General features: G+C 73.2%; 78 protein-coding genes, 1 tRNA gene and 2 pseudogenes (1 of these 81 only partly in view). 46 read left to right on the top strand and 35 right to left on the bottom strand.

From position 1 onward, the window contains the following. Positions 1-138: 138 nt before the first annotated feature. Positions 139-591, bottom strand: coding sequence for an NUDIX hydrolase (locus ACH4VX_RS20680; RefSeq protein ID WP_398368887.1), 453 nt, complete (start codon positions 589-591; stop codon positions 139-141). 252 nt (positions 592-843) lie between these two features. On the opposite strand from ACH4VX_RS20680, the gene ACH4VX_RS20675 reads away from it, so the two are divergent. Continuing rightward, a complete protein-coding gene (locus ACH4VX_RS20675; protein ID WP_398368886.1) occupies positions 844-4,152 on the top strand; it encodes a S8 family serine peptidase in 3,309 nt (1,102 codons plus the stop codon). Positions 4,153-4,212: 60 nt separating this feature from the next. Here the strand turns inward: ACH4VX_RS20675 and ACH4VX_RS20670 are convergent, their stop codons facing one another. Both ACH4VX_RS20670 and ACH4VX_RS20665 read right to left on the bottom strand, forming a co-directional pair. Beyond that, positions 4,213-5,061 carry a hypothetical protein gene (locus tag ACH4VX_RS20670; RefSeq protein ID WP_398368884.1) on the bottom strand — a complete coding sequence of 283 codons (849 nt, stop codon included), beginning with the start codon at positions 5,059-5,061 and terminating at the stop codon, positions 4,213-4,215. A 1-nt stretch (position 5,062) separates the two neighbouring features. Next, positions 5,063-5,602, bottom strand: a complete 540-nt coding sequence (locus tag ACH4VX_RS20665; RefSeq protein ID WP_398368882.1) for an RNA polymerase sigma factor — start codon at positions 5,600-5,602, stop codon at positions 5,063-5,065. A gap of 334 nt (positions 5,603-5,936) precedes the next feature. On the opposite strand from ACH4VX_RS20665, the gene ACH4VX_RS20660 reads away from it, so the two are divergent. After that, the gene (locus ACH4VX_RS20660) at positions 5,937-6,953 is read left to right on the top strand and encodes an aspartate-semialdehyde dehydrogenase (protein ID WP_398368881.1); all 1,017 of its coding nucleotides are present in this window, start codon (positions 5,937-5,939) and stop codon (positions 6,951-6,953) included. Positions 6,954-7,026: 73 nt separating this feature from the next. Here ACH4VX_RS20660 and ACH4VX_RS20655 read toward each other — a convergent pair whose 3' ends face one another. After that, complete coding sequence (locus ACH4VX_RS20655) at positions 7,027-7,515, bottom strand: DUF1203 domain-containing protein (RefSeq protein WP_398368880.1); 489 nt, start codon at positions 7,513-7,515, stop codon at positions 7,027-7,029. A gap of 175 nt (positions 7,516-7,690) precedes the next feature. On the opposite strand from ACH4VX_RS20655, the gene pepN reads away from it, so the two are divergent. Next, the gene (gene pepN / locus ACH4VX_RS20650) at positions 7,691-10,267 is read left to right on the top strand and encodes an aminopeptidase N (RefSeq protein WP_398368878.1); all 2,577 of its coding nucleotides are present in this window, start codon (positions 7,691-7,693) and stop codon (positions 10,265-10,267) included. Positions 10,268-10,337: 70 nt separating this feature from the next. Here the strand turns inward: pepN and ACH4VX_RS20645 are convergent, their stop codons facing one another. From ACH4VX_RS20645 to ACH4VX_RS20635, 3 genes are read right to left on the bottom strand one after another with little or no spacing between them, the layout of a single operon-like run. Further along, positions 10,338-10,880, bottom strand: a complete 543-nt coding sequence (locus ACH4VX_RS20645) for an NUDIX hydrolase (protein WP_398368877.1) — start codon at positions 10,878-10,880, stop codon at positions 10,338-10,340. An 11-nt stretch (positions 10,881-10,891) separates the two neighbouring features. After that, the gene (locus tag ACH4VX_RS20640) at positions 10,892-12,016 is read right to left on the bottom strand and encodes an adenosylhomocysteinase (RefSeq protein ID WP_398368875.1); all 1,125 of its coding nucleotides are present in this window, start codon (positions 12,014-12,016) and stop codon (positions 10,892-10,894) included. Beyond that, positions 12,003-12,470, bottom strand: a complete 468-nt coding sequence (locus tag ACH4VX_RS20635; RefSeq protein WP_398368908.1) for an ATP-binding protein — start codon at positions 12,468-12,470, stop codon at positions 12,003-12,005. The genes ACH4VX_RS20640 and ACH4VX_RS20635 overlap by 14 nt, the downstream gene beginning before the upstream one ends. Before the next feature lie 93 nt (positions 12,471-12,563). Between ACH4VX_RS20635 and ACH4VX_RS20630 the strand changes: the two genes are divergently transcribed. From ACH4VX_RS20630 to ACH4VX_RS20620, 3 genes are all read left to right on the top strand, one after another. Continuing rightward, positions 12,564-13,106 carry a GntR family transcriptional regulator gene (locus ACH4VX_RS20630; protein WP_398368873.1) on the top strand — a complete coding sequence of 181 codons (543 nt, stop codon included), beginning with the start codon at positions 12,564-12,566 and terminating at the stop codon, positions 13,104-13,106. Further along, the gene (locus tag ACH4VX_RS20625; protein ID WP_398368871.1) at positions 13,103-13,882 is read left to right on the top strand and encodes a GntR family transcriptional regulator; all 780 of its coding nucleotides are present in this window, start codon (positions 13,103-13,105) and stop codon (positions 13,880-13,882) included. Before ACH4VX_RS20630 ends, ACH4VX_RS20625 begins: the two co-directional genes overlap by 4 nt. An 81-nt stretch (positions 13,883-13,963) precedes the next feature. Then, positions 13,964-15,475 carry a hypothetical protein gene (locus ACH4VX_RS20620; RefSeq protein WP_398368869.1) on the top strand — a complete coding sequence of 504 codons (1,512 nt, stop codon included), beginning with the start codon at positions 13,964-13,966 and terminating at the stop codon, positions 15,473-15,475. 145 nt (positions 15,476-15,620) lie between these two features. On the opposite strand, the gene ACH4VX_RS20615 is transcribed toward ACH4VX_RS20620, so the two are convergent. Continuing rightward, positions 15,621-16,223: a TetR/AcrR family transcriptional regulator gene (locus ACH4VX_RS20615; RefSeq protein ID WP_398368867.1), complete on the bottom strand. Its 603-nt coding sequence runs from the start codon at positions 16,221-16,223 to the stop codon at positions 15,621-15,623. Between the two features lie 70 nt (positions 16,224-16,293). On the opposite strand from ACH4VX_RS20615, the gene ACH4VX_RS20610 reads away from it, so the two are divergent. Then, complete coding sequence (locus ACH4VX_RS20610; RefSeq protein WP_398368865.1) at positions 16,294-17,187, top strand: NADP-dependent oxidoreductase; 894 nt, start codon at positions 16,294-16,296, stop codon at positions 17,185-17,187. Between the two features lie 392 nt (positions 17,188-17,579). Here ACH4VX_RS20610 and ACH4VX_RS20605 read toward each other — a convergent pair whose 3' ends face one another. Both ACH4VX_RS20605 and ACH4VX_RS20600 read right to left on the bottom strand, forming a co-directional pair. After that, complete coding sequence (locus tag ACH4VX_RS20605) at positions 17,580-17,765, bottom strand: DUF397 domain-containing protein (RefSeq protein WP_398368864.1); 186 nt, start codon at positions 17,763-17,765, stop codon at positions 17,580-17,582. An 8-nt stretch (positions 17,766-17,773) separates the two neighbouring features. Continuing rightward, entirely contained in the window at positions 17,774-18,625 is an 852-nt protein-coding gene (locus ACH4VX_RS20600) for a DUF5753 domain-containing protein (RefSeq protein WP_398368862.1), read from the bottom strand. A 217-nt stretch (positions 18,626-18,842) separates the two neighbouring features. Here ACH4VX_RS20600 and ACH4VX_RS20595 point away from each other — a divergent pair, with 217 nt between their 5' ends. From ACH4VX_RS20595 to ACH4VX_RS20585, 3 genes are read left to right on the top strand one after another with little or no spacing between them, the layout of a single operon-like run. Beyond that, positions 18,843-19,295 carry an ATP-binding protein gene (locus tag ACH4VX_RS20595; RefSeq protein WP_398368860.1) on the top strand — a complete coding sequence of 151 codons (453 nt, stop codon included), beginning with the start codon at positions 18,843-18,845 and terminating at the stop codon, positions 19,293-19,295. A 19-nt stretch (positions 19,296-19,314) separates the two neighbouring features. Beyond that, on the top strand, positions 19,315-19,803 hold the full coding sequence (locus ACH4VX_RS20590) for a TetR/AcrR family transcriptional regulator (protein ID WP_398368859.1): 489 nt from the start codon (positions 19,315-19,317) through the stop codon (positions 19,801-19,803). Positions 19,804-19,805: 2 nt separating this feature from the next. Beyond that, on the top strand, positions 19,806-20,171 hold the full coding sequence (locus ACH4VX_RS20585; RefSeq protein ID WP_398368857.1) for a hypothetical protein: 366 nt from the start codon (positions 19,806-19,808) through the stop codon (positions 20,169-20,171). Positions 20,172-20,186: 15 nt separating this feature from the next. Here ACH4VX_RS20585 and ACH4VX_RS20580 read toward each other — a convergent pair whose 3' ends face one another. Together ACH4VX_RS20580 and ACH4VX_RS20575 are read right to left on the bottom strand one after the other, a co-directional pair. Further along, positions 20,187-21,749: a PQQ-dependent sugar dehydrogenase gene (locus ACH4VX_RS20580; RefSeq protein WP_398368856.1), complete on the bottom strand. Its 1,563-nt coding sequence runs from the start codon at positions 21,747-21,749 to the stop codon at positions 20,187-20,189. Between the two features lie 130 nt (positions 21,750-21,879). Beyond that, on the bottom strand, positions 21,880-22,803 hold the full coding sequence (locus ACH4VX_RS20575) for an EamA family transporter (protein ID WP_398368854.1): 924 nt from the start codon (positions 22,801-22,803) through the stop codon (positions 21,880-21,882). A 110-nt stretch (positions 22,804-22,913) separates the two neighbouring features. Between ACH4VX_RS20575 and ACH4VX_RS20570 the strand changes: the two genes are divergently transcribed. Next, positions 22,914-23,426, top strand: a complete 513-nt coding sequence (locus ACH4VX_RS20570) for a MarR family winged helix-turn-helix transcriptional regulator (RefSeq protein ID WP_398368853.1) — start codon at positions 22,914-22,916, stop codon at positions 23,424-23,426. A gap of 24 nt (positions 23,427-23,450) precedes the next feature. Here the strand turns inward: ACH4VX_RS20570 and ACH4VX_RS20565 are convergent, their stop codons facing one another. The 4 genes from ACH4VX_RS20565 to ACH4VX_RS20550 form a co-directional block, all read right to left on the bottom strand. Next, positions 23,451-24,896, bottom strand: a complete 1,446-nt coding sequence (locus tag ACH4VX_RS20565; RefSeq protein WP_398368851.1) for an FAD-dependent monooxygenase — start codon at positions 24,894-24,896, stop codon at positions 23,451-23,453. A gap of 134 nt (positions 24,897-25,030) precedes the next feature. Further along, positions 25,031-25,306 carry a hypothetical protein gene (locus ACH4VX_RS20560; RefSeq protein WP_398368849.1) on the bottom strand — a complete coding sequence of 92 codons (276 nt, stop codon included), beginning with the start codon at positions 25,304-25,306 and terminating at the stop codon, positions 25,031-25,033. Positions 25,307-25,492: 186 nt separating this feature from the next. Beyond that, positions 25,493-27,544 carry a 4-alpha-glucanotransferase gene (gene malQ / locus ACH4VX_RS20555; protein WP_398368848.1) on the bottom strand — a complete coding sequence of 684 codons (2,052 nt, stop codon included), beginning with the start codon at positions 27,542-27,544 and terminating at the stop codon, positions 25,493-25,495. A gap of 1 nt (position 27,545) precedes the next feature. Continuing rightward, positions 27,546-27,827, bottom strand: coding sequence for a hypothetical protein (locus ACH4VX_RS20550; RefSeq protein ID WP_398368846.1), 282 nt, complete (start codon positions 27,825-27,827; stop codon positions 27,546-27,548). 296 nt (positions 27,828-28,123) lie between these two features. Between ACH4VX_RS20550 and ACH4VX_RS20545 the strand changes: the two genes are divergently transcribed. The 4 genes from ACH4VX_RS20545 to ACH4VX_RS20530 all read left to right on the top strand — a co-directional run bounded on the left by ACH4VX_RS20545 (position 28,124) and on the right by ACH4VX_RS20530 (position 33,734). Continuing rightward, the gene (locus tag ACH4VX_RS20545) at positions 28,124-31,039 is read left to right on the top strand and encodes a beta-N-acetylglucosaminidase domain-containing protein (RefSeq protein ID WP_398368844.1); all 2,916 of its coding nucleotides are present in this window, start codon (positions 28,124-28,126) and stop codon (positions 31,037-31,039) included. Positions 31,040-31,147: 108 nt separating this feature from the next. Continuing rightward, complete coding sequence (locus ACH4VX_RS20540; protein ID WP_398368842.1) at positions 31,148-31,681, top strand: PadR family transcriptional regulator; 534 nt, start codon at positions 31,148-31,150, stop codon at positions 31,679-31,681. Beyond that, the gene (locus tag ACH4VX_RS20535) at positions 31,678-32,376 is read left to right on the top strand and encodes an ABC transporter ATP-binding protein (protein WP_398368840.1); all 699 of its coding nucleotides are present in this window, start codon (positions 31,678-31,680) and stop codon (positions 32,374-32,376) included. The genes ACH4VX_RS20540 and ACH4VX_RS20535 overlap by 4 nt, the downstream gene beginning before the upstream one ends. Further along, positions 32,373-33,734 carry an FtsX-like permease family protein gene (locus ACH4VX_RS20530; protein ID WP_398368838.1) on the top strand — a complete coding sequence of 454 codons (1,362 nt, stop codon included), beginning with the start codon at positions 32,373-32,375 and terminating at the stop codon, positions 33,732-33,734. The genes ACH4VX_RS20535 and ACH4VX_RS20530 overlap by 4 nt, the downstream gene beginning before the upstream one ends. A 324-nt stretch (positions 33,735-34,058) precedes the next feature. On the opposite strand, the gene ACH4VX_RS20525 is transcribed toward ACH4VX_RS20530, so the two are convergent. Next, positions 34,059-34,595, bottom strand: a complete 537-nt coding sequence (locus ACH4VX_RS20525; protein WP_398368837.1) for an HNH endonuclease — start codon at positions 34,593-34,595, stop codon at positions 34,059-34,061. 293 nt (positions 34,596-34,888) lie between these two features. On the opposite strand from ACH4VX_RS20525, the gene ACH4VX_RS20520 reads away from it, so the two are divergent. From ACH4VX_RS20520 to ACH4VX_RS20445, 16 genes and pseudogenes are all read left to right on the top strand, one after another. After that, positions 34,889-35,995 carry a mechanosensitive ion channel family protein gene (locus ACH4VX_RS20520; RefSeq protein WP_398368836.1) on the top strand — a complete coding sequence of 369 codons (1,107 nt, stop codon included), beginning with the start codon at positions 34,889-34,891 and terminating at the stop codon, positions 35,993-35,995. Positions 35,996-36,191: 196 nt separating this feature from the next. Continuing rightward, a complete protein-coding gene (locus ACH4VX_RS20515; RefSeq protein WP_398368834.1) occupies positions 36,192-37,409 on the top strand; it encodes an ROK family protein in 1,218 nt (405 codons plus the stop codon). Positions 37,410-37,460: 51 nt separating this feature from the next. Beyond that, positions 37,461-38,079: pseudogene (locus ACH4VX_RS20510) on the top strand (extracellular solute-binding protein); the annotation flags it as partial. A gap of 109 nt (positions 38,080-38,188) precedes the next feature. Beyond that, positions 38,189-39,454, top strand: coding sequence for a 6-phospho-beta-glucosidase (locus tag ACH4VX_RS20505; RefSeq protein WP_398368832.1), 1,266 nt, complete (start codon positions 38,189-38,191; stop codon positions 39,452-39,454). Beyond that, on the top strand, positions 39,445-40,416 hold the full coding sequence (locus ACH4VX_RS20500) for an N-acetylglucosamine kinase (RefSeq protein ID WP_398368830.1): 972 nt from the start codon (positions 39,445-39,447) through the stop codon (positions 40,414-40,416). The genes ACH4VX_RS20505 and ACH4VX_RS20500 overlap by 10 nt, the downstream gene beginning before the upstream one ends. Positions 40,417-40,766: 350 nt before the next feature. After that, on the top strand, positions 40,767-42,203 hold the full coding sequence (locus ACH4VX_RS20495; protein ID WP_398368828.1) for a hypothetical protein: 1,437 nt from the start codon (positions 40,767-40,769) through the stop codon (positions 42,201-42,203). Between the two features lie 35 nt (positions 42,204-42,238). Continuing rightward, positions 42,239-43,282, top strand: coding sequence for a glutamate ABC transporter substrate-binding protein (locus ACH4VX_RS20490; protein WP_398368826.1), 1,044 nt, complete (start codon positions 42,239-42,241; stop codon positions 43,280-43,282). A 58-nt stretch (positions 43,283-43,340) separates the two neighbouring features. After that, positions 43,341-44,675 carry a hypothetical protein gene (locus ACH4VX_RS20485; protein ID WP_398368825.1) on the top strand — a complete coding sequence of 445 codons (1,335 nt, stop codon included), beginning with the start codon at positions 43,341-43,343 and terminating at the stop codon, positions 44,673-44,675. A gap of 22 nt (positions 44,676-44,697) precedes the next feature. Further along, positions 44,698-47,226, top strand: a complete 2,529-nt coding sequence (locus ACH4VX_RS20480; RefSeq protein ID WP_398368823.1) for a tetratricopeptide repeat protein — start codon at positions 44,698-44,700, stop codon at positions 47,224-47,226. A gap of 3 nt (positions 47,227-47,229) precedes the next feature. After that, positions 47,230-48,801, top strand: coding sequence for a protein phosphatase 2C domain-containing protein (locus ACH4VX_RS20475; RefSeq protein ID WP_398368821.1), 1,572 nt, complete (start codon positions 47,230-47,232; stop codon positions 48,799-48,801). 114 nt (positions 48,802-48,915) lie between these two features. After that, complete coding sequence (locus ACH4VX_RS20470) at positions 48,916-50,265, top strand: VWA domain-containing protein (RefSeq protein ID WP_398368819.1); 1,350 nt, start codon at positions 48,916-48,918, stop codon at positions 50,263-50,265. A gap of 82 nt (positions 50,266-50,347) precedes the next feature. After that, positions 50,348-51,829 carry an FHA domain-containing protein gene (locus tag ACH4VX_RS20465; RefSeq protein WP_398368817.1) on the top strand — a complete coding sequence of 494 codons (1,482 nt, stop codon included), beginning with the start codon at positions 50,348-50,350 and terminating at the stop codon, positions 51,827-51,829. 487 nt (positions 51,830-52,316) lie between these two features. Then, a complete protein-coding gene (locus tag ACH4VX_RS20460; protein WP_398368816.1) occupies positions 52,317-52,730 on the top strand; it encodes a globin in 414 nt (137 codons plus the stop codon). A 254-nt stretch (positions 52,731-52,984) separates the two neighbouring features. Then, positions 52,985-56,263 carry an FtsX-like permease family protein gene (locus tag ACH4VX_RS20455; protein WP_398368815.1) on the top strand — a complete coding sequence of 1,093 codons (3,279 nt, stop codon included), beginning with the start codon at positions 52,985-52,987 and terminating at the stop codon, positions 56,261-56,263. A 136-nt stretch (positions 56,264-56,399) separates the two neighbouring features. Further along, complete coding sequence (locus tag ACH4VX_RS20450; protein WP_398368813.1) at positions 56,400-59,147, top strand: ABC transporter permease; 2,748 nt, start codon at positions 56,400-56,402, stop codon at positions 59,145-59,147. A 215-nt stretch (positions 59,148-59,362) separates the two neighbouring features. Then, positions 59,363-60,325: an ABC transporter ATP-binding protein gene (locus ACH4VX_RS20445; protein ID WP_398368811.1), complete on the top strand. Its 963-nt coding sequence runs from the start codon at positions 59,363-59,365 to the stop codon at positions 60,323-60,325. An 11-nt stretch (positions 60,326-60,336) separates the two neighbouring features. Here ACH4VX_RS20445 and ACH4VX_RS20440 read toward each other — a convergent pair whose 3' ends face one another. The 7 genes from ACH4VX_RS20440 to ACH4VX_RS20410 form a co-directional block, all read right to left on the bottom strand. Continuing rightward, the gene (locus tag ACH4VX_RS20440; RefSeq protein ID WP_398368809.1) at positions 60,337-61,002 is read right to left on the bottom strand and encodes a hypothetical protein; all 666 of its coding nucleotides are present in this window, start codon (positions 61,000-61,002) and stop codon (positions 60,337-60,339) included. Then, positions 60,999-61,421 (bottom strand): acyl-CoA thioesterase, encoded by a 423-nt coding sequence (locus ACH4VX_RS20435; protein ID WP_398368807.1) that lies wholly within the window; start codon positions 61,419-61,421, stop codon positions 60,999-61,001. Before ACH4VX_RS20435 ends, ACH4VX_RS20440 begins: the two co-directional genes overlap by 4 nt. 4 nt (positions 61,422-61,425) lie before the next feature. After that, positions 61,426-63,090: an energy-dependent translational throttle protein EttA gene (gene ettA / locus ACH4VX_RS20430; protein WP_398368805.1), complete on the bottom strand. Its 1,665-nt coding sequence runs from the start codon at positions 63,088-63,090 to the stop codon at positions 61,426-61,428. 171 nt (positions 63,091-63,261) lie between these two features. After that, a complete protein-coding gene (locus tag ACH4VX_RS20425; RefSeq protein ID WP_398368804.1) occupies positions 63,262-64,677 on the bottom strand; it encodes a Cys-Gln thioester bond-forming surface protein in 1,416 nt (471 codons plus the stop codon). 281 nt (positions 64,678-64,958) lie between these two features. After that, entirely contained in the window at positions 64,959-65,438 is a 480-nt protein-coding gene (locus tag ACH4VX_RS20420; protein ID WP_398368803.1) for a single-stranded DNA-binding protein, read from the bottom strand. A 267-nt stretch (positions 65,439-65,705) separates the two neighbouring features. After that, on the bottom strand, positions 65,706-67,505 hold the full coding sequence (locus ACH4VX_RS20415; RefSeq protein ID WP_398368802.1) for a GTPase: 1,800 nt from the start codon (positions 67,503-67,505) through the stop codon (positions 65,706-65,708). Positions 67,506-67,508: 3 nt separating this feature from the next. After that, positions 67,509-69,119, bottom strand: coding sequence for a dynamin family protein (locus ACH4VX_RS20410; protein ID WP_398368801.1), 1,611 nt, complete (start codon positions 69,117-69,119; stop codon positions 67,509-67,511). 321 nt (positions 69,120-69,440) lie between these two features. Between ACH4VX_RS20410 and ACH4VX_RS20405 the strand changes: the two genes are divergently transcribed. The 4 genes and pseudogenes from ACH4VX_RS20405 (at position 69,441) to ACH4VX_RS20390 (ending at position 72,171) form a co-directional block, all read left to right on the top strand. Next, positions 69,441-69,513 (top strand) — tRNA-Arg (locus ACH4VX_RS20405). 284 nt (positions 69,514-69,797) lie between these two features. After that, complete coding sequence (locus ACH4VX_RS20400; RefSeq protein ID WP_398368800.1) at positions 69,798-69,989, top strand: hypothetical protein; 192 nt, start codon at positions 69,798-69,800, stop codon at positions 69,987-69,989. A 582-nt stretch (positions 69,990-70,571) separates the two neighbouring features. Continuing rightward, positions 70,572-70,742: pseudogene (locus ACH4VX_RS20395) on the top strand (UTRA domain-containing protein); the annotation flags it as partial. Between the two features lie 499 nt (positions 70,743-71,241). Beyond that, positions 71,242-72,171 (top strand): alpha/beta fold hydrolase, encoded by a 930-nt coding sequence (locus ACH4VX_RS20390; RefSeq protein WP_398368799.1) that lies wholly within the window; start codon positions 71,242-71,244, stop codon positions 72,169-72,171. An 85-nt stretch (positions 72,172-72,256) separates the two neighbouring features. Here ACH4VX_RS20390 and ACH4VX_RS20385 read toward each other — a convergent pair whose 3' ends face one another. The 6 genes from ACH4VX_RS20385 to ACH4VX_RS20360 all read right to left on the bottom strand — a co-directional run bounded on the left by ACH4VX_RS20385 (position 72,257) and on the right by ACH4VX_RS20360 (position 75,601). Next, complete coding sequence (locus ACH4VX_RS20385; RefSeq protein WP_398368798.1) at positions 72,257-72,481, bottom strand: hypothetical protein; 225 nt, start codon at positions 72,479-72,481, stop codon at positions 72,257-72,259. A gap of 149 nt (positions 72,482-72,630) precedes the next feature. Next, a complete protein-coding gene (locus ACH4VX_RS20380) occupies positions 72,631-72,894 on the bottom strand; it encodes a hypothetical protein (RefSeq protein ID WP_030858004.1) in 264 nt (87 codons plus the stop codon). Positions 72,895-73,082: 188 nt separating this feature from the next. Continuing rightward, positions 73,083-73,949, bottom strand: a complete 867-nt coding sequence (locus tag ACH4VX_RS20375) for a tyrosinase family protein (RefSeq protein WP_398368797.1) — start codon at positions 73,947-73,949, stop codon at positions 73,083-73,085. Next, positions 73,933-74,385: a tyrosinase family oxidase copper chaperone gene (locus tag ACH4VX_RS20370; protein ID WP_398368796.1), complete on the bottom strand. Its 453-nt coding sequence runs from the start codon at positions 74,383-74,385 to the stop codon at positions 73,933-73,935. Before ACH4VX_RS20370 ends, ACH4VX_RS20375 begins: the two co-directional genes overlap by 17 nt. A 93-nt stretch (positions 74,386-74,478) precedes the next feature. Next, positions 74,479-74,751 (bottom strand): hypothetical protein, encoded by a 273-nt coding sequence (locus tag ACH4VX_RS20365; RefSeq protein ID WP_398368795.1) that lies wholly within the window; start codon positions 74,749-74,751, stop codon positions 74,479-74,481. Between the two features lie 142 nt (positions 74,752-74,893). Next, positions 74,894-75,601 (bottom strand): hypothetical protein, encoded by a 708-nt coding sequence (locus tag ACH4VX_RS20360; protein ID WP_398368794.1) that lies wholly within the window; start codon positions 75,599-75,601, stop codon positions 74,894-74,896. Between the two features lie 330 nt (positions 75,602-75,931). On the opposite strand from ACH4VX_RS20360, the gene ACH4VX_RS20355 reads away from it, so the two are divergent. The 8 genes from ACH4VX_RS20355 to ACH4VX_RS20320 are packed head-to-tail and all read left to right on the top strand — an operon-like array spanning position 75,932 to position 85,580. Next, complete coding sequence (locus ACH4VX_RS20355) at positions 75,932-77,020, top strand: DUF3344 domain-containing protein (RefSeq protein WP_398368793.1); 1,089 nt, start codon at positions 75,932-75,934, stop codon at positions 77,018-77,020. Between the two features lie 38 nt (positions 77,021-77,058). Beyond that, complete coding sequence (locus tag ACH4VX_RS20350) at positions 77,059-78,303, top strand: glycosyltransferase (protein WP_398368906.1); 1,245 nt, start codon at positions 77,059-77,061, stop codon at positions 78,301-78,303. Next, positions 78,300-79,724, top strand: coding sequence for an exopolysaccharide biosynthesis polyprenyl glycosylphosphotransferase (locus ACH4VX_RS20345; protein ID WP_398368792.1), 1,425 nt, complete (start codon positions 78,300-78,302; stop codon positions 79,722-79,724). Before ACH4VX_RS20350 ends, ACH4VX_RS20345 begins: the two co-directional genes overlap by 4 nt. Before the next feature lie 6 nt (positions 79,725-79,730). Continuing rightward, entirely contained in the window at positions 79,731-81,074 is a 1,344-nt protein-coding gene (locus tag ACH4VX_RS20340; RefSeq protein ID WP_398368791.1) for an O-antigen ligase family protein, read from the top strand. After that, positions 81,071-82,993, top strand: a complete 1,923-nt coding sequence (gene murJ, locus ACH4VX_RS20335; protein WP_398368790.1) for a murein biosynthesis integral membrane protein MurJ — start codon at positions 81,071-81,073, stop codon at positions 82,991-82,993. Before ACH4VX_RS20340 ends, murJ begins: the two co-directional genes overlap by 4 nt. After that, positions 82,977-83,741 carry a polysaccharide deacetylase family protein gene (locus ACH4VX_RS20330; protein WP_398368789.1) on the top strand — a complete coding sequence of 255 codons (765 nt, stop codon included), beginning with the start codon at positions 82,977-82,979 and terminating at the stop codon, positions 83,739-83,741. The genes murJ and ACH4VX_RS20330 overlap by 17 nt, the downstream gene beginning before the upstream one ends. Continuing rightward, positions 83,741-84,877: a glycosyltransferase gene (locus ACH4VX_RS20325; RefSeq protein WP_398368788.1), complete on the top strand. Its 1,137-nt coding sequence runs from the start codon at positions 83,741-83,743 to the stop codon at positions 84,875-84,877. The genes ACH4VX_RS20330 and ACH4VX_RS20325 overlap by 1 nt, the downstream gene beginning before the upstream one ends. A 52-nt stretch (positions 84,878-84,929) precedes the next feature. Continuing rightward, on the top strand, positions 84,930-85,580 hold the full coding sequence (locus ACH4VX_RS20320; RefSeq protein ID WP_398368787.1) for a lipopolysaccharide biosynthesis protein: 651 nt from the start codon (positions 84,930-84,932) through the stop codon (positions 85,578-85,580). Positions 85,581-85,596: 16 nt separating this feature from the next. Here the strand turns inward: ACH4VX_RS20320 and ACH4VX_RS20315 are convergent, their stop codons facing one another. Beyond that, a complete protein-coding gene (locus tag ACH4VX_RS20315) occupies positions 85,597-86,898 on the bottom strand; it encodes a glycoside hydrolase family 26 protein (RefSeq protein WP_398368786.1) in 1,302 nt (433 codons plus the stop codon). A 170-nt stretch (positions 86,899-87,068) separates the two neighbouring features. Between ACH4VX_RS20315 and ACH4VX_RS20310 the strand changes: the two genes are divergently transcribed. Next, positions 87,069-88,331 carry an ATP-grasp domain-containing protein gene (locus tag ACH4VX_RS20310; protein ID WP_398368785.1) on the top strand — a complete coding sequence of 421 codons (1,263 nt, stop codon included), beginning with the start codon at positions 87,069-87,071 and terminating at the stop codon, positions 88,329-88,331. Between the two features lie 2 nt (positions 88,332-88,333). Beyond that, entirely contained in the window at positions 88,334-89,599 is a 1,266-nt protein-coding gene (locus ACH4VX_RS20305; RefSeq protein WP_398368904.1) for an NAD(P)-binding domain-containing protein, read from the top strand. Positions 89,600-89,716: 117 nt separating this feature from the next. Here the strand turns inward: ACH4VX_RS20305 and ACH4VX_RS20300 are convergent, their stop codons facing one another. The 3 genes from ACH4VX_RS20300 to ACH4VX_RS20290 form a co-directional block, all read right to left on the bottom strand. Continuing rightward, complete coding sequence (locus ACH4VX_RS20300) at positions 89,717-90,691, bottom strand: chaplin family protein (RefSeq protein ID WP_398368784.1); 975 nt, start codon at positions 90,689-90,691, stop codon at positions 89,717-89,719. Between the two features lie 153 nt (positions 90,692-90,844). Further along, positions 90,845-91,744, bottom strand: a complete 900-nt coding sequence (locus ACH4VX_RS20295) for an ABC transporter permease (RefSeq protein ID WP_398368783.1) — start codon at positions 91,742-91,744, stop codon at positions 90,845-90,847. Beyond that, entirely contained in the window at positions 91,741-94,410 is a 2,670-nt protein-coding gene (locus tag ACH4VX_RS20290; protein WP_398368782.1) for an alpha/beta fold hydrolase, read from the bottom strand. Before ACH4VX_RS20290 ends, ACH4VX_RS20295 begins: the two co-directional genes overlap by 4 nt. Positions 94,411-94,623: 213 nt before the next feature. Here ACH4VX_RS20290 and ACH4VX_RS20285 point away from each other — a divergent pair, with 213 nt between their 5' ends. Next, a complete protein-coding gene (locus ACH4VX_RS20285) occupies positions 94,624-94,923 on the top strand; it encodes an NIPSNAP family protein (protein WP_398368781.1) in 300 nt (99 codons plus the stop codon). On the opposite strand, the gene ACH4VX_RS20280 is transcribed toward ACH4VX_RS20285, so the two are convergent. Beyond that, positions 94,924-95,756 carry the 3' end of an AAA family ATPase gene (locus ACH4VX_RS20280; protein WP_398368780.1) on the bottom strand. The gene runs 2,707 nt beyond the window's last position, so 833 of the gene's 3,540 nt are visible here — the last part of the coding sequence; its start codon lies off the right edge, out of view; the stop codon is at positions 94,924-94,926.

The raw sequence follows: 95,756 nt of genomic DNA, 5'->3' as shown, positions 1-95,756 counted from the left end.
GCGTCCACACCTGCGGCCGGCCCGGCTTGATGCCCCGCGGCAGAAGCGGCTCAAGCCGGGCCCACTGGCCGTTCGTCAGATCCCCACGTCCCACGGGACATGATCATGAACGAACAAGATCCACTTTCGCAACAGACCCTAGGGGGTGTCCACCCGTCCGGCCGCCGGGCGTTCCCGCCACAGTCGCAGCCCGATGTCGACCATGCGGACGCGGATCAGGTCCGGGACGGCGTGCAGGGGCTGCCAGGCGGCGAGTTCGGTGGAGCCGCCGATTTCACAGCGGAGTTCGCCGCCGGTGATCCGGCCCTCGTAGACCAGTCGTACGCCGTGGTGGTCGACGGAGCGGCCGAAGCGGGCGGGGAAGGTGCGGCGGGTGGAGTTCACGCCGAGCAGTCCGGTGACCTCGATGTGACAGCCGGTCTCCTCCTCGACCTCCCGCCGCACGGTGTCGTAGGGATCCTCGCCGTGCTCCATGCCCCCGCCCGGCAGCACCCACTCGGGGGCACCTCCGGGGCCCGGTGACCGGGCGAGCGGGAACTGTCCGTCGCGCACCACCACGGCGTAGGCCGCCACCCGCAGATTCCGTCGCATCCGGGGACGTCAACCCGGCGGCCGGTACCGCGGGGCACGCGTGGGCGACTTGTCGCCTTCCGGCCCCCATCTCCCCATAAGGCCATCGGGGGTTTTCCCCATACATCCATTTCGACTCGGCCAACCCTCGCCAAACACCTGCCCCTTGCGTAAGGCTCAACGATCGTCCGGAATCGCCTTCCGGACCGTCGCGACCAGGGCCGATCGGCTCCGGTCGCTCCACGATCGTTCCTTTACTTACAAGGGATGCCGATGACCCACTCCCCCCAGCGCGAACCCATACCGGGCGCGAGACGTGTGGCCCGCATCGCCGTGGCCGCCGGTCTCGTCGCCGCGCTCTCCGCGGCCGGGCCGATCCCTCTGGCCATGGCCGCCGACACGCCGCCCGCCGCCCCCGCCGACGCGGACGTCAAGTCCGCGCACGCCAAGCTCGGCTCCGACGACGCGGACCTGCTCGCCGAGGCCAAGGCCGACGGCGCCAAGAACGTCACGATGATGATCGCCACCGCTCCCGGGAAGACCGAGCAGGTCGCCGAGCAGCTGGACGCGGTCAAGGGCGGTTCGGTCGGCCGGACCCACGACGAGCTCGGCTACGTCCGGGCCACCGTCCCCACCGGCAGGGCGGACGCGGCGATCGCCGCCGCCATCAAGCTGTCCTCCGTGCACGGCGTCGACCTGCGCGAGGAGATCCCGCTGGACGACCCGACACCGAGCGCGGACACCGCGAAGCACGCCGGGGGCAAGGGCACCGCCACGTACCCGGCGCCGGGGAAGCGGACTCCCGCGGAGAACCCGTACAACCCGTCCTTCGAGACCGGTGCCGTCGAGTTCGTCGAGGACAACCCGAAGGCGGACGGCCGCGGGGTCACCATCGGCATCCTCGACTCGGGCGTCGACCTCGGCCACCCGGCGCTGCAGGAGACCACCACCGGCGAGCGCAAGATCGTCGACTGGGTGACGGCGACCGACCCCATCGTGGACAGCGACCAGACCTGGCGCCCGATGGTCTCCTCCGTCTCCGGGCCGGCCTTCACCTACAGCGGCAGGACCTGGCAGGCTCCGGCCGGTTCGTACCGGATCAGCACCTTCCTGGAGTCCTACACCACCGGCGGTGACGCGAAGGGCGACGCCAACCGCGACGGCGACACCACCGACTCCTGGGGCGTCCTCTACGACGCGGCGGCCGGCACGGTCCGCGTCGACCTGAACAACAACCAGGACTTCGGCGACGACGCCCCGATGAAGCCGTACAAGGACGGCTTCCAGGTCGGGTACTTCGGCACCGACGACCCGAAGACCGGCATCGCCGAGCGTCAGCCGTTCGTCGTGGAGATCCGCAAGGACGTCCCGATGGACCCCTACGGCGGCGACTGGGTCGGCAAGACGGCCGACTTCGTCAACATCGGTGTCATCGAGTCCGAGCACGGCACGCACGTCGCCGGCATCACCGCCGCCAACGGCCTGTTCGGCGGGCGGATGGACGGCGCCGCCCCCGGCGCGAAGATCGTCTCGTCGCGCGCCTGCACCTGGACCGGCGGCTGCACCAACGTGGCGCTCACCGAGGGCATGATCGACCTCGTCACCGAGCGCGGCGTCGACATCGTCAACATGTCCATCGGCGGTCTGCCGGCGCTCAACGACGGCAACAACGCCCGCGCCGAGCTGTACACCCGCCTGATCGACACCTACGGCGTCCAGCTGGTGATCTCCGCGGGCAACTCCGGCCCCGGCGTCAACACCATCGGCGACCCCGGTCTGGCCGACAAGGTCATCTCCGTCGGCGCGTCCGTCTCCCGCGAGACCTGGGCCGCCAACTACGGCTCCGTGGTGGAGAAGAAGTACGCCATGATGCCGTTCTCCTCGCGCGGTCCGCGTGAGGACGGCGGCTTCACGCCGACGCTGGTCGCGCCCGGCGCGGCGATCAACACCATCCAGACCTGGATGCCGGGCGCCCCGGTCGCCGAGGCGGGCTACGACCTCCCGGCCGGCTACGGCATGCTGCAGGGCACCTCGATGGCCTCCCCGCAGGCCGCCGGCGCCTCCGCGCTGCTGCTGTCCGCCGCGAAGCGGAAGCACATCGACCTCACGCCCGCGGAGCTGCGCACCGCCCTCACCTCCACCGCCGAGCACATCAAGGGTGTGCAGGCCTACGAGGAGGGCGCCGGCCTCATCGACATCGAGGACGCCTGGGACGCCATCCGCGACGGCGCCACCGCGCACGACTACACGGTGAAGGCGCCGGTCGACACCGCGATCGACCAGTTCCTCGGGACGCCCGGCTTCGGCACGGGCCTCTACGACCGTGAGGGCGGCCTGAAGACCGGGCAGAAGAAGACGTACGACATCACGATCACCCGTACGTCCGGCCCCGACCGCGCGGTCCGGCACGAGCTCGGCATCGAGAACAACGCCGGCCACACCTTCCGCATCGTCGGCGACGACGACGTCCGGCTGCCGCTGAACGAGCCGGTCACCGTCAAGGTCCAGGCCGCGCCGCGCTCGGCCGGCATCAAGAGCGCGATCCTGGAGGTCGACGACCCGCGCACCGAGGGCGTCGACCAGCAGATCCTCAGCACCGTGGTCGTCTCCGCGCCGCTGGAGCACACCTTCTCCGCGTCCGGCACGGCCCAGCGCAACAGCACCACCTCCTACTTCGTCACCGTGCCCGAGGGCGCGAAGACGCTGGAGGTCGCGATGAGCGGGCTGAAGGGCAGGAGCCAGACCCGGTTCATCGCCATCCACCCGTACGGCGTCCCGGCCGACAGCACGTCGACGCCGGACTGCTACCACAACTACAACGACGGCAACGGCTGCCGCCCCGACCTGCGCGCGTACGAGAACCCGCAGCCGGGCGTGTGGGAGATCGAGGTCGAGGCCCGCCGCACCTCGCCGCTGCTCGACAACCCGTACAAGCTCGACGTCGCCGTCCTCGGCGCGGCCTTCGCCCCGGAGACCGTGACCGTGCCCGAGGCGAAGGTCGGCACGCCGGCCGCCGTCTCGTGGAAGGTGACGAACGGGTTCGCCGCGCTGGACGGCAAGCTGGTGGGCGGTCCGCTCGGCTCGTCGAAGACGGAGCGGCCGGCCATCGGGACCGGCGACACGCACACGACCACGGTCGAGGTGCCCGCGGGCGCCACGTCGCTCGACGTGGCCATCGGCAACGTCTCGGACGCCTCCGCCGACCTGGACCTGAAGGTCTACGACCAGGACGGCAACCAGGTCGGCCAGTCCGCCGACGGTGACTCGGAGGAGTCGGTCTCCATCGCCTCCCCGGCGGCCGGTACGTACACCGTGGAGGTCGTGGGCTACTCCGTCCCGGCCGGTTCCACGGACTACGACTACCGGGACGTGTTCTTCTCCGCCTCGCTCGGCTCCGTCGACGTCGGCGGCTCCGCGCCGGTGCGGCTCGGCACGGGCGACTCGGCCAGCGTCTCCGGTGACGTCACCGTCGCGGCGGCGGCCCCCGAGGGGCGCGCGTTCTTCGGGCGCGTCCAGCTGGTGAACGCGCGCGGCACGGTCGCGGGCGTCGGCAACGTGGCGATCGAGAAGGTCGCTCCGTAAGCGGCTGACGTGGGATCCGGGGGCGGGCGTCCGTTACGGGCGCCCGCCCCTTCGTCGTGCTCAGCCGCAGGTGAGGGTGCGCGACTCGGGGAGCGAGGCGGTGATCCGGGCCCGCTCGGGGGCGATGTCCGCCTCCCCGACGACCACCATGTCCGGGTGGACGCCGTCGGGGGGCATGCCGACCATCACGTGGTCGCCCTCGTGCAGCGGGGGGGCGTCGACGAGGTCCCGGAGGAAGGTGACCTCGCCGGCGCCCTTGTAGTAGCGGCTCGCCTTCAGCGTGACGCGTTCCGCACCGGCCCCCGGCACCGGGTCCACCGCCAGCACGGTGCCCTCGGCGACGAGGCGGGCGCAGGCGAGGTAGCGGGGGCTGCCGAAGGCGACCCCGTCCGCCTCCTTGGCATCCGACTGCGCGACGGCACTGTCCCCCGAGTCCGACGCTCCCCCGCCCTGCGTCACGAGCCACCCCATGCCGAGGACGAGACCGGCGGCGGCAGCGGCGACGAGCCCACCGAGGGCGACCTTCATCGGCCGGTGACGGGAGCGCCGACGGGAGGACGGGCCCCTCGGCGGGGCGGGCCCGGTCGCCGCGTGGCCGGGCGCCGTGCCGCCCGGAGCGCGTCCCCCCGGCCCGGCGTCGGGTTCCGGCCGTTTCCCGGGCCGAGCGGCCTCGTCCCGCCCCGCCGGCGCACCGTCCCGCGCACCGGCGAGGGTGTCTCCGATCACCGTCAGCTGCTCGCGCAGGACCACGAGGTCGGCGACGGCCGCGTCCCGCGCGGCCAGGAACGCCGGATCCCGCCGGGCCCCCTCCGGCAGCGGCTCGTCGAGGAGGGCGGCCATCAGGGCGTCCATGCCGTCGTACTCGGGTCCTTCACCGGAGGGGTCCCGGGTCTCGTCGTGGGCGGGCATGTCAGACCACCTCGTCCTCGTGCAGGCGGGCGCGCAGGGCGCGTACCGCCGTGTGCAGCCTGCTCTTGACCGTGCCCTCCGGTACGCCGAGCTGCTCGGCGATGGACCGTACCGGCAGATCGGCGTAGAAGCGCAGCACCACCACCTGGCGCTGCGCGTCGGGCAGCTCGTCCAGGCCGCGGGCCACGGCGAGGGAGAGCAGGCTGGTCTCCTCGCCGGACGGGGCCTGTGCCGGACGGAGCGACGCGAGGCGCTCGCCCAGCCGCTCCTGGCGGCGTTTGGCCCGGTGCCAGTCCATGGCGAGGTTGGAGGCGACGACCGCCGCCCACGCCGAGACGTCCCGCGGCGCCTCCCGCCCGCTCGCGGCGCGTTCCAGCAGCCGCAGACGGACCTGCTGCACCCCGTCCGGCAGGTCCGTCTGCGGTACCCCGCCCAGTGCGAGCACCGCCCGCACCCGGCGTTCCTGCGCCGCGTCCAGCGGGTCGTCGCCCGTGGCGGCGTACGACGACCCCCGGCCGCGCCGGGTCCTTCCGCGCAGCACCGGCCACCCCCCTCACGCTGTTTCTCCTACGACGCCGCTTCCGCCCGGAACGTTCGACCGGGTTCTCCGGATCCGGTCGAGGCGTACGTCACACCGCCGTGTGGCCGGGATCGGACCGGGCAGGGGACCTTGCGGTCCGCGGCCCCCGAGAGCTGAATTCCTGCAGTTCACAGGGGTGACGGCCGAAGGTCCGCAAGCGGTGGCCGCTGCCGGGGTGTCCCACCTGGCGGGCAGAACCCGCAAAGAATTGGACAGGCGGACCGTGGTCGGCCGCATGATGGAAGAGCCTCGGCCAGGCATTCATGAACGAATCAGGACACAGTAGGGAGTCACCGTGAGGGTCGGAATCGTCGGAGCCACCGGTCAGGTGGGCACGGTCATGCGCAGGATCCTCAAGGAGCGCGACTTCCCCGTCACCGAGCTGCGCCTGTTCGCCTCGGCCCGTTCGGCGGGCACGGAGCTGGACGGCGTGACGGTGGAGGACGCGTCGACCGCCGACTACAGCGGTCTGGACATCGTGCTGTTCTCCGCGGGCGGCGCGACCTCGAAGGCGCTGGCCGAGAAGGTCGCCGCGCAGGGCGCGGTCGTGATCGACAACTCCTCCGCCTGGCGCAAGGACCCCGAGGTCCCCCTCGTCGTCTCCGAGGTGAACCCGCACGCGATCGCCGACCGCCCCAAGGGCATCATCGCCAACCCGAACTGCACCACCATGGCCGCGATGCCGGTGCTGCGTCCGCTGCACGCGGAGGCGGGGCTTCAGGCGCTGGTCGTCGCCACGTACCAGGCGGTGTCCGGTTCCGGTCTCGCGGGCGTCGCGGAGCTGCACGGCCAGGCGCAGAAGGTGATCGACGAGGCCGACAAGCTGACCCACGACGGCGCGGCGGTCGACTTCCCCGAGCCCGGCGTCTACAAGCGCCCCATCGCCTTCAACGTGCTGCCCCTCGCCGGCAACCTCGTCGACGACGGCCTGAACGAGACCGACGAGGAGCAGAAGCTCCGCAACGAGTCGCGCAAGATCCTGGGCATCCCCGGCCTGAAGGTCTCCGGTACCTGTGTGCGCGTCCCGGTCTTCTCCGGGCACTCGCTGCAGATCAACGCCCGTTTCGCCCGCCCGATCAGCGCCGAGCGCGCGACCGAGCTGCTGGCGGAGGCTCCCGGCGTGGTCCTCACCGACATCCCGACCCCGCTCCAGGCCGCCGGCCAGGACCCGTCCTACGTCGGCCGCATCCGCCCCGACGAGACGGTGGACCACGGCCTCGCGCTGTTCGTCTCCAACGACAACCTCCGCAAGGGCGCCGCGCTGAACGCGGTGCAGATCGCGGAGCTGGTGGCGGCGGAGCTGCGCGGCTGACGCCGATGACGACGGAAGAGGCGGGCGTCCCCTGGTGGGGCGCCCGCCTCTTCGCTCGTACGGTGGCCGGCGGTCAGTCCCGGCGCACCTCGTACAGGAAGCAGCCGTGCTCCACGGCGCGTACGTGCACCAGCGCCACCTCGGGATCGTCGAACGCCTCGTCGAGGACCGGTACGAAATCCTCCGGGGCCTCCACCAGCCGCCCGCCCAGGATGCGGCCGTCGGCGGAGTAGCGGCGCAGGGTGCGGTGGGCGTGGGTGAAGGGGAGGGCCTCTCCCTCCGGACGGCCCTCGCACTCCCCGGCGTGGACGAAGACCGGTCCCTGTTCGTCGTACGGGCCCGGGTCCGCGCCTGTCTCCGCCGCCCAGCGGCGCAGGGGCGCGTACGAGACGAGCGCGATCCGTTCACCGACGTGGCTGCGGCGCAGGCAGCAGCGGAGCGGGGCGCCACCCTCGTCGTCGGTGAAGGGTACGGCCGGGCGGCCGGCGTCGTCGGTGGCCAGCAGTTCCTGCACAACCGGCGCGGGAACGGGACGTGCGGCGTGGAGCGTGTGGATCGTCATGCCGTCCAGCCTCGCCCCGCCGCCCCCGGCCCGCTGGCGGCTTTCGGACCTCGTATCACGCCTCCACCCGCCGGACCCGATACAGGGGTATCCCCATGGTCCGGCTCCGTCGCCCCCCGTTCCCGATCCCGCGTGGAAGGATGACGCAACCCACACATAACGAGGAGATGACCGCGTGCCTGGCACAAACCTGACCCGCGAAGAGGCGCAGCGGCGGGCGAAGCTGCTGACCGTTGACTCGTACGAGATCGATCTCGATCTCTCCGGCGCGCAGGAGGGCGGAACCTACCGGTCCGTGACCACGGTGCGCTTCGACGTCGCCGAGGAGGGCGACGGCGCGGAGTCGTTCATCGACCTGGTCGCTCCGGCCGTGCACGAGGTGACCCTCAACGGTGACTCCCTCGACCCCGCCGAGGTCTTCGCGGACTCCCGCATCGCCCTGCCCGGTCTGCTGAAGGGCCGCAACATCCTCCGGGTGGAGGCCGACTGCGCGTACACCAACACGGGTGAGGGGCTGCACCGGTTCGTCGACCCGGTCGACGACCAGGCGTACCTGTACACCCAGTTCGAGGTTCCGGACGCCCGCCGCGTCTTCGCGAGCTTCGAGCAGCCGGACCTCAAGGCGACCTTCCGGTTCACCGTGAAGGCGCCGGAGGGCTGGACCGTCATCTCCAACTCGCCGACGCCCGAACCGCGCGACAACGTCTGGGAGTTCGAGCCGACCCCACGCATCTCGTCGTACATCACGGCGCTGATCGCCGGCCCGTACCACTCCGTGCACAGCGTCTACGAGAAGGACGGCCAGTCCGTCCCGCTCGGCATCTACTGCCGTCCCTCGCTCGCCGACTACCTCGACGCGGACGCGATCTTCGCGGTGACCCGGCAGGGCTTCGAGTGGTTCCAGGAGAAGTTCGACTACGCGTACCCGTTCGCGAAGTACGACCAGCTGTTCGTACCGGAGTTCAACGCGGGCGCGATGGAGAACGCGGGCGCGGTGACGATCCGCGACCAGTACGTGTTCCGGTCGAAGGTGACCGACGCCGCGTACGAGGTGCGGGCCGCCACGATCCTGCACGAGCTGGCCCACATGTGGTTCGGCGACCTGGTCACCATGGAGTGGTGGAACGACCTGTGGCTGAACGAGTCGTTCGCCACCTACGCCGAGGCCGCCTGCCAGGCCGACGCGCCCGGCTCGAAGTGGCCGCACTCGTGGACGACGTTCGCGAACCAGATGAAGACCTGGGCCTACCGCCAGGACCAGCTGCCGTCCACGCACCCGATCATGGCCGACATCAGCGACCTGGACGACGTGCTCGTCAACTTCGACGGCATCACGTACGCCAAGGGCGCGTCGGTGCTGAAGCAGCTGGTCGCGTACGTCGGTGAGGACGCCTTCTTCCGGGGCGTGCAGGCGTACTTCAAGCGCCACGCGTACGGCAACACGCGCCTGCCGGACCTGCTGGGCGCGCTGGAGGAGACCTCCGGCCGCGATCTGAGGACCTGGTCGAAGCAGTGGCTGGAGACGGCCGGCATCAACGTCCTGCGCCCGGAGATCGAGACCGACGGCAACGGTGTCATCACCTCCTTCGCCGTCCGCCAGGAGGCCCCCGCGCTCCCGGCCGGCGCGAAGGGCGAGCCGACCCTGCGCCCGCACCGCATCGCGATCGGCCTGTACGACCTCGACGAGGCCTCGGGCAAGCTGGTGCGCGGCGACCGCGTCGAACTGGACGTGGACGGCGAACTGACCGCCGTACCGCAGCTGGCCGGCAAGCGCCGCCCGGCGGTCGTCCTCCTCAACGACGACGACCTGTCCTACGCCAAGGTCCGCCTGGACGAGCAGTCCCTCGCCTTCGTCACCGAGCACCTGGGCGACTTCGAGTCCTCACTCCCCCGCGCCCTGTCCTGGGCCTCCGCCTGGGACATGACCCGGGACGCCGAACTCGCCACCCGCGACTACCTCTCGCTCGTGCTGTCGGGCATCGGCAAGGAGTCCGACATCGGTGTCGTGCAGTCGCTGCACCGCCAGGTGAAGCTGGCGATCGACCTGTACACCGCCCCCGCCACCCGCGAGACCCTGCTGTCCCGCTGGACCGACGCCACGCTGGCCCACCTGCGGTCCGCGGAGGCGGCGAGCGACCACCAGCTGGCGTGGGCGCGCGCCTTCGCGGCCACCGCCCGCACCCCGGAGCAGCTGGACCTGCTGGAAGGGCTGCTGACCGGCACCCAGACCATCGAGGGCCTGGCCGTCGACACGGAGCTGCGCTGGGCGTTCGTACAGCGGCTGGCGGCGGTGGGCCGCTTCGGCGAGGCGGAGATCGCGGCCGAGTACGAGCGGGACAGGACGGCGGCCGGTGAGCGCCACGCCGCGACCGCCCGCGCGGCCCGCCCGACGGAGGAGGCCAAGGCGGAGGCGTGGGCGTCGGTCGTCGAGTCCGACAAGCTGCCGAACGCCGTCCAGGAGGCGGTCATCGCCGGCTTCGTCCAGACCGACCAGCGGGAGCTGCTCGCCCCGTACACGGACCGGTACTTCGAGGTCCTGGCGGACGTCTGGTCGTCCCGCTCGCACGAGATGGCCCAGCAGATCGCGGTCGGCCTCTACCCGGGCATCCAGGTCTCCGGCGAGACCCTCGACAAGACGGACGCCTGGCTGACGGCCACGGCCCCGGGCGCGGCCCTGCGCCGCCTGGTCTCGGAATCCCGCGCGGGAGTGGAACGGGCGCTGCGTGCCCAGGCGGCGGACGCGGGAGCGTAACCCCGTACGCCTGCCGCACCAGGGGCGCCCGGCTTCGTGCCGGGCGCCCCTGTTTCCGTACGAGGGGTGGTCAGCGCAGCACTTGGAGAACGCGCTCACGCAACGCCTCGTCCTCGATACCGACCGCGTCCCGCCATGCGGCGGCCGTAACCTCCTCGGCCTGCACCGCGACGACTTCGGCCGCCGTGCGGAAGACGAACCGGAAGTCGAAATGCCGGTGGTCCGGCTCGCCCTTAACGGGGTTGGCCGGGATCGGGTGGTCATCGATGTGCACCGGCCGCCGCCCGACCGGGGTGATCGCCGACAGTGGAATGCCGGTCTCCTCGGTCAACTCCCGCTGTGCGGCCGCGAGGAGGCTGCTGTCCTCGGTCTCGACGTGCCCGCCCGGGAGAAGCCAACGGTCCAGGGCGCGGTGGCGGATGTGGAGCACGCGGCCCTCCGCATCGCTGAGAACCGCTCCGGCGGTCACATGGCCACGGAACTCCTTGCGGCTGCTGAGGTCCGCGGCTTCGTCCAGAAGCTCGGACAGGGCAGTCAGCCGCTCCCCCTCGTCCGGGTACGCGGCGAGATACTTGTCGAGCGTCGCGCGGATGTGATCGGCAGTGATGGGCATGGGGTGTCTCCTCACCTGTTGAAGTAGTCGAGCCAGGTCGCGGCGATGACGGCCCGGTCGGCCGACCCGATCTCGTGCAGGCCCGGTTCCAGGTCGCCGCGCACGAGGGCCGCGGAAGCGGCCAGGATCTCGGCCTGCACGAGGAAGATGAACGGTCCGACACTCGCTCCGTGGAGAAAGTTGACGGCGTTGCCTCCGTTGAGCAGGTAGAAGTAGTGCCCGGTCGTCAGATACCGGGTGACGTTCTGCCCCACGTGGGCCCGCTCGTACACCTCGTTCACCCCTGCCAGCTCGAGTTCGTCCTCGCTACTCGTCACAGTGGCGACGTACGCACCGTTGCGCAGACGGCCGAAAGCCTCGCCCCGCAGCGAGAGCGCACCGCTGGCACACAGGACCAGTCCGGCCCCCTCAAGTCCCGCTTCCAGTGCGCGCGCCACCACGAAGCCCTGCGACAGAGCCTGCGTACGCCGAACCGGGTCGATGTCGTGGACCGTGACACGCACGCCCTTCGCGTGGAGCAGACGCGCGATGCTCGAACCCAGCTTGCCGAAGCCGATGACGAGGGCGGCGCGGCCGTGCAGGATGTCGCCACGGCCGCGCATGAGCGCCTCGGTCGAGAACACGACGGACTGCCCTACCAGGAAGTCTTCCGGCTCTTTCAGTGGTGAGCGGGCCACCGAGACGACAGGACAGGGGAGCTTGTCGAGGGAGGCATACCGGCGGTGGCCGTTCTCGGTGTCCTCGACCACGCCGGCGATGCTTCCCGAGAAGCGCTCGCACAGGGCATGGAGCGAGGGCGCGAAGTATCCGCCCACATCGAGCAGGACGACCCGAAGTCCCGCAGCCTTCTCCTCGACATACCTCAACGCGCGATCAGGATCGGCGAACAACTCCCGCGACAGCTTGTCGCATACGTACCCGCTGCTCTCGACCAGCTTCATGGTCTCGGGATGCGCGGACTTGGGCTTGGGTAACACGGCCCGGAGTTCGGTCATCGCCGCCACACCCCGCACGAACACCGGGCGTTCCGGGAGCAGATGCGTGATCAGCAATGATGCCGGCCTGTCTGCCGGAGTGAAATGGGCGGCGATACGCCCGAAGTAGGCGTTGAGCCGCGCATGTTCAGCTGCTTCCATTACTGCCCTTCACTTCTGGTGAGTCCATCTTGAACACCGCCCAGACGGTCTTGCCGAGGTCGTGCGGCGTCACGCCGAAGTCGTCGGCGAGGGTCATGACGAGGTGCAGCCCCCGCCCTCCACAGCTGTCCGGCGCCGTCCTGGGCACCTGCGGCCGACCCGCCCCGCTGTCCCGCACCTCGACGCGGACGAGCGGGCCGTCTCCGACCACCACCAGTGCGTACTCACGCCCCGGCGGCACGCCGTGCAACAGGGCATTGGTCGTCAGCTCCGACACACAGAGCTGCACATCGTCCTGCCGCTCCCGGTAGCCCCACTCCGTGAGCGTTTCCAGAGCGAACCTGCGCGCGCTCGGCACAGAGTGGCGAGTTCGCGGGAATCGGCGTTGCCGAGCCAGAAGCACAGTGAGCCACCCCCCCCCTAGATCCAGCGATGACGGAAACCGTACCACCATTCGCGAATAGCGGTACGGCAGAGATGGGCCGCGGAATCGCTTCACTTAACGTGTAAAGCAGCCAGGTCGAACATCCGCCCCATGGAGGCCACAGTGAGCGACAGCACGTGGGTCAGCACCTCGTTGCCGTATCTGACTGCACGGGAAAGGGGGAGGCCGGACGCCTGGTCGGCTGAGGCCGAGACACGCGGCGGCAAGGGCACCCAGCGCATCGCGTACGCCGGTGAGGCGACGGCCACCGAGGAAGTCGCCGCGCTTCTCGGGCTGCCGCCGGAGGAGACGCTGATCGTGCGCCGCAGGGTGATCGAACTCGACGGGAGGCCCTGCGAACTGACGGACACCTACTACCCCGCGCACATCGCCCGCGGGACGCGTCTCGCCGAGGCAAAGAAGATCCCGGGTGGCGCCGTGACCTTCCTTGCCGAGCGCGGACACGTCGGCGTCCGCGTCCGCGAGGATGTGACCGCGCGCATGCCGAACGCGGAGGAGCGCGAGATTCTGTGCCTGGGACCGGACGAACCGGTCCTCCGGCTGAGCCGGGTCACCCTCGACGGCGACGACCGGCCCTTCCAGGTCGACATGATGGTCATGCCGGCACACCGGCAGCACCTGCGCTACGAGATCCTGATCGGATGACTGTGCCCATCACTCACACCGACTCCCCCGACCGCCGGTCACTCCATGAACGGATCGCCGCCGACCTCCGGGACGACATCATGAGCGGCGACCTGGCGCCGGGCACCAGCCTTCCCTCCACCACGCGGCTCAAGGAGCGCTTCGACGCCTCGAACGCGACCATCCAGAAAGCCCTGCACATCCTCAAGGACGAGCAACTGGTCGTCGGCCGCGCCGGTTCCGCCGTCACGGTCCGCGAACACCGGCAGCGAACCATGCGCCCGGCCGCGTACATGGCCCCCGCCACCCCGGGTGAGCCCTATCGCTGGCTGACCGAAGCCACACAGCACGGCGCGCGGGCACACAGCACACTGCTCGACGTGGCCGAGACGCGACCGCCGGCCGACGTGGCGTCCTCGCTGGGCCTCGGCGACACAGAGACCGCAGTGCTTCGCCACCAAATCCTGACCATCGACGGCGAACCGGCCGAACTGGTCAAGTCGTACTACCCACTGGCTGTCGCAAGGGACACCGCCATCATGGCCAAGCGAAAGATCAAGGGCGGTACTCCGGCGCTCCTGACCCAACTCGGCTTTCCACCGCTCCTGAGCGTCGACCGCGTCTCGGCCCGGATCCCCACTCAGGAGCAGTACCAGGCCCTGAACCTGCCCAGCGACCTTCCGGTACTGCGAACCCTCCGCGTGGTGTACACCGACGCCGACCGCCCGGTGGAGGCCACCGTCATGGTCAAGGCGGGTCATCTGTACGAGCTGCAGTACGAGTTCACGCCTGGCTGAGGGGTGCACGGCGTACCGCCAGCGGCCGGCAGCCACCGAAACCCAGAAGCCATCCGATCACGTTCCAGGCAGGATGCCGCTGTGAATCATGTTCTGTGCGGGCTCGCCGCCAACGCGAGCCTGCCGTCCGAGCTGGTCGACCGGCTGATCGCGGACGCCGACATCGCCCTGGACCTCGCTCACCGGGCGGACCTCAGCCACGCACAAGCGGTGGCCCTGGCCTCGCGTGTCGGGGAAAGCGCTGTGCCGCTCGCGTACGGGGGCCTGCTGACCGCCGCAGACGTCGATCCCGCGACGCAACCGAACGCCGCCCTCGCCCTGCTCGCCGAGCGTGCCGGACGCCCGGAGTGGGCGCGTCTCCTCGCGGGTGATCCAGCTGTCGAGTGCCGGAAGAAACTGGCCGCCTGCCCCGGCCTTCCGCCCGATGTGGTGGAGACGCTGGCCTCCGACCCGGACGTACGGGTCGTCGCGGAGCTCGCCTTGTGGACGACACCGGAGACGGCCACCGGACTTGCGGCGCATCCGCATGCCGAGGTCCGCCGCTCGGTGGCGGCCAACGAGGCGGCTCCACCAGCCGTACTGGCGGCGCTGCTCACCGGCGAGGGGCTGCCTCCCACACAGCGGTGTCTGGTCTGCGACCGTGAAGAGGTGCCGTTCGTGCACGATCCGCGATGCTCGCAGCTCGACTGCGATCTGCCGCCCGGAGCCTCCTGCGACGGCTCCCACGAGTCGGCCGGGTACGAGACGCAACGGATGGCGATTCTGAACCCGGCCACCCCCACCGAAGCCGTCGTCGGCTTCGTCGGCCACCCTTCGCCGCTCCTGCGCTGGGCGCTCGCCGGCCGCCCCGATCTGCCGGTGGAGGTCTGCGCCCGGCTCGCCGTGGACGCGAATCCCGGCGTCCGAGCCGACCTCGCCGGGAATCCGGCGATCGACGACGCCCTGATCCGCGTCCTGGCCACCGACCGTGACCACGAAGTGCGGCGCGGGCTCGCCCACAACCCGCGCGTACCGATCGACGTGCTGACCCACCTGGCCGGCACCACCAGGACCGGCGCCGCTCTGCTGCCGCGGATCGCCTCCGCCTCCCCCGACGAGGTCGAGAGGCTGGCCGGATCACCGAACCCGGCCGCGCGGATGCTCGTAGCCCGGCGACGCGACCTGCCACCCGCCCTGCGCGACGCGCTGGCCGCCGACCCCGACGCGAAAGTGGCCAAGTCCATCGCCCCGCACCCCGGTCTCCCGGAATGCCTGCTGCGCACCATGCTCGACCGGCACGGAGTCCGGGTCGTCGCCAAGGTGGCCGCCAATCCGGACGCGACTCCGGCGCTTCTGGACGACCTCGCCCGGCACGAACCACCGGTGCGGAAGGCGTTCCGCGAGATCGCCCGGCATCGCAACGCGTCGGCACCGGCGCTGCTCGCCTGCCTGGGAGACCCACAGGCGAGGCGCATAGCCGCCGGCCATGCGGCCCTTCCACCCTCGGCCATCGAAGAGCTGCTCACCGACACCGACCGGCAGGTGGCGGAGGCGGCGGCCGCCAACCCTTCGCTGCCACTCGCCGTGATGTCGGATCTGCTGCCCCGGCTGTGACGATCCTCCGTAACGACGCTGTCCTCGGCGGCGAGCGAGCGTCGATTCTCCTTCGCCAGGGCCCCACCGGCCCGGTTCGGGCATCGCTCGACGCCCTTGCGGTACATCGTGCCGACGCCCTTGTCCGGGCGGGATCGTCCGCCGCTCAGCCGGACAGCGGAACCCGGGCGTGCGTGCCGGCGGTCTCCCACGCCGCCTCGATCATCCGGAAGATCTCGTCCACCGCGGCCTGCGGATCGTCCGCCTCGCGGGCCAGTGCGAAGGCGTCCACCACGAACCTGGCGATCGCCCGGCGGGCCGTGCCGGTGCGCGGCGGACCGGGTTCGGCGGCGAGGGCCGTCGCCAGCGCCTCCGCGTGCCGCAGCCGCATCGCCCCCTCGTACTCCCGCAGGGCGGGCGAGGTGTCGATCATGCGCCAGACGGGGGCGGCGTCGTCCGCCAGGCAGTGGCTCACCAGGGCGTGGATCTCGCGGCGCAGCGCGGGGACGAGGGGCTCGCCGGGCGCCCGGTCGGTGACCGCCCGGGCGAGGCGCTGTTCGAAGTCCGCGTCCCGCTCGAACACCAGGGCCTCTTTCGAGGCGAAGTGGGCGAAGACGGTCGTGACGGCCACGTCGGCCTCGGCGGCCACGTCACGGATGCCGACCGCGTCGTACCCGTGCTCCAGGAAGAGCCGCAGGGCGGTGTCGGCGATCTTCTGGCGGGTGGCGGCCTTCTTGCGTTCTCGGCGTCCGGCCGGTTGCTCGGGCATGGCATGACGCTATCAGATGTGAAACCGAAACCGTTTTTTAAAGCTAACCGTTAGTGTTACGGTCGGCGGCATGAAGAAAGTGAGCTTCGCCGAGTTCGGCGGCCCCGACGTCCTCCGCCTCATCGACGCCGAGGAGCCCCACGCGGGCCCCGGCCGGATACGCATCGCCGTACGGGCGGCGGGGGTGAACCCCGTCGACTGGAGAATCCGCGAGGGCCAGATGCGGCCCGCCCTCCCGGCCGGGCTGCCCGCCGGTGTCGGACTGGACGCGGCCGGGGTGGTGGACGAGGTCGGCGAGGGCGTCGAAGGGGTCCGGACCGGCGACCGCGTGTTCGGTGAAGGCACCGACACCTACGCCGAGTTCGCCGTGCTGCACGCCTGGGCCCGCATGCCCTCGGGACTGTCGTTCGAGGAGGCGGCCGGCTACCCCTCGGTCATGGAGACCGCGCTGCGCGTCCTCCGCGAGTCCGGCATCCGTCCTGGACAGACCCTGCTGGTCAGCGGCGCGGCGGGCGGGGTCGGGTCGGCGGTGCTGCAACTCGCCCGCGAGCGCGGCATCACGGTGATCGGCACGGCCGGGGCGGCGAACCAGGAGTACCTGCGCGGCATGGGGGCGCACGCCACGACGTACGACGAGGGCTGGGCCGAGCGGATACGGGAGTTCGGCGGGGTCGACGCGGCCCTCGACCTGGCCGGCGCGGGCGTCGTCCGCGAACTCGCCGAGCTGACCGGGGACCCGGCGAAGGTGATCTCCATAGCCGACCCGACCGCCCCCGGCCTCGGCGCCCGCTTCTCAGGCGTGGCCGGCAGCATGCCGGACGCCCTCGCGGAGACCGTCCGCCTCATCGGGGAGGGCAGGCTGCACATCCCTGTCGAGAAGTCCTACACCCTCGCCGAGGCCCCGTCCGCCCACACCGACAGCCAGGCGGGGCACACCCGGGGGCGGCGGGTGATCGTCGTCTGACGGCCGTTCGCGACGCGGGAGCGCAGGCCCGTACGCATGCGGCAGGGCCCGCCCGGTTCCGTCCCGGGCGGGCCCTGCCGTCCTGCCGGGCCCGTCCGCTACCTGTCGCACCGGGCCAGGAACGCACCGACGGTCCGGGCGAAGCGCTCCGGACCGTCCACCCACGGGTTGTGCGCGGCGCCCGCCCGGACAACGTGCTCACCCCGCGGGAGGAGCCCCGCCGCCCCGGTGGCGGAGTCCGGACGCGGGGAGCCGTCCAGCGCGCCGGAGACGACCAGGACGGGCGCGTCCGGTGTCAGGCGCGTCGAAAGTCGGCATGAGCCGGATGCTCGCAGGCAGAGCGATGCTCCGCCACGCCGTTCTTGAGGGCTCCGGCGTGACGCCGGGTGACCTCAGTGTCGTTTGAGGGCGTCGATGAAGGAAGCGAAGGCGGGGGCGGGGAGGGAGAGGGGGGTGCGGGAAGGGGACTTGGAGTCGCGGATGGCTATGCGTGGGCCCAGGTCCGCGATCTCGACGCAGTCGTTGCCCTCGCCACCGCCCGAGTAGGAGGACTTGCGCCAGCGGTTGAGGGGGGTCATCGGATACCTCACAGCTCCTTGGCCAGCTGATGAATGAGGTCACGTGACGGCTCCGGTGCCAGTGACCCTTGCTTCACCCTAAGGAACAGTGCGCGGAAGTGTTCCAGTTGGGCCTCACCATCGAGGAACGCCGTGCCGTGGGGAGCGTCGCGCACCACTGTGTCCAGGCGCGGGACCTGCCCACCGAGGTGCACCATCGTGCTCCCCGCGCCCGCGAAGTCGTCCAGGGCGAAGGGGACGACCCTGACCGTGACGTGGTCGGCCTCGGACATCTCCAGAATGCGCGAGAGCTGGTCACGGGTCGCCGCCCGTCCCGCGACCCTGATGCGGAGCGCCGCCTCGTGGATCACCGTCTCGTACGGAATGGGATCCGGTTCCTCGATGATGACCTTTCGCCGCATCCTGTGCCCCACCCGGTGGTCCACCTCCACATCGGGGAACTCCGGGTTCATGTAGGCGAAGAGCGCCCGCGCGTAGTCCTCCGTCTGAAAAAGCCCCGGTACATGCATGACGGCCACGTCGCGCCGGAACCCGGCGTGGTGTTCCAACTCCGCGAGGTCCAGGTAGGTGGCGGGCAGGTGACCTCGATAGGCCTCCCACCAGCCCCGGGTGCGTTCAGTCGCCATGCCCACCAGGGCCTCGATCAACGCCACGTCCGTGCAGGCGTAGTTGGCGGCCAGACGGCGGAGTCGTTCCTCGCTCACGCCCGCAAGGCCGGATTCGATGTGACTGATCTGGACAGGGCTCACGCCCAGCAGTGCCGCCGCCTCCCGAGCGGCAAGGCCCGCTGCATCGCGGAGGCGGCGCAGCTCAGTCGCCACCCTCAACTGCCGGGCGGTGGGCTCACGCCTCAGAGCCATCGACTACTCCGATCCCATGCACCTGTGTGCGCGACTCGTTCGGGGTCAGATTACGCGAGCAGCTTGCTTGGCATGAAGATTTAGACCTACCGTCAGTCACGAAGCGGGCACGCTTCGCATCCCCTGGGTGCTGGAAGTGCACCGCTCCGCGCTGCCGCGACGGAGCGGCAATGACACCACCGCCCAGCCCAATCCCCCTCCACCCCGAGGAGTCCGCATGCCCGGAACCGAACCGTGGGAGTACTCCCTCCACATCCCGAACGACCCCAGAGCCGTCACCGTCTGCCGCCGCACCCTCCGTCTGATCCTGACGATGCACGGCCTGATCGGACTGGTCGACGTCGCGGAGCTGCTGGCGACGGAGTTGATCGCCAACGCCGTACGGCACACCAAGGGACCGGCGGCCCTGCGGGTGCACTGGTCGGGGGCCGGTGCGCTGCGGATCGGGGCCTGGGACGCGGACCCCTCGCCGCCGGAACCTCCGGAGCCCTTCGAGCCGGCACTGGAGCGCGAGGACGGGCGAGGGCTGGCACTGGTGCGGGCCTGCGCCGACACGTGGGGGTGGCAGCCGCTGACCAGGGGCGGAAGCAGGGGAAAGATGGTGTGGTGCGAGCTCACCCCGGCTGGAGAGCCGGTTCAGGAACGGTCGTTCTTGACTGGTCGTTCTTGAATCCCGTAGGGTCACCGGCATGGGACGACCACGCGCCTTCGACACCGACCGGGCCGTCGAGTCCGCGGCCACCCTCTTCGCCACGCACGGCTACGAGGGCACCTCGGTGGACGATCTGGTCACTGCCACCGGAGTCCACCGGGGCAGCCTCTACAAGGTGTTCGGGTCGAAGAGGAGTCTGCATCTGACCGCTCTTCGCCATCACCTCGACCACGAGATCCACCCGAGCACCGCCGCCATCGCCACGCTGACCGACCCCGAGCAGGCACTGGCGGCGGCCATCGCCTCCTACGACAACGGGCCGGCCTCCGGGCTGCTCCTGCTCGCCGCCGCCGAGCGCGCGCCCCATGACGCCGATGTCGCCGCGCTGGTCGCGGAGGGCATCGCCGCGCTGGAGGACGCCCTGCGTCACTCCCACGGCGACGCCGCGCCGCAACTCACCTCCACCGTCCTCGGCGCGCGCCTGAGGCTGCGCGCCGCCCGGCCGACCATCCCCGAGGAGCACTGACCATGGCCCTGATCTCCGTCGACCGCGAACACGGCCTGCTGACCGTCGAGTTCCAGGGCCTCGACAGACTCTGGACGCTCAAGAGCCGTCTGGAGATCCCCCTCGCGCATGTACGCGGCGCCACCCACGACCCCGGGATGGCGCGCGAGCCGAAGGGCGTACGCGTCACCGGGACCCACTTTCCGGGCTACATCACCGCCGGACGCTTCCGGCAGGGCGGGGAACGCCTCTTCTGGGACGTGAAGAACCCCGACAAGGCGGTCGTCGTGGCGCTCGCCGACGGCGGGGCCTACGACCGCCTCGTCATCGAGGTCGACGACCCCCGCGCCACCGTCGCCCTCATCGAACGCTCCATCACGCGCGGTTGACGCCTCGCGGGTGACTCAGCGGCCCACGGCGCAGGCGTCCCCGTTGAGCATGAACCGCACCGGAGGCGAGACGTCACCGGTGTGCTCGGTCAGGTAGCCGAGGGTGATGCTCGCGCCGGGGGCGATCGTGGCGTTGTGCGGGGCGTTGACCGCCGTGATCGTGTTGCTGCCCTGGGTCAGGGTCGTGTTCCAGTCGGAGACGACCCTCTGGCCGAGGGCGAGCGGGAACTCCAGCGTCCAGCCGTTCACCGGGGTGCCGCCGGTGTTGGTGACGGTGAGGTCGACCGTCATGCCGGTGCCCCAGGCCGTCACGGTGCGGTCCACCCGGCAGGTGGGCTCCTCCCGTGAGAAGGACACCTTGTGCAGGCCGCCGGGCAGGTCGTTGACCACGTAGAACTCCCCGTCGGCGGTCGTGCCGACCGACGTCACCTGGGTGGGCATCTCGCCGATCTCGGCCTGCTCGTAGCCGCCGCTGCCGTCGGGGCGCAGCGCCCAGACCGTGGACGAGCAGTAGTCGGTGGCGATGTACGTGCCGCCGACCAGGTCGGCGTACTCCCGGCCCCGGTAGACATGGCCACCGATGACCGAGCAGCCTCCGGTGTACGGGGAGTAGGTGAAGACCGGGTCCGTGTACTCCTCGCCGGGCGCGCAGTCGCCGTTCGTGAACTTCTCCAGGCCCTCGTGGCAGGACCAGCCGAGGTTCAGTCCGCCCCGTCCGGGGGCGAGGTGGTCGACCTCCTCCCAGCGGCCCTGGCCCACGTCGCCGATCCACATCGAGCCGTCGGCGGCGTCGAAGGAGAAGCGCCACGGGTTGCGCAGGCCGTACAGCCAGATCTCCTCGCGGGCGCCGGCCGTGCCCACGAACGGGTTGTCGGCGGGGACGCAGTACGGAAGCGGGTCGCACGCGCGGCGCACGTCGATCCGCATGATCTTGCCCAGCAGGGTGTCCAGCCGCTGCCCGGAGCGGAAGGGGTCCCCGGAGCCGCCGCCGTCGCCGATGCTCCAGTACAGGTTGCCGTCGGGGCCGAAGGCGAGCTGACCGCCGTTGTGGTTGCTGTACTCGGCGTGTTCCTGGGAGAGCAGCACCTCCAGTCGGGACTCGTCGAGCCGGTAGCGGGCGAGGGTGACCGCGCCGTCGGGCAGCGCCGTGTACGCCAGATACATGTCCTGGCTGTCGGCGAAGTCGGGCGGGAGGGCGATGCCGAGCAGACCGCGCTCGTTGCCCGACTCGTCCACGAGCGGGGTGATGTCGACGAGCGGGGTCTGCGCCAGGCCGGTGTCCGGGTGGTAGACGCGGACGCTGCCTGACTTCTGGGTGATGAACAGCCGGTCCGTGCCGTCGTCGGGGGCGGCGATGGCGGTGGGCCGTCTCAGCCCGGAGGCGACCTGGGTGGTGGTCGCGCCGAGCGAGGGCAGCGGCACGGTCGGGGCGGCCTCCGCCGTTTCCGTCCGGAGCGGCGCGGTGTCCGCCGCCGCGGGCAGCGGGGCGAGCGCGGTCAGCAGGAGGACCAGGAGGAGGGGGACGGTCCAGCGACGTCGTGACCCGACGCGTTTTTTATCATGGACATGCCAATACATAATCTCCTTCTTTCCCTGTGGCCCGACTCGGTGGGAGCGCTCCCGCGACTCCAATCTGCGCGTCGCGCATCAGGGCGGCAACCTGTGATCGCGCCACTTTCACGCCGCATGGCGCAAACGCCGCCATCGACTAGGAGTGGACCCTCGACGGTTTCGCGGGCGCGGAGGCGGGGCGGGAAGGGGCGGGGACCGTGCGGGGGCGCGGGACGATCTGCCCGGCCACCGTCGCCCCGAACGCCAGCACCATGCCCGTCAGTTGCAGCGGGGCCAGTGTCTCACCGAGGGCCGCCCAGCCGATCACCGCCGCCGTGAGGGGGCTGAGAGGACCGAGGAAAGTGACCTGGGTGGCGGTGAGGCGGCCGATGCCCCGGAACCAGAGCCAGTACGCGATCGCCGTGTTGGCCAGGGCCAGGTAGAGGTAGCCGCCGACCGCCGGGGCGTCCAGGGCGGGGGGCGCACCCTCGGCCAGGACGGCGACGGGCGCGATCAGCAGGCCGCCGGCCGTCAGCTGCCAGCCCGTCAGGGCGAGCGGGCCGACGCCCTCCGGGCGGCCCCAGCGCTTGGTGAGGACGGTGCCGGCGGACATCGAGGCGGTGGAGGCGAGGGCCGCGAGTGCGCCCAGCGGGTCCAGGGCGCCGGCCGCCTTCAGGACCACCAGGCTGACGCCGGACGCGGCCAGGACCCCGGTGATCACATTCCGCGCCGTCGGCCGCTGCCCCAGCAGCAGCGCCGAGAGGCCGACCACGAACAGCGGCCCGGCCGAGCCGACCACCGCCGCCATGCCGCCGGGCAGCCGGTAGGCGGAGAGGAACAGCAGCGGGAAGAAGGCGCCGATGTTGAGCGCGCCGAGCACCGTCGCCTTCCACCACCAGGCCCCGCGCGGCAGCACCCGGCCGAGCGCGAGCAGCACCAGTCCGGCCGGCAGGGCGCGCACCAGAGCGGTGAACAGGGGACGGTCGGCCGGGAGGAACTCGGTGGTGACGACGTAGGTGGTGCCCCAGGAGACGGGGGCGAGGGCGGTGAGCGCGATGAGGGTGGCGCGGTTCGCGGCCATGACGGGCACACCTCTTCCGAGTAGGTCAGTGACAAGTAGCTTAGTCATAAGCTACTTGCCATCAAGCCACTTTCTTGCGGCCGACCCACTCCCGGCGGATACTCCTGCCCATGAGCACACCCCCCGAGCAGCGTCCCCAGGACCCCGTCGACGCGATCGTCGAGCAGTGGGCGCAGGTGAGACCCGACCTCGACACCGCCGGCATGGAGGTCTTCGGGCGCGTCTTCCGGCTCGCGCGCGCCATGGGCGACCGGATGGAGAAGGCGTACGCCAGGTACGGGATCTCACGCGGGGAGTTCGACGTCCTCGCCACCCTGCGCCGCTCCGGGGAGCCCCACACCCTCTCCCCCCGCCAGCTCTCGGCCACGCTGATGCTCACCACCGGCGGGATGACCGGCCGCCTCGACAAACTGGAGCGCGCGGGACTGCTCCGCCGCTCCCCCGACCCGCACGACCGCCGCGGGCTCCAGGTCACGCTCACCGAGGAAGGGCTGCGCCTGATCGACACGGCGGTCGGCGCGGGCCTCGCCGCCCAGTCCGAGGCGCTGTCCGTCCTGGACGGGGAACGGGCGGCGCAACTGGCCGACCTGCTGCGGGACCTGCTGCTCGCGACGGAGAAGTAGCAGGCCCGCCGGTCGCGCCGCCCGTCAGCCGACGTGAGCGGTGAGGGCCGCCTCGGTCTCCGACGGCCCGGCGGAGTCCGACGCCCAGGCCACATATCCGTCGGGGCGTACCAGCACGGTCGTACGGCGGCTCCCGGACGCCCAGCGTTCCACCGTCAGCCGCCCCTTGCGCACGCCCCCGTCGTCGTACGGCTCGGGCGTGATCAGCACGAAGCGGCCGCCGCGCAGCGCCTGGCGCAGACGGCGTCCGCCGGCGAGCGACACGTCGGGGGCGCGCAGGCCGGTCATGCGGTGGGCGCCGAGGGGCGCGGCGTACCGGACGCCGACCCCGGTGACCTGACCGAGCGCCCTGCGGCGGATGGGGCCGACATGGGTGACCACCGTGGCCAGGGCCGCGCGCAGCCCCAGCGTCCAGGGGCGCCGCGCCATGGCGAGCCGGACGATGCCGCCGCTGCTGCGCAGCACCGCCCGGCCGACCGGGTGCCGCTCGGCGTGGTACGTGTCGAGCAGGGACTCGGGGGCGTGGCCGTCCAGCACCTGCACGAGCTTCCAGCTCAGGTTGGCCGCGTCCTGCATGCCGGTGTTCATGCCCTGCCCGCCGGCCGGGGTGTGCACGTGCGCGGCGTCCCCGGCGAGGAGGACGCGGCCCACGCGGTAGGCGGGCGCCTGGCGTTCGTCGCTGTGGAAGCGGGACATCCAGCGGGCGTCGTGCATGCCGTGGTCCCGGCCGAGGGCGAGGCGGGTGATCTCCTTGATCTCGTCGAGGTCGAGGGGTGTGTCGTCGGGGACGTTCCGGGCCCGGTTCCAGCCGATGACCCGGTGGTAGCCGTCGCCGAACGGCGCGAGGAAGGCGAAGGCGTCCCCGACGGCGTTCACGGTGAGCAGCGTCTCCGGCTGCTCGGCGAGCCGCACGTCCGCCAGGACGACGGAGCGGATGACGGAACGTCCGGGGAACGGCAGCCCGACCGCCTCCCGTACGGTGCTGCGCATCCCGTCGGCGCCGACGACGTACGCGGCCCGCAGCTCCCCGCGCTCCCCGCCGGGGCCGGCGATGGCGAGGGTCACACCGTCCGCGTCCTGGGTCAGCCCTCTCGCCTCGGTCCCGTACCGGAAGTCCGCGCCGGCCTCGACGGCCCGCCGCAGCAGGGCCTTCTCCACCTCGTACTGCGGGACGACCAGGAGGTGGGGGAAGCGGGAGGGGAGCGCGCCGAGGTCGAGTTCGAGCCGGTCGTACAGGCGCAGCCGGTCGAGCGGGCGGCCGACCGCCTCCAGCTCGTCGGCCAGATCCCGCACGTCGAGCTGTTCGAGGGTGCGGGCGTGCAGGACGAAGGCGCGGGAGAGATTGCTGATTCCGCGGGCGCGCTTCTCGACGACGGTGACGGGGACACCGGCGGTCGCCAGGTCACCGGCCAGCAGCAGACCGGTGGGGCCGGAACCGACCACGATCACGGTACGGGTGGCGCCGTCCATCAGGACCTCCTCGATGTCACCTGTGAGGAGACCGCGCCGCGCCGGAACGCGCAAGGGCGCGTTCCGGCGGCATCGAGGGCACCGGCCCCCGCGTACGGCGGTGACGGCGCCCTCGGAAGGCGGTGAGCCCCGGGTCAGGCCTTGGCTTCGGCCCTGGTGGCGATGTTGGAGCTGGTCGTGTCCTTCTTCTTGTGCGACTTGTCGCCGACCATCACCAGGGCGGCGATGATCACGAACAGCGCGATCGGGGCCACGACATAGAGTCCCAGCGTCTCGATGACGCTCAGGCCCGTGCCGGGGTCGTCACCGTCGTCGCGGGTGAGCGCGAGCGCGGGGGACGACATGAGCAGCATCATCAGCGTCGTACCGGCTGCCAGGGCGCCGGCGCGCAGGGCGTTCTTCTTGTCCACGGTGCCAAACTATCCAACCCGGTCGGGCTTCGCGCGGGCGGGGTGCCGTACGGGGCGGGCGGGGGCCTGCGTTCGCGGGGGCCCGGTGCTGGTGCGGGCCGGGGGTGTTCGCGCGGCCCGGTGTTTGCGGGGTGCCGTCGCGCCCACCCGTGCCGCCCTGCGGCACGACTGCCCGCGGGAGCGGTGTCACCCCCTCAGCACGTCGATCAGTGCCCGCAGCCGAGCCGACCCCGCCAGCTCCTCCAGCGTCACCGGCCTCCCCCGCGCGTCCGCGATCGGCAGGCGCCAGTTCGGGTACTGGTCCCACGTCCCGGGCAGGTTCTGCGGGCGCCGGTCGCCGATGCCGTCGGGCAGCCAGACCCCGATCATCCGGGCCGGCGTCCGCAGCAGGTACCGGTGGACGGCCTGGATCTCCGCCTCCTCGGAGGCGGCCCCCCGCACCAGCCCCAGCCGGCCGAGCAGCTCCCGCCACTCCGCCGTGTCGGCCGCCGCCTCCGCCCGCTCCTCCTCCAGGGACCGCGTGAGCAGCCCCAGACTGTCCCGGAGCTCCACGTGCTCACCGCTGAGCCGGGCGGCCGTCGGCGGCAGGTCATGGGTGGTCGCGGTCGCCAGGCAGTCCGCGCGCCAGCCGTCCGGCGGCAGCGGGCGCCGGTCACCGTCCCAGTCCCGTTCGAACCACAGCACCGACGTGCCGTACACACCCCGTTCGCGCAGTGCCTCGCGCACGCCGGGCTCGACGGTGCCCAGGTCCTCGCCGATCACCATCGCCCCGGCCCGGGACGCCTCCAGGACGAGGACGGCGAGCATCGCCTCGGCGTCGTAGCGGACGTACGTGCCCTCCGTGGGCGGGTGGCCCTCGGGGACCCACCAGAGCCGGAACAGGCCCATGACGTGGTCGACGCGCAGGGCGCCCGCGTACCGGAACAGGCCGCGGAGCAGGGCGCGGAACGGGGCGTACCCGGAGTCGGCGAGCCGGTCGGGGCGCCAGGGCGGCAGGCCCCAGTCCTGGCCGCGCGCGTTGAAGGCGTCCGGGGGCGCGCCGACGGACATGCCGGCCGCGAAGTACTCCTGCTGCGCCCAGGCGTCGGCGCCGCCGGGGTGGACGCCGACGGCGAGGTCGTGGACGATGCCGACCGGCATCCCGGCCTCGCGGGCGGCCCGCTGGGCGGCGGTGAGCTGGGCGTCGGTGAGCCAGACGAGCCGGGAGTGGAAGTCGACGCGGTCCGCCAACTCGCGCCGGGCGCGGGCGGTGTCGGGTGAGCGCGGGTCGCGCAGCGGGGCGGGCCAGCGGTGCCAGTCGGCGCCGTGGGCCTCGGCGAGCGCGCACCAGGTGGCGTGGTCCTGAAGGGCCCGGCCCTGTCCGGCGCGGAAGTCGTCGTAGGCGGCGCGGCGGCCGGGCCCGAGCGGTACCTCGTGCACGAGTTCCAGGGCCTCCCGCTTGGTCTCCCAGACCGCGTCCCGGTCGATCAGGGCGCCCTTGTCCAGGACCTCCTCGCGCAGCCGTCCGGCCCGCTCCAGCAGGGCGCGCACGCGGTCGTCGGCGTACGCGAACTCGGGGACGTCCTCGATCCGCAGGTGGACGGGGTCGGGGAAGCGGCGGGAGGAGGGGCGGTAGGGGGAGGGGTCGGTCGGAAGGCCGGGGACGGCCGCGTGCAGGGGGTTGACCTGGACGAATCCGGCGCCGAGGACGCGTCCGGCCCAGCCGGCGAGTTCGGCGAGGTCGGCGAGGTCGCCCATGCCCCAGGAGCGGCGGGAGAGCAGGGAGTAGAGCTGGACCAGGAGCCCGTACGAGCGTCCGGGCGGCGCGGGCAGCCCGGTCGGGGCGACGATCAGGTGGGCGCGGGCGGTGCGGCCGTCGGGGGCGGCGGCGGCCACCTCGTGCACGCCGGGCGGGAGGTGCTCGGCGGACGCGCGGGTCTCGCCCTGTTCGGTGCGCACATGCAGCCGGGTGCCCTCGGGGAGGGCGGCCAGGGCGGCGGGGGTGCGGGCGCCCCAGCCGACCACGGTGGGGGGCAGCAGCCGCGCGCCGAGTTCCCGTTCGCGGGCGGTGAGCGCGGCGCGGACGGCCCCCGGGGCGGCCGTGTCCACGCCGAGGGCGGCCAGCGCGAGGGTGACGGCGGTGGCCGAGGCCGCGACCGTGCGGTCCGGGGAGGGGTGGTAGGAGGTGGCGACGCCGTGCAGGGCGGCGAGCCGGGACAGGTCCTCGGAAGGGGGCTCGGCCGGCCGTGGCGCGGTCACCTTAGGGCTCCGGGCGGTACTGGGCCGGGAAGGAGTCGAGTCCGGAGGAGTCCGAGGAGTCCGGGAAGGCGTCGGACTCGCTGGTCAGGGGGGTGGCGTCGGCGAGCGGCGGTTCGCTGGTGAGGGGTTCGGCGTCGGGCAGCGGAGGTTCGCTGGTCAGCGGGACCTCGACGCAGGATCCTTCCGCGCTGAAGACGCAGAAGTGCGGCTCCTCGAAGTCGGCGGAGAACTCCGCCGCGGGTTTGGACAGGGCGGGGGAAGGAACGTAGGCGGGTGCAGCCACAGATGGCCTCCTCGTCGGGCACGGCGCGCGGATCACGCGGGGCGTGCGGCTCGTGCGGGTTATCTCGCAGCCCTACCCAGTGGGCGCGATGCCAGACGCACAAAGTCTTCCCACGTGCCCCTGATCACATTCTCCCCGCGCCCCCTCCCTCCACAGTGGGACAAACGCGCCACAACGTCCACTCTCATTGACACGTTCACCGCAGAAATGGTGGGCTCGGGCTTCTCGGTAACGGAATGGACACGGCTGTACCGGCCACCGGGCCGGACGGCCCGTCGAGCAACCAGGAGGGCCCTGTGCAGCTGCGGCGTGGGAGGACGGCGAACGCCAGGGGGGCTGCCCTCGCCCTCGCCGTCCTCGCCGGGACCCTGGGCGCCGGAACCCTGGGCACCGCGCCCGTCGCCGTGGCCGCGCCGCCCGCGCCGGGCACCACCGCGTCCCCGGGCACCACCGCGTCCCCGGCCGCCGACACGGTCCGCGCGGCGGAGCCGTCCGTGTGGCCGCGCCCCCACTCCCTGCGCGCGAACGGCGCCCCGGTCGCGGTGACCGAGGAGGTCGCCCTGACCACGGACGCGACGGCCGACGCGTACACCCTCGACGCGCTCCGCGCGCTGTTGCGGGAGGCGGGCGCGCGCCGGTTCACCGCCCCCGGCGCACAGGTGCCCGAGGGGGCGCTCGTGGTGCGCGTGGGTGCCGAACGCGCCCCGGCCGCCCCCCTGCACGCCCTCCCCGCCGGCGGCTACGCGCTGACCGTCGGCAAGGGTGCCGTCACCCTGACCGGCGCGGACGGCGACGGCCTGTTCCACGCCGTGCAGACACTGCGCCGGCTGCTGCGCCCGGACGGCGCCACGCTCACCGCGGCCGTCGTACGCGACTGGCCCGGCACCGCCGTACGCGGCATCACCGAGGGCTTCTACGGCACCCCGTGGACGCACCCGCAGCGGCTGGCGCAGCTGGACTTCATGGGCCGCACCAAGCAGAACCGGTACCTCTACGCGCCCGGCGAGGACCTCTACCGGCAGGCCCGCTGGCGCGAGCCGTACCCGGCCGGGCGGCGGGCGGAGTTCCGGGAGCTGGCCGAGCGGGCGCGGCGCAACCACGTCACGCTCGGCTGGGCGGTGGCGCCGGGCCAGGCGATGTGCTTCGCCTCGGACGACGACCTGCGGGCGCTGACCCGCAAGCTGGACGCGATGTGGGCGCTGGGCTTCCGCGCCTTCCAGCTGCAGTTCCAGGACGTCAGCTACAGCGAGTGGCACTGCGGGGCGGACGCCGACCGGTTCGGGTCGGGTCCCGGGGCCGCCGCCCGCGCGCAGGCGCGCGTGGCGAACGCGGTGGCCCGGCACCTGGCGGAGCGTCACCCGGGCTCCGTCGCGCTGTCCTTGATGCCGACCGAGTTCTACGAGGAGGGCTCGACGGCGTACCGGCGGGCCCTCGCGAAGGAACTGGACGCGGGCACCGAGGTGGCGTGGACCGGGGTCGGGGTGGTGCCGCGCACCATCACGGGCGGTCAACTGGCCGAGGCACGGGAGGTGTTCGGGCATCCGCTGGTGACCATGGACAACTACCCGGTGAACGACTACGCCCCCGGCCGGATCTTCCTCGGCCCCTACCGGGGCCGCGAACCGGCCGTCGCCGCGGGCTCGGCCGCGCTGCTCGCCAACGCGATGGAGCAGCCCGAGGTGTCCCGCATCCCGCTGTTCACCGCCGCCGACTTCGCCTGGAACCCGCGCGACTACCGTCCCCTGGAGTCCTGGCGGGCCGCGATCACCGACCTCGCCGGCGGTGACGCCCGGCGCGGGGAGGCCCTGAGCGCGCTCGCCGGGAACACCGCGTCCTCGGTGCTGGGCGGCGAGGAGTCGGCGTACCTGCGGCCGCTGATGGAGGCTTTCCGGCGGACCCGTACGACCGCCCGCGGCACGGACGGGACGAAGGAGGCCGGACGGCTGCGTGCGGCCTTCACCGTCCTGCGCGAGCTGCCGGAGCGGCTGTCCGGGACCGGGCTCGCCGCCGAGGTGGACCCGTGGTCCCAGCGGCTGGCCCGTTACGGCGAGGCGGGCACCACGGCCCTGGACCTGCTCCGCGCGCAGCGGGGCGGGGACGCGGGCGCCGCCTGGACGGCGTACCGGCGGCTGGGCGAGCAGCGGGCGCGACTGGCGTCCTCGCGGGTGACGGTCGGCGAGGGTGTGCTTGACCCGTTCCTGAGCCGGGCGCAGCAGGCGTACGAGAGCTGGTCGGGCATCGACCACGAGCCGCCGGCCCGGTCCGGCGGCGACCGCACGCTCCGCCTTCCGCGCGCCCGCGCGATGGACGCCGTGACGGTGCTCACCGAGCCCGGCACGGAAGGGGCCGTGGAGGTCCACGTGCCGGGTGAGGGGTGGCGCCGCCTGGGCGCGCTGTCCGCGACGGGCGCCACCGAACTGCCGGCCGACGGCGATCCGGTGGACTCCGTCCGGGTCACCGGCGCCGACGCCTCCCGGGTGCGGCACCTGGTCCCCTGGTACGCGGACGCGCCCGCCGCCTCCCTGGAGCTGCCCGACGACCGCGCGGACACCGACATCGGCGGCACCCGGCGGCTGACGGCCTCGGTCGGCTCGCTGCGCCCCGACGAGGTGCGCGGCAGGCTGACCGTGACGGCGCCGAAGGGGGTCGGGGTCCGGGTGCCGAAGGACACGCTGACCGTCCCGCGCGGTACGCCGGTGGAGGTACCGGTCGAGGTGACCGTGGAACCGGGCACGCCGGTCGGGTCGTACGGCGTACGGCTCGGCTTCGGCGGGGCGACCCGCACCCTGACCGTCCACGCCGTTCCGCGCACCGCCGGCCCCGACCTGGCCCGCACCGGGCGGGCGAGCTCCTCGGCCGACGAGACGCCCGACTTCCCGGCCCCGGCGGCGAACGACGGCGACCCTCGGACGCGCTGGTCGTCCCCGGTCGACGACGACGCCTGGTGGGGGGTCGAGCTGGAGCGCCCGGTGCGGCTGGGGAAGGTGGCGCTGCACTGGCAGGAGGCACACCCGTCGGCGTACCGCGTGGAGGTGTCGGCGGACGGCCGCGCCTGGCGTACGGCGGCGACGGTGCGGGACGGCCGCGAGGGCCGGGAGACCGTCCGCATGGACGAGCCCGGCGTGCGCCACATCCGCGTCCGGGGCGAGAAGCGCGCCACGCGGTACGGCTACTCGCTGTGGTCGGTGGAGGCGTACGCGGTCGCCGACTGAGCGTCCCGCCCGGCACCCGGCGCGGATCTTTCCGGTCTTTCCGGTCTTTCCGGCTCGTTTCGACGATCACTATTCACTCAGTACATGTACTGAGTACATAATGACGTCATGAGCACCCGCCACATCCTGCTGGGCCTGCTCGCCTCGGGGCCGAGCCATGGCTACGACCTCAAGCGACGCCACGACGAACGCTTCCCGCAGGCCCGCCCGCTGGCCTACGGGCAGGCCTACACGACGCTGCAACGCCTGGTCCGGGACGGCCTCGCCGAGGTCGAGGGCACCGACTCGGACGGCGGACCGGAGCGGACCGTGTACCGCGCCACGGACGACGGAACGCGCGAACTGACGCGCTGGGCCGGGGAGATCGCCCCGCCCGCGCCGTTCGTGACGAACGAGATCTTCGCCAAGGTCGTGGTGTCGATCCTGTCCGGCGGTGACCCGGCCGCGTATCTGCGCGCCCAGCGCGCCGCCCACATGGAGCGGATGCGGGAGCTGACCGCGGTGAAGTCGGCGAAGGGCGCGGATCTGGCGACCGTGCTCTCGGCGGACTTCGCCCTCAACCACCTGGACGCCGACCTCCGATGGATGACGACCACGGCGGCCCGGCTCACCACCCTGACCGCGGAGGTCGACACAGCATGAGCATGGGGCACAACACGGCGGGGCCGCTGCTCGCGGGCCGCGCTCTGGTCAAGACGCACGGCAGGACCGAGGCCCTGCGCGGCGCCTCCGTCGAGCTGCGCGCGGGCGAGATCCTCGCGGTGACCGGCGCGAGCGGCAGCGGCAAGTCGACGCTGGTGCACTGCCTGTCCGGCATCGTCCGCCCCGACGAGGGGTCGGTGACGTACGCCGGTGAGCGGCTGGACGAACTACCGGAGAAGCGGCTGAGCGAGCTGCGCCGCACCGAGTTCGGGGTGGTGTTCCAGTTCGGGCAGCTGATCCCGGAGCTGACCGCACTCGACAACGTGGCGCTGCCGCTGATGCTGGCCGGCACCGACCGGGTCCGGGCGCGGTCGGCGGCCGGGGAGTGGCTGGAGCGGTTCGGGGTGCGCGGGCAGGCGGAGTCGCGGCCCGGCGAGATGAGCGGCGGGCAGGCGCAGCGGACCGCGCTGGCCCGTGCCCTGGTCACCGGGCCCAGGGTGGTCTTCGCGGACGAGCCGACCGGCGCGCTGGACTCACTGGCGGGCGAGCAGGTGATGACGGCCCTGGTGCACACGGCCCGCGAGGCCGGTACGGCGGTGCTGCTGATCACGCACGACGCGCAGGTGGCGGCGTACGCGGACCGGGAAGTGCAGTTGCGGGACGGCGCCGTGGCACCGCTGGAGGTGACGGCGTGACATCCCTCAGCTCCGATCTGCGGCTCGCCTGGCAGCTCACCCGCGGTTCCGACCGGCGGGAGTGGTGGCGGATCGCGCTCACCGCGACCGGCGCGGCGTTCGCGACCGGACTGGCCCTGCCGGCCGCCGCCCTGGCCTCATTGCGGGGCACCTCCTCCGTGACCCTCGCTGCGGGCCTGCTCAGCCAGCCCGGCACCCGCTCCGGGGTGATCCTCGCCCTGCTGCTGCTCCTGGTCCCGGTGCTCGGGTTCCTCGGCCAGTGCGCCCGGATCGGGGCACTGCACCGCGACCGGCGGCTGGCCGGGCTGCGGCTGGCCGGGGCGGCCCCGGGCCAGGTGCGGCGGATCGCCGCGCTGGAGACCGGGCTGGCCTGTCTGCTCGGGTCGGCGGTCGCGACCGTCGTCTCGGTGCTGGTCCTGGTGCGGCTGTGGGAGCGTCCGGCGGCGCTCACCTGGGTGGCGCTCGCGCTGGTCGCCGTCACCGTGCCGGTGCTGGGCGCGGCGGCGGGCGCGCTGGCGCTGCGCCGGGTGGTGGCCTCGCCGCTCGGCTGGGTGCGCCGGGTCGGTCCGGCGCGTTCGGGGCGCGGGCCGGGATCGCTGTTCCTCGCATCGCTGCTGGTGGTGGCCGGGCTGGCGCTGCTCGCGGCGAACACCACCTCGGCCGGCCCGCGCGGCCCGATGCAGTTGCGGACCCCGATGACGGTGTTCGCGGCGCTGCTCGGGGTCGGCGCGGGCTCGGTGTGGCTGTCCGGGGCCACGTGCCGTCTCGTGGGGCGGACCCTGGCCGGCCGGGCCCGCTCGGCGGCGACGCTGATCGCGGCGGAACGGCTGCGCGACGACCCGTGGGCGGCGGCCCGTACGCATGCGGCGGTCCTGCTGGTGACGGTGGTGGGCACCGGGTTCGTGGGCGTACGGCAGGCATTCCTCGAGCAGCTGCACGAGAGCCGGCAACTCGGGGAGAGCATGACGTACTACACGACCGGGCTGGACCTGACCGCCGCCGCGATCGCGGTGGGCCTGGTGATCACCCTGTCCGCTCTCGCCGTCGGCACCGCCGAGTCGCTCTCCACCCGCCGCAGAGGGCTGGCCGCGCAGGTCGCCGCCGGGGTGCCGCGTGCGGTGCTGAACCGGGCACTGCTGCTGGAGACCGCGCTGCCGCTCGCGCCGGCCCTGCTGCTGGCGGGCGCCGGCGGCATGGCGGTCGGCGCCGGATACTCCGCGCTCACCGCGTCGGGCTCCTGGCCCTGGGCGGCCCTGCTGGTCCCGCTCGCGGTCTACGCGACCTGCCTGTCGGCCGCGGCCACCGCCCTTCCCCTCCTGCGCCGCACGGTCCGCCCGGCGGAACTGCGGTACGCCTGAGCCGACCGGCCCCGGGGGAACGGGGGGCTCCCGGGGCCGGTCGAAGCACGGTACGCACGGCCCCGGGCGACCGGGGCATCCCGGAACCGGGCCGCGGCGGCGCCCCTGCCGTACCGGACACGGCCCGCCCCGGGCAACCGGAGCCCGCCCAACCCCGACCACAGCCGCGTCCCCGCCGTACCGGCTGCGGAACACCGGACACCGTCGGCCCCGAACAACCGAAGCCCGCGCCGACCGGGGAAGCGACCGCGCCGCACGGCCGCGGAACACCGGGTCGCCGACGGGGCCGGTCGCCGTGTCCGATGCGCAGGCCCGGACACGCCGTCAGGCGGAGATGCCGTCGATCCGGGCCAGCGCGTCGTCCGCGCCGTACGGCTGCAGGTACGGCAGCCAGCGCGGGTCACGGTGGCCGGTGCCGATGATGCGCCAGGCCAGGCCGGTGGGCGGGGCGGGTTTGTGGCGCAGGCGCCAGCCCAGCTCGAACAGGTGACGGTCGGCCTTCACGTGGTTGCAGCGGCGGCAGGACGCCACCACGTTGTCCCAGACGTGCTTGCCCCCGCGGCTGCGCGGGATGACGTGGTCGACGCTGGTTGCGACGCCACCGCAGTACATGCACCGGCCCCCGTCACGGGCGAACAGCGCCCGGCGGGTGAGGGGAACGGGCCCCCGGTAGGGAACCCGCACGAAACGCTTGAGCCGGACCACGCTGGGTGCGGGGACTGTGATGGTCGCGCTGTGCAGGTGGGCGCCGGTCTCCTCGAGGCAGACTGCCTTGTTCTCGAGGACGAGCACGAGCGCGCGGCGGAGCGGTACGACGCCGAGCGGCTCGTACGACGCGTTGAGGACCAGGACATGCGGCACGGACGGCCTCCTTGTACGCCGGCGGCGCGTGGCTCGCGCCGGGACGATCCGTAGTCAGTTTCCCCTCATGCCTGGTGGAAGCGCCACCATGTCCCGGTAACGGGCTGGGAGTGTTTTCGACCACACCCCGATTCGTCCCCGGGATCGCGGCCCGTTCGAGCGCAGGTGAGGACGGTCTCTTCTTCCCACATACCGCCGATCCGCTCACAATGCCCCGTTAGTGTGGTGGTTCTGCCCGTGCCGGTGACCCTTTCGTGACCTTGAAGATATTGACCGCCGCACCGGGGGCAGACATGCACCTGGAGGTACCTGCCGTGTCCTTGTCCGCCGTCCTGCCGGCCGTCGATCCGTCGCCGACACCCTCGGAGTCCGGGACACCGCGGGTGCCCTCGCTCCAGGACGCCCAGGAGACCGCCGGCAACGCCGCCGGCTGGGTCGAGGAGAACTGGTCGACGTGGCTCGCGATCGGGCTCAGGGTCCTGCTGATCCTGGTGATCGCGACGGTGCTGAGAGTCATGGTGCGGCGGGCGATCACCAAGATGGTCGACCGGATGTCCCGGACCGGCCAGGCGGTGGACGGCACCACGCTCGGCGGCCTGCTGGTCAACGCCGAACGGCGCCGCCAGCGCTCGCAGGCGATCGGCTCGGTGCTGCGCTCGGTGGCGTCGTTCCTGATCCTGGGCACGGCCGCGCTGATGATCCTCGGCACCTTCCAGATCAACCTGGCCCCGCTGCTGGCCTCGGCCGGTGTCGCGGGTGTCGCGATCGGTTTCGGCGCGCGGAACCTGGTCACGGACTTCCTCTCCGGTGTCTTCATGATCCTGGAGGACCAGTACGGCGTCGGCGACACCGTCGACGCGGGCGTGGCGTCGGGCGAGGTGATCGAGGTCGGGCTGCGGGTGACCAAGCTGCGCGGTGACAGCGGGGAGATCTGGTACGTCCGCAACGGCGAGGTCAAGCGCATAGGCAACCTCTCCCAGGGCTGGGCGACCGCGGGCGTCGACGTCACGGTCCGCGCCGACGAGGACCTGGACCGGGTGAAGGCCACGCTGAGCGAGGTCGCCGAGAAGATGGGCAAGGAGGAGCCCTGGAACGAGCTCCTGTGGAGCCCGATCGAGGTGCTCGGCCTGGACTCGGTGCTGCTGGACTCGATGGTGGTCCGCCTCTCCGCGAAGACCATGCCCGGCAAGTCCCTGACCGTGGAGCGGGAGCTGCGCTGGCGCATCAAGCGGGCCTTCGACGCGACGGGCATCCGTATCGTCGGCGGCGCCACGGCCATGGAGGACGTGGAGACCGCCGACCCGACGGCGGGCATGGCGCCTCCGTCGGTCTACTCGAGCACGATCTCGCCGCAGTCGGTGGCGGCGTCCCCGCTGCCCCCGCCGAGCACCACGAAGTAATGCCGCGGGCGGCACCCGGGACTCCCCGGGTGCCGCCTTTCCCGTACTCCCTCTTGACGCCCCTTCCGGCCCGGGCATACGTTCCACATCCAACAGGAAACTTTCCTAACAGTGACCTGAGCGCCCGCCCGGGATGGACGTCCCGCACCGGGCGCTGAGAAGCTGGGCGGCCGAGGAAGGGCAGGTGTCGCACCCCATGGCAGGAACCGCCGGCACGCCGGGCACCCCGCGTGTGCTGCGCGCCATGAACGACCGCGCCGCCCTGGACCTCCTGCTGGAGCACGGGCCGCTGTCCCGGACCCGGATCGGCAAGCTCACCGGCCTGTCCAAGCCGACCGCCTCCCAGCTCCTGGCCCGCCTGGAAGCGGCCGGACTGGTCCTCGCCACCGGCACCACCGAGGGCCGTCCGGGCCCGGGCGCCCAGCTGTACGAGATCGACCCGGCCTCCGCGTACGCCGCCGGACTCGACGTCACCCCGCAGCGCATACGCGCGGCCGTGGCCGACATCACCGGCCGCACGGTCGGCCGGCACGAACTGCCCACCCCCGGGCGCCGCTCCGGCGTCCCCGTCGTCCAGCAGGTCACCGACGCCCTGGACGGTGCGGTGAAGGCGGCGGGACTGTCCCGCGCCGACATCCACCGCCTGGTCATCGGGACGCCGGGCGCCTTCGACCCGAACACCGGCCGCCTGCGCTACGCCTCCCACCTGCCCGGCTGGCACTCCCCCACGCTGCTCGACGAACTGGCCGCCGCGCTGCCGATGCCGTTCGAGTACGAGAACGACGTCAACCTGGTCGCCCTGGCCGAGCAGCGTCTCGGCACGGCCCACAGCCACACCGACTTCGTCCTGCTGTGGAACCAGGAGGGCCTGGGCGCCGCCCTGGTGCTCGGCGGCCGGCTGCACCGGGGCTGGACCGGCGGCGCCGGCGAGGTCGGCTTCCTGCCGGTGCCGGGCACGCCCCTGGTCCGCCGGGTCACCAAGGCCAACAGCGGCGGCTTCCAGGAGCTGGCGGGCTCCCAGGCCGTCCCGCGACTCGCCCGTGAACTGGGCATCGAGGACATCCCGCAGGCCTCGTACACCGAGGCGGCGGCCATCCTCCTCGAACGCGCCGCGGCGGCCCCGGACGGCGACGAGCCCCACCGGCACCTCCTGCAGGCCTACGCCACCCGCCTGGCCACCGGTCTCGCCTCCCTGGTCTCCGTCCTCGACCCCGAACTCGTCGTCCTGAGCGGCACCGGCCTCACCTCCGGCGGCGAGGTGCTGCGCGCCCTGATCCAGGACGAGCTGGAGGAACTGGCCGCCCCCCGCCCCCGTCTGGTCGTGGGCGAGGTCCGTGAACACCCCGTGCTGCGCGGCGCCCTGGAGAGCGCGCTGGCGACCACCCGCGACGAGGTCTTCGACACCTCCCGCTAGCCCCGCGCCTCCCCCCTTCCCCTCCCACCTCCTGCCCCAGGGAGCACTGGCATGCCCGGAATACCCGGAAAAGCGACGCTCGCACTGGCCACCACCGCCTCCCTCGTCCTCCTCGTCACGGCCTGCACCGGCCAGGCGGAGACCGGCGCCGCGGACGACCCGAACGCCGGGACGACCATCACCTTCTGGCACGGCTGGAGCGCCCCCGCCGAGGTGAAGGCGGTCCGGGCGAACGTCGACCGCTTCGAGAAGGCCCACCCGAACATCAAGGTCGAGGCCGAAGGACGCCTTCGAGGCCGCCGGCATCGAGCAACCCCCCAGGACCTGGAGCGAGTTCGCCGAGACGGCCAGGAAACTCACCACGATCGAGGGCGACACCTACGAGCGACCCGGCTTCATGCCGAACTACCATGGCTACGAGACGGTCGTGGACCACTACATGTCCCAGTGGGACCATGCCTACTTCGACGCCGACGGCAAGTCGGACATCGCCGAGGACCCGGCGTTCGCCGAGATGTTCACGTACCAGAAGAAGCTGGTCGACGACCTCGGCGGCTTCGCGAGGCTGGAGAGGTACCGCAACACCTTCGGCGACGAATGGGGCGCCGGACACCCCTCCCGCACCGGCCGGGTGACCATGCAGCTCAACGGCGAGTGGCGCCTGGGCATGGTGGCGACCGTACTGGTCATGGCCCCCGTGATCCTCGTGTTCTCCTTCGCCCAGAAGGCGTTCGTCGAGGGCGTCGCCCTGACCGGAGTGAAGGGATAGGAGACAAGACATGAAACTCACCGTGGTCGGCGGAGGTTCGACCTACACCCCCGAACTCGTCGACGGCTTCGCCCGGCTGAGGGACACCTTCCCCCTCACCGAACTGGTCCTCACCGACCCCGCGACGGACCGCCTGGACCTGATCGGCGCCCTGTCCCGCCGCATCTTCACCCGCCAGGGCCACCCCGGCACCATCACCACCACCGCCGACCTGGACGCGGCGGTGGACGGCGCCGACGCGGTCCTCCTCCAGCTCCGGGTGGGCGGCCAGGCCGCCAGGCAGCAGGACGAGACCTGGCCCCTGGACTGCGGCTGCGTGGGCCAGGAGACGACCGGCGCCGGCGGCCTGGCCAAGGCGCTGCGCACGGTCCCGGTCGTCCTGGACATCGCCGAACGCGTCCGCCGGGCCAACCCGGACGCCTGGATCATCGACTTCACCAATCCCGTCGGCATCGTCACCCGGGCCCTGCTCCGGGCGGGCCACAAGGCCCTGGGCCTGTGCAATGTGGCCATCGGCCTCCAGCGCAAGTTCGCGGGACTGCTCGGCACCGACCCCGCCGACATCCACCTGGACCACGTGGGCCTGAACCACCTCACCTGGGAAACGGCCGTACGCAGGGGCGGCCCCGGCGGCGAGGACGTCCTCCCCCACCTCCTCTCCGCCCACGGCGACACGATCGCCGCCGACCTCCGCCTCCCCCGCGCCCTCCTGGACCGCCTGGGCGTGATCCCCTCCTACTACCTGCGCTACTTCTACGCGCACGACGAGGTCGTACGGGAACAGCGCACGAAGCCCTCCCGGGCGGCCGAGGTGGCCGACATGGAACGCCGCCTTCTGGCCCTCTACGCCGACCCGGCCCTCGCCGAGAAGCCGGCCCTGCTGTCCCGACGGGGCGGCGCCTACTACTCGGAGGCGGCCGTGGACCTGGCGGCGGCGCTCCTCCGCGGCGCGGGCTCCCCCCACCAGGTGGTCAACACCCTCAACAACGGCACGCTGCCCTTCCTCCCCGACGACGCGGTGATCGAGGTGCAGGCGACGGTGGGCCCGAAGGGCGCGACCCCCCTCCCGATCCCCTCGGTGGACCCCCTCCTCGCGGGCCTGATGGCCCATGTCACCGCCTACGAGGACCTGGCCCTGGAAGCGGCCCTGCACGGCACCCGCGACCGCGTGTTCCGCGCCCTCCTGGCCCATCCCCTGATCGCCCAGTACGAGTACGCCGACCGACTCACCGACGACCTCGTCGCACACAACCGGGAGCACCTCACGTGGGCCTGACCGCAGGCGTCCTCGCCATCGACGCCGGCAACAGCAAGACGGACGTGGCGGTGGTCGCCCACGACGGGACGGTGCTGGCGACGGCGCGGGGGGAGGGGTTCCGGCCGCCGGCCGTGGGCCTGGACGCGGCGATGTCCGCTCTCACCGGGGCCGTCGACCGGGCGCTCGGCGCCGCCGGCACCCCCGCCGTCTCCCACGTCTCGGCCTGCCTGGCCAACGCCGACCTGCCCGTCGAGGAGGAGCAGTTGACGGCGGCGCTGGCGGGGCGGGGCTGGGGCGCGGACGTCGAGGTGCGCAACGACACGTTCGCGATCCTGCGGGCGGGGGTGACCGAGCCCCGGGGGGTGGCCGTCGTCTGCGGGGCGGGCATCAACTGTGTGGGGATGCGTCCCGACGGCCGTACGGCACGGTTCCCGGCGGTGGGGCGGGTCTCCGGGGACTGGGGCGGGGGTTGGGCGCTCGCCGAGGAGGCGCTGTGGCACGCGGCGCGGGCCTCGGACGGGCGGGGCGCGCCGACGGCCCTGGCCCGCGCGCTTCCGGCCCACTTCGGGCTTCCCGACATGCCCGCGCTGATCGAGGCGCTGCATCTGGAGCACGTGGCTCCGGCTCGGCGGCATGAGCTGCCTCCGGTGCTCTTCGCCGTGGCGGCGGAGGGGGACGGGGTGGCGCGGGCGATCGTCGACCGGCAGGCCGAGGAGATCGTGACGATGGCCGTGGTCGCGTTGACCCGGCTGGAGCTGTTGGACGAGGAGACACCTGTGCTGCTGGGGGGCGGGGTGTTGGCTGCGCGGCATCCTCGGCTCGATGACCGTATCCACGCGTTGCTTGCCGAGCGGGCGCCCAAGGCGGTGCCGCGGGTGGTTGCCGGCCGTCCGGTGTTGGGGGCCGCGCTGCTGGGGTTGGATCGTCTGGGGGCGGCGGAGGGGGCGTACGGGCGGGTGCGGGAGCATTTCGAGCGCTGACGCGCTGCGCCGACCGGGGGATCGGGCCGGCGCTCGCGGGGTGCCTCCCCCGGAGGGGGCACCCCCCCAGCCCACCCGCACCGCCCTGCGGCACGACCGCCCGCGGGAACGGTGGCGGACGGCACGACCGCCCGAGGATCGCGGGGGTGGCGGCAGGGGGCTGCCCGTGGTCCCGCCGGACCGGGTGTCGGGTGGGAACCGAACTGATTTCCCGGGCGTGTTCGTGGGCAGGGTGGGGGCGGAATTTCCGGCGATCGCGCTGCAATCGGATCAAGATCGCGCCAAGGCCGGTGCATATGTCAGTCCTGGCGGCGATACTTGCCGCCAGGGATGACCACGGGGGAGGTCACATGACACACACACCGAACAGCGCGGCGCCACCCGGCACCGCCACGCCCACGCTGCCGGCGGTGCCGCCCCAGCCCACCCCCGCCACCCCCACCCACACCCCCGCCGCGCCACCGCCGGAGGCCCGCCGCACCGCCTTCGCCGAGGGCGTCGACCGCCTCCGCAGGGCCGCCACCACCGAACCGGGCCGCCTCCGCATCATCGGCGCGGTCCTCGCCGCCCTCGTCGTCGCCTTCGGCGCGGTGACCGCCTGGCAGATGACCGACCGGGCAGCGGCCGCCGACGACGTCCTCACCAGCAGCCAGCCCCTCAGCTCGGACGCCGCCGACATCTACCGCTCCCTCGCCGACGCCAACACCGCCGCGTCCAGCGGCTTCCTGGCCGGCGGTCAGGAGACCGCCGCCTCCAGGGACCGCTACGAGAACGACATCCGCACCGCCGCCGCGAAGCTCGTCAACGCGGCGGCCAACTCGGACCCCGACTCCCCCTCCGCGGAGACGATCACCAAGCTCAACCGCCTGCTCCCCGAGTACAAGGGCCTGGTCGAACGCGCCCGCACCTACAACCGCCAGGGCTTCCCCGTCGGCGGCGCCTACCTGCGGTACGCGAACGAGAAGATGCAGAAGGAGATGCTCCCGGCGGCGGAGGACCTCTACACCAAGGAGAACCAGCGCCTCCGCGACGACTACGCGGACGCGACCCCCTACCCCTGGCCCGCCATCGCCCTGGGCGTCCTCGCCCTCGCCGCCCTCGCCTGGGCCATGCGCCGCAACTACCTGCGCACCAACCGGGTCCTCAACCACGGCCTGGTGGCGGCGACAACGGCAGCGACAGTCGTCCTCCTCTGGCTGACGGTCGGCCACAGCCTCGCCCGCTCCGGCCTCGACGACTCCTACGACCACGGCGTCCGCTCGCTCAACGTGCTGCACGACGCCCGTATCGCCTCCCTGAAGGCGAGGGGCAACGAGAACCTGACCCTGGTGGCCCGGGGCGCCGAGACGACGAAGGTCGCCGACGAGACGTTCGACGCCTACGACTACGACTTCGGCCGCGACATGGACACCCTCGCCGAGGGCCTGGCCCGGGCGGAGCGCCTCGCGGACGACGACAGCGGCACGAAGCCGGTCACCTCGGCGGTGGGCAACATGACGGAGTGGAAGAAGCGCCACGCGGCGGCCCGTGAGCAGGACGAGAACGGCAACTACCAGCAGGCGCTGGACATGGTGATCGGTGCGAAGGGCGCGACCGGCGAGTGCTTCGACAGCGTCGACAAGAACCTGGCCGCGGCGCTCGCGCACGAGGAGAACGAGTTCAAGCAGGCGGCCGGCGACGGCCGGGACGCGCTGACGGGCCTGCCGGCCGGCGCGGCCGTTCTCGCCGTCCTGGGCGCTGTCGGCGCGGTGCTGGGCATCGGCCGCAGGCTGTCGGAGTACCGATGAGCGGACGGGTGAAAGAGCCGAAGGGGGCCATGACGATGGCCGCACGACACCTGCGGGCCCGCCTGAAGGGCTGGGGCGGAGTGGGCGCGATGGCGACCGCCTGCGCCCTGGCACTGGTCTTCGCGCTGGCGCTGACCTGCGTCGGCACCCCGGCCGGCGCCCCCTCCAGGACCACCGGCCAGACCGTGTCCCACGCCGCGCGGACCCAGGCGGACGAGGACTGCACGGCCCCGGAGAAGCAGACCCTCTCCCCCGACACCGCCGCCGGCCCCACCATCGAGGCGATCAAGAACCGTCAGGGCGAGAAGCGCAAGCTGATCGTGGGAGTCGACCAGAACAGCTACCGCTGGGGCTACCGCGACCCCAACAGCGGCGAGAGCGGCGCCCTCGAGGGCTTCGACATCGACCTGGTGCACCGCATCGCCGAGGACATACTCGGCGACCGGGACGCGGTCCAGTTCAAGGCGATCCCGACCGACCAGCGCATACCGGCGATCAAGGCGGGCCGGGTCGACATGGTCGTCCGTACGATGACGATCAACTGCGACCGGCTGAAGGACGTGGCGTTCTCCGCGCCCTACTTCAGGACGGGCCAGCAGGTCCTGGCCCCGAAGTCCTCACCGGTCGAGGGGTACGACGAGACGCTCGCGGACCAGGAGATCTGCACGGCGACGGGCTCGACCGCGTACACGAAGCTGGAGGCGGACAAGAAGGCGGGCAGGCTGCCGGCGTCCACCGACATCCGCACCACCGTCCCCAACCAGCTGGACTGCCTGGTGCGGCTGCAGCTCGGCGAGGTCGACGCGGTGGTCACCGACGGCGCGCTCGCGGCCAGCCAGGCCGCGCAGGACCCGACGGTCCAGCTCAAGGGCGAGGCCTTCACGACCGAGTACTACGGCGTGGCGATGAAGAAGGACGCGGACGATCTGGTCCGCCGGGTCAACCGGATCCTGGTGGACTTCCGCGAGGACACCACGGACGGCTGGCAGGACGCGTACACCGAGTGGCTCTCGGCCACGCTGGGCGAGGACGCCTCCGGGTCGAGGCCCCCGACCCCGGAGTACCTGCGCGAGAGCTGACCCCGACCCCGGCAGGACACGCCCCAACCGTCAACAACCCCCCAGCGAGAGGTGACCGATGGCCGACACGGATCCCACCGGGCCGGTGATGGACCGGGACGAGGTGGACCGTGCGCTGGCGCGGCTCGGCGCGGAGCACGAGGCGGTCGAGACCTCGCTCCTCGCCCTGCAGGACCACGCGGGCCGAAGACTCCTGGAGGGCGCGCGGCTCACCGGCATCACCGAGGAGCGCTGGACGGCCACCGAGGCGTCGATCACGCTGCTGTGGACGTACTTCGACGCGTACACGGACGCGTTGCGCACGGCCCGGGACATCCGGTCCCGCCGCCGCTGGTCCAGCCGCGAGGACCTGGTGGAGCTGACGGAGCTGCTGCGCGGCGATTCGGTGACCGTGGCCGGCGGCGTCGTGGCGACGGCCAACGCGCCGACGCTCCACGCCGCCCCCGGCAGACTCAGTGAACGCTACTCGCTGGCCACCCTCGTCGACCGTATGAACGAGCTGTACGCGACCTCGCTGGACATGGTCGTCGCCGCCGACGCGGTCTGGTCGGCGCTGCCCGCCCGGATCGATTTACTCGCCGCCGAGCTCCAGCGCACCAGCCGGCTCGCGCACTCGGTCGGCGTGCGCCCTGGCGAGCATCCGGCGGGCGACGACCTGGAGCGGATCACCCGCACGCTGACCAGGCTGCGCGAACAGGTGGTGTCCGACCCGCTGGCGTACTGGAAGCGGGCGGAGGGCAGTTCGGCACCGGGCGGCGGACGGCCCGACACCACGGTCTACGACCGTGAGGCGCGCGCGCTGGAGGACGTGCGCCGGGAGATCGACGCGGTACTGACGGTCCGCCAGGACGCGGAGAAGCGCATCGTCAGGCTGCGGGACGTGCTGTCCCGCGCCGACCGCACCCTCGCCGAGGCCCGCACCGCGCGCGGCGAGGTGCTGGCGAAGATCGCCGCGACGGAGGTGCCGGTGGTCAGCGGACCGCCGACCGTGCTGCAGGAGCAGTTGTCGACGGCCGCCGAGTACCGCAGACGCGCCCAGTGGCACCGCCTGTCCCCGCTCCTCGAGGCCCTTGAGCAGAAGGCGGACGACGAACTGCTGCGCGCCCGCGAGTCGTTGACCGCGGTGACGGCGCCGCTGGCGGTCCGTGCCGAGCTGCGCGGGCGGCTGGACGCGTACAAGGCGAAGGTGGCCCGGCACGGCCTGGCGGAGGATCCCGTCCTGGTGGAGCGGTACGAGAAGGCGCGCCGCATGCTGTGGAGCGCGCCCTGTGATCTGCGCGCCGCCGACCGGGCGGTGCTGCGCTACCAGCAGGCGGCCGTGGAGGTCCTCGGCACGGCGCCTCGGACGCCGGGCCAGGGCGTGCCCGACGACCGGAGGGGGCCGGGCGCATGAGCGACAAGGGGGAGGCCGCGTCATGAGCGGACCGGAGAACCGGGCACCCGGTACCGGGCAGGCGCGGCGCGCCTGCCAGCGCCCCGAGTGCGGCGGCACGTACGAGGACGTCGGCGGCGGTGAGCTGTACTGCGACACCTGTGGCCTCGCCCCGGTGGTGTCGCCGACCGGCCTGGTCGGCTCGGCCCCGACCGGCATCACGGCGGGTGGCCGCGACTCGCGTGGTTCGGCGGGCAGCGGGCGCTCCGGCAGCCGCAGTTCCCGCACCTCGTCCCAGTCGTCGAAGTCCCGCCGTTCGGTCTCCGGACGGCTCTCCCGCTCGCTGTCGGGCCGGACCACGGGCCGCTCGGTGTCGGTGCGCAGTTCCGGCGCGGGCTCCGGCTCGTCCGGCCGGGGCCGCCTCGGTGCCGGTCTTGTCGAGGTGCCGCCGATCCCGCGCCCCGATCCGCGCGCGATGGTGCTGGAGAACCCCGAGGTGCCCGAGCGGAAGCGGTTCTGTTCGCGCTCGGACTGCGGGGCGCCGGTGGGCCGGGCCCGCAGCGGCCGGCCGGGGCGCACGGAGGGCTTCTGCACCAAGTGCGGCCACCCGTACTCGTTCGTCCCGAAGCTGCGGGGCGGCGACATCGTGCACGGCCAGTACGAGGTGGTCGGCTGTCTGGCGCACGGCGGTCTGGGCTGGATCTACCTCGCCGTGGACCGGGCGGTCTCGGACCGCTGGGTGGTGCTGAAGGGCCTGCTGGACACGGGTGACCAGGACGCGATGGCGGCGGCGATCTCCGAGCGGCGCTTCCTCGCGGAGATCGAGCACGCCAACATCGTGCGGATCTACAACTTCGTGGAGCACCTCGACCAGCGCACCGGCTCCCTCGACGGCTACATCGTCATGGAGTACCTGGGCGGCAAGTCGCTGAAGGAGATCGCCAACGGCCGCCGCACGCCGGAGGGCAGACGCGATCCGCTGCCGGTGGAGCAGGCGTGCGCGTACGGCATCGAGGCGCTCGAGGCGCTCGGCCATCTGCACAGCCGGAACCTGCTGTACTGCGACTTCAAGGTCGACAACGCGATCCAGACCGAGGACCAGCTGAAGCTGATCGACATGGGCGCGGTGCGCAGGATGGACGACGAGGAGTCGGCCATCTACGGCACGGTCGGCTACCAGGCGCCCGAGGTCGCCGACGTCGGTCCTTCGGTGGCGTCGGACCTGTACACGGTGGCCCGTACGCTCGCCGTCCTCACGTTCGACTTCCAGGGCTACACGAACGTCTACGTGGACTCGCTGCCCGACCCGGACAACATCGAGGTCTTCCGGCAGTACGAGTCCTTCTACCGCCTCCTGGTCCGCGCCACCGACCCGGACCCGGCCCGCCGGTTCGCCTCCGCGCAGGAGATGACCGAACAGCTGACGGGCGTGCTGCGCGAGGTGGTCTCCCTGCAGTCGGGCCGCGCCCGCCCCGCGCTGTCCACGCTCTTCGGCCCGGAACTGCGGCTGACGGACACGGAGTTGTTCCCCGCGTCGAACGGGGACGTCTCCCGTCTGGGCACCCGTCCGGGCCGCCCCCGCAAGGGAACGCCTCACGCGCTCCCGCCCGCCGCCGGCACCTCCGCCCTCGTCAAGCCCGTCGACTGCTCCGCCGCCGCGCTCGCCCTGCCCGTGCCGCACGTCCACCCCTCCGACCCCAACGCCGGTTTTCTCGCGGGTCTGCTGACGTCCGCGCCCGGTGAGCTGATCAACGCGCTCGCCGCCGCGCCCGCCCCGTCGGCGGAGACCCGGCTGCGCGAGATCCGCGCCCGGCTGGAGACCGGCGAGCGGGCCGCCGCGCTGGCGGCGCTGGGCACGCTGGAGGAGCAGGATCCCGACGACTGGCGGGTGGTCTGGTACCGGGGGGTGGCCGCGCTCGTCACCGGCGACCACGAGGGCGCCGCGCTCGCCTTCGACGCGATCTACGACGCGTTTCCCGGCGAGACCGCGCCGAAGCTGGCGCTCGGCGTGTGCGCGGAGGTGCTGGGCCAGTTGGACAACGCCGCCGAGTACTACCGCCTGGTGTGGTCGACCGACCCGAGCCATGTGAGCGCCGCGTTCGGGCTGGCCCGGGTGCAGTTGGCGGCCGGGGACCGCAGCGGCGCCGTGCGGACGCTGGTGTCGGTGCCGGAGTCCTCCATCCACTACACGGCCGCGCGGGTGGCGTCCGTCCGGGCACGGTTGCGCGGGCGTGCGGCCGTCGCCGGTGACGTACCGTTCCTGGACGACCTGACCGCCGCTGCCGGGCAGGTCGAGGCCCTGGAGGCGTACGGTCTGGATCCGGCACGGCGCGAGTTGTTGTCGGCCGAAGTCCTCGGCTGCGGGTTGGACTGGGTACTCTCCGGGGGCCGGGGTTCCGCTCCTCCCGCCGCCGGGGGGCGGACGCTGCTCGGCAGCGGCCTGGACGAGCGGGGCCTCCGTTTCGGCCTGGAGCGTTCGTACCGCACGCTGGCCCGGCTGGCGCGCAGCGGCGAGGAGAGGATCGACCTGGTGGAACGTGCCAATCGTTACCGCCCCCGGACGTGGGTGTAGTTGATGTCGCAGATGCCCCAGCAGGCCGCTCTGTCGAAATGCCCGAGCTGCGAGGAACCCCTCGAGTCGGGTGACCGTTTCTGCGGTGCGTGCGGATACGACCTGTCCGTGGTCCCCGCACGGCCGCGGGACGAGCCGACGATCGCCATGAACGGCTCGGTGCCGTCGCAGGCCCCGGCGGAGCGCGGCCGGCCCCGGCCGCCGTCGGCCCCGCCCGCCGCACCGGCCTGGCCCGCCGCCCCACCGGCCCAGCGTCCGGCCGACCCGCCCGGCACGCCGCCCGGCCACGGAACACCGGCCCAGGGCACCCCCGTGCCACCGCCCGCACCCGGCGCCCAGGTTCCGCCGTCCGCCGCCCAGGGCACCCCTGTGCCACCGCCCCCGGCCCCGGGCACTCCCGTACCACCGCCCCCGGCGCAGGTGACGCCCGTACCCCCGTCCGGGGCCGAAGGCACGCCCGCGTCACCGGCTTTGACGGGTGCCGTACCGCCGCCCCCGTCGGCGACACCCCCCGCGCCGTCGTCCGGGGTGCGCTTCGACCGGCGTGCGCAGCCGGAGGCGCAGGCCGGCGCCGACCGGCCGGCCGCGCAGCCCGACGAGTACCCGCTCCAGGCGCCGGACCCGCGGGTGGCGGCCGAGCAGGGGACGGCCGCCGGTGGTGCCGCGGTGTGCGTGGCCTGCCGTGCGGGCCGGGTCGACGACGACGGCTACTGCGAGAACTGCGGCCACGCCCAGCCACGTGAACGGGACCACATGGAACAGGAATGCGGCCCCGTGGCCGCGGTCAGCGACCGCGGCCTGCGCCACCACCGCAACGAGGACGCCTTCGCCGTGAGCACCACGGCGCTGCCCGACGGTTCCCCCGCCTCGGTGGCGATCGTCTGCGACGGCGTCTCCTCCGCGACCCGCCCCGACGAGGCCTCGCTCGCCGCCTCCCGCGCGGCGAGCGAGTCCCTGCTCGCGGCCCTGCCGCACGGCACGCACCCGCAGCAGGCGATGCACGACGCGATCGTCGCCGCCGCCGACGCGGTCAACGCACTGGCCGACGAGCCCGCGGAGGCCCGTGAGCACGCCCCGCACCAGAACGCCCCGGCGTGCACCATCGTCGGCGCCGTGGTGACGGCCGGTCTGCTGGTCGTCGGCTGGGTCGGCGACAGCCGCGCCTACTGGGTCCCGGTGGACCGCTCCGCCCCGGTGGCCCGGCTCACCGAGGACGACTCGTGGGCCGCGCAGATGGTCGCCGCGGGTCTGATGGGCGAGGCCGAGGCGTACGCCGACCAGCGCGCGCACGCGATCACCGGCTGGCTCGGCGCCGACGCGTACGAACTGGAGCCGCACACCGCGTCGTTCAAGCCGGACCGGCCCGGTGTGGTCGTGGTCTGCTCGGACGGCCTGTGGAACTACGCGGAGTCGGCCGACGAGATGGCCGAGGTCGTGCCCGCGGACGCGGCCGTACGGCCGTTGCACAGTGCCCGAGTACTGGTCGGTCACGCCCTCGACGGCGGGGGCCACGACAACGTAACAGTGGCCCTCGTGCCGTTCCCGGCCGTCCCGCAGGGGGCAGGATCGGCCTGAGAGGCCGCTTACGGGAAGCCTCTTACGGGGAAGGCTCAACGGACCGGAGGGGACCGGTCCGTCATCCGTCGTCGCCCCGCGCCGTCGGGGCATCCAAGGGGGAGCGAAAAAGGCATGGCCAATTTCTCGAAATCGAACGTGCCGCAGTTCTCGGTGGACGTGTACCAGAACGAGTACCTGCCGGAGGGCGGCCGCGAGGTCAACGCCATCGTCACGGTGACCGCGACCGGCGGCGGCACCATCGGCAGCGCGGCGGCGGCGCCCCACCTCTACTCGCCCGGTGAGGGACCGTCGGCGGCCGTGGTCCTCATGGTCGACTGCTCGGGCTCGATGGACTACCCGCCGACCAAGATGCGCAACGCCCGCGACGCGACGGCCGCCGCGATCGACGCCCTGCGCGACGGCGTGAACTTCGCGGTGGTCGGCGGCACGCACGTGGCCAAGGAGGTGTATCCGGGCGGTGGCGGCCTGGCGGTCGCCGACGCCGGCACGCGTGAGCAGGCCAAACAGGCGCTGCGGAAGCTGAGCGCGGGCGGCGGTACGGCGATCGGCACCTGGCTGCGGCTGGCCGACCGGCTGCTGGCGTCGGCGGACGTGGCGATCCGGCACGGCATCCTGCTCACCGACGGGCGCAACGAGCACGAGTCGTCGGAGGACCTGAAGGCGGCCCTGGACGCCTGTGCCGGACGGTTCACCTGTGACGCCCGAGGTGTGGGCACCGACTGGGAAGTGAAAGAAGTCACAGCCATCGCCTCCGCCCTCCTCGGCACCGCCGACATCGTCGCCGACCCGGCCGGCCTCGCCGCCGACTTCACGCGGATGATGGAGACGGCGATGGGCAAGGAGGTCGCGGACGTCGCGATGCGGCTGTGGACCCCGGTCGGGACGACGGTGAGGTTCGTCAAGCAGGTCGCGCCGACGGTCGAGGAGCTCACCGGCCGTCGCACGGAGGCGGGTCCGCGCGCGGGTGACTACCCGCTGGGTTCCTGGGGTGACGAGTCCCGCGACTACCACGTCTGCGTCGAGGTCCCGGCCGCGAACATCGGGCAGGAGATGCTGGCGGCCCGGTTGTCGCTGGTGATTCCGCAGTCGTCCGACGGCAGTGTGCGCAACCTCGGCGCACAGGGTCTGGTGCGGGCCGTGTGGACGGACGACATGGCCGCCTCGACGTCGATCAACCCCCAGGTCGCCCACTACACCGGGCAGGCGGAACTGGCGGAAGTCATCCAACAGGGTCTGGATCTCCGCAAAGAGGGGGATATCGACGGAGCGACGGCCAAACTGGGCAGGGCCGTTCAGCTCGCGAGCGCGTCCGGCAACGCGGATACTGCGAAACTGCTTGCGAAGGTGGTGGACGTGGTCGATGCCACGACGGGTACTGTGCGACTGAAGGCGAAGGTCGAGGAGGCCGACGAGATGACGCTCGAAACTCGGTCCACAAAGACTGTTCGTGTAAAGAAGTGATCCGTAAGTAGTCGAGCCTGGCCCCTCGGGGTTGGAGAAACCGGCCGGAACCGGCCGGACGAGGAGAGGGGGAAGCGCCGACATGCCGACCTGCCCGAACGGACACCAGTCGGGTTCCGACGACTGGTGCGAGGTGTGCGGTCACCGCATGGCGGGTGCCGTGCCCCCACCCCCTCCCCCGCCGCCCGCACCCGGCGGCTACGGATTCCCTCCGCCCGGCGGCCCCGCAGGCGGTCCTGGCGGCCCCGGTGGTTTCGGTGGCCCCGGTGGCGGCCGGCCGGAGCTGTGCCCGCAGTGCCGTACGCCGCGTGAGGGCGCGGCGCCGTTCTGCGAGGAGTGCCGGTGGAACTTCCTGACGAACACGGCGACCTCGTACACCCCGGCCGCTCCGCGTCCGCCGGCCCCCGGCCCGGGCGGGCCCTTCCAGCAGCCGCCCGGCGGACCGTCGTACGGCGGCGGTGACTCGTACGACTACCAGGGCTCGCGTCCCTCGCAGATGAACCGCCCCGCCGAGCCGATCCCGCCGGGCCCGCCCGGCTTCGGCAGCGACCCCTCACGCCCCGTACCGCCCCCGCCCGGCCCGGGCGGGCCCGGCGGCTTCGGCGGTCCCGGCGGCTCGAACGGGCCTGGTGGGCCTGGCGGGCCGAACGGTCCTGGCGGCTTCGGCGGTCCCGGCGGCTCGAACGGGCCTGGTGGGCCTGGCGGGCCGAACGGTCCCGGTGGACCTGGCGGCTTCGGTGGCCCTAGTGGCCCGAACGGCCCGGGTGGGCCTGGCGGGCCGAACGGCCCGGGTGGGCCTGGCGGGCCGAACGGGCCTGGCGGTCCGAACGGCCCCGGTGGACCTGGCGGCTTCGGCGGTCCCGGCGGACCGAACAGCCCCGGCGGACCGCAGGCGTTCCAGCCCGGGCCGTCGGCCCCGCCCGGCTTCCCGCAGGAGACCGGCCGCCCCCGGCCGGGCGGGCCGCCCTTCGGCGGCGGTGACGACGACTGGGTGATCTCCCCGCCGACCGGCGGCCCCGGTGGCCCCGGCGGTTCCGGCCCCGGCGGTCCGAACGGCCCCGGTCAGCACGGCGGTTACGGCTACCCGCAGCCCGGTGCGACCCAGGCCCCGCCCGGACCCGGCGGCTTCCCGCAGCAGCCCCGCCCGGGGCAGGGCCCGGCGACCTGGAGCGCGACCATCGGCCCGGACCGCGAGTACTTCATGGCGATGATGCATCGCTCCGGCCCCGAGGCCGCGGGCCTGAACCTGCCCGCGTACTCGCCCGAGCAGCAGCGCACGCTCACCGGCAACCAGATCACCATCGGGCGCCGTCGCCACTCCACCGGCGACACCCCCGACATCGATCTGTCGACCCCGCCGGAGGACCCGGGCGTCTCCCACCAGCACGCGGTGCTGGTGCAGCAGCCGGACGGCACCTGGGCGGTCGTCGACCAGAACTCGACGAACGGCACGACGGTCAACGGCTCGGACGACCCGATCCAGCCGTTCGTCCCGGTCCCGCTCCAGGACGGCGACCGGGTCCACGTGGGCGCCTGGACGACGATCACCATCCGCCGGGGCTGAGCGACGGCCCGGGGCGGCGGGCACCGGCCGGACGTACGGCCCCTCGGGGTCGTCCAGCCGGGCGCGGTCGCCCTCGGCGTCGGCCGTGAGGCCGTGGCGTTCGCGCTGCGGCCTGCCCTCGCGCTCCCGGAGGCCGTACGCCTTTCACGGGGTGAGGGCGCCGGCGGTCGGCACCGGCAGGAACCGGAACGGATCGCTTCCCCGGGCCGCGGCCGGCAGCCCCGCCGGACCGGGCTGCTCCCGCGACGACCGGCTCGCGCCGCGCAGCCACCGTTCTCGCGCCACCGGCGTTCGCAGCCGCCGACGACGCCCGCGCAGTGGGGCGGCACGGCGGTGAACGCCTCCCGCCGCACCGGGTCGGCGTCGAACGCCCCGCTCGCACCGATCTCCCGCACGAGCGCGGCCCGCACCTCGCGGTCCTGCCCCCTCGTGGCTCCACCGTGGGGCGGTCCTGGGCCTCGAGTCCTACGTCGTCGCGTCTGAGACCATGGACGGCGTGACAGAGATTCGGCGCGGCACGCTTCAGGAGCAGACCTTCTACGAGCAGGTCGGCGGGGAGGAGACCTTCCGCCGGCTCGTCCACCGTTTCTACCGGGGAGTGGCCGAGGACCCGTTGCTGAAGCCCATGTACCCCGAGGAGGACCTGGGCCCGGCCGAGGAGCGGCTCGTGCTGTTCCTCATGCAGTACTGGGGCGGTCCGACCACCTACAGCGAGAACCGCGGTCACCCGCGACTGCGGATGCGCCACGCCCCGTTCAAGGTCGACCGGGCGGCGCACGATGCCTGGCTGAAGCACATGCGCGACGCCGTCGACGAACTGGGCCTGTCCGAGGAACACGAACAGACCCTGTGGAAGTACATGACGTACGCGGCGGCGTCGATGATCAACTCTCCGGACTGAGACAGCGCCCTCCGGCACGCTCCAGCCCCTCCGGCGTTCGAGGAGCGGCGGTCCGGGGGCAGCGCCCCCTGGGAACGGACGGAACGGGAAGAGCCGGCGGGGCGAAGGAAATCCTCCTCACTCCGATCGCATTCCGGTCATTCGTCCCCGAATTCCGATCACAATCCGGTCAAGCCCGCCTCCCGGACGGTTACTCCCATCACACCCCCTCTGACAACATCACCCGGAGGTCCGGACAACCACGGGGGGTTGCGGTGACAGCCGCAGGGGGATCGGCGAGATTCGTACTCGCCCGCGCGCACGCGCACAAACCCCTCCTCGCGGCCGCCCTCCTCACCGTCCTCCTCACCACAGCCGTCCTCGCCACCCTCACCGCCTACTCCACCACCATCGGCGACGCGTCCCTGCGTCACGCCCTGGCGGCCCCCCACGACGCCGCCGACACCACACTCGCCGTCAAGGCCGAGACCGTCCCGCCGGACCGCCGCGCCGCCACCGACACCGCCGTACGCGAAGGCGCCCGGAAGGCCTTCGACGGACTGCCGGTGACGCTGCGCACCCTCACCCGCTCCGGCCCGTACGCCCTGCCCGGCTCCCTCCGCACCCCGGACGAACGCGCGGAGACGGACGAACCCGACCTCACGCACTTCGCCGCACTGGACCGCACCCAGGTGCGCGTCACCGAAGGCCGGATGCCCGCGGAAGGCACCGGCACGGAGATCGAGGCCGCCCTCCCGGAGACCGCCGCCCGTGTCCTCGCCCTGAGGCCGGGCGCCCGCCTCACCCTGGACAACCGGCTCGACGGACCGCCGGCGAAGGTCCGGATCACCGGCCTGTACCGGCCCGTGGACACCGCCGCGCCCTACTGGCGGCTGGACGACCTGAACGGCCGCGGGATCGTCAAGGGACACTTCACGACGTACGGCCCCCTGCTCGCCGACCCCACCGTGCTCACCGGACGCGACGTCAGCACGGGCCCCTCGGGGTGGCTGGCGTCGGCCGACTTCTCGGCGATGACGACCGAGCGGATCGACGCGCTGCGCGAGGCGGTGGGCGGGGGAATCGCCGCCCTGCCCGAGGCCGAGGCGCTGGACGGCACGGCGACCGCCACGAGCGAGCTGCCCGCCGCGCTGGACCGCATCGAGCGCTCCCTGCTCGTCTCCCGTTCCACGCTGCTGGTCATCGCGCTCCAGCTCGCCCTCCTCGCCGCGTGCGCCCTGCTGCTGGTGGCCCGGCTGCTGAGCGCCGAACGCGCGGGCGAGACCCGGCTGTTGCGGGCCCGCGGCGGTTCCCGCGCCCAGGTGGCCCGGCTCGCCGCCCTGGAGGCGCTGCTGCTGGCCGTGCCCGCGGCGGCCTGCGCCCCGCTGCTCGCGGGACCGCTCACCCGGCTGTTGGCCGGGCAGGGCGCGCTGGCCCGGATCGGGCTGCGTCTGGACGCCTCCGTGGGCGCGGTCGCCGGACGTGGCGCTGTGTGGCTGATGGCGGCGGGCGTGGCGCTGGGCTGCGCGCTGGCCGTCACGGTTCCGGCGCTCGTCTCCTCCTTCACGGCCGGCCGTGCCAGGCCGCTGCCGGGCGTGGTGCGCGCGGGCGCGGACGTGGGGCTGCTGGTGGTGGCCGGTGTGGCCTACTGGCAGCTGGGCCGCCGGCCCTCCGGTGCCGTCGGCGAGGACCTCGGCGTCGATCCGCTGCTCGTGGTCACCCCGGCGCTGGCGCTGCTCGCCGGTACGGTGCTGACACTGCGGCTGCTGCCGCCGGTGGCACGGCTGGCCGAGCGGTGGGCGGCCCGCGGTCGCGGGCTGCCGGGGGCCCTGGCGGGCTGGCAGTTGAGCCGCCGCCCGATGCGCGGGGCCGGCCCGGTGCTGCTGCTGGTGCTCGCCGTGGCGCTGGGCGTGCTCGCGATCGGCCAGGGCTCCTCGTGGGACCGCTCGCAGGACGACCAGGCGGACTTCCGGGCCGGCGCGCCGGTGCGGGTCCTGGCCGCCGGGGAGGACGCGCTCGGCCGCGGTCAGGCGTACGCGGCCGTGTCCGGCGTACGTGCGGCCGCTCCCGTCTTCCGTACGACCGTGCCGCTGTCCGGCGGGCGGACGGCGACCGTGCTGGCGCTGGACGCCGCGCACGCGGCGGACATGATGCTGATGCGCTCCGACCTGGCTCCGGTGCCGGTGCGCGCGATGGTGTCCGGGCTGTCGCCGAAGGGCGCCGCGGCGGGCGTCCGCGTGCCGGCGGGCACCGCGCGGCTGACGTTGACGGCGGCGCTGCGGGGCGCGGACGCGGGAACCCCGGTCGACGTCAGTGCCACGGTGGAGGACTCCTACGGCACCCCGTACACGCTCGGCCTCGGCGGGCTGCGCGCCGACGGACGTCCCCACGGCCTCGCCCTCGACCTCGCGGCGGTCGCCGAGGCGCCGGTGGGCGCGCTGACGCTGACCGGGCTCCGGCTGGAGCTGACCCAGCCGGTCGGGAAGGCCGAGCGGCACCGCCTCACCCTGGCGGCGCTGACCGCCACGGACACCGGCGGCCGGGACCGGGAGCTGTCGCTGCCGACCGAGTGGAAGCCGTCCGTCCGCGCCGGTGGCGCCATGTCCTCCGGCGGCGGGGGCACCGGCCCGACCCGGCCCCGCGTGGTCTCCGGCGACCCGACGACCGTCGTCTACGGCACCGGCCACCTCCCGCCGGAACTGGCCTGGCGGCCCTCGCCGCTCACCATCGGCCTCCAGGTGCCGCAGCGGCCGGTGTCCGAGGTCACCGCCGTGGCGACGGACCGCTACCTCGCCTCCACGGGCGCGCGTCCGGGGCAGCGGGTGGACGTGCGGATCGGCGGGTCCACCGTGCCGCTGCGGCTGGTGCGGGCGGTGCGGGAGCTGCCGTCCACGCCGGCCGGCGGGAAGGACGACGGCGGGGCGCTGCTCGTCGACCTGCGGTCCGTCAACCGGATCGTCCAGGCGGGCCGGGGTGAGAGCGTGCTGCCGAACGAGTGGTGGCTCGCGACCGCGCCGGGCGCGTCGGCGCGGGTGGCGGGGACGCTGCGCGAGCGGCCCGACATCGATCCGTCCCGGGTGGTGGTGCGGGACGAGATCGCCGGGGAGCTGCGCGACGACCCGTTCGGCGCCGGGCCGGGCACCGCGTTCGGTGCGGCGGTCCTCGCGGCGGCGGCGCTGACGGCCGTCGGGTTCGCGGTGAGCGCGGCGGGGTCGCTGCGGGAGCGGTCCGCCGAGTTCGCGGTGCTGCGCGCGCTGGGCGCCTCCCGGCGGCGGCTGGCCCGGGTGGTGCTCGTCGAGCAGGGGGTGCTGGTCGGTCTGGCGCTGGCCGTGGGCGTCCTGCTCGGCGCGGTGCTGGCCCGGGCGGTGATTCCCCTGGTCATGCTGACCGCGGAGGCCACCCGCCCGGTCCCCGGGGTCCTGGTGGAGCTGCCGCCCGCCCGGGTGGCCGTCCTCCTGGCCGCCGTGGCCGCGGCGCCCCTGCTGATCACGGCCGTACTGGCCCTGCGCAGGGCGGACCCGGTGACGTCGTTGCGGGAACGGGGAGGCGAGTGAGGATGAGCGTCCTGACCGTGCGCGCCCTCATGGGCCCGCGCCCGGCGCCGCGGCAGCCCGGCGCTCCTCGCCGCCCCGTCCACGGCCGCCGCTGCCCGTCACGGCCGTACCGCTGCGGGGACGGGAGGCGAGTGATGTGACCGGGCGGACTCCGGGACGGGCGCGGCCGGCCGCGCCCTGGGTGCGTACCCGGCTGCGGTCGGCTCCCGGTGCGGCGGCGGCGCTCGCGCTGCTGGTGGCGGTGACCGCGTTCCTGGCCGCCGCGCTGCCGCTCGCGGTCGACCGGTACGGCGACGCGGGGCTGCGCCGGTCGATGGAGGTGGCCGGGCCCGGACGCACCAGCGTCCAGCTGTACGCCTCCCAGGACGAAGCCTTCATGCCGCAGGAGGAGTGGGAGGCGCAGCTTCGCCCGGACGCGGTGCGCGGCCCCTACGCCAAGCTCTTCGCGCTGCCCGGACGCGCCCTCCCGCTCGACCCCGGGCAGTCGTCCCACGGTGTGCGCACCACCCGGCGGCTGGCGGCCCCGGACCCGTATCTGTCCCGGCCGGACGGGCTCGCCCCTGAGTTCCACCTCGTCGCCCCGAGCGGGCTCGCCGGCCACTCGCGGCTGCGGGAGGGCCGGCTGCCGAAGGCCCCGGACGACGTCACCGCGGCGACGACGGCGGTCGAGGCCGCCGTCACCGCCGAGACGGCCCGGAAACTGAACATCGGGGTGGGCTCGGTCGTCCACGTGCCCGGTGTGGAGCGCGCCCCGCTCACGGTGCGGGTCACCGGCGTCGTCGAACCGCGCGCGCCGCGGGAGGCGTACTGGTCGACCACGCCCGTGCTGCGCGGCCCGAGCCTGCTGACCGTCCCCGGCGACCCGCAGCGCAGCGTGTTCTGGGTCGGCGCGCTGCTGCTGCCCCCGGACGCGGCCCCGGCGCTGCTGGGCACGGGCGGGATCCCCGAGCGGTACTGGACGCTGGCCCCCGAGGTGTCCGCCCTGCACGGTCACGACCTGCCGCGGCTGACGTCGGCCGTCGCCTCCCTGGAGGCGGGCCCGCTGCTCCAGCGGGCCCGTACGGCCGCCTCGCCGGCCGTGCACGCGGAGACCTCGCTCGACGAGGTGTTCGCCGGGTACACCGGGCTGCGGTCCGTCATCGGCCCCCTGGTCGCCGTCGCCGCCTTCGGCACCGGCACGGTCGCGGCCGTCGTCCTGCTCATGGCGGGCGGTCTCGCCGCCGACCGGCGCCGTGCCGAACTCACCCTGCTGCGTGCCCGCGGCGCCTCCCTGCGCGGTCTGACCGGCCGGCTGCTGGCGGAGACGGCGGTGGTCGCCGTGCCGGCGGCCGCCCTCGGCCTGGCCGCCGCCCGGCTCGCGGTCGGCGGGGGACGGCTGTCGTACGCCGTGGCCGCCGTCGGTGCCGTCGCCCTGCTCGCCTCCGTGGCGCTGCCACTGCGGGCCGTCGCCGCACACCGCGCGGTGCGGGTGCACGCCGCCCGCGACGACCTCGTCTCGGCCCGCCCGTCACGGCGTCGCACGGTCGCCGAACTGACGCTGCTCACGCTGGCGGCGGGCGCGGTCGTGGCGCTGCGCACGCGCGGTACGCCGGACGGCGAGGGGGCGTCCGGGGACGAGCTGGTGTCGTTGGCCCCGGTGCTGGTGGGGGTGATCGCCGCGCTGGTGCTGGTGCGGCTGTACCCGCTGCCGTTGCGCGGGCTGGCCCGTCCGGCCGGGCGGCTGCGGGGTGTGGTGGGCCCGCTGTCGCTGGCCCGCGCGGGCCGTACGTCCGGGTCCGCGGTGCTGCCCCTGCTCGCCCTGCTGACGGCGCTGACCACGGCCGCCTTCGGCGGTTCCGTCCTCACCGGTGTGGCCGACGCCCGGGACCGCGCGGCCGTCCTCGCCGTCGGCGCCGACGCCCGCATCGAGGGGCTCCGGCCGTTGCCGTCCGGTCTCGCCGACCGGGTCCGGCGCGCACCCGGTGTCCGGGACGTCACCGCCGTGAGCGTCTCCTACGAGGGCCTGCCCTCGGGCGGCAGGCTGACCGTGCCGGTGGCCGGGGTCGAACCGGCCGGTTACGCGGCCCTCAGCCGTCACACGGACACCGGCGCCTTCGACCCGGACGAGCTGGAGGCGTCCGGCGGCGGGACCCTGCCCGCCCTGGCCTCCCCCGAGGTCGCCGACCGCTACGGCACCCGTCCGTTCCGGGTGCGCCTGGACGACGGCAGTGACATCACCGTACGGATCGTGGAAGTGCGCGAGCGGACACCGGCGCTGGCGGGGCTGGAGTTCCTGGTCGTGGACCGCTCCGGGCTGCCCGGGGGTCCCGCCCGTGCGACCGCGCTGCTGGTGACCGGCGACCGGCCGGACGCGGGCGCGCTGCGCGAGGCGGCGGGCAGTGCCGCGCAGGTCCGGTTGCGCGTCGAACAGTTCGCGAAGTACGTCGACTCGCCCCTGCAGTCCGGCGCCGAGCGGGTCTATACGGCGGCGGTGGCGGCGGGCGCCGGGTACGCCGTGCTCGCCCTGCTGCTGACGCTGCTGCGCGCCGCGCCCGAACGCGCCGCGCTGCTGGCCCGGCTGCGCACCATGGGTCTCACCCGGGCCCAGGGCCGCCGCCTGCTGGTGCTGGAGTCCCTGCCGCAGGCGCTGCTCGCGGCGGTCGGCGGCACCGTCACGGCGTGGGCCGCCGTCCGGCTGCTGTCGCCCGGCATCGACCTGACGACCGTCGCCGTCTCCGCCTCCTCGTCCCCGGCGGGGCGGGCGGCACTGCGCACCGACCCGGTGTCCCTGCTGGTACCGGCCCTGGCGGTGGTGGCCCTGACCGTCGGCATCGCGGCGGCACAGGCGTGGTGGACGGGCCGCAGGGGTTCGGTGCGGGAGCTGAGGGCGGGTGATGCCCGATGATCCGCCCGGCGCCCTCCCCGGCAGCGCTTCCCTCGATGTCCCGCCCTTCGCCCGCGACGTTCCGCTCCTCGCCCGCGCCCTCTCCCGTCTCGCCCCGGCCGCCACGGCCGTGGCACGGCCGCCCCCGTTCCGGGCTCGGGGCCCGGGTGGCCGCCCGGCGGCTGTGCCCGCCCGCACGGTGCCGCAGCGACCGACCCCGCCCAGGAGGCCCCCCGATGACCTCGAACCCCACGCTCGCCGAGCTGGCCGACCGCGTCACCGCCGACCGCGACCGCCCGGCCTACGGCCATGACGCGCTCATCACCTGCGACCGCCTGGTCCGCGTCTTCACCGCGGAGGGGGTGGAGGTGCAGGCCCTCCAGGGGCTCGATCTGCTGGTGCGGGAGGGCGAGTTGATGGCGCTCGTGGGCGCGTCCGGCAGCGGCAAGTCGACCCTGATGAACATCCTGGCCGGCCTGGACACCCCCACGGCCGGCGCGGCCCGCGTGGCCGGCCGCGACCTGCTCACGATGACCGCCAAGGACCGCCTCGCCTACCGGCGTGAGGTCGTCGGCTTCGTCTGGCAGCAGACCTCCCGCAATCTGCTGCCCTATCTGACCTCGGCACAGAACGTCGCCCTGCCGATGCAGCTGGCCGGCCGCCGGTCCCGGTCCGCGCGCCGCGCCCGCGCCGGACGCGCGCTGGAGCTGCTGGAGCTGCTGGAGGTGGCCGACTGCCGTGACCGCCGCCCGCACCAGATGTCCGGCGGCCAGCAACAGCGCGTCGCCATCGCCGTGGCCCTCGCGGGCGATCCGTCGGTGCTGCTCGCCGACGAGCCCACCGGCGAACTCGACTCCCACACCGCGGAACAGATCTTCGCCGCGTTCCGCACCGCCAACGAACGGCTCGGCACGACCATCGTGATCGTCACCCACGACCAGGCGGTGGCGGGCGAGGTCCGCCGCACGGTCGCCATCCGCGACGGCCGCACCTCCACCGAGGTGCTGCGCCGCAGCGAGGTGGACGCCACCACCGGCCACGAGACCGTCGTCGCCCGCGAGTACGCCATGCTCGACCGCGCCGGACGCCTCCAGCTGCCCGCCGAGTACACGAAGGCGCTGAACATGCGTGAGCGCGTCGCACTGGAACTGGAACCCGACCACATCGCCGTCCGCCCGGACGACAGCGAAGGGCGGTGAGCGGGACGGTCTCAGCGCACGCTGAGGCCCAGCGTCCCGAGGCCCGCCCGGCGCACGGCGACCGACCCGTACGGCGTGCGCAGCCGGAGCCAGGACCCCGAGGAGAACAGGCCCTGTTCGCCGCCCCGCAGGAACCCCAGCGACTGGGCGGCGTGCACCGCCCGCACCGGAAGCCCGGTCCCCGCGACCGTGCGGGACCAGATCTCCCGCCCGATCCGGTCGAGCTCGGCCCGGGTGCGCCTCTCGGGCGCCAGCTCCTCCGTACGGGAACGGAACTCCGCGACCGACGCGGCGACGAGCCCGCGCAGTTCCTCGGGCGCCGGCAGTCCGGGCTCGGCCCGCCAGCCGCCGCGCGGCGGCAGCACCCCGGCCCACGGCGGCCCGGTCACCGCACCCGGCACGGCGGCCGTGGCGGCGGGCTCGTCCACCGACTCCAGCAGCTCACCGGCGGACACGGTCACGTCCAGCGTGACGTCCAGCCCGTCCTCGTACGGCTTCGCCAGCCGCACGGCGCGGACGGCGAGCACCTCGAAGGAGGGAGGCCTGCCGAAGACGGCGAGCGCCGTACCGGCCGCCTGCAACCGCACCGCGGCGGAACGGTCGTAGTGCAGCAGCCGGGAGAGGAAGGCCGCGAGGTCCGCGGCCTCCCCCTCGTCGGCGAGGTGGAGCACCGTCATGCGGCGACGGCCTCCCCCTCTTCGTCGGCGGTGTCGTCCGTGTACTCCCGGAGGAACTCGCGCTCCTCCGCGGTGAGACGGCGCGGCCGCTGCGCCTCGAAGTCGAACGGCACTATCACCGTCGACGCGCGGACGTAGACGAGGTCGTCGTCCTTCACCTCGTAGGTGAGGGTGAAGGACGCGGCCCTCATCTCGGTGACCCACAGCTCGATGTCGACCGGGTGGTGCCGGTGGACGAGCTGCCGCTTGTAGTCGATCTCGTGGCGCGCCACCACGGACCCCTGCTGGAAGTCCTTCTCCGGGCGGAACAGGAAGTCGATACGGGCTTCCTCCAGGTAGCGGAGGAACACCACGTTGTTGACGTGGCCGTACGCGTCCATGTCCGCCCAGCGCAGCGGGCAGCGGTAGATGTGCCGCAAGAGATCAGCCCCGGGTCAGCTTCTTGTAGGTGGCGCGGTGCGGACGTGCGGCGTCCGCACCGAGCCGCTCGATCTTGTTCTTCTCGTAGGACTCGAAGTTGCCCTCGAACCAGAACCACTTGGACTCGCCCTCGTAGGCGAGGATGTGCGTGGCGACCCGGTCCAGGAACCACCGGTCGTGGGAGACGACCACGGCGCACCCGGGGAACTCGAGAAGGGCGTTCTCCAGGCTGGAGAGCGTCTCGACGTCGAGGTCGTTGGTCGGCTCGTCGAGGAGCAGCAGGTTGCCGCCCTGCTTGAGGGTGAGCGCGAGGTTCAGCCGGTTGCGCTCACCACCGGAGAGCACCCCGGCCGGCTTCTGCTGGTCCGGCCCCTTGAACCCGAAGGCGGAGACGTAGGCCCGCGAGGGCATCTCGACCTGGCCGACGTTGATGTAGTCGAGCTCGTCGGAGACGACCGCCCACAGGGTCTTCTTCGGGTCGATGTTCTCGCGGCTCTGGTCGACGTACGAGATCTTGACGGTCTCGCCGACCTTGATGTTCCCGGAGTCGGGCTCCTCGAGCCCCTGGATCATCTTGAACAGCGTGGTCTTGCCGGCACCGTTCGGTCCGATGATCCCGACGATCCCGTTGCGCGGCAGCGTGAAGCTGAGGTCGTCGATGAGGAGCTTCTCACCGAAGCCCTTGCTGAGGTTGTTGACCTCGACGACCACGCTGCCCAGCCGCGGACCCGGCGGGATCTGGATCTCCTCGAAGTCCAGCTTCCGCATCTTGTCGGCCTCGGCGGCCATCTCCTCGTACCGGGCGAGACGCGCCTTGGACTTGGCCTGCCGCCCCTTGGCGTTGGACCGCACCCACTCGAGCTCGTCCTTGAGCCGCTTCTGCCGCTTGGCGTCCTTGGCACCCTCGACCTTGAGGCGGGTGGCCTTGGTCTCCAGGTACTTGGAGTAGTTGCCCTCGTAGCCGTGCAGCCGGCCGCGGTCGACCTCGCAGATCCACCCGGCGACGTTGTCCAGGAAGTACCGGTCGTGGGTGACGGCCACGACGGTGCCCTCGTACTTGGCGAGGTGCTGCTCCAGCCAGTTCACCGACTCGGCGTCGAGGTGGTTGGTGGGCTCGTCGAGCAGCAGCAGGTCGGGCGCCTCGAGGAGCAGCTTGCACAGCGCCACACGGCGCTTCTCGCCACCGGAGAGGTTGGCGACCGGCCAGTCGCCGGGCGGGCAGCCCAGGGCGTCCATGGCCTGCTCCAGCTGGGCGTCGAGGTCCCAGGCGTTGGCGTGGTCGAGCTGCTCCTGCAGCTTGCCCATCTCGTCCATGAGCGCGTCGGTGTACTCGGTCGCCATCTGCTCGGCGATCTCGTTGAACCGGTCGAGCTTGCCCTTGACCTCGGCGACACCCTCCTGGACGTTCTCCAGGACGGTCTTGTCCTCGTTCAGCGGGGGCTCCTGGAGCAGGATGCCCACGGTGTAACCGGGAGTGAGGAAGGCGTCACCGTTCGACGGCTGTTCCAGCCCCGCCATGATCTTCAGAACGGTGGACTTACCAGCGCCGTTCGGACCGACGACACCGATCTTCGCCCCCGGCAGGAAGCTCAGGGTGACGTCGTCGAGGATCACCTTGTCGCCGTGCGCTTTGCGCGCCTTGCGCATGGTGTAAATGAACTCAGCCAAGAGAAACCGTCCGGCAGCTTGAAATCTGGCAGTGGGCAGATACACCCCATCTTGCCCGACCGCCACCCCTCGGGGGAAACCAGTACGGCCGGGCGCCCCTGACCTGGGGGTTCCCTGACGGCGGTCGGGGAAGTGCGTCGGCACGGCCCTCGGGGAAGAGCGGCGCGGGGATCAGGCTCCCGGTGGGGTCCGCCTGCGGCGGGTGATGACCAGGCCCGCTCCGCCGAGTACGACCAGGGTGATCGCGGCGCCGGCGATCCACGGGGTGGCGCCGGAGGCGCCGGTTTCGGCGAGGTTGGTGCCGGTGGGGGTGCCGGTGAGGGGGGTGGGGGCCGGGCCGGTGAGGGTGTGGGTGGTGGTGCCGGTCTCGGCGGCTCGGGTGAGGCAGTCGAGCATGCCGGTGAAGCGCCGCTCGAAGCCGTCCGGGCCCTTGACCGTGAAGTCGTACGGCCGGTCCTCACTCAGCGGAACCGTCACCGTCCGGGACGCGCCGCCCGCGACGGTGTGCTCCGCACCCGCCAGTTCGAAGGTGAACGGCTCGTCGTCCTGGTTGGCGACGGTGACGTCCACACCGCCCTCGGCGCAGTTCTCGCGGGCGGACAGCGCGGGTATCGCGCCTTCGAGCGCCCAGGTGGCGCTCGCCGTCGCCGAGACGGTCGACTCGCTGGACCCGGCCAGGATCTGCGTCTGGCTCCGGCTCTCGGAGACGAAGGCACGGCCGACCGGCACCGTCGTCGAGGCCTGCGCGGTCAGCTCGGCGGTGTCCGCCGCCGCGTCCTCGGGCACCTCGAAGAAGACCTGGCCGCCGTCGGCCGCGGTGGTGACGGGCTCGCCGTCCTTGTCCACGATCCGCACGCCGGTCGTGGCGGCGTCCGCCGGCGGGGAGACCGTCACGCTGCGCGCGTCGGTGCGCACCGTCACCGGACCGAGCCGCTCACCCGGGCGGCCGGAGACCGCCGGCGGGTCCAGGGCCAGCGACGCCTTCGGCTCCCTCTGGTCGCGGGCGTTCTTCTGCAGGTAGTCGGCGAGTTGCTCGGCCTGGGGGTCGACGGCGTCCACGGAGATGTCGTCGGAGTACCGCCAGATGGCCACCTGCGTGCCGGCCGCCGCGTCCTGCTCGGTGAGCCGGCCGCGTACGCCGGCCTTCTTCGCGAGTGCCGCGAGGTCGTTCACCTGCGGGTAGGAGTTCCCGAGGATCCACCGGATCCGGCCGGCGTCCTTGTTGGCGCCCAGCGAGGTCCCGCTCCAGGCGACCTCGTGGTACTTGGCGTCCTTCTGCGTGGGCGTCTGGATGTCGACGCAGTACGTCTGCAGCATGCCGCCGCCCTCGACGGACATCTCGAACAGTCCCGCCGACACCTGCTGGTCCCCGGCGGCGCCGTGCATCACGGCACCGCCGTAGGTCTTGAGTCCGCCTATGGTCGCGGCCGCCCCGCTGTGACCCGGTGCCGTCCCCTCCTCGGCGGCCGCTGCCGTCCCGGCACCGGCCAGTACGGCTGTGGCGACGAGTCCGGACACCAGCGCCCCTGCGACGAGGCGGGCCGACCCGCGTCCGCGCGCGGGCCCCGCGGAGAACGAAGCAAACACCGAAATCCTTCCCGGGCGGGACCCGTTGACATGGGGGGCTGACGGTCCCACCAGCAGAATCACCGGCCCCGAGAGTCCCGGGAGCCATGCCCGGCATCCTAAGGAGGCGGCGATGCGCGCTTGCCGGTGATCGCGTCGGAGGAGTGATCCGACTCGGAATCGTTATCGCGGAAGCCGTAGCGGGCGGGGCTTATCGACAAATCCACCCGGGACGGTTCGGTACACATTCGCAGATAAGCCCCGGTTCGGTCAGTGCCGGCGTCGGGTCCGCATCGCTGACCTCATGTCACCGCCACCGGTTCCGGTTGCTGTTGGGGCACGTTTCCGTCCGCGGCCGCCGAATTCTCCGGCCCGCTTTCCCAGTTGGGTTCGGGGCGCTCCGGCACGGAGGTCTGCTCCGGTCGCTGCGCGCGCCGGAAGGCGGCCGTGCCCCGGGCGAGGTCGTGGCCGATCGACACCGCGTCGATGTCCGCAGACATCCACCCCTGCTGCCCCTCGCGCGTCTCCGTACGCACCTTCAGCCGGCCCTGCACGATCACCGGTTCGCCCACCGACAGCGACGCCGCCGCGTTGGTGGCGAGCTGCCGGTTCGCCCACACCGTGAAGAAGTTGGTGTGTCCGTCCGCCCAGGCGCTCTTCTCCCGGTCCCAGTACCGGGACGTGACCGCGATCCGGAACCTGGCCGCGGGGCCGGACGCCGTCTCCCGGTACACCGGCCGTGTCGCCACGTTGCCCACCACGCACACCATCGTCTCGTTCATCGTGCTTCCCTCCTCGCCCGCCCGCCGGCTACGACACCGGCGCCGGGCCGATACGCGTACGGGCCCGTCCCGTACGGCTGCCGTCCGGCAGGACGACCGCGAACCGTCCCGCGATCGCCGCGAAGCCAGACTGCCTCCGTCGGGCCGGGCCCGCCGAGCGCTGTGGACCACCTCCGGCCTGTGGACATCTCCGCCACCCGAACGAGGCGCTCCACACCGAGCCCGCCCTCCCCCGCCGCCGCCGAGCACCGCCGCCGAGCGGGGCCGTCAAGCCGGGCCGGTCCCCACCCCCACCACCCGCCCGTACTGCTCCCGTACCTCCCGGTACCGCAGCAGCTCCGCCGCCACCGGGTCCAGGACGCGGGCCCGGCCGCACCCCGAGGCCGCCTCCCGCAGCCGTCTCTCCGCCTCCTGCCCGTACCGCCGGGCGGGTCCCCGGGCCGCCATGCGGCAGCTCCACTCGACGAGCGGGCCGCCGACGATGCCGATCGCCATCAGCAGCACCGGCACCCCCAGGTTCGGCGCCATGACCCCGATGATCTGCGCCAGCAGCCACAGCCCGCCGGTGAACTGAAGGACCGTCATCGACACCTGGGCGAACACGGCCAGGGGCCACCACCCGGGCCGCGGCGGCCTCCCCGGCGGCAGTCCCGCGCGTACGGCCAGCTCGTCCAGCGCCTCCGGCAGGCCCTGGGAGCCGCGTACGGCCGCTTCCCGCACAGCCAGCGCCCACGGCGCCGGCAGTCCGGCACAGGCGCGGTCGGCCACCGTGCGCACCGCCTGTTCCACGCGCTGCCGGGCCGTCGTCTCCTCGTCGGGCTGACCGCGCAGGGCGACCCGGCCGGTGGACGGCTCGCTCCGCTCCTGGCACCAGCGCCACAGCCGCAGCCAGGGCGTGCCGCACGCGCGGTTGGCGTTGCGCAGCCACGCGCGTTCGGCCGCCTCGCCCGTGGCGGTGGCCCCCACGGCGTCCGCGAGCCGGTCGGCGAACTCCTCGCGCGCCTCCTCGCTCAGCCCGGTGCGCCGCCGGGTGGCGTACACGGGCCACAGCCGGGCCGCCGCGATGTCCACGTCCGCGGAGATCCGCCGGGCCGGGGCCCCGCGTTCGGCCACGAACCGGGCGAGCGATTCCCGCAGTTCGCCGACCCCGTCCCCGGTGAGCGCGGACAGCGCCTGCACGGTCGTGCCGGGTTCGCCGTACTCCCCCAGGACGATGCCGTCCTCGTCGAGCAGCCGCCGCAGATCGTCCAGGACCTGCTCGGCGGCCTCCCCGGGCAGCCGGTCGATCTGGTTGAGGACGACGAACATGACCTCCGCGTGGGCCGCCATGGGCCGCAGATAGCGCTCGTGCAGCATGGCGTCGGCGTACTTCTCGGGGTCGACGACCCAGATGACCGCGTCGACCAGTCCCAGGACGCGGTCCACCTGCTCCCGGTGCTGGACGGCCGCCGAGTCGTGGTCGGGCAGGTCGACCAGAACCAGCCCGCGCAACCGCTCGTCGGCGTCCGCGGTCGCCTGGAGGGGGCGCCGCCTGAGCCTGGGCGGGATGCCGAGACGTTCGATGAGGTTCGCCGCGCCGTCGCTCCAGCTGCACGCGATGGGCGCGGCGGTGGTCGGCCGCCGTACGCCGGTCTCCGAGACGGGCACTCCGGCCAGCGCGTTGAACAGCTGCGACTTGCCGCTGCCGGTGGCGCCCGCGATGGCGACGACGGTGTGCTGTCCGGAGAGCCGGCGCCGCGCGGTGGCCTCCTCCAGGACCCGGCCCGCCTGCGCGAGGGTCCGGTTGTCGAGCCGGGCGCGGGAGAGCCCCACCAGCTCGCGCAGCGCGTCGAGCCGCGACCGCAGCCACGGGTCGTACGCGAGCGGAGCCACGGCCTGCGGGGCGGGTGTGCGGGCTGCCGCCATCCCGCACTGCTCCTCGTCGGTGCCCTCGTTCACCCGGCGCGCGATCAGCCCGTCGTCCCAGGGGCCCGCGGCGTCCGCACGGGGTGGTCCTCCGGTGTCGCGGTCGGGATGTTCGGGCTGCTCGGGGTGCTCGGTGTGGTCCTGGTCAGTGACGGCGGTCACCGGTCATCTCTCCTTCTGCAGTACGGACAACGCGGCGATGAGTTCGGCCTGGGGCTCCGCGTGCACCTCGAGCGCGTCGAGCGGGGCGAGCCGGCGTTCGCGTTCGGCGTGCATGACACGGTCCACGTGCTCGACGAGCAGCCGTCCGCCCCGGTCGCGCAGCCGCAGCGCGCCGTGCGCGCCGATCCGCTCGGCGAGCCCCTCCCCGGCGGCCCGGGCCCGGCGTCCGCCCAGCAGTGCCGTGGCGACCAGTGCGGCGACCGTCTCGGGGTCGGGCGCGGCGGTGCGGTCCAGCTCCCGCACCTCGTCCTCGGCGTACTCCTCGAGCTCGCGCCGCCAGCGTCGTACGGCCAGTCCGATGCGGTGCTCGGCGCTCTCGGGCGCGGTGTCGCGGCCGGCGAGCTCGGGGGCGTCCGCCGCGGGTTCGCGCCGCCAGGCGTCGTCGACGCGCTCGTCGGCGGCGGCGACGGCGCACAGCAGCAGCGCGCTCAGGCTCTCCACCAGGGTGTCGAGGAGCTCGCCCGGGGTGCAGTCCAGGGGGTAGGCGCGCCACCGTCTGAGCGCGTCGCCGGCGAGTACGGCTCCGGCCTGCAGCCGGCCCCGCACGCGCGCGTGCTCGCTGTCGTACGCCCCGTCGACGGCGGCGGTGAGCCGCAGCGCGGCCGCGTACTGCGCGGCGGCGGCACCGGCCAGTCCGGGCATACGGGCGTCGAGGGAGCCGAGGACGCCGTACGCGGTGCGGGCCATCACGTGCTGCCGGGCCGCGGGATCCAGCGTCTGGTGGACCAGCCAGGTCCGCAGCGGGGCCACGGCGGTGGCGGGCAGCAGTCCGCCGCCCCAGGCCGACTCGGGCAGCTCGGGCACGGTGAAGCGCGGTACGTGGCCGAGTCCGGCCTTGGTGAGCAGGGCGCCGTACTGCCGTGACACCTCGGAGACGACCTGGTGGGGTACGCGGTCCAGGACGGTCACCAGGGTGACGTCGTACTCCTTGGCGGCGCGCAGCATGTGCCAGGGCACGGCGTCGGCGTAGCGGGCTGCGGTGGTGACCATGACCCAGATGTCCGCGGCGCTGATGAGTTCGGCGGCGAGGACCCGGTTGTCGGAGACGAGGCTGTCGATGTCGGGCGCGTCCAGGAGCGCGAGGCCGGGTGGCAGGGTGTCGGCGGTCTCGACACGCAGCACCCGCGCGGGGTTCTCGCCGGGGAGGAGCAGGTCGTCCGCGGGGTCCCGGTGGTGGGGCACCCACACGCGCGTGAGGTCGGGCAGCACCCTCATCCCGCTGAACCAGTGGTGGTCCTCCGGGTGGCAGACGAGCACCGGTGTCCGGGTCGTGGGCCGCAGCACGCCCGCCTCGCTGACCCGGCGGCCCACCAGGGAGTTCACCAGGGTGGACTTCCCGGCCCCGGTGGATCCTCCGACGACGGCCAGCAGGGGCGCTTCGGGGTCTCTCAGCCGGGGCACCAGATAGTCGTCGAGCTGCGCGAGCAGTTCGTCGCGGTCGGCACGCGCGCGTGCGGCTCCCGCCAGGGGCAGCGGGAAGCGTGCGGCGGCGACACGATCGCGCAGGGCGGAGAGTGCGTCGAGCAGCTGGGGCCGTACGTCCAAGGTCACCACATGCGAAGAATGCCCAATTTTGGGGGAATTCTGAAGCATATGAGCATGCCTGCGCGCCGACGGGACACAAGGGACGGAAGGGACGACCGCGACGCATGCGCGCTCCAGGCATAACGAGTACACAACACCCGGTGCGCGAGAGACCGAAAGCGGTGCACGATTCGTACCTGCCTGCGATTATCAGGACCGCTTCACCGAACCTCCACACCGAGCCACGGAGGCGAGGCAACAGGGGCAAGGATGCGGGAGCCCTATCCTTGTCTCCGGCAACGTCAGGTACGGGCCCGGACCCGGGCACCACGACGACAGGCCACCACACCGGCCCCCGTAGCTCAGTGGATAGAGCAGGCGCCTTCTAAGCGCTTGGCCGCAGGTTCGAGTCCTGCCGGGGGCGCAAACGCTGTCCGAGCTGCAAAGACGGCTCGCCCAACCGCTGTGACGGTCACGTCCAGCGGAGCCAAGCAGGAGGACTCAGGAGTTTGATCTTGCCTGGCCCCCTCCCTTCGGAGGGTCCAACACATGGCGGCATCGCCCCGTAACGGCACTTCCTCGCCGGCCAAACGAAACCCGCTACGCAGCGTCAGATGCTCCTCCGCGCCGACAACACACGAGAACGCACAGCCATTTGGACAGCCACCCGTACGCGTCCTCACGGACGCCCGGGACGTGCGTAGCGCGATGCGCCCAGAGCTGGGGCTTCACCTCGGCACGATCACCGACAAGCACGGCCGTTCGTTCCAGCAAGGCACCATCAACGCCTACGTCAAGGCGGCACGCGCACTCGACCAGTGGACGACACAGGGTGGTGTGGAGCAGGACTTCACCGCCTGCGACACAGCCACGCCCAAGGGAGCCCGGCTCGGCCATTGAGACTCCGCCGACCTTGCGGACGTCATGCACTTCACGCACCCCTACACCTTGTGACCATGGGTCAGATCACTCTTACGCACCGTTACTTCGCCACGCGCCGAGGGGAGACCTACATCACAGTGGCCCCACGCAAAAGCCCATCGATCTCCGCGCAGGCTTCCTGACAAGGCAGCGATCGACGGGCGGGCACCCAGGAGGTACTGCTATGAGTGTGACCTCGGCGAACCCTCTTTCAATCCCCCGACTGCGACGCTGGGCTGCCGTCCTCGTCGTCATCGTGGTCGTCTACGGCCCCGTCGCACAGATCCAAGACGTGCTGACCGACTTGATCGCGCTGTCAGCAGTCCTGGTCTGCGGCTCTGCGGTGAGCGCAGTATCAGCCCGACGGCCGCAGACGACCGCGTGACCGTCGGCTGGACCCGACGGGACTCTCTCCCGGCTTCCCCTCCCCGGGAAGCCGGGAGAGAGTCGCCCGTGCCCCCAGCGTGCCCGATCCAGCAGGACGAGGAGCACTGGGGAACATCAGCCACTGACCTTGAATGCGTGATGCCGTCATGATGGTTTGCTCAGGCCGGTGCCGGTGAGGCAGCCGCCGAGGAGGCGTCACTCCTGGGCGTCCAGAAGTCCGCGCTCGTCACGCACATCCGCCGGACGTACTACAGCGACCAGGGGCGGCCCGTGGAGACGGCGGACATCGTGGTGCCCGCCGCTCACTGCGAGATCGTCTACGAGATCCCGATCAACCGTCCGTAGTGATCTGCCGGTCCCCGAGAAGCAGGTCTGCCGGTACCGCACTCACCTTCGACGCCGGATGTACCAACCCGCCGCCAGCACGATGAGAATGGCGACCACGAAGGCCCATACGGTCGTTGCGCCGTGGTACGAGCGGTAAGCCACCAGAGCAAGCATGCTCAGGCGGATACCCGGGGCGGGCGGCTCCAGCCGACATGCATCGCCCGCCCTTCTGTCGAATGCGTGCCGAAGGCGCCGCAGATCCGCAGGCGTCAATCGAAGAGCAGGAGGTCAGAGGGCGTACGCCGGTGATCCCACCAGGCGCCTTCTAAGCGCTTGGCCGCAGGTTCGAGTCCTGCCGGGGGCTCCAGCACCCATGGACCAGCGGAAACGCTGGTCCTTTCGCGTTTGGCGCACCACGGGGCCCGGATCGCCCACATTGGAGTGATTGCGCCGGATTTACCGGACTCCTGGTAATCATGGAACGGTTCGCTGTCTTTCGCCCTTCCCGGAGCCGTTCATGCGCACTGCCGTCACCGCCGTCGAGGATTCCGTGGAGGAGCGGGGCCTCACCTTCGAGGGTTTCGCGTACACGTGCCGGATCGTCCGTCAGGGTGCGCCGCGGACGGCTCCGTTGCTGCTGCTCGGGGGCTCGTCGCAGGACCGGTACTCCTGGCAGAGCCACGAGAGATGGCTGGCGCCGCTGTGCACGCTGATCACCGTGGACCTGCCCGGATACGGCAGTTCGGACTTCCTGCCGGCCCACTACGACATCGGCTTCCTCGCCGACGCCGTCCAGCACATGCTGACGGAGATCGACGTGCCCGAGGTGAACCTGTTCGGCGGCTGCTTCGGCGAGGTCGTCGGCCTCCGCTTCGCGCAGCGCCATCCGGAGTCCGTCCGGCGCATCGTCTTCGCCGGCGCGGCGATCCGTCTTCCCGACATCTACACCGACGCCGTACCGCGCGTGTCACGCGCGCTCGAACGGGGTGCCGTCGAGGAGGCCGCCGAAGGGCTGGTCCAGCTGTTCATGTCGAACCCGGGCGCCGGCAGGGTCCGTAAGCACGCGGCGGTGGCGCGCCTGCTCCACCGGCAGTTCATGAACCAGACGCCGGACGAGCTCAAGAAGGCGGTCGAGCACAACACGAGGCTCGTGACACACGGTTGCTACGAGCCCCTGCCCGTGCCCGACGTGCCTTCGCTGGTCTTCACCGGCGAGTACGACACCCTGTGCACCCCGGACATGGGCCGCGAACTCGCCGCGACGATGCCCTCGGCGCGGTTCACCACCGTCAAGGAGGCGGACCATCTGGTCACGGTCGAACGCAGCCAGGAGTCCGCGGACCTGATCGGCCGCTTCTGCACCGACCGCCCCATCGACGACCTGGCGTACTGCACCCCGGTCGAGTCGTCGTACGCCGGCCCGCTCACCGCGCCGCGGCCCCGTTGAGCGGGCCGGAACACACCGAATGGCCGGGACCCCGCAGGGTCCCGGCCATTCTCCGCCACGCGGTAAGACCTGGGCGACAGACGTGTCAGGATTCCAGTCCCCCGGGACGGATGATGACGATGCTGTTGCAGTCGACGTCTCCCCCACCGGAGCAGGTCTGCGACTGGACGCAGCTGATGGTTTCACCGTCGCCGACGCACGTGCCGGCACCGTCGTCGGCGAGGGCCTGGGTGGCACCGAAACCGACCAGGGCAAAGCTCCCCAGGATTCCGGCTGCCGCTGTCGCTGCGATCTTCTTCGAGTTGAGCATCTACCTGTTTTCCTTATGCGGTCGACCCTCCCCACTGGCGGGAGAGTCGTTCCGATCAATTGGGTGCGGCCAACAAGCCGAGGAGTCCCGGGGCTCGAACAACTGGGTTCGAGCCCCGAGACTTGCCTAGATCACTTGATCAGTGATCGTCAGCCAACACCGAGGATGGAGTTGCACTCCACAGAGGTGGCGCCCGCCGACGGGTTGCCAACACCGATCACGTTGGCAGCAACGTTGGTGTCCTGCAGGCCGATCAGCGCCTGCTGGAAGTTGGCCTCACCCGTGCAGGAGTGGCTCTGCTCGCTGTCGAGCTTGAAGCTCGGCTCGTCTCCGGCGTGGCTGACGCCAGCACCAAGGAAGCCAACGCTGCCGAGCATGGCCACGACGACCGCGGCCTTCTGGAACTTACGCATTACCTCTCCGTTCTCGTTGTGTCGGCACGTTCCGTTATGGCCCGTTCACCGACAGTCATGACTATAGGGGATGTTTTGCGGGGCTTCACAATCAAAACGCCCAATTGCGTAATTTTCCTGTGAAGATGCAGGTCAGCGCGGTGCGAGGGGGTATCAGATGGCCGAACGGGAGGCGCGGACGAGTCGTGTCACGCGTAGCGGTACGTCCCGCTGACGTCCTCCAGTTCGCCGGGGGTCGCGTCCCACGGCGGCAGCTTCTCGCGGCGGGACACGATCCGGCCGTGCTGCTCGTCGCCGGAGCCCGGCGCGGTCGCGGGCAGATAGCGGGCCCCGTCGTGCCGGCGCTGCCAGCGGTACCACTGCAGGTCGACGAAGGCGTGGTGCAGCCAGAAGACGGGGTCGTTGACGGAGGCGGCGGAGAGCATGACCCCGCCGACCCAGCGGTGCACCCGGTTGTGGTTGCGCCACGAGACGCTGCCCCGGCCGGTGCCCCAGCCCTCCATCCTGTTGCGGAAGCCCCGCGTGACCGTCGAGTCCCAGGGCGCCACGTCGTAGGCGGGCTCCTTCAGCGCCCACTCCAGATCGCTCTTGCCCGGCAGGTCGATCGGGTTGTCCCGGCGGCCGAGGTCCCGGGTGAGGAACTCCCCCTCGGTCACGCCCACCCGGATCGTCCAGCCGCCCTCCCGGTACGCGAACGGGCCCGTCGTCACCTGGCGGTCGGAACGGCGCCCGTTGCCGCCGAGGAGGTCCGCCGTCCACGGTGCCGAGCGGGCCGTGCGGTCGCGGGTCCAGTCCCAGTACGGCAGGGTCACCGAGGAGTCCACCCGGCGCAGGGCCTCCTCCAGGTCGAGCAGGAACCGGCGGTGCCAGGGCAGGAAGGAGGGCGCCATGTGCGCGGTGCGCAGACCCCGTTCGCCGTCGGAGGAGTAGTACGCGAGATGCGTGCGCACGAACTCGTCGTACTCCCCGCGCCGCTTGACCTCGAGCAGCGCGTTCACGAACCGGCGCTTCTCGGTCGCCGTGAGGGTGGCGGCGTCCTTACGCACGTACGCCATGCCGGCCTCCCCGGTGCTCGTGCCGCGGTTCCGTACCCGCCTCGCGCAGTCGCTCGCCGGGGGCGAGGGCGTCCACGGCGGCGCGGGCGGCGTCGAGCGGTGTCGGGTAGGAGCAGTAGTGGTCGACCATGCTCAGCCAGGTGCCGTCGGCCCGGCGCATCAGGTGCAGGGGGCGGCCGTCGAGGGTGACGTGCCAGTGGCCGTCCGCGGCCCGCACCCCCTGGACACGGCGGCCTCGGTGCATCCGGTCGAAGGAGGCGCGGTCCGGGGCCTTCCCGGGTGCGGTGCGCGGTGCGCGGAAGGCGGCGAGCAGCGGCGCCAGGGCCGCGGCGAGCGCGCCGGTACGCAGTCCGCGCGCCACGTCCCGCCGTGTTCTGCCCCCCGGCGCGGGCGGCGGCTGCGCGCCTTCCGGGGTTTCGTCGATGCCGATGACCATCGGTCCAGCTCCCTTGTCCGTACGGTTGTCCACAGGGGCAAACGAAATCCGGCCCCCAGTGGAAACTGGGGGCCGGATTTCGCGGGGGTGCTTTCAGGCGTGCAGCCCCAGGTCGCCGTGGACCGGCTTGGCGTCGTTCACCGTGGCCGCCGCTTCCTTCGTCGTGCCGAGCAGCGATTCGTCGTCGGTGTCGACGAGCGTCTCCGACTCGTGCACCGGCATCAGCTCGAAGGGGACCGCGGTGCGCAGGCCGGTGTCGACACCGGTCTGCGCCAGGTCGAGGGACTCCGCGTACGCGGGCGCGGCGGCACCGGCGGCGATCAGGGTTCCGGCGAGGACGGCGGCAGCCTTCAGGGACTTCATCATGTTCCTTTCTTCGGCAACGCGGGGACCGGTCGCCGGAGGGGAATTCTGTCGCCGTGCCCAACGATCCCCGGCCGGAGCGGAAACCGTAAAGCGAAAGATTGGCAAGTCCTCATATGAGAGTTTTTCGAGGACGGCGGGGTTTTTACGAGGATGCCGCGGACGGCAGCAGCAGCGAGGTGAGCGCGGGGAGCGTGACGCCCGGGAGCAACGGCGTCTGCGCGGGGGCGGCCGGCGCGGGCAGGGTCGACGCCTGGGGCCCGGTGTCGAGCAGGGCGTCGACGAGGTCGTGCACCCGGGCCGCCAACTCGCTGCCCAGCGTGGGTTCCTGAGCGGTGCTCCCGTCCGCGTCCGCGGTGGCGTCGGTGGCGGTGTCGGGCCGGAGCAGGTCGAGGAGGCTGTCGAGGGCCTCCCGCAGGGCGGCCATCTCCTCGCTCGTGAGGTCGTCCCCGGAGACGGTCGGTTGTGTGTCGTCCGTCGTCGTGACCGACGGCGACGATGACGGCTCGGTCGTGGTGGTCTCAGTGGTGGTGGCCTCGGTCATGACCACCGGGTCCTCGTCGGCCGCCTGCGCCAGGGCGTCCTTCGCCGCGTCGCCCAGCTTCCCGGCCCTGCCGGAGGGCAGACTGCCGTCGTCCGTCTCGAGCACGGCCTTCAGCAGGTCGACCACCGGGGCGAGTCCGGGCTCATCCGTGTCGACGGCCCTGACCTGCGCGAGCAGTGCGGCGGGGGACGTCGCGCGGTCGCGCTCGGGAGCCGTGTCGGCCGCCATGGCGGCCGGGCCGGTGAGGCCGGCAAGAAGGGCGGCGCACAGCGCGCCGAGTGCGATGCGCCGGACGGGCAGAGCACGCATGGAGGTTCCTTTCGCGGGCTTCGGATCGTGAAGCCCACCGTGAGAGCGCCCCGGGACCCCCGCAACCGGACGTGCGCCATTCGGTTCCCCGCCCTCACCCGCTGCGCGTTCCGCCTGACGAGTCCCCGAGGAGGCGGCGCGCCGGGCCGCCCGTCCCCCGGGGACAGGTTTCACGATTCCAACACACTCGCCACCTTTCAACGAATTTCGGTGAATTTGTCCGCTTCATGACTAGAGTTGCGAACCTCCGAAACACCCTCATGGGCGGCCGCATCGCACTCGTCCCCGCTGCCTGCCACCGCCACCCTGTTCCGAAAGGCTCCGACGGTCATGCGTCAATCCCTGGGTCAGCTGCTCCGCCACGCGGCAGTGGGCGTCTTCTCCCTCGCAGCGATGTGGGCACCCTGCGGCTCCGCGGCCGCCGCGCCGGTCGCTCCCGCCCCGGAGGCCGACGGCCTCGCCTTCTCCGAGCGGTACCGCGCGGTCCAGCACGGCGGCATCGTGCGGGCCTCCAACACCTCCGCCACCTGCCGTCCCCAGGTGTCCTCGTGCCGGGACGTGCAGGCCGGCGCGCAGGGGGCGAACGGCGACTTCGACATGGGCTACATCGACGTCGACCGGGACCCGAACACGTACAACTCCTCCCGCGCGGAGGTCCGTCTGCCCGCCGGCTCCCGGGTGACGTACGCCCGTCTGTACTGGGGCGGCAACCTGCTCGCCGGCGAGCAGAAGCCGTGGCAGGACAACGGGCGGGTGCTGATCGCCGAGCCCGGCGGGGAGTACAAGGAGCTGCTCGCCGACACGGTGGTGGGGCACCGGGTGGCGGACGGCGCGGACGCCTTCCAGGCCTCGGCGGACGTGACGGGGCTGGTGCGGGACAGCGCGCCGGGTCTGTACACGGTGGCGCAGGTCAACGTGGCCATGGGCGGATCGGCGGCCGGGACCTGGGGCGGCTGGACGCTGGTGGTGGCGTACGAGAACCCGGCGGAACCGCTGCGGCACCTCGCGCTCTGGGACGGCTTCGCCCCACTGGGCGGCCGCTCGGGGGTCGAGATGCCGCTGCGCGGCCTGCCGTTCGCGGCGGGCGCCGGGGGCCGGGCGGGGCTGGTGGCGTACAACGGCGACCGCGGCACCACCGGCGACTCGCTCGTCCTCAGCACCGACGGGCCGACCCCCACCGCGTTCACCGACCGGGCCAATCCCTTCGACGACGTCCTGAACTCCACCATCGCCGACCCCGGCGGCGCGTCCCCCGCGCGGGTGCCGGCGTACGCCAACACCCTCGGCTACGACTCCGACGTGTTCGACCTCGAAGGGGGCCTGCCGCACGCCGGTGACCGGGCGGCCTTCCGGCTCACGTCCCAGCGGGACGCGGCATGGGCGGGCGTGCTCTTCGCCGCCGTCGACGCCCGGCGATGAACGCCTCCACGCCGAACGTCTTCGGGAGCGAGGAGAACATGCCCGTGGACCCGTCGGCCGTCGGCCGGCGGCCGCGGGTCCTGCACCTCACCCAGCCGGTGGACGGCGGAGTGGCGCGTGTCGTGACGGACCTGGTGCGGGCCCAGCTCGCGGACGGCCTGGACGTCACCGCGGTCTGCCCCGACAGCGCGCTCACCGGCCAGCTGCGGTCGCTCGGCGCGCACGTACGGCACTGGAGGGCGACGCGTTCGCCGGGCGCCTCGCTGGCGCGGGAGGTACGGCAGCTGGCCCGGCTGATCGACGAGGTGCGCCCCGATCTGGTGCACGCGCACAGCGCGAAGGCCGGGCTCGCCGGGCGGCTCGCGGTGCGCGGGCGCATCCCCACGGTGTTCCAGCCGCACGCCTGGTCGTTCGAGGCGGTGGGCGGGAGCACGGCGGCCCTCGCGCTGCGCTGGGAGCGGTGGGCGGCACGCTGGGCCGCGCGGGTGGTGTGCGTGAGCGAGGCGGAACGCGCCACCGGCGTGCACGCCGGGATCACCGGCCGCTGGACCGTCGTACCCAACGGCATCGACCCCGACCGTTTCCGCCCGGTGCCCGCAGGACCCGTACGGGCCGGGCTCGCGCCGCTGGCCGGGCTGCGCGCCGAGGCGCCGCTCGCCGTGTGTGTGGGCCGGCTGTGCCGGCAGAAGGGGCAGGACGTCCTGCTGCGGGCCTGGAACGCCGTACTGCGCCGGGTGCCCGACGCCCGTCTCGTACTGGTCGGCGACGGGCCGGACCATGACCGGCTGCGCGCGGTCGCACCCGGGTCCGTGCTGTTCGCGGGGGCCGTCGCGGACGCCTCCCCCTGGTACCAGGCCGCCGACCTCGTCGTCCTGCCGTCCCGCTGGGAGGGCATGGCGCTGGCCCCGCTGGAGGCGATGGCCTGCGGGCGGCCCGTGGTCGTCACGGACGTCGACGGCGCCCGCGAGAGCCTGCCGCCGTCCTTCGCCGCCCCGTGCGTGGTGCCGGCGGAGGACCCCCGGGCCCTGGCGGGGGCGGTCGGCGGACTGCTGCTCGACCCGGCGCTGCGCGCGTCCCTCGGCGACCGGGGCCGCCGGCACGTGCTGTCCCTCCACGACGTGCGGCACACCGCGCGGGCGGTCACCGACGTCTACCACGACCTGCTCGGCACCCGGCCCGCCGCGACAGGGACACGCCCGTGCCGGGCGGCCGGGGACGCCGAGGCCGACCGGACGGCATCGCCCGTCGAGCCCTCCGAGCACAGGGAGTCCATCCACTCGTGACCGCCGAACGCACCGTGCCCTCCCCCGGCGTACCGCCGCGGGAGCACGGATCCTTCTCGCCCGTCTCCGTCATGCCGCCGCGCGGCACCGACACCGGCCCCCGGCTGCCGGGCGCGCCGCCCCGGGCGGCCTCGGTGCTGCCGCTGCTCGTCGCGGACGGCGCCGCCGTCCTGCCCGCCGCGCTGGTGCTGCCCGGGGCCCAGCGCCATCCGCTGCTCGTCGCCCTGCTGATCGCGGTGTCGCTGCTGCTGCGCCCGCGTGACACCCGGCCACCGGTGCCGGGGCTGCTGGAGGAACTGCCCGCCGTGTGCGGCCGTGTCGCGGTGGCCTGGCCGGCCGGCGCGGCGCTGTGGGCCGCGTACCGGCCGGAGCACGCGCTGTCCGCCGGCACCGTGCTGACCGCACTGGCCGTACAGGCGGCGGCGGCCTGTGCGCTGCGCGCGGCCGTGCACGGGCGGCGGCGGGCCGTGCTGCTGCGCCACCCGCACGCCGCGCTCGTCGTCGGGCCGGTCGCGACCGCGCAGCGCGTGGCCGCCGCCGTGCTGCGCCACCCCCGCTGCGGGGTGCGGCCGGTGGGGATCGTCTCCGGGCAGCCGGACGGCGTCGAGGGCGTGCCGGTGCTGCGCACGGACGAGGAGGTCGAGCGGGCGGTCATCCAGAACGGGGTGCGGGCGGTGCTCGCCGTCCATCCCTCGGCACGGGCCGAACAGGGGCCGCTGCTGCGGGCGCTGGCCGAGTCGGGCTGCGCGGTCTGGGAGGTCGACGCCGACCCGGCGCCGTGCCCGACGCGGGAGCGGCTGGCCGGATTCCCCTGCCGGCGGCTGGACCTCGCCCCGGCGCACGGCGGCGGCCCCGGCAAGCGAATGCTCGACATCCTGGTCTCGGGGACGCTGTTGCTGCTGGCCGGCCCGCTGCTGCTGGTGTGCGCCGTGACGCTGCGGCTCTGTGACGGGCCGGGGGTGGTGTTCCGGCAGGAGCGCATCGGCCGGAACGGGGAGCCGTTCACGCTGCTGAAGTTCCGCACCCACCGCCCGGTCGACGAGCACGAGTCGGCGACCCGGTGGAGCGTGGCGGGCGAGCACGAGATGCGCTGGTTCTGCCGCATGCTGCGGCGCACCTCGCTCGATGAGCTGCTCCAGCTGTGGAACGTGCTCCGCGGCGACATGAGCCTGGTCGGCCCCCGGCCCGAACGGCCTTACTTCGTCGCGCAGTTCAGCCAGACGTATCCCGGTTACGCGGCCCGGCACCGGATGCGTACCGGCATCACCGGTCTGGCGCAGATCCACGGGCTGCGCGGCGACACCTCGATCGAGGACCGCTGCCGGTTCGACAACGCCTACATCGACGACTGGTCGTTGTGGCGGGACGTCTGCATCCTGCTGCGCACCGCGGCCACGCTGGTCCGCCCGACGGGGAGCTGACGCCACGTGAGTCACGCCCTCGTCCCGCTGACCCGCCGGGCCGCCGCCCTGGTGCCGGCCCTGCCGCTGGTGGCGGTGGTCGCCCTGGCGGGCCTGCCGCCGACGGGGGACGGCGCGGGGCCCGCCGACGTGGTGTCCGCGCTGGTGGTCGGGTACTGCGTGATCCGGCTGCTGCGGGAACGGCGGCGTCCGCTGTCGCCCCGCGCGGCCGTGGTGCTGGGGCTGCCGGTCGTGGGGCTGGCGCTCGCCGCGATGGGGGCGGCCTCGCCCCAGGCTGCGTTCGACGGCCTGTGCCGCTATCTGCAGATCTTCGTGCTCGTCCCGGCCGCCGTCCTGGTGCTGCTCCGTGACCGGGCCGGCTTCCGGGCGCTGGCCTGGTCGTTCGTGGGGCTCGCCCTGTGGCAGGGGGCCGTCGGGGTGCACCAGTACGTCACCGGGACCGGCGCCTCGTACCAGGGCGAGACCGTCCGCGCGGTCGGCACCTTCGGGGCACAGGACGTGATGGGCATGGCGACGGCGGTGTCGCTGGGCGTGGTGTGCGCGGCGGGGATCGCGCTGGGGCGGGCCCCGGTGTGGCAGCGGACGGCCGCCGCCGGGTGCGCCCTGGCCCTGGTGCTGCCGCTGGCGCTGTCCTTCAGCCGGGGCGCCTGGATCGCGACCGCGCTGACGTGCGCGGTGCAGCTGGCGCTGGCGGGGCTGCGGCGCGCGTTGAAGGTGGTGGCGGCCGTGGTCGCGGCGGGTGTCGTCCTGATGGGCGGGTTCGGGGTCGGTACGGCGATGCTGCAGGAGCGGATCGACAGCATCACGGAGGTCACCGACACGCCCGACCAGTCCGTCGTCGACCGGTACACCCTGTGGGCGGCGGCGACCGGCATGTGGCGCGAACACCCGTGGACCGGCGTGGGGCTGAAGAGCTTCCCCGAGTACCGCGACGGGCACGCCACCCTGGCGCTGTCCTCGGGCAGCGACATCGAGGGCGCGGGCGAGGAGTACCACAAGCAGGCGCTGCTGTCGCCGCACAGCATGTACCTGCTGGTGCTGAGCGAGCAGGGCCTGATCGGGCTGCTGGCGCTCGCCGGGGGCTGGCTGGCGCTGCTGGTGTGCGCGCTGCGGCGCCTGCTGCGGGCCCGCCGCCGCGGCCCCGGCTTCGACTGCGCGCTCGTCGCCGTCGGCCTCCTGCTCTGGCAGCTCACCGACTTCTTCTACGGCGACATCGGCGGCCCCTCGACGGTCCTGACGGGCATGGCCCTGGGCCTGACGGCGTGGTGGGCCCTGTCCTGTGACGACCGGGCGGACGCCGCCCCGCGGGACGGAGCGCCCGCCCGCCTCGAGGAGGCCGCGGCCCGATGACGATGCTGCCTTCACAGACTCCCGGTTCCGGCGCCGCCGGGCCCGAGTCCGGCGGGCTCAAGACCGGCGGTCCCGAAGCGGGCGGATCCCGGACCGGCGGCCCCGCCTCCGACCGGCCCGCGACGGAGACCCCCACGACGGGCGGGCCCCGGCCCACGGACCCCGGACCCACCGGACCCGCCGGGCCCGCCGGACCCACGACCGGCACACGCACGACGACCGGCGGCTCCGCGTCCGGCACGGTCGGTGACGGGGTGGGCGTGCCGCCCGTGGCGGGTGCCGGCCGGCCGGGCGGGGACGGTGGTGAGTCGGGCGCGGTGTCCCGGAGGTTCCTCGCCCGGGCCGCGCTGGGGACGGCGGTGCTGTCCATCGCCGGGTCGTTGCTCGGGCTGGTGCGGGACCAGTCGCTGGCGCGGCTGTTCGGGGCCGGGAGCGACACGGACGCCTTCCTGGTCGCATGGGCCGTGCCGGAGATCGCCGCGACGCTGCTGATCGAGGACGGACTGGCGATCGCGCTGATCCCGGCGTTCAGCATGGCGCTGGCGCGACGGGCCCGGGGCGCGCCCGGCGACCCGGTGCGCGATCTGGTCAGGGCCACCCTGCCGCGGCTGTGCCTGGCCTTCGCCGCGGTGACCGCGCTGGTCGCCGCCGGGGCCCCGTACCTGGTCCGCGCCCTGGCGCCCGGTCTGCCCGATCCCCGCCTCGCCGTCGACTGCACCCGGCTCACCGCGCTCAGCCTGCTGGCCTTCGGGCTCGCCGGGTACTGCAGCGCCGCACTGCGGGCGCACCGCCGTTTCTTCGCGCCGGCGGCGATCTACGTCGCGTACAACACCGGCATCGTGGCGACGATGTTCCTGCTCGGCGGGGAGTGGGGGGTGCGCTCGGCGGCCGTCGGGGTCGCGGTGGGCGGCTGTCTGATGGTGGCGGTGCAACTGCCGTCCCTGTGGCGGCAGCTGACGTCGCGTACTCCCGCTCCCGCTCCCGAGCCGGCCGCGACCGGGCCGGCGGCCGAGGAGGGGACGGTGCGCCTCGCCCTGATCGCCGCCGTGCTGCTGTTCGCGCTGTGCCGCCAGTCGCAGGTCCTCGTCGAACGCTTCCTGGCGTCCTCCCTGCCCGCCGGGTCCATCTCGCACCTCAACTACGCGCAGAAGGTCGCCCAGATCCCGATGACGCTGTCGCTGATGGTGTGCACCGTCACCTTCCCCGTGGTGGCGCGGGCGCTCGCCGACGGCGACACCCGCCGGGCCCGCGCCCGGGTGGAACGGGATCTGGTGCTGGCGTCCTGTGTGGTGCTTGCGGGCATGTGCGCGGTGATCGCCTGCGCCCCGCAGATGATCGAACTGCTCTTCCAGCGCGGGGCGTTCACCGCGGCCGACACCGCCGCGACGGCGAACGTCATGCGCGTGTACGCCCTCGGTCTGCTCGGCCAGACACTCGTGGGCGCCCTCGTCCGCTGCTACTTCTCGACGGGCCGCCCCAGCTGGTACCCCCTCGGCGTGATGGCGGCCGGCATCGCCGCCACGTCGCTGATCGGCGCCGCGACCGTGAGCCGCTGGGGGGTGGCGGGGATCGCCGCCGCCAACGCCTTCGGCATCACCGTCACGGCCGTACTGCTGCTGACCGGCCTGCGCACGGCCCGCCACGGCGACACGGCCGGCGTCTCGATCGGCGTCCGCGAGGTCCTGGGCCGGCTGAGCCGGCCCGTGCTCGCCTCGGTCCTCGCCGTCGCCGCCGGGGCGTTCGCCGCGAGCCGCTTCGAGTCCCCGGTGGCCGCTCTCGCGGCCGGCTGTCCGGCCGTGGCCGCCGTCTTCGCGCCGCTCGCCCTGTCCGTCCCGGTCACCCGGCGCTCCGTATCCGCATCCGCACTGCGCTCCGTACGCACCGTCACACGAAGGCTCACACATGGCCGCACCCGTTGATTCCGTCGCCACCGGCAGACCCTCCGCGCCCCGTCCGGGCCCCGTCCCCTGGGTGGCGATGTACCACTCGGTGGGCGACTGCTCGGACGACCCGTACCGCATCACCGTCACCCCCGAGCGGCTCGGGCGGCAGCTGGCCTGGCTGTGCCGACGAGGGCTGCGCGGTGTGTCCGTCGCCGAACTCCTCGCCGCGCGCGCCCGTGGCGAGGGCCGGGGCCTGGTCGGCCTCACCTTCGACGACGGCTACACCGACTTCCTCACCGGCGCCCTGCCGCTGCTGCACCGCTTCCGCTGCGGCGCCACCCTCTTCGTCCTGCCGGGCCGGCTCGGCGGCGACAACGCCTGGGACCCGCTCGGCCCGCGCAAGCCGCTGCTGACCGCGGACGGCATCCGGCGCGCCGCCGACGGGGGCGTGGAGATCGGCTCCCACGGCCTCACCCACGTCGACCTGACCCGCGTGGACGAGGCCACGCTCACCGCGGAGGTCGCCGGGAGCCGCGCCCGGCTGGAGGAGCTGACCGGCACCCCGGCCGCCGGGTTCTGCTACCCGTACGGCACGGTCGACGCGCGCGCCGTCGAGGCCGTACGGAAAGCGGGCTACGCCTACGCCTGCGCCATCGACCCCGGCCCGCTGACCGGCCCGCACGCCCTGCCGCGGGCGCACGTCGGGCAGAACGACACGGCGTGGCGCCTGCATCTCAAGCTCCGGCTGCACCGGCTGCGCCGGCGCCCGGTGGAGGGCGTGTGATGAGGGCGCTGCACATCATCACCGGGCTCGGTGTCGGCGGTGCCGAGCAGCAGTTGCGGCTGCTGCTGCGTCATCTGCCGGTCGACTGCGACGTGGTGACGCTCACCAACCCCGGCGCGGTCGCCGAAGGGCTCGGCGCCGACGGCGTGCGGGTCGTGCACCTGGGCATGGGCGGCAACCGCGACCTGGCCGCGCTCCCTCGCCTGGTCCGGGTGATCCGCGCCGGCGGCTACGACCTCGTGCACACACATCTGTACCGGGCCTGTGTCTACGGCCGGCTCGCCGCCCGGGTCGCCGGGGTCCGCGCGGTCGTGGCGACCGAACACTCCCTGGGCGACACCCAGATGGAGGGCCGCAGACTGACGGCGGGGGTGCGCGCGCTGTATCTGGCGAGCGAGCGGCTCGGGTCGGCGACGGTCGCCGTCTCCCCGACGGTGGCCGACCGGCTGAAGCGCTGGGGCGTGCCCGCCCCCCGCATCGAGGTCGTCCCCAACGGCGTCGACCTGGACCGTTTCCGCTTCGACCCGCAGCGACGGGAGCACACCCGTCGGCGCCTCGGCCTGCCTCGGGGCGCGTTCGTCGTCGGCGGCGTCGGCCGGCTCACCCGGGGCAAGCGGTTCGACGTCCTCGTCCGCGCGCTCGCCCTGCTGCCGGAGGACCACTGGCTGCTGCTGGTGGGCGGCGGCCCCGAGGAGCACGTGCTGCGCCGCACCGCCCGCGAGGCCGGGGTGGCGGGGCGGGTCCTGTTCACCGGCGAGCGTCCCGGCGTCCCCGACGGCACCCCCGGCCCCGACCTGCCCTCGCTGGTCTCGGCGATGGACCTGTTCGCCTCCCCGTCCGCGGAGGAGGCCTTCGGTCTCGCGGCCGTGGAGGCGCTGGCGTCGGGCCTGCCCGTGCTCTACGCCTCCTGTCCGGCGATCGAGGACCTGCCGCCCGGGACCGGCGCCGGCGCCCGGCGGGTGCGTGGCGGCCCCGGTGCGTACGCCCGCGCGATCACCGAGGTCCGTACGGCGGGCCCCGGACCGCGCACGGCCGGCCGGGCCGCGCACCACTACAGCATCACCCGCAGCACAGCCCGCCTCATGGACGTGTACACGACGGCCGTCGCCGGTTCGTCGCCGCCCGCCGCACCGTAAGCCTCCGCCGCACCGTAAGCCTCCGCCGCACCTTCGAGGGAGCAAGCCCGTCATGACCGACACCCCGACCCGTCGGCGCCGTCCGCCCCTGGACCGTGTCAGAAAGCTGCCGGCCTGGTCCGCGCTGGTGGCAGGCACGCTCCTCGGCAGTCTGCTCGGCGGCGCGTACGGCCTGCTCACGCCCCCGGCGTACACGGCCACCAGTTACGTCGTCGCCGTACCGACCGACAAGGCGACCCCGGACGCGGCCCGCGGTTTCGCGCAGGCGTACGGCCGGGTCGCCACCCAGCTCGCGGTGCTCGGCGACGCGCAGGTGTGGGCCGGGGTGCCGGTGCGCACCCTGCGGGACAGCGTCCGCACGGCGACCTCGCCGGACGCGCCGATGGTCGCCGTCACGGCCACCTCCGCGCAGCCCGGGCTGGCCGTCGACATGGCCAACGCGGTCTCGCGCGCGCTGACCCGGCACGCCGAGGACACCAAGGGCAGCACCCAGGTCCGGCTCGTGCAGTTCTCGCGCGCGGTGCGGCCGGGCAAGCCGTCGTCCGCGTCGTCGGAGGTGACCGCGCTGGTGGGGGCGAGCGCGGGCGGCCTGCTGGGCGGCCTGGTGCTGCTCGCCCGGCCGAGACGGACCGGCCGGGGCGACGACCCCGCCCCCGCCGCCTCGGTACCCGGCCCGGCCACCGCCGCCGATGTGCAGCGGTGACGCGGCCGGGGCGGCCCTAGGGGGTGCGCGACCACCAGTCGAAGCGGAGGCAGAGTTTTCCGCCGAGCCAGTACTCCACCCACCGGCCCAGGTCCAGCGGCGAGCAGTTCTCCGGCGGCAGCGGCGCGTCGGGTGTGGTCGGCGCGGGAGTGGGTGCCGGGGTCTGCGGGGTCTGCGGGGTGGTGTCCGGCTCCCCCTCGTGCGTGCGGCCGTAGAGAACGCTCTTGTAGACGCGGGAGGAGTCCGGGTTGTCGTCGCACTGCCACACCCCGTGCGGGCAGTAGTCGGTCAGCGTGTTGTAGAGCGGTTCGTGCCGGTCGATCCACGCGAGCATGCGCCGCATGTACTCGGGATTGTCGCCGTTGCGGAAAAGCCCCCATTCGGGGTACGAGATCGGCTTTCCGTGGGCCTTCGCGAAATCGACGTGCGCCTGGAGTCCGTACGGCTCCTTCACCTGTTCGTCGAAGGAGCGCCCGGCCGGCTGGTCGTAGGAATCCATTCCGACGATGTCGACCGTGTCGTCCCCGGGGTAGCACTGGGTCCAGGGAACGGCGTCCCGGCCGCGGCTCGGTGTGAAGTCGAACCGGAATTCCTGGCCCGGCACCGCGCGCATGGTCTTCACGATCCGGTTCCAGTACTTCTTCCAGGATTCCGGGTCGGGACCGCAGCGGTGGGTGTAGGTGACGCCGTTCATCTCCCAGCCGAGCACCAGGACCGTGTCCGGCACCTTCAGCTCGACCAGCCGCTCGGCGAGGGCACGGAAGTGATGGTCGAACTCCCCGGCCGCGCCCCGCCGCAGCAGCTGCCGGACCTCGTGATCGGAGACGCCCTCCTCGTTGCGCTCCTGCAGGGGGACGTTGAGGACGAGCATCCGGTCGTCCTCGGCGTTGCGCCAGCGCGCCCACGACTCGAGGAAGCCGATGTCCCCCTCGATGTCGCTCCAGCGGTTGCCGGGCAGGTAGGTGTGGCCGACGCGCAGCTCGGCACCGCCCAGCCAGCGGCTGAGCTGCTCCATGCGGGCCACTCCGCGCGCGTCGGAGGCGAGGAAGGCGCCGAAGGCCGGGACCTTGCGGAGCGGCACCGGCAGGACCGGCGCGGGGACCGACGGGAGGCCGGCTGCCGGGGCTGCGGGGGCCTTCGGGACCTCGGGGGTCGTGGGAACAGCCACGGGCTCGTCCGGGGCCGGCGCCGCCGGACGGGAATCGTCGGTCGGCGCCGGCTCCGTCGTGGGTCCGGCCGCCAGGGCGGCGGCCACGACGACCGCCGCCGCGCCCACGGCCATCGCGCGGGACCGGACCCGCCTGTGCTGTGGGGCCATTGGCTGCTCCTCTTCTCACTCGCGTCCGCCTTCTGCCTGAATCAACCGACCTTGACGAACAGTCATATGAATTCAGGCACAAGACATACGACGACGCCAATGTCACTGCGGCTTTCGAGTGCCGGGCTGACCCGTGCGGGTGAGCCGGTACCAGAGGAAAGTGAGTATTCGTGTCGCTGCTCGACACCCGAGTCCCCGCCGTACTGCTGCGGACCGACCGGAACCCCTTTCACCACGGAACGCTGGGGGCCGTGCGGTCGCTCGGCAGGGCGGGAGTGGAGGTGCATGTCGTCGCCGATTCCACGGGAAGTCCCGTCCGTCGCTCGCGTTATGTCCACAGCATGCATTCCCCGCCGCCACCGGGAGCATCCGCGGAGCAGATCCTCGCCGTGCTGCGCCGGGTGGCCGGCCGGGTGGGGCGCCCGGCCGTGCTGGTCCCGCTGGACGACGCGACCGCGATCGCCGCGGGCCGGCTGCGAGGCGACCTCGCGCCCTCCTACCTGCTGCCCGAGATGCCGGCCACGCTGCCCGAACGCGTCGCCGACAAGGCGGAACTGGCCGCCGTGTGCGCCTCCGCGGACGTTCCGCACCCGCTCACGCTCGTCCCGGACAGTCCGCGGCGGGCCGCCGAGGACGCCCACCGGCTCGGGCTGCCGCTGGTCGCGAAGTGGAGCCGGCCCTGGCTGCTGCCGGCCAGCGGCGGACTGCGCAGCACCCGGCTGCTGCACACCGCGCAGCAGGCCCGGGAGCTGCACGCGCGCACCGCGGAGGCGGGCAGCCCGCTGCTGCTCCAGGAGTACCTGCCGCCGGGCGAGGACCGGGACTGGTTCTTCCACGGCTACGCCGACCGCGCGGGCGCCGTGCGCGCCGGCGGCCCGGGCCGCAAGCGGCTGTCCTGGCCGCGCGGCGCGGGGCTGACCGCGGTGGGCCACTGGACGCCCAACCCCGAGGTCCGGGCGCTCGCCGAACGGCTCACCGGCGAACTCGGCTACCGCGGCGTCTTCGACCTCGACTTCCGTCGTTGCGGCACGACCGGCCGCTACCACCTCCTCGACTTCAACCCGCGCCCCGGCGCCCAGTTCCGGCTCTTCGCGGACAGCGCGGGACTGGACGTCGTACGCGCCCTGCACCTGGATCTGACCGGACGGCCGCTGCCGGACGGGGATCCGGTGGCCGGGCGGTCGTTCGTGGTGGAGAACTACGCGCCGTTCGCCGCGCTGCGCACGGCGTCCGGCGGACGCGAACTGGCCTGGTACGCCAGGGACGACCGCGCCCCCGGATGGGCGATGTGGGCCCTGTGGGCCCGCCACGTGTCCGGTCGGCTGCGGCAGCGGCTGGGCGCGGCGGCTTCCGTGCCGGCGCCCCGCCCGGTCCCCCGGGCGGCCGCGCCCTGCCCGACCTCCCCGACCGACAACGAGAAAGCGAGCAGCTGATGATGTACGACCTCCTGGTGGTGGGCGCCGGTCCGTACGGTCTGTCGATCGCGTCCCACGCCGCGGCCGCCGGGCTGAACGTGCGTGTGTTCGGCCGGCCCATGGCGTCCTGGCGGGACCACATGCCCGGCGGCATGTTCCTGAAGTCGGAGCCGTGGGCGTCCAACCTGTCCGACCCGGGCGGGCGCTGGAAGCTGGACGCGTACTGCGCCGAACAGGGCCTGACGGCACGTCACGCGCACCCGATCCCGGTGGAGGCGTTCGCGTCGTACGGCCTGTGGTTCGCCCGCAACGCCGTGCCGGAGGTGGACGAGCGCACGATCACCCGGGTGTCGTCCGGCCCCGACGGTTTCACGGCGGTCACCGAGGACGGGCAGGCGCTGCACGCGCGGACGGTGGCGCTGGCGGTCGGGGTGATGCCGTTCATCGAGGTGCCGCCGACCCTGCGCGGGCTGCACCCCACGCTGGTGACGCACAGCAGTCACCACAGCGACCTGGGCCACTTCCAGGGCAAGGACGTCACGGTGATCGGTGGCGGCCAGGCGGCCCTGGAGACCGCGGCGCTCCTCGCGGAGCAGGGCACGCGGGTACGGGTGCTGGCGCGGGCGGAGCGGCTGCGGTGGAACGACGTGCCGCCGCCCTGGGAGCGGCCGTGGTGGCAGTCGGTCCGCTCGCCGCACAGCGGTCTCGGGCCCGGCTGGCGGAACTGGTTCTACTCCGAGCGCCCCGGTCTGTTCCGGCGGCTGCCGCAGACGTCCCGGTCGCGGATCGCGGCCACGGCCCTGGGGCCCGCGGGCGCGTGGTGGGTGCGGGACCGGGTGGAGCGGGCGGTGGACCTGCTGCCGGGCCAGGAGGTCACCGCGGCCGCCGCGGTGCCGGGCGGGCTGCGCCTGGACCTGGCCGGCCGTGACGGCTCCCGGCGCTCCCTGGAGACCGAGCACGTCATCGCCGCCACGGGGTTCAAGGCGCACCGTGACCGGCTCGGCCTGCTCTCCGCCGAGCTGCGTGGGACGCTGGCGGCGCTGCCGGACGGTTCCCCGGCGCTCGGCCACAGCTTCGAGTCGTCGCACCGGGGACTGTTCCTGGCGGGCCTGGTGACCGCGTCCGGCTTCGGCCCGGCGATGCGCTTCGTGCACGGCGCGACGTTCACGGCGTCGACGCTGGTCCAGGGGGTGCGCCGACGGCTGAGGTCGACGCCGGTGCGCGGGACGGTTCCCGTCCCGGGCGGCGGCAGCCGCAGCGGGGCGCCGTCGCCGGTGAGCGGCTGACGGGCACCGACGATGACGCGTCCCCCGGACCGGGTCGGTCCGGGGGACGCGTCGCTGTACGGGTACGGCTGCCGGGTGGGGCGGGCCCGGCAGCCGACGCCTCAGCGCCTCAGCGCCTCAGCGGCGGGAGGCGAGGCGGCCTCGGCGGTAGAGCATCGCGCCTCCGGTGATCAGGACGGCGCCGGCCGCCGAGGCGGCGATCACGCCGTCACTGCCGGTCTCGGCCAGGTGGGGCGGGTTGCCGGGCACTTCCTCCTCCTCGGCCGGGGGCTTCTCGACCTCGTACGTGGGAGGCGTCTTGACCTTGGTGGGCGGAGCCGGCGTCTCCTTCTCGGGCTCGTCCTCCTCGCCGTAACCGCCGTACCCGCCGTGGTTGACGCAGGTGTTGCCGTAGGCGTCGTCGAACAGCGAGATGACGCGGACGTCGTTGCCGCACGCGTTCACCGGCAGGTGGACGGGCACCTGCACGTTGTTCCCGGACAGCAGACCGGGCGAGTTCTTGGCGGTGCCCACCGCGTGCGCGCCACCGGAGTCGCCGTAGGAGGAGTCGCCGTAGGAGGAGTCCTTGTGCGAGGAGTCGCCGTAGGAGGAGTCACCGTGCGAGGTCTCCTCGTGCGAGCCGTCCGCGGACTTCTCCGTCCGGCCGTGGGAGCCGTTGACGCACGTGTTGTCGGCCGCCTCGTTGAACGCCCCGGCCACGTGCACGCCGTTGCCGCACGCGTTCACCGGCGCGTGGACCGGTGCCTGCACGTTGTTCCCGGACGCCAGCCCGGGCGAGCCCTTGGTGCCGCCCACCGCGTGCGCGCCGCCGTCGGAGTCACCGTGCTTGCCGTCCTCGGACGTGTGGGAGCCGTTGACGCACGTGTTGTCGGCCGCCTCGTTGAACGCTCCGATCACGTGCACGCCATTGCCGCACGCGTTCACCGGCGCGTGGACCGGTGCCTGCACGTTGTTCCCGGACAGCACACCGGGAGAGTCCTCGGCACTGCCCACCGCGTACGAGTCGGCGAGGGCGGGGGTTCCGTACAGGGACAGAATGCCGGTGGCGGCGGCGGCCGCCACGAACACTCCCCTGCTCAGGGTCTGTCGCAATGTGGTTGTCTTCCTGCTTGAAGAAATGGGAGCGGCCACGCGTTCTGGCCCTCCGCTGCCGCATGGCCTACTCCTTCATCAACCCGACTCGGCGGAATCGGTTGCGCAGGTTCACCCGGTTGGCCCGCGCGGACGGGTGCGCGGTCCGGGGCGTCAGGACACCACGTCCTTGCGGACGAACCCCCGGAACGCCAGCGCGAACAGCACCAACGCGTACGTCACGGACACCGACGCGCCCTGGATCATGCCGGACCACTCCGGGTTCGGCTGGACGGCGTCCGCCCAGGCGAACTGCCAGTGCGCGGGCAGGAAGTGCCGCCAGTCGCCGAGGGCGGTGACGGCGTCCAGGACGTTGCCGACGATGGTCAGGCCGACCGCGCCGCCGACCGCGCCCAGCGGGGCGTCGGTGCGGGTGGACAGCCAGAACGCGAGCCCGGCGGTGACCAGCTGCGACACGAACAGGTACGCCACGACCACCACGAGCCGCTGCGCCGCCGTGCCCGGGTCGAGCGCACCGCCGGTGGGGATCTGCAGCGACCCCCAGCCGTAGGCTGCCGTGCCGACGGCGAGCGCCACCACCGGCAGCAGCACCATCGCGGCCAGGCTCAGCCCCAGTCCGACGATCAGTTTGGACCACAGCAGCCGCATCCGGGGCACCGGCGCGGCGAGCAGATAGCGCAGGGAGGACCAGCCGGCCTCCGAGGCGACCGTGTCCCCGCAGAACAGGGCGACCGGGATGACCAGCAGGAAGCCCGCGGACACGAACAGGTTCACGGCGGCGAAGTTGGCGCCGGACGCCGTGGCCGTGTCCATCAGGTTGACGCGGTTGCCCCGGCCGTCCGGTTCGCCGCCGATCGCGAAGGCGACCACCAGTACGAACGGCAGGACGGCGAGGATCGCGCCCATCACCAGGGTGCGGCGACGCTTGAGCTGGCGGACCAGCTCCACCCGCAGCGGCAGGGTGCGGCCCGCGCGGTAGCCGGTGGCGACCTCTGCGGGTCCGGGCTGCGCAGCCGGCTCGGCTCGCTCGTCCCGCTCGGTGAGCGTGCTCATGCGGAACCTCCGATCAGGGTGAGGAAGGCGTCTTCGAGGCGGCGGTGCGGGCCCACCGACGCCACGGGCACCTCCAGCCGGACCAGTTCGGCGACCAGGCGCGGGGCGGTGCCGTCGGCGTCGAGCCGGACCAGCAGCCCCTCGTCGGTGCGGACGGCGGAGGCGACGCCCGGCAGTGCGGCGATCTTCTCGGCGACCGGCTCGTCCACGGGCTCCTGCGTCCCCACGAGCAGGGTGTCGCCGGAGCCGACGATCTCCTGCACCGGACCGGCCTGGACGAGCCGCCCGCGGTCCATCACCACGAGGTGGGTGCAGGACTGCTCCACCTCCGACAGCAGATGGCTGGAGACGATCACCGTGCGCCCGGCAGCCGCGTACCGGATCATCACCTCGCGCATCTCGCGGATCTGCGGCGGGTCGAGTCCGTTGGTCGGTTCGTCGAGGATGAGCAGGTCCGGCAGGCCCAGCATGGCCTGGGCGATGGCCAGGCGCTGGCGCATGCCCTGGGAGTAGGTGCGCACCGCGCGGGCGAGCGCGTCACCGAGGCCCGCGATCTCCAGGGCCTCCTCCATGCGGGCGTCCTCCCGGGGGCGCCCCGTGGCCCGCCAGTACAGCTCCAGGTTCTCCCGGCCGGACAGATGCGGCAGGAAGCCCGCGCCCTCGACGAAGGCGCCGACCCGGGAGAGCACCGGGGCGCCGGGGCGGATGGCGTGGCCGAAGACGCGGATCTCGCCGCCGTCGGGCCTGATGAGGCCCATCAGCATGCGCAGGGTGGTCGTCTTGCCCGCGCCGTTCGGGCCGAGGAGGCCGAGCACCTGCCCCTTCTCCACCCGGAAGGACAGGTCCCGTACGGCGTACCGGTCCGAGGAGCGGGAGTAGCGCTTGCTCAGGCCGGTGATCCGGAGCGGGGCGTCGGCCAGTTCCGGGTCGGGCGCCGGTGCGGTGGTGCGGCGGCGGCCGGTGAACAGCAGGGCGAGGGCGATCAGGGCGCCGGCGACCGGCAGCCACACCACCCACGCGGGCAGCGGGGCCGCGGCGGTGGTCACGCCGGGGGCGGTGGGCACCGTGAGGTCGCTCTTCAGGGAGACGGTGTACGTCGCCGGGGCGGCCGGGGAGGCGTAGCCGAGGTCGGTGGAGGCGAGGACGAGGCGCAGCCGGTGGCCCTTCTGGACCTCGTGGTCGACGGCGGGGAGGGTGAGCGTCACGTCCTTGCCGGCCTTGGCGTCCTCGACGCGGACGGGCGCGACCAGCTGCGAGGGGAGCACCTGCTGCCGTCCGTCCGGGCCGGCGTCGTACACCTTGCCGAACAGGACGGCGTCCTCGCCGGTCGACTCGACGTGCACGGTGACGGTCGGTGATCCGGTGATCCGCAGGTCGTCGGCGACCGGGGCGGAATCGAAGCGGGCGTACTGGCCGGGGAAGTCCAGGGAGACGCCGACGCCGAGCGAGGAGAGCTGGGCGAGTCCGCCGGAGCCGCCGAGGCCGGGCAGGGAGGAGATGGCGGGCGGGCCGGCGCCTGCCGGGTTGACGAAGCTCTGCTCACGTCCGGTGAGGGGGAAGGGCCTGCCCTCGTTCGTCAGCCCCGGGTAGGTGCCGGCGCTCGCGCCGTTCAGCACGGCCTGACCGTCGGTGGAGTCCACGCCTCCGGTGCGGGTGACGCGGAAGGCGGGGCCGGTGTCGGCGGCCTTGTCGTCCTTCAGGTACCGGTCGAACCAGGTCCGTACGCGCTGCTGCACGCGGTCCGTCTCCGGATTGCCGCCGTCGTGACCGCCCGCGATCCAGTCGACGTCGACCGGGGCGCCGTTGGCGCGGATCGCCTTGGCGGCGGCGTCGGCCTGGCCGAGCGGGAAGAGGGAATCGGTCTGGCCCTGCATCAGCAGCGTGGGCACGTCGATGCGTTCGGCGACGGCGGACGGCGAGCGCGCCTCGAGCAGCTCGCGCGCCTCGGCGTCCGGGACGCCGGACTCGGCGACCCGCTGGTACATCTCGCACAGCGCGGGCTCGAACTTCTCGCAGCCGCCGCCGGAGTTGACGAAGACGCCCGCCCACAGCTTCTTGAAGACACCGTTCGGGAAGAGCGCGTCGGCGAGGTCGAAGTAGGTGATCGCCGGGGCGATGGCGTCGACCCGGTCGTCGTACCCGGCGCCGAGCAGGGCGATGGCACCGCCGTACGAGCCGCCCGCCATCCCGACCCGCGGGTCGCCGTCCTTGTCGAGCCGCACCTCGGGCCGGTCCGCCAGCCAGTCGATCAGCCGGGAGACGTCGGCGACCTCGCCCTCCGGGTCGTTCAGCCCGATCGCCCCGGTCGACTTGCCGAAGCCGCGCGCGGACCACGTCAGCACCGCGTATCCGTCGCGCGCGAGGTCCTCGGCCTGCTCCCGCACGTCGTCCTTGCTGCCGCCGAAGCCGTGCCCGAGCAGGACGGCGGGGCGGCGGCCGTCGGGTCCGGCGGTGAAGTACGAGGTGTCGATCCGCACCCCGTCGCCCACGCTCATGACCCGGTCGGCGCGGCGGACCGCGGGCGCGGCGTCGGAGGCGACGGCACTCCACGTGCCGGCACCGGCGAGCACGACGACGGCGGCCGCGGCGGCGACGACCCGTCGCGGCCTCCGTGACAGCGGCCGTCGTGACCGCAGCCACCGCGATCCGGGCAGTCGAAGATCCATGGGTCAACGGTACGGGGTCGACCTGTCGCCGAGTTGTCGACCGGAGACCGAACCCGGGGACCTCCCACAGGCGTATGGCACGGGTGCGGCGTACCGCGTCCGCGGTACGCCGGGGTGCGCGCGCTCCGGCCAAAGGTTCGTTGGAGCGCCCCGACGGCCGCTGATCTCCCTAGGCTGGTGCCACGACGGTCGAACAGCGGAAGGAAGTCCGCCATGCCCAGAACTACGCAGCTGCGTACCTACACCGTTCGTGACGGCATGCTCGACGAGTGGGCCGAGCGCTGGCGGCAGGAGATCGTGCCATTGCGGCTGAAACTGGGCTTCACCATCGGTGGGGCGTGGGTGGAGCGGGAGCGCAATCAGTTCGTGTGGCTGATCTCCTACGACGGCCCCGAGACGTTCCAGGAGCGCAACGCGCTGTACTGGTCGTCGCCCGAGCGCAAGGCGATGAACCTGAACCCGGACGACTACCTCGTCCACACCGACGACCGCACGGTCGAGCAGGTCTACTGATCACGGACGGCCGAGCGGCAGCATGTGGTGCCGCCGTTCCTCTTCCGTGAGCGTACGGAAGACCCGCGCCCGCGCGACCGCCTCCAGCCGGTCGTAGTCGGGCTCCGCGGGCCACACCCTGGCCGTCCCGTCGGCGGACCCGGTCAGCAGCCGCGTGCTGTCACGGGACCATGCCACCGAGGTCACCTTGTCCTGGTGAACGCCGACGACACCGATCTCATCGAAGGTGGCTGCGGACCACACCCGTACGGTGCGGTCGTCGGACCCCGTGGCGACGTACCTGCCGTCGGGTGACCAGGCGACGGCGCGGACACGTCCCTCGTGCCCCTTCAAGACGTCGATGCGCCGGCCTGTGGCCGCGTCCCACGCGGCGGCCGTCCAGTCCCCCGAGGCCGTGGCGACACGCGTCTCGTCCGGGGACCAGGCGGCGTCCTCCACATAGTTGTCGTGTCCGCGCAGGACGGTGAGCTGCCGACTGTCGCTGGTGTCCCAGAGTCGGCAGGTCCGGTCGTCGGAACAGCTGGCGAGCAGCCGACCGCTCGGTGACCAGGCCACGCGGCCCGCCCAGTCCTGGTGCTCCTCGAACTTCATCAGTTCGGTACCGTCCAGCGCCGACAGGACACGGACGGCGCCGTCGTGCCCACCAGTCGCAATCCGTCGGCCGTCCGGGGACCAGGCACATCCTTCGACGACCTCCCCGCGCCGCTCGAAAAGCGTGCGGCCCGTGCCGTCCACGACCCGGAAGAGCCCGTCGTTGGTGCTGAGCGCGAGCCGGTCCCCGTGCGGCGAGCAAGCCACACTCCACACCCGGTCGTCCAGGCAGACGACGGGCC

It is taken from the genome of Streptomyces sp. NPDC020731 (genome assembly GCF_044334705.1).
In the GTDB taxonomy this organism is placed as follows: Bacteria; Actinomycetota; Actinomycetes; order Streptomycetales; family Streptomycetaceae; genus Streptomyces.
This window is presented reverse-complemented; position numbering and strand designations above follow the sequence as displayed.

Coding starts and splice junctions, on each gene's coding strand:
- ACH4VX_RS20315 (WP_398368786.1), bottom strand. CDS start 86,898: ATGGCCCCACAGCACAGGCGGGTCCGGTCCCGCGCGATGGCCGTGGGC.
- ACH4VX_RS20590 (WP_398368859.1), top strand. CDS start 19,315: ATGGGACGACCACGCGCCTTCGACACCGACCGGGCCGTCGAGTCCGCG.
- ACH4VX_RS20580 (WP_398368856.1), bottom strand. CDS start 21,749: ATGTATTGGCATGTCCATGATAAAAAACGCGTCGGGTCACGACGTCGC.
- ACH4VX_RS20375 (WP_398368797.1), bottom strand. CDS start 73,949: ATGGCGTACGTGCGTAAGGACGCCGCCACCCTCACGGCGACCGAGAAG.
- ACH4VX_RS20595 (WP_398368860.1), top strand. CDS start 18,843: ATGCCCGGAACCGAACCGTGGGAGTACTCCCTCCACATCCCGAACGAC.
- ACH4VX_RS20505 (WP_398368832.1), top strand. CDS start 38,189: ATGAAACTCACCGTGGTCGGCGGAGGTTCGACCTACACCCCCGAACTC.
- ACH4VX_RS20535 (WP_398368840.1), top strand. CDS start 31,678: ATGAGCATGGGGCACAACACGGCGGGGCCGCTGCTCGCGGGCCGCGCT.
- ACH4VX_RS20680 (WP_398368887.1), bottom strand. CDS start 591: ATGCGACGGAATCTGCGGGTGGCGGCCTACGCCGTGGTGGTGCGCGAC.
- ACH4VX_RS20485 (WP_398368825.1), top strand. CDS start 43,341: ATGGCCGACACGGATCCCACCGGGCCGGTGATGGACCGGGACGAGGTG.
- ACH4VX_RS20495 (WP_398368828.1), top strand. CDS start 40,767: ATGACACACACACCGAACAGCGCGGCGCCACCCGGCACCGCCACGCCC.
- ACH4VX_RS20515 (WP_398368834.1), top strand. CDS start 36,192: ATGGCAGGAACCGCCGGCACGCCGGGCACCCCGCGTGTGCTGCGCGCC.
- ACH4VX_RS20350 (WP_398368906.1), top strand. CDS start 77,059: ATGCCCGTGGACCCGTCGGCCGTCGGCCGGCGGCCGCGGGTCCTGCAC.
- ACH4VX_RS20480 (WP_398368823.1), top strand. CDS start 44,698: ATGAGCGGACCGGAGAACCGGGCACCCGGTACCGGGCAGGCGCGGCGC.
- ACH4VX_RS20585 (WP_398368857.1), top strand. CDS start 19,806: ATGGCCCTGATCTCCGTCGACCGCGAACACGGCCTGCTGACCGTCGAG.
- murJ (WP_398368790.1), top strand. CDS start 81,071: ATGACGATGCTGCCTTCACAGACTCCCGGTTCCGGCGCCGCCGGGCCC.
- ACH4VX_RS20490 (WP_398368826.1), top strand. CDS start 42,239: ATGGCCGCACGACACCTGCGGGCCCGCCTGAAGGGCTGGGGCGGAGTG.
- ACH4VX_RS20465 (WP_398368817.1), top strand. CDS start 50,348: ATGCCGACCTGCCCGAACGGACACCAGTCGGGTTCCGACGACTGGTGC.
- ACH4VX_RS20365 (WP_398368795.1), bottom strand. CDS start 74,751: ATGATGAAGTCCCTGAAGGCTGCCGCCGTCCTCGCCGGAACCCTGATC.
- ACH4VX_RS20565 (WP_398368851.1), bottom strand. CDS start 24,896: ATGGACGGCGCCACCCGTACCGTGATCGTGGTCGGTTCCGGCCCCACC.
- ACH4VX_RS20605 (WP_398368864.1), bottom strand. CDS start 17,765: ATGACCCCCCTCAACCGCTGGCGCAAGTCCTCCTACTCGGGCGGTGGC.
- ACH4VX_RS20460 (WP_398368816.1), top strand. CDS start 52,317: ATGGACGGCGTGACAGAGATTCGGCGCGGCACGCTTCAGGAGCAGACC.
- ACH4VX_RS20610 (WP_398368865.1), top strand. CDS start 16,294: ATGAAGAAAGTGAGCTTCGCCGAGTTCGGCGGCCCCGACGTCCTCCGC.
- ACH4VX_RS20370 (WP_398368796.1), bottom strand. CDS start 74,385: ATGGTCATCGGCATCGACGAAACCCCGGAAGGCGCGCAGCCGCCGCCC.
- ACH4VX_RS20655 (WP_398368880.1), bottom strand. CDS start 7,515: ATGACGATCCACACGCTCCACGCCGCACGTCCCGTTCCCGCGCCGGTT.
- ACH4VX_RS20540 (WP_398368842.1), top strand. CDS start 31,148: ATGAGCACCCGCCACATCCTGCTGGGCCTGCTCGCCTCGGGGCCGAGC.
- ACH4VX_RS20635 (WP_398368908.1), bottom strand. CDS start 12,470: ATGGTGGTACGGTTTCCGTCATCGCTGGATCTAGGGGGGGGGTGGCTC.
- ACH4VX_RS20295 (WP_398368783.1), bottom strand. CDS start 91,744: ATGAGCACGCTCACCGAGCGGGACGAGCGAGCCGAGCCGGCTGCGCAG.
- ACH4VX_RS20355 (WP_398368793.1), top strand. CDS start 75,932: ATGCGTCAATCCCTGGGTCAGCTGCTCCGCCACGCGGCAGTGGGCGTC.
- ACH4VX_RS20325 (WP_398368788.1), top strand. CDS start 83,741: ATGAGGGCGCTGCACATCATCACCGGGCTCGGTGTCGGCGGTGCCGAG.
- ACH4VX_RS20475 (WP_398368821.1), top strand. CDS start 47,230: ATGTCGCAGATGCCCCAGCAGGCCGCTCTGTCGAAATGCCCGAGCTGC.
- ACH4VX_RS20625 (WP_398368871.1), top strand. CDS start 13,103: ATGACTGTGCCCATCACTCACACCGACTCCCCCGACCGCCGGTCACTC.
- ACH4VX_RS20330 (WP_398368789.1), top strand. CDS start 82,977: ATGGCCGCACCCGTTGATTCCGTCGCCACCGGCAGACCCTCCGCGCCC.
- ACH4VX_RS20390 (WP_398368799.1), top strand. CDS start 71,242: ATGCGCACTGCCGTCACCGCCGTCGAGGATTCCGTGGAGGAGCGGGGC.
- ACH4VX_RS20360 (WP_398368794.1), bottom strand. CDS start 75,601: ATGCGTGCTCTGCCCGTCCGGCGCATCGCACTCGGCGCGCTGTGCGCC.
- ACH4VX_RS20320 (WP_398368787.1), top strand. CDS start 84,930: ATGACCGACACCCCGACCCGTCGGCGCCGTCCGCCCCTGGACCGTGTC.
- ACH4VX_RS20600 (WP_398368862.1), bottom strand. CDS start 18,625: ATGGCTCTGAGGCGTGAGCCCACCGCCCGGCAGTTGAGGGTGGCGACT.
- ACH4VX_RS20640 (WP_398368875.1), bottom strand. CDS start 12,016: ATGGAAGCAGCTGAACATGCGCGGCTCAACGCCTACTTCGGGCGTATC.
- ACH4VX_RS20400 (WP_398368800.1), top strand. CDS start 69,798: ATGCGCCCAGAGCTGGGGCTTCACCTCGGCACGATCACCGACAAGCAC.
- ACH4VX_RS20615 (WP_398368867.1), bottom strand. CDS start 16,223: ATGCCCGAGCAACCGGCCGGACGCCGAGAACGCAAGAAGGCCGCCACC.
- ACH4VX_RS20570 (WP_398368853.1), top strand. CDS start 22,914: ATGAGCACACCCCCCGAGCAGCGTCCCCAGGACCCCGTCGACGCGATC.
- ACH4VX_RS20645 (WP_398368877.1), bottom strand. CDS start 10,880: ATGCCCATCACTGCCGATCACATCCGCGCGACGCTCGACAAGTATCTC.
- ACH4VX_RS20440 (WP_398368809.1), bottom strand. CDS start 61,002: ATGACGGTGCTCCACCTCGCCGACGAGGGGGAGGCCGCGGACCTCGCG.
- ACH4VX_RS20470 (WP_398368819.1), top strand. CDS start 48,916: ATGGCCAATTTCTCGAAATCGAACGTGCCGCAGTTCTCGGTGGACGTG.
- ACH4VX_RS20670 (WP_398368884.1), bottom strand. CDS start 5,061: ATGCCCGCCCACGACGAGACCCGGGACCCCTCCGGTGAAGGACCCGAG.
- ACH4VX_RS20420 (WP_398368803.1), bottom strand. CDS start 65,438: ATGAACGAGACGATGGTGTGCGTGGTGGGCAACGTGGCGACACGGCCG.
- ACH4VX_RS20290 (WP_398368782.1), bottom strand. CDS start 94,410: ATGGATCTTCGACTGCCCGGATCGCGGTGGCTGCGGTCACGACGGCCG.
- ACH4VX_RS20575 (WP_398368854.1), bottom strand. CDS start 22,803: ATGGCCGCGAACCGCGCCACCCTCATCGCGCTCACCGCCCTCGCCCCC.
- ACH4VX_RS20520 (WP_398368836.1), top strand. CDS start 34,889: ATGCACCTGGAGGTACCTGCCGTGTCCTTGTCCGCCGTCCTGCCGGCC.
- ACH4VX_RS20305 (WP_398368904.1), top strand. CDS start 88,334: ATGTACGACCTCCTGGTGGTGGGCGCCGGTCCGTACGGTCTGTCGATC.
- ACH4VX_RS20385 (WP_398368798.1), bottom strand. CDS start 72,481: ATGCTCAACTCGAAGAAGATCGCAGCGACAGCGGCAGCCGGAATCCTG.
- ACH4VX_RS20285 (WP_398368781.1), top strand. CDS start 94,624: ATGCCCAGAACTACGCAGCTGCGTACCTACACCGTTCGTGACGGCATG.
- ACH4VX_RS20445 (WP_398368811.1), top strand. CDS start 59,363: ATGACCTCGAACCCCACGCTCGCCGAGCTGGCCGACCGCGTCACCGCC.
- ACH4VX_RS20380 (WP_030858004.1), bottom strand. CDS start 72,894: ATGCGTAAGTTCCAGAAGGCCGCGGTCGTCGTGGCCATGCTCGGCAGC.
- ACH4VX_RS20675 (WP_398368886.1), top strand. CDS start 844: ATGACCCACTCCCCCCAGCGCGAACCCATACCGGGCGCGAGACGTGTG.